The following is a 115343-nucleotide window of genomic DNA, read 5'->3' as shown; positions in this document are numbered from 1 at the left end:
CAAAAGGGCCTTTAATCGACAAGGCTGGTGTATCACAAGGCGCAGATAACCATTTCTTCAGTGTCTCATCCAGCTTCATTATCGTCACCGATGCACCTGCCATGTCAATGCTGGTCATGTAGTTACCAACAAACACTTTAAACACTTGCTTATTCTTAGCGGTTAATTCGCGGATGACAGAATTGTTCAGCAAATATAACTCTTGCAGCGGGGTGCCGCCAAAACCATTAATTAATATGGCTACTTCCTCCTGCTTCTGATCATTCATTTGGAAGTTGTCTAGCAAAGAGGTTACCATTCGCTGTGCTAATTCATCTGCGGGTACTATTTTCTCCCTGCGTATTCCAGGTTCTCCATGGATGCCAACCCCGTATTCCATCTCGTTCTCTTCAATATGAAATGTCGGAGTACCTTTGGCAGGCACGGTACAAGAGGTATAGGCGAAGCCTATGCTGCGCACATGATCAATTGCATGTTGCGCCGCTTCTTTCACCTCCGCTAAGGATAATCCAGCTTCTGCTGCTGCTCCGGCTACCTTATGAACAAGCACTGTTCCGGCTACGCCTCTTCTTCCGACTGTATAAAGGCTGTCTTCAACGGCAATGTCGTCGTCTACTTTGACATAATCCACTTCGATACCGTCTTCAGTTGCTAGATGGGCCGCATTTTTAAAGTTCATGATGTCACCGCTATAATTCTTGATAATAAGCAGCGAACCTTTGGTGCTTGCTGTGCGGCGAATCGCTTGATAAACCTGAATTTGGGATGGAGAAGCAAACACATCACCGCATACAGCTGCATCCAGCATCCCGGTTCCTACAAACCCGGCATGAGCCGGCTCATGTCCGCTTCCGCCACCACTGATCAGGGTAACTTTACTTTGATTGATCTCTTTCTTAGAAATCACTTTGAATTTAGGATCGAAATCCAGCTCGGGATGCGCCAAGACAAGCCCGTTACACATTTCCCTAACCAGAGTCTCCGGCTTGTTTATTATTTTTTTCATCTTAAAGCTCCTTACTTGATTTATATTGACGGCCTAATTGATCGGCTGCCATAATTGCTGATGCAACCGCATCCTCCGTAATTGGGAACGGCATCGAATGGATAGATTCCTCAGCAATGCAAGCTTTTTTAGCAACCTCAAGCAGTTCCTCATAGGTTACATGCTCAACACCAATATCCGCTAAGCATACTGGGAGGCCAATCGAAAGACAGAAGTCCAACACTTCTTTTAATTCAGTCCGGTCTGCATTTTCAAGAACCAATTGAGCAATCGTGCTGAAGGCAACCTTTTCACCATGATAATAATGATGAGTTCCTTCCAAAGCAGTTAACCCATTATGAATCGCATGAATCGCTGCCAAACCACCACTTTCAAACCCAAGACCCGATAAAAGAATATTCGTCTCAATTATATTCTCCAAAGCTGGGGTTACGATATTCAGATCGCAAGCTTGCTTCGCCTTGAATCCATTCTCAAGCAATGTCTCATAGCAGAGCTTCGCAAGTCCCAACGCTGTTACTGTTCCTTTAGCTTCACCGCAAACCCCTTCACGAACTCCGCAAGGTAAACCTGCATTCACATTGGAGTAAGAATTTGCAGTAGCTCTTGCTTCAAAATAGGTTGAAAGTGCATCTCCCATACCTGCCACAAGAAATCTTGTAGGTGCATTGGCAATAACTGTGGTATCAATCATGACTACACTCGGGCTTTGCTTGAAATAAGCATAATCATCGAATTCACCTTCCGGAGTATAGAGCACCGCTGAGTGGCTTGTCGGAGCATCAGTTGCTGCTATCGTTGGAACGATAATCAGCGCTTCTCCTTCAGCTACACATTTTGCCGTATCAATCGCCTTACCTCCACCCAAGCCAATCGTACATGCACATTGATGTTCTTTGGCTAGCGCTTGTAATCTGGCGACTTCTTGTCTTGAGCATTCCCCGTGGAAGCCGCTTTCAACAAGAGTTATATTAAATTTCTGTTTAGTTGACTCCAGTTTGTCTTTCACACGTGTTACATCATCTGGATGGGCAATTAACAAAGCAGAATCACCAAATGTTTTTACGAAGTAACCTAAGTTCAATAATTCATTCTCACCTTGTACATATTTCGTCGGACTGATAAATGCTCTTCTCATTTTTCGTTCCTCCTCAGTTGTTTATAGTTATCATTATAGATTGCTCTAATTTAAGAAACATGAAACAATAAAAGCTTATTAAAGCGTTTTCTTATCGTATTTTTTTGTCATAATCGTGAAAAATCGAACTTTCATGTCATTGTGTTGAATTATTCTGTATAATGTTCATTAAGATTCTATAACTTACATAGGAGAATTTTGTGATGTCAAAATCCCGGTTCAATCTAGAAGAAATTATTGATTTGAAGAAATGGGAAAAGCTCCAGGATTCCTTATCTCTTGTAACCAAAATGGCTATTCTTACTGTTGATTACAAGGGTGTTCCTGTGACCAAGCACAGCTATTGCCAGCCATTCTGTCAAGGTGTGCGCCAGGACTCCCATCTCTCTCAATATTGTCAAAAATGTGATGCCCGCGCTGGGATTGAAGCGGTTCGCCAGAACAAACCGTTTATTTATTTATGTCATTTCAATATTATAGATATCGCGATTCCCATCATTATAGATAATCAATATCTAGGTGCAATTATGGCCGGACAGCTCAAGCTTCGTGAACCTGACGTGCCACAACTGGAGCAAATTGTCTCTCGCCCGCCGAATGTGGAGACGAACATGAAATTTAAAGCACTCAAAGAGGATTACCAGGCACTGCCTGTTTTATCCTACGATGAAGTAACAAAGTGTGTTGAGCTGCTGCTGCAGTTAAGTACCTATATCGTGGAGGAAGCCATTCAAAAGCATACTACTGTGGATTTGTACAAAAAGGTTCTGACCACCAATATAGAAGACCCCACTTCTGCTGAAGCAATGGACGAGTCAGACCGTACGTACCGAAAAATCCAATCCATACAGCAGGAGTTATCCGGGGCCTTGATCGAGACCAAATTAAAGAATGGTGTACAAAAGTTCGTCTCAGTAAATTCTGTGCTTCAGCCTGCTTTTAATTACATTTATGCTCACAAAAATGAGAATTTCAGCCTCAAAGAGATGGCTAAACTTTGTCATATCAGCCCCAGTTATTTCAGCCGTATTTTCACTAAAGAAACTGGAGAGAATTTCTCCATCTTCATTGCCAGACTCAAGATTGAATGGGCTAAGCAACTGCTGGAATCCACGGATTCCCCGATCAATCAAGTCAGTGATGATTTGGGCTTTTGCGACACGGGCTATTTCATTAAAACCTTCAAAAAATACGAGAACCTCACCCCGGCTGTATATCGGAATATGTATATGAGGCGATCAGCAAAAGAAACCCTCCGTTAATAAAATTAACGAAGGGTTAGTTCCTCATTCCCACCAATGCTTCATTTCACTAAATCCTACATCCCATAACTTCACATTCCCTTTAAGGATAAAGGTTATTTCTTTTACGGTAACTAATGCCGTATTGTTGAGTTCAGCTTGGGAACTATATTGTTCACTGGATTGAAGGATCATGTTACCATCAGCTATAATCATTAGTTCACTGCTAGAATTTTCATTTTGCGGGAATCCAAAGCTGAAATATAACCATACCTCTTTTTTATCACCCAAAGTATAGGTGTATTTTTTAATATCTTCACCTTCACTGCTGTACAAATTCATTTTTGGTATTATATTTTTACCTGCGATAGTGAAACTGGGAAGATTATGCGTGGTAGGCATGCTTCCCGTAAGCTTTTCCAACGTTTGTAATCCCTGCACAGGTCTTTCACTTTTCTTCAGAGTTAAATCAATGATCTCAGAGATTCCCATGATTCCAACCAATAGCACAACAACAGATAATGCCGAAGTAAAAAGTGATCTCCTGGTGATTTCCGGGGAAAATCCAATCTTATATGCACAAAATCCGATCATTGCCCCTAACGTATTGGAGATGACATCGGCTACATCAAAGGAACCCAAAAAAGTTAAAGCTTGAAGACTTTCCAGCACAAAAATTGTTAAGATAAACAAACAAATAAACTTCTTAAAATGTGTACGATACAGCAAAGGGAATAATACGCCAAAAGGAATAAAAGCAGCGATGTTCCCAAAGTCATAAACCCAAGAAAAGGATAGGTCAAAGAGATCAGGAAAAAGAAGCGGAACACTTTCTGGAATCAACATAAACGTATATTCATACTGGCTTGTTGCATGCTCTACTCTATTGAAAGCAAAAAAACAAAAAATATAAGATCAACAGTGTATACAAAATAGTTCCTATAATAAGAATCTTTCGTAATTTCACTCCCATAATAACTTCACAATTCCCTCCATATGTCGATGGAAATAGTATATCTCTCCAAAGTGACATTCCCGTGACACTGAAGGTGACGATTTAGTCATTCAAAGCTTATATCGACAAAAAGTCATCACCCTTAATTTAAGGTCGATGACTTTTGGTTACATAAATTATCTATTCGAGACTAGTTTCCAGTGCTGGCCAGCAGAACCTGTATTATTTGTTTGAATAATATTTGCCCCCTCTGTCGTCGAACCCTGATCTACTGCCAGAGCTTTTCCACTGTTACGATTAATAATATTGTAAAAATCACCTGAGGACTCCAAAGTCCACTGCTGGTCATTCGATCCGTTATCATTCCATTGTACACTTTGAGCACCGTTAGCTAATGAACCTCCTAAAATGCCCAGGTTTTTACGACTATTAGTATTGACCAGCTTCGTATAACCATCAGCTGTGCTGACTACAAACCAATTTTGGTCATGGGATGAAATTCCGCTGGTCCACTGAACCGCCTTCCCTCCATCCGCCATCGAACCTTGATAGATACCCAACACTTTACCACTGTTCTCATTAACTAATCGATAACTGTCCACCATAATATGTCCTTCATCTGGAACCAACTCCCACAGCTGATCAGTGCTGCCTGCATCAGTCTGCTGTATAACTTGGGTACCCTCTTCAGTAGAACCCTGCGCTATACCTAACGTCTGACCACTGTTACGGTTAACAATCTTGTAGTAGTTACCAGAGGCTTGTAAAGTCCACTGCTGGTCATCGGAATGGTTTTCAGTCCATAATACGGCTTTAGCTCCTTCTGTTGTTGATCCTTCTAATATTCCGGCGACCTTTCCACTCTTTGCATTCACAATGGATTTGTAACCGTTAGGAGCATAACCACTTTCCGCTGTGGAAATGAGCCAATATTGATCCAAAGAATTAGTCCCGCTGCTCCATTGGACGAGCGGATTGCCATTCGCAGTTCCACCTTCCAATACACCTAAAGCCTTCCCACTCTTCACATTAATTAATTTGTAGTAACCTACGGACATATCACCATATTTCACCGTGTTTTTCCCACTAAAAAATCCGGCTTGAGGGATAAATAAGCGGCCATTGCTAAGCGGCAGTAGTTGGCGGTTATACCCTGCATCTACGGGCGGATTATATGGAACCCAGCTTCCGGATGCATCCAATCTAGAAGAGTTGATCAGCACTTCTTTTTTTCCTGCAACGTTTAATACGAGTCTCCCATCTCCCAAAGCAGAAATATAGGGACTTCCTCCGTACCCTACAAGAGATCCTACTTCAGTTGGATTCCAGCTCTCAGGATCTGCTGAAATTTTCAAATAATTGGGCACGCCCGGGTATCCGACCATCTCATAGGTCATTGCGTAATTACCATTGCCCAGCTTAGCGATTGTAGGCATTCCTGGACGTAATTTACTGTCTGCAAATGCCACATCAACTACCACAGGTCCCCAGTTCGTACCCTCCAACGTAGTCTGATGAACTAACTTCTGGGCATGGGCAGGATCACGTTCATCTGAATAATAAACAATGAGTTTGTTGTTGTGAACCAAAAAGAAAGGCTCCCAAATGGGATCATAACCAATATCGTTTCGTCCACCTTCAGCAATAGTGCTTACATATGTCCATGTTCTACCTAAATCATTGCTTTTATATAATTCCAACTTGGTAGCTGCTTTGTTGCTTGGCACAGAATTTCCTGCAAGAAGCATAGTACCTGCAGGCATGTTACCTATAGATTGGGGGAGTTCAAACAATTCAGGGCAATTTAACATTCCCCAACCGTTTTGAGTATCCTCCACTTCTCCAACCTGATTCCAAGTGACACCATTGTCAACGCTTTCATAAATAGGGAAAACAGGGGTGGTATTAGAGGTTTGTTCAAATGTAGCATACATTTTATTATTGTTGATGCCACTATATTTAAGCTGGATTGCCCTAGGTGATAAAGCCCCATAGGATGGTGAATCTGCTGGTGGTACATATAAGACATTAGGACCGAAAGCGTTTACAATATTGCCGTCAAAGCTAATCCCTGTGCCAACCACTGTCACTAAAACCAACAAAAAAGACAAAAACTTCCTCAGTTCTCTTCTCAAAAGTAATTTCTCCTTTACTCTGGTTTTTTTAAACGAATACAGCTTCAATATAATTAATAAACGGATAAATGAGAATGTAATATCTCGACCGGATCATGCAATATGATTACACAAATAGACTCTCATCTTCGATTTCAAGTTTTGAAATTAGAAGAGGCAGATGAACAACCTTTGATAATCAAAAGTTGTTCATCTGCCTCTTAACTTGTTAGGAATCTACTTTTTCTTCTTGATGTGATTTCTTTTCATTGTGATAAAGGACGAATTCGTATTTATTCCCCGTTAGTTGATCATTATAAAATACAATTTTACGGTTCAGTATATCCAAGTTTTGTTGCAATGCCTTAATTTCTTGTTCCACTTGTTGCTTACGCTGTTCAAGTAAATTTTTCCGTTCAGGAATTGTCTCGTCCCCCATAGCCCGCCACTCGGTATATTGCTTCAATTCTGCCATCGTCATTCCTGAATCTTTTAAATGAAGCAAAAATTGAACCCAACCTATATCCTGATCTGTATATTCACGTAAATTATTGTCACTTCGATGTGGAGTAAGTAAGCCTTCCAATTCATAATATCTGAGCGTGCTCTTGTTAACACCGACGATTTCTGCAAATTCTCCAATGGAATAAGGCATGATCCCCACCTCCATTTCTAATTTTATTTCTATTCAAAGGATATACTTAAATTAATAAAAAACCAAATGTCGGAGTATGAATCCATTTTTATGGCTTGCCTTAAAGTGTACTTTAAGGTCTATACTTCATTTTGAAGCAGTTAATCATCGATGAAAGGGATGTTCTTATATGGCTGAAAAACAAACAGCAGGACGAGACTTGTTAGGAGAATTCGCTCCGAAATTTGCTGAACTGAACGATGATATCTTATTCGGTGAAGTGTGGTCAAGAGAGAAAGAATTATCTGCCTGCATAAAGCAAAGGCAAACGGAGTCACAAAAGATGAAGTAGCGGAAATCATCACGCACCTTTCGTTTTATATAGGGTGGCCTAAAGCTTGGTCGGCATTTAATATTGCCAAAGAAATTTATAAAAATTAAACGAAAGAGGTTTTTTTATTATGGCTAATGAGCAACTAAGCAACAGTACTATCTTTCCACTCGGACAAAAGGTTGAAGCTAATTTTATAGGTGATGCATACTTGCAGATGATTTATACTGATGCGACACCTTTGAATGCGCCTATTGGGAACGTAACCTTTGCCCCGGGAGCTCGCAATAACTGGCACTTCCATAAAATCGGACAAGTATTATTAGTTACCGGTGGTGAGGGTTGGTATCAAGAAAAAGGCAAACCAGCTCAATTCCTCCAAAGCGGGGATGTTGTGAATATTCCAGCGAACGTAAAACATTGGCATGGTGCTACAAAAGACAGTTGGTTTGTCCACTTAGCCATTTCACCCGGAGAAACAGAATGGTTAGAACCTGTTGATGATGAGCTTTATAATCAATTATAAAAAAACGCATCGAGTCTATAGACTCGATGCGTTTCTTTTCTATATCGTCTTTTTGAGAAAACTAAACTTTATTGCTCAAGAAATTGGTAAACTGCCATCATCTCTTGTTTATTCAACTCACGAATACGATTGAAAATTGGAATATCAGCAACAGCTTCAATATTTAAGCTTTCAGAAATAACGTCACTTACTTTACCCGTTAGCCAAGTTTGAACATCTATACCTTCAACGACTTCCTTACGCCCTTCATCATTGATTCCACTGGCATAACAACTCACACAGGGAATCGTTAATTTATATACGCCATCATGAAGTCCATCTTCCGAAATAACTTTTTTCCCTTTACAGAATGGACAGGGATGGCTTGCTTTAACCTTATTAATTAAGGTGACGATTTTTTTGTAACCAAACGCTTCATAGACATAAGTCAGCTTTTTATATTTTCCATTAGTGAAATACTTATCTATGATATTTTCTCTTGTTTCGTGGATATTGGCAAAATCACAGATCGTAATCCGGTTTTTCCTGCTGATGGTTTCGATACTGCCGCTAATGCTGTCCCAGAATGGCATGGCATTTTGTAACACCATTTCATATTGCGCAAAACTTCCTAACTCTAGTTCAAGCATTTTTAGAGCGACTTGTGTTTCCCTAGGTAATAGAGAGACCTCTTCTGTCAAAACCATATCGCCGCCCACGATGGCTTTCATTTTTTCTAGTACCTGTAATTCGCCAACAGTGCTAATAACTTGATCAAGGGGCATCCCGATAATCTCACGAATATCAGTGTCGCCGTATTTAAGCTTTTTATGATGATTTAATACCGTTCCTTGACAAATTGGACAGGTAATCATTTTTTTGGATGCTTTAATATGCTCTTTAATAATCGATTTCGAGATAACCATATAGTTCCCGATAATGGTATTAAAGCCATCCCAAGTTCTCGAGGCTTTAGCTGCTTTATCATAGAAGGACTTTTCCCAATACCCGTATAAAAAGGTGTGTTTTTCAGCTTCTGTCATCTCATTATAACTTTTGCTAATATCCTGTCCGAGCTCATTCTTTAACTCATCAAAGATGAATTTTATTTTTGGTAATTGATAGAATTTCAGAATCTCCATCGCATCTGGATGTAATGAACCGTCCCAAAAGGGTACGTTCTTGTCCTGAAGAACAATATCAAAGTCAAATTCTTCAATCACACGGCGGCCCTTACAGCTTGGACAATGATTGTCTGATTGATAGAAATCAAAGCTTTTTGTATCTTTATTAGTGGGATGCGCTGCCACAATATGGTTGATCAAGCCACCCATTTCATAAAGGAAAGTAAACTGACTATACAAGTGTCGTTCCAGATCAATGGCGATGACAGGCGCAATCGTATCCGATTCATATTCACCATAAATCAGGCGGGCCATGGAGGATAAGCTTTTTAAGATGCCACCTTTATAGATGTTCTCTGCATTTTTAAAATAGGGGATCTGACCTTCTTTTAAATAGTCAATTCCATTTTGTAGCTGGAGTGTTGAAGAAATGTGCGCAGGTGCCACACTATCAGCAGGATTTTGTTGACGATAATAATCATCATGACTGAGAACATCAAGATGCTCCACAGGTGCAAGCTGTCTTTTGCCAAAATCAACGATAAAATCAGAGTTCTCTAACATATAGGAATTATGTTCAATCATGATTATGGAGACAGATTCATCCTGCAGAATGTCCCTAATGCTGTCAATGAATTGATTTAAAATATTTTGTGATAAACCTTTGGAAGGCTCGTCAAAAATAAAAAGTGTATGTGGATTTCTTGAGCCCGCAAACAGCTCAGAAACTAAATGGACACATTGAAATTCACCCGTGGATAAGGACTGTGTTTTTCGCTCCAACGTCAAATAACCAAGTCCAAGCTTGATCAATAAGCTTAGTCTTTTATGAGCAATGTCCTCATTTGGCAGTTCAACAATAATATCTTCAATCGAGCGCTCAAAAATATCATCAATATCCTCACTGTACTTTGTGAGTTTCCTTTTAATATCAAGAAAAGTGGCAACGGTCGAGCGACTGGTAATCGACTGATTTCGATCTTGCCCTACGATCACCAGCTTATCTTTGGAATAACGCTTTAGAAAATCTTTGACCATACACTCATTAACCAGTGTAGATTTACCACATCCGGACTCACCTGTAAAAGTTACCAGTCTATTCTGGGGAATCTGAATCTCGGCCATTTGAATATTACGACAATAAAGATCATGAAATTGATAATATTCTGCAGGTGCTGCCTGATTTAGTTCTCTATTGATGGGCTCAGGACGTGGTGATTCCTCAACTATTTTCCCGCCGTATTTGCCACTGCCAGGTCCAAAGAACAAGTGTTTATCCGCTGTGTCCAGCACCGTGTCAGAATGGTCAATGAGCCAAATTTGATTTTTATATCCCAATTGTTTAATCTCCGCTAAAATCTTCAATAGCGTTTGGTGATCGAGACCCACGGAGATTTCATCAATGATAATCACGGTATTTTCACTTGTTGCCATGAATTCTGCCAGGTAAAGTCGTGTTAATTCTCCGCCTGATAATGTACCCATAATACGATTTAATGTTAAATAACCAATATTCATATTGATTATATTTTTCAGAATTTGTTGTTTACCTTCACTTATTTTTAGAATATCTGCCTGTGATAAAATGGTCTCTATACTTAAGTCGTTTAGATCAGAAATACTCTTTGCTTGATCCAATAATTCAATTTTATATTGTTCAGCTGCTTGATTATAGCGTTTCCCCTGACACTTTTTACACTCGACATTTTTTGTAGTTCCACGACCCTTACAATCAGGACACCAACCCAACTCATTATTAAATGAAAAAACCTCTGGAGAGAGATTATATTGTTCAGCAAGAGTGACACGGATTTCAGTAAACACACCTGTATGTGTGCCAATGGTTGACCGAGGATTTGAAGATATGGATGATCTACCAAGAAAAAGAACAAGTGGCATTGCTTCCATTTTGATCGCACTGAAATTAGTCTCCATAATATTGGGGAATAAATACTGGTATTCAGCTTTTGGCAGTAAGGAAACGAGACGTTTTTTTGATTCTTCCCCAATCGTTTGACAAAAAGTTGTTTTACCAGATCCAGACAAACCAGCAATTCCTAACGACTCATCAACTGGCAGTACCGTTTCTAATCTGTTAATATTGTTCGCAATTAATTGATTTATTTTCATAGTAAGCTCATCTCATCTCCATTCTCTTCATCTAGTATTGCCATGATTTATTCCATTAAAAAGGGCACTTTCCTTATTCCAGAAAAGCGCCCTATTCTTGAAATTACAATTCTGCTAATGCCTTTTCGAGCTGACCACCCATATTTGTCCAAGCATATTTAGCACCTTCGATAGCTCCTTGGCGGGCTTTCGTCTCCTCACTAAATCCTGATTGATCTAGATGGAGGTTAACCTTCCCCTCTGAATCTTGACTCACAGTCCAAGTAACAGTAGTACTTTCTCCCGCACTATTCCAAGTATAAGATAACGTATGCGGCTCATCCACGACGAGTACTTCGCTATCTACAATTCCATCCCACCATTCATTTGGCTCAGCACGGAATTGAAATTTATGACCAACGACGGGTTTAAAATCATTACTCCAGATCCATTTCGCAAGCGTATCCGAATCCGTTAAAGCATTCCATACCTTCTCGATCGAACTTGTAAATTGAAAATCTAATGATACATCTGGTTTCATAGTTATTCCTCCAATATAAGTTTTAATTTATCAATTCTTTGTTTCCAGAATCCTTCATAAAAAGATACCCAATCTTGAATTTCTTTCAAAGGATTGGCATTCAACCGATACCTCGTCTCTCTGCCAACCTTTCGAGCAATTACGAGACCAGCATCTTTAAGTATATTTAAATGCTTCGAAACGGCTGTACGACCCATTTCAAAATGAATCGTTATCTCATACAGAGGTAATTCATCAACATCAGCCAGAATTTGAAGAAGTTTTCGTCTTGTTGGATCCGCAACAGCGTCATAAACATCCCTCACTTGACTATTGTCGCTCACAACCACCCCCACCTTTTCCGTAATATTTCCTGTAATGTCACCTAGTATCCATCATTATTACCTAATAGGACACCATTTGGTGTCTAATTGATTATAAGACACCAAATGGTCACATGTCAACAATTCAGTAAAAAAAGCATTACCAAAAGCAAGTCCAGCTTAGGACTGCTTTTGATAATGCCTCCAGATAAATCATTTCGTTTTACGATTTAATAATTAATCTAATTGTTCTCCATTAGTAGCGATAACATTTTTGTACCAATAAAATGATTTTTTCTTTATACGACGTTTTGTACCTCTGCCCATATCATCTTGGTCCACATAAATGTAGCCATAACGTTTGGACATTTGATTTGTTCCTGCACTCACCATATCTATGCAACCCCAGCTTGTGTAGCCCATTACATCTACACCATCTGCAATGGCTTCTTTTATTTGCTTAATATGTTCTTTTAAATAATCAATTCGGTAATCATCCTCTATAACATCGCCTTCTTGTAATACGTCTAAGGCACCTAGGCCATTCTCTGCAACAAGTACCGGCTTTTGATAGAGGTCATACAATTGGTTTATTGCAGTTCGTAAACCCTTAGGATCAATCTGCCAACCCCAATCACTCGATGGTAAATAAGGATTTTTCACTCCGCCTGTAAGCAAATTCCCTTCAGCGCCTTCTATCTTTTCTGGATGTGCACTGACTGCACCAGACATATAGTAGCTAAAGGATACATAATCCACTGGATAGTCTTTCATGATTTGTTCATCCTCGGGCTCTGTTTTCAGAACTATATTTTTTTCTGCAAACATTCGAGCGGTGTAAGCCGGATAGTAACCTCTCGCTTGAACATCAGTAAAGAATAAAGAGGTACGTTGTTTATCAACTGTGGCTTGAACGTCGTCAGGATCACAGCTATAGGGAACAAGAAGTTGATAACTAACCATACATCCAACCATTGCTTGAGGATTACTTTCTTTACACGCTTTGGTTGCAAGTGCACTTGCGACAAATTGATGATGCGCTCCTTGAAACATTGCTTGTTCAATATTCGGGTGATTTTCTTCGATAACCCCTAAACTTACATATTGGTGGTGTACTACACAGTTAATTTCATTAAAAGTCATCCAATATTTCACTTTATGCTTGTATCTTTCAGCTACAGTGGTTGCATAGCGAACAAAGAAATCTATAACTTTCCGGTTCACCCAACCTCTATACTTAGTTGTTAGATGAAGTGGCATTTCATAATGGGATAAAGTAACAATAGGCTCAATTCCATATTTGTTCAATTCATCAAACACACGATCATAAAATGCAAGACCTTCTTCATTAGGGATTAATTCATCCCCATTTGGAAAAATACGAGTCCAAGCAATGGACATACGGAAGGCTTTAAAACCCATTTCGGCCAATAAAGCAATATCTTCTTTATAGTGGTGATAAAAATCCACCCCATGTCTTTTGGGATAATACTTTTCACTTGCGGGATCTTGTGCTTCTTCTATTTGTTTATGAGTCATGAGGTGCCACTGGTCAGACCAGTTTTTTTTAGGGGTGTTTTCGTCAAAAATATATACATCTGCTAGAGAAAGCCCTTTACCGCCAACATTACTTGCTCCTTCTAGTTGATTGGCAGCTGCTGCTCCTCCCCATAAAAAGTTTTCTGGAAATGTCGTTTTCAATTCAAACATGTGTAAACCCTCCTTGTTGTTAAATAAAACATATGCTACGGATTAAACCTGTTGGATAAGGGCATCTTGTTCTTCTTTATATTTTTGATTATCCATTATTCTAAAGAACGGATAGTAAATAATAAACGCTACTGCAAACAGTACAATTTGTAAGATCATTCCCGAGATACTACCTGTCATCAAATATCCGCCGATAATTAATGGCATTGTTCCCGGAGGCAGTACACCTATTGGCAACGCTACTAATCCAAAATCCATGGAGAGATAGGTTATCAAAACAGTAACAATCGGTGTTATAAGAAATGGGATTAACATCATTGGGTTTAATACGATAGGCATCCCAAAGATTAACGGCTCATTGATATTAAATAGTCCTGGTCCAATCGTCAATCGACCCATTTGTTTCAGCTGTTTGCTCTTCGCAAAGAATAACATAGCAATCGTTAGTCCTAGAGTTGCACCAGATCCACCGATAAAGATAAGATATCTGAATTCTGCTGTAACAATATTATGGACGGGTGAACCCGCTGCGTAAGCTGCAGCATTTTCTGAGGTCAATTGCAGCCAGATAGGCAACATGACAGAACCTACAATGGTGGAACCATGTAATCCGATTGCCCATAATAAGTTGATTAACAAGAACACAACAATTGTTCCCGCTAAGCTTGTTCCAACAGTGGTTAATGGTTGTTGAAGAAGCTTGGCAACAATGGTATGCACGTTATCAAAACCAGTAAAGTTCTCAACAAGTAGGCGAACTCCCCAGACACTCACGATAACAAAGAAACCAGGAATAATCGCTGTAAAGGATTTAGCAACTGTTGGCGGCACACCATCCGGCATTTTAATAACTATATTTTTTTGTACGATTCTGCGATATATTTCTGTTGCGAAGATTGCGGTTAACAATCCTACAAATAAACCTTGACTCGAAAAATAATTCACGTTCATTGCTTTTGTGACAACATCATCTACTGTGAAAGAAGTTGATGGAGTGACTACAAAATATGAACATAATGCCACAGCCCCTGAAGAAAGCGGATCCACTTTATAGCTCTCTGCTAGTCTATATCCCACGGCAAATGTTGCAACTAATGCGACAAGGTTAAATGTACCATTGTACGGATATAGTAAGGCTGTTTTGATATTTGGATGGGCGACCAAGAAATCTAAATAGGCTGGAATTGGCAGGTTTGCTAAGATTAAAAAAATGGAACCGATAATAATAAACGGGATAGTTAAAACCATTGCATCGCGAAGCGCTTGTAAATGCCGCTGACCAGAGATTTTACCTGCAACTGGCATTACCTTATCTTCTAAAAATTTCGTTATTTTATCCATAGTTTCTTGCACGCTCCCGAAGAAGTATTTTCTTATTGCGATGCCACTTCTTTTTGATCCTATTTTGAAAGCTTATAAAGTTCAATGATTTCCGTAACAAGTAAAGAAATGGTCTCTACACTCATTAGTTGGTCTTCAGCATGCATAAGGATCAGTGAGAATTGAAGCTGTTCGCCATTTGCTTCTCTTTTGATTAATGATTTATGCATTTTATGACCTTCTCTAAAAAATTGCTTTGATTCTTCTAATTTTTCTTGTGCCTCTTTAAATTCTCCCTCTTTGGCTGCGTAAAGCGCCTCCATTACTAAGCTTTTAGCTGCGCCTACATTACTGATAATGTTAAAAGCCACAGTATAGTATTCCTCTTTCACTTCATCTACCATTTCTCTCTACTCCTCTCTTATCTCTATTTACTTTCAATTAATTGCAAGGCTTGTTCAAGTACTTTTTCACCGTTCATCATTCCGTAATTCAACATATCAATAGCTTCTATAGGAATGTTTTTATCTGCTAATCTTGTTTCTAATTGCTTTTTCATATATTTCACCTGAGGTCCTAACAATAAGACATCAACCTTTTTCTCTTGCAAAGTAATATCAATTTCAGATGCTGATTTAGCAAAAACATCGACATCCAACCCTTTTTCTTCAACAATCTTCTGCATTTTTGTTACTAAAAGGCTTGTACTCATTCCTGCTGAACACACTAACATAATTGTATTCATATTGACTTCCCCCTAAAATTATCATTTATTGAACACCTTTAGTGTAAACTTAAATCGCTTTCTGTTTAAGCTAACCTTTTTCCAAATCAACAGGAAACGGTTACATTGCAAATAGTAAGGCAATACCTAATTTCTCACTCACTCTAGTTTAGTAATTGTATAATTTCTTCCACAGAGTCCTTAGCAAGGATCTGCACAACAATCTCTTTATCCTCTATCAATGATCCTAGCTTTTTATACATTTTATCTAGGTCGACATTGTTTCCTTCTTTAATGTTTAATAAACAAATTAATTGCACCATTTGCTTATCATTCCATCGAATAGGACGTTTTAATGTACAGATTGTCCAAAAGGTTTCCGAGGTAACAGGAAGTGAAGGATGTGGAACAGCGACAAGATTTCCAAAACTAGTGGGTGCATAGGACTCTCTTTCAACTACTAAGGATTCATAATGCTCTGGTACAAGTCCTTGTTTTGTTAGCTCATTGCTTAAAAAATGAATCACACTTTCCTTTGTGGTAAATTCTTTTTTCACGAATACTCTAGATGCGTCAAGGTAAGAATGAGTTTCTGCCACCTGTTCTGAAGACAGTAAGACGTCCTTGATTCTTTTGAGGTCTTTAGCTTCTAGAAAGGTATTTACAACATAGACGGGAATACCTATATCTTCATTGATCGGAACTGTACTGATAATAAAATCAATCGAGGATAGGTCCGTTTCTGCTAATTTGTAAAAACTAATTGTGTCTACAATCTGCAATAGATTCTCAAATGAATTGATCAATCGGTAATAAAGTAATTTGGCACTTCCAACACCAGACGCACATACAAGAATAACTCGTTTTATTTTTTTGTTTTTATTTTTCATTCTTTCTAAAGCAACCCCAATGTGCAAGGCAATGTAAGCAACTTCATGTTCTCCAACTTCTGAATCCAAATAGTAGTTAATACATTTACTCGCAATAAGTGCTCCTTCGAATGCGGCTGGAAAACTCGTCTTAATATCATTTAACAGAGGATTTCTAAAATTCATGTTGTATCTTAATCTATTCATCGCAGGCCTAATGTGAAGGGTCAGGGCTTGAATAAATTCATGGTCATGGCCAAAATCCCAATTCAACTCAGTTTGTAAACTTTTCAAAATACAGCTGACAATGGAGTCCACTTCATCGAACTTACTGTACTCCGTTAGATTTTCTTTCGGCAGCAATTTTGTTCCAACCAAATGGATGATAATATAATTAATCTCTGAATCGGAAAAGAGCAGATCTGTGAAATCTTCAATGTCTTTAACAATTTCATGGGCAACAATTTTTTCAAAAGGATACTCTTCCATAAGATTTACCGACGGTTGTTCGATTAAAAATCCCTCTTCGATACGTTTACAAGCTATTATTAAGTGAATAGCGAGGTTTTCCAAGGAAATATCTGAAATCTCAATTTTGTATTTATTTACTTTGCCGATGATTATTTCTTTAATTTTCGTGTATACCTCTTTGTCAAACAAAGTAAAGTTATCGAAAGTTGGATCGGAGTTTTCTTCTCTTTTGTATAAAAAATTAGACAAACAAATTCGTTTCTTAAATTCATCGCCCTCTATAAACAGGCCATAATGAGGCCGATTAACTAAATTCAGGTTGTATTTTTCCAGTATCTTACGCACTTCTTTTAGATCGTTTTGGATTGTCGATTTAGATACAAACATCTCATCTTCAATAGTGGCCAACTTGATATACTTATTTTCTAATAAAAACCGACTCAACAAATAAAGAACCCTATTATCTTGTTCAGAAAAGTCTACTGTAGAAGGATTGATTTTATCATTAGTTAACTCATTTAATTTTTGGGAAAATATATCTTTATCGAAGACTCTTACAACGAAGCCCTTCCCACGAATTAACTCTATTTTTAGTCCTATTATGGCGGATATATTTTGTAACTCTTTCAAATCATTACGGATCGTTCGATCGCTAACATTCAGTTCCTTAGAAATCCATGCAGCTGTGACAGGTTGATTAGAATTAATTAAGTATAAAAGTATTTCTTTTTGCCGTTTTGAAAACAATTGTATCCCTCTTTCTTATCCAGAGTATGAATATGAGCTAATATTAACTGAAGCATACATTTACATACATTTGCTCATTTTTTTATATCGGTTACAATATCACTTCCTAAGAAAATTTGATAGTGTTCTTACAGTAACATACGAAACAGGCGTCCTCATTTAAGAAGACACCTGTTTATATTTCAGCTTCGTTTGACGAGTCATGACAAGAATTTGCGGGTTAACTCAACTTCTGCTGCAGTATAATTGCTAACTCTTCCGCTGAATCCCACACAATAGGACGAATATCCTTAAGCTGTACAAAAAGTTTATCCGCCTCAATACTGTTTACGGTCCATAATACGGGTATGTTTAAACCAAGTGCATATCCCGCCGAAAAATACACCTCTGGGGATTGCCCCGTTAAATCTGCGATAATCAGTTTGCTTTCTGCGATTTGATCCAACTCGTATTTTTCACCGTTCTGAGTTTTCGTATGTGTTAATAAGCGCGGAAGAAAACCACACTGCTCTATTTTGGGCAATAACTTCTCCAGCCATGTTGTAGACAAATTTTCTTCATCCGACACGAGCACGAGGCAAGGTTTTAGTTTCTTACCTCCAGCGCTTTCCGCAGCTTCATTCCAGCCGGTTTCAGTAAGCTTAAAGGTCATGCCTTCCCTGATCAAAAGCTGATCACTTATCAACTTGTCTATGATGTATACCAGCTCTTGCAGATTGGGAGAATACGTCAAGTTATAGCTGCTTGAGAGGGGTTGAATGACAACCGCTTCCCCCGGGCCTTCAGAATGTCTATATAAATATTGCAGTAGACGGTTTCCTTTATCTTCAATGCTCACAGGTATTTTGGGTGAATTTACAATGGACTCCAAATCATCAGCAGATATAGTGATCTTTTCATCACAATCAGTCAGCTCACGTATGTAAGCAGATACTACATGAAGCATGTCGCGTTTCTTTTGATGCGGGAGCGAATTAATGGGTTCGTAGCTGTCTCTACGTAGACTATAAAACCCGCCTGGTGAACAAGAACAGCCTATATATCTATCGTTATCGCCTTCTGGTTCAATGGAAACAATCTCATCACAGAACAAACAGTGTTTCTTAATCATGACAACTCTTCACCTCTTATTATGTGTTAGCCTCTACCTTACCAAGATTTTTTTGAAAAGTAGACAAGAAGATATTTCCTGTAGCAGGTTATCCCAAGGCGTAAACGTATTATTTCGAGGCTCGAATGTAGATTTTATTCAATAAAAAACCGACATAATCATCAGCTAAAAAACTGAATCTTAGGTCGGTTAATATAGGCTTGGAGCCGGCATTTAGGATTGTGATAAACCTTCTATAACTTTATCAATATTCCATTTGATCATCTTAATGTATGTGTCGCCCTCTTCGCCTTTCTTAGCTAAAGAATCGGTGAAAATCTTAGAGTGTATCGGTACTCCCGTTTCATTTGCGATAGTTTCCATTGTTTTTGGATTTACGCTAGTTTCCAGAAATAATGCAGGCACTTGATTTTCATCAATGATCTTAATTATGTTTTTCATTTGTTCAGGCGTTCCTTGACTATCCGTATTGATCTCCCAGATAAAAGCTGATTCAAATCCGTAAGCTTTGGAAAAATATTTGAATGCTCCTTCGCTGGTAACAAGGATACGTTTCTCTTGTGGAATTTTTTCGACTGCTTCTTTTGCATATTGATCCAATTCATTCAGTTTCTTAACATATTCCGATTGATTATTAAGATAAAATTCTTTGTTGTCGGGATCTTTTTCGATTACACGTTTTGTGATGATATCTACATATTTTATTGAATTCTGAATATCCAGCCAGGCATGAGGATCTACCTGTGTTTCTTTTCCTTTTTCTGTTAGGTACATTGGAGATACTTCATCTGAGACTGCAAAAGCAACATCCTTTTTATTAGTCACATCTAGAAGATCTTGAAACCACCCCTTACCTGTTTCTAGGTTCAAACCGTTATAAAACACTAAATCTGCGCTAGAAACCTTACTTGTATCCTTGGGTAATGGATCGTACATATGCGGATCTGTTCCGATGGGTACCATACTGTAAACTTCAGCTTTCTCCCCTACAATGTTTTCGGTCATATCAGCGATAATGGAGTACGTTGCAACAATCTGCAGCTTATCATGGTCTGCTTCTCCTTCACTAACCTTTGAGCATGCGGTAAGAAGTACGATAAACATTGTCAAAGAGAGTATTTTTATGGTCTTCATCCTTGTTTCAACCCTTTCCTGAAAAAATTATTTTTGGGTGAGATTATAAATGAAATTCCGAACATGCTTACGCCGACCAGAACAATCGTGGCACTTGTAGGTAAATTGAATTTAAAGCTTACAATTACACCTATAATCCCGGATACAGCGCCGATTGTAGAAGCCAGGATAATCATGTGGAACAGCTTATTCGTCCAGAGATAGGATGTAGCAGCCGGAATAACCAGCATTGCAATCACAAGCACAATTCCTACTTGAGATAACGAAGATACGGTAACCACAGATAGGAGCATCATCAATAAATAATGATAGAACCCTGTTTTTAACCCATAGGCTTTGGAAACAACCGGATCAAACGAACTCATTAAAAGCTCTTTATACAGCAATGAAATGATGGCAATAACAACAATCATAATAATAAAGGATTGCATTAACTCCGACTGTGGGACGGCCAGAATATTACCAAACAGAATGTGAGTTAGATCAAGCCCGCTTTTGGCAAAAGTAATTAGGACGATACCTAACGCAAAAAATGAGCTGAGAATAATGCCGATAGAGGTGTCACTTTTAATATTGCTACGACTTGTAATAAATTGAATGAGAACTGCTGCTAATAGTCCAAATAGTGAAGCTCCAAGAAGAATGTTGATTCCTAAGATATAAGATAACGCCACCCCGGGTAACACCGCATGTGATAACGCATCTCCCATTAATGACATCTTTCTAAGTACAATAAAGCTTCCTAAAACCCCTGATACAATTCCAAGAATGATAGCAGATAATCCCGCGTTAAGTGCATATATCGGAATGTTTAATACCCCTGAGAAATAATCAATCATGATCTGTCGCCCCCATCCCTTTGATCACCAGATTACCTAAGGAGGCACCATAGGCGCTGAGGATATTCTCTGGCGTAAAGGTGTCTTTAACATCACCAAAAGCAATTAATTTCTTATTGAGAATGATGACTTTGTCAAAATATTCTTCGACCTCATGCAAATCGTGATGAACGATGAGAATGGTTTTTCCTTCTTCGCGAAGTTGTTTTAGCAGCTTTACAATGATTTTCTCACTGACTAAATCTATGCCAACAAAAGGTTCATCTAAAAAAAATACATTTGCTTGTTGTGCAAGCGCCCTAGCGATAAAAACTCTTTGGAGTTGTCCCCCGGACAGATTGCTAATTTGTTTATTCGCAAGATCACTTATATCCACCATCGCCATACATTCCTCGACTCTTTGCCGCTCTGTTTTTCCGGGACGCTGGAAGATTCGCAAATTTGGGTAAGTTCCAGTCAGCACTGTATCCCTTACCGTGATTGGAAAAGAAAGATCAATGTCATTCTTTTGCGGCACATATGCGATCTTCCGTTTGTACTCAGAAATATCTTTTCCCTCCACCATAACTGATCCTGTTCTCTTCTTTATCACCTCTAATAATGACTTGATGAATGTAGATTTTCCCGCACCATTTGGTCCGATAATTCCGATTGTATACCCAAAGGGGATATCAATATTTACATTTTCTAGTGCAGAATTACCGAAATAATCTACGTTTAGGTTTCTGATTTCAATCATAAAAAAACTCCTTATCTCTGTTAAGTTCATATGTAGCACTGTTCTGTTCATCCTGTTAATTTATTTCCCAATAGAAACAATGATTCCTATGATCCAATTTGTTTCCCTAGGTAAACTTTTATTCTTATATACAATATATTTACCCGAGGGCAATATGTCAACAACATTCCTTAAATCAACAAAAAAAAGAACCCAAGTGATTTGAGTTCTTGTTCATTATTTCAATATAAAAATCTCATAGTTGCAGTAGTTTTAAACATCTAGGCTGCATAAGATATCCCCCTGAAATATGCTCTGCCTGCAATCGAATCATATATTCTCCTGCCATGGGGAAATACAGCTCACCTACTTGAAAGCTTTGAAAATTACTAACCCCATCAGTAGAATGAACTTTAGCTTGTAAAATTTGATCCGCTGCCTTGATGAGGTAGACTCCGCCACCACCATTCTCTCCTTCTTCGCTGCGATATTCGATACTAACCTGAAATCTTACCGGACCTAATGTCCGGACATGCCAAATTGCGGTATCCTCTCTATCCTTCCAGTCCAACAGATTATCATGGTCTTTTTTTCCTGTATCGTAACGGAGGGTTGGACCAACGATCTCACTTTCAAATACCCCTAATTCTTGTAAGGTATCTTCTCCAAATTCCAATAATCGGATTGGATTACCTTCTACAGGTTCTGCACAGACAATTGCGATGACCAGCGGCATGTTGTTAGAATTTTCGGCAAAGTTCGGTAAGCTGGGGAGTTCGACTTCCAGATCCTGCTCAGATAGCTTTGTGAAAATCAGCTCCTCCCCTCCATCTAAAGCAAATACCTTTTGAACAGCGGTCTTCAGACCGGGGACGATTAGCTTATTTCTCTTCTTAAGATCGAAAACATGCAGATATAATGTGTTTCCTTTCAGAGTGCATCTGCCCCATGACGGTTTGGCTGTGGGCGATTCTCCAGCACCGTAAATGCTATCCCCATTGGTATTTAACCAATCTCCTACATCAAGCAAAATGGATTCGGATACTGGATCCCATTCCCCTGTTGCTGTTGGGCCGATATTGATTACCAGATTTCCATTTTTACTTACAACATCGATGATCTGGCGGATGATAGTTACAGGGGATTTCCAATGGTGATCGGATCTCTTATACCCCCATGAGTCGTTTAACGTAATAATATTCTCCCAGTACTTACCAAGGTTACGAGTCGTAAGTTGATTATCAGATGTATTTGAATAATCTCCAAGTGGTGCTTTCCATACTCTGCTATTGACCAAACATTCTGGCTGAATTGCATGAACCGCCGCCAAAAACGCTTCTCCTTGCTCACGGGTCAGTTTGCCTCCGCAATCAAACCACATTAAACCAACTTTGCCGTAGTCCGTCAGCAGCTCACGGACTTGAGGGATTGATTTGCTGTGCAAATATCGTTCAAAGCGGGTGCGTTTATCGGTATCATTTATCCACGTTTGAACGTCATCGTAAGCGCCGATATTCAGTGGATAATCCCAGGTATTCCCTTGAGAGTCTGGATCATGCCAATCCATCGCATGAGAGTAGTAAATTCCGAGTACCATTTTTTCCGCACGACATGCCTCCATTAGTTCCCGAAGGGGATCACGGCCCAATGAGGTGTGCTTGACGATCGAATATTCGGATACACTTGAGTCATACATCGCGAAGCCGTCGTGATGTTTAGCTGTAAAGATGATATATTTTAGGCCAGCACGCTTGGCAGTCCGTACCCACTTCATTGCATCAAAAGCTGATGGATTGAACGCTGCGGCCATTTCCTCATATTCAGCCACTGGGATCTTCGCGCGTAGCATAATATGCTCACTGTAAGAAGCTTGTATTTCTTTTCCCTTCCATTCACCCGCAGGCAGGGCATAAGGGCCCCAGTGAATAAACAAGCCGAGCCTGGCTTCCTGCCACCATTCCATACGCCGAGCCTGCTCGTTATCTATCGGAGTTTCGACCGACTGTATACTATACGGATCATCGAGAAGGTTTTCTGTTGTTTTTCCGTTCCTTACCATAACTGAAGAACGGCTCCGCGGAGTTTAGATACAGCCTCGACGAAGAAATAATCGCCATATATCAGTGGCGTATCAATGTGCACACCCCCTGGAAGATTGGATGTTCCAGAAAGAATCAAGCCCTCCTCTTCCGGAATGTCCCAAGTCCCATAATTCTCATAAAGTGAGCGAACGATTTGTTCTGCGGCTCGCAGGTAAAAAGAGGCTTCCGCCTGTGGTACGATCTTTGCCAGCTCAATCAAGCCACATGCCGCACATGCACCAGCAGAGGTATCACGCGGCTTTTCGCCTGCATCAGGTGCCCTGAAATCCCAGTGAGGTACATGATCCTCCGGAAGATTAGCTAAGAAGAAGTGCGCAGCTCTTTTAGCTCCCGTTAGAAACTTATTCTCTCCGGTATAGTGAAAAGACAAAGTAAGACCGTAAATCATCCATGCGCTGCCCCGTGCCCAAGCGGATTCTTCCGCATAACCTTGGCCGGCCATAGCGCCGATTTTTTCGCCTGATTCCGGGTTGAACAGCAGAATGTGATAACTTGATCCATCCGGACGTAAAAAATGCTCAACTACCGTTTCCGCATGCGCAGCGGCGATATGCCGGAAACGCGGATCCTCTGTAACTTCCGATGCCCAGTATAGTAAGGGCAGATTCATTACAGTATCAATGATGGACCATCCCGCCCGGTTTATCTTCTCCGTGTCATGCCAGGCTCTGATAAATGACCCTTTCAGGTTAAAGCGGCTGGCCAGTTGAGCAGCAGCCATCAACCCGCGCTGCTTGGAGTGTTCATTACCAGTCACGCGGTAATTGGCCAAAGCTGAGAGTGTCCATATAAAACCGGCATCATGATGTACGGAAAGGGCATAAAGAGGTTCATCCAATTTCTCTTCAATTTGCTCGGCGATTTCTTGCAGCGCCGGATGATTACCTTCTGCGGCAATCTGCCACAAAATACCCGGCCAGAACCCTGCTGTCCACCACGATGGACGCATGTTGTCGTATACTCCGATCACGGAAGCATGCGGAAAACTAACACCAATTCGCTTACTAGTCTTTTCCACTTTATTTACAATTTGTTGCCAAGCGCCATCCGCCCATTCCAGAGTAGACTCCGAAATTACCAGTCCGCGAGTTTGTTGAGTTGGTATTACTTCACTCATTTTAGTTCCTCCTGTAAACACTGATGATATTTATGAAATTTAATTTCTTAAAGCGTTGTCCGTAGTGGAATTACCATATTCCAAGTGTGCTTCGCATTTCGAAACCCTCCCGGTCCATCTGCTACTGCAGCGAATAAATGGGTAGGGACCCCTTCTTGGAATAATAGGAACGGACGTTCAAAGCTGCCCATCCACTGCTCTGTGCCGTCCTCCCAGAAAACCCGTCGGGAATACGATTGAGTTGAATCATCCAGCTGCCAGTCGGTTCCATCCGTAGATGATGCAAATATCCCACCGTGCTTTTCTCCACATATCCGGCCATCCATATCCTTGGCGATCATTTGGTACCCGTCCGTGGTCCGCCAGATAAATGGATCTTCAATATGAGACCGCTCTGGTGGAAACAGCGGTGCGTTGTTAATTACTCTATATGGACCTTCGTCCTTAGATGAACCGGCAATGCCAAGCGTCATCTGTCCATAGGAATTGCCCTCGTATTTGCGGGCTTTATATACCAATAACAAGGAGCCATCTTCGCGGATACAAGGAGCCGGATTGGATGTGAGAAAGCTGTCGAACCTGCCCGGACGTGTAGGCAGAATAGGTGCGTCCATCCTTATCCATGGTCCGAATACACTGTCGGCTATAGCTAAGCCAACACGTTTGTTGGCACGAGCGGCAATCACCCGATAGTCGTCAAGTTCCACTGTTTCATTAGGCTGCGGCTCAGCGAATGGATGAGTGGAACCCATATAATACAACAGATACTTATCACCATAACGAAGGATATGCGGATTATGGGTGCTTCGTCCGTCCCAGTATTCCGCTCCCCTTGCGGGTAGTACGGTTTCTTCGTACGTATAAGGTCCTTCCGCGTTATCGGCAGATGCGCGGACAATTTCTGAGCGGAGTAACCATCCCGGATGCATCGGCAGCCACTTCGGCCAACGGGATGCAAATAAATGAAAACGCCCATCCTCGCCACGTACAGCTGATCCGCACCACACCCACCAATCCTCCATGCGGAACCCTCCGTTCAAAGGAGCAGGCAACATTCGGTTCATCAATGAAAAAGTCATTTTCTACCTCCACGGCTTATTGCTTTACATCTGTTAGTCCATAACGTTTAGCAGCACTGCCATGTAGCCATTCCGCAGCAATATTCAGCGCCTCCTCCCGGCTGATCCAGCCTTCCGCTATTTGACTTTCCAAAAAGCGCGCAAGTATTTTTTTAACGATCAGCAGCTTGCCATATGTCCATTCGATACAGCGCGCATCCGAGACAATGAGCGAACACTTGAGCGGGGCGAGTGCCTCCAACCGATACTGCATGCTCTGCAAATAGGTACTGGGTCTGAAGTTATACCACCACATCCCACCTACATGAACGTTAGGGAAATTCCATGCAGCCTGCACAATATCCAGGTTATTTAATTCTGAAGCCACCACCAGCTCAAACGGAATGGAATACCGTTCAAACAAACCATACAGTTTAACAACCCGCAGCGGATCGTTAACTGGCGCAGCCGATGTATTACACCATCTCCGTTCGACGCCGAGAAACAGCTGCAAGAACATTCCTCTTACTTGCAGTTCCGAACAGATATGATGAAGGAGCAGCATCATGATTTCATCCGGTCCAGTTACGCTGCTAAGATTGTAAACATCATGAGCATTGGCTTCAAAGGCTGGCAACGTAGTCATGATTCCCGGACAGCCCATCGTCTGATATGAGTGCAGCTGCTCGCTAATAAACTTTTTCGCTTGAGTATAAGCCGCTTCCCGGCTGGGATCAGAGGCATCTGCAATATTCTTTGCCAGCTCAAGCAGCCAGGAGTCAATTCGAGGAATCAGTAGAGCATTTTCTCTCATGTGTGCAAAGTTGGCATGCTCCGGACGGTTTACAATAAACCGCTGCACATGCAGGCGGTCAGCTACGTTTTCCGCCCAGCCGGGATCGTTACTTTGCTGTTTAACCGTTATATCCGCTTTGAACACCGACTCTGAATCAGTGATGGAGATACCGTACAAATCTTTCATGATTGCTGTAAAAGCACGATTCATCATCGTATTACGGGAAGCGTGGTAAGCTCTAACAAAAGAGTCAGCCCGTTTCTCATTCGAAAGTTGGTCCGCATCCGCCGGATATCCTGCTGACTGAAGCTCTTGGTTCAACCAGAAATAATCGGCTATTTCCCAGAAGTCAGCCGCGTTTAGCTTATCGCCGACGAGATGGGTATGTGTATCGATTACAGGCAGACGCATGATTTCATCACACAAAGCAGTTTGACTCATTGTTCTCCCTCCTAACTGGCAGGAAGCCCTTCGAATGAAGAGGCTTCCTGAGAATCTATCTATTTCCGGCTTTGCTGATTAAGGATTCCCTCATTATTTTTGTAGCGTTTTGTTGCTTCTTTTAAGATTTCTTCGCCGCCCTTTTGCTTATATTCCTCGATGACTTTTGGGAAATCGCTAATCGGTTCTTTGCCATAAATCATTTTGACCATATGGTCTATGATCAGTTTTGGTGCCTGATCGGGACGTTTGGAGGCAAGATCAGGGAACTTGCTGAAAGACTCCAGATCAGGTACAAATCCGATGCCCCCTAAGCCTTCTTTACTCAGAGTTTCATCCAATGCTTTCAAAACATCTTTACCACCCGTAAGCAGCTCAGTTCGTTCGCGGTTGATTGTTCCGTCCCCTACCCAGCGCAGCTGTGTGCGGAATTTCTCTTCATCTTGGGCAGCCTTGTTCTCTGGCAGCTTATAATCAACTTTTCCGTCTTTTACCGTGTAATTCTCGCCTTCAATCCCAAAGCTATAGAAATTACTGGCTTCCGGGGTCTGCATCCATTCAAACATTTGGACAATCCGGGCAGCCTTTTCTTTACTGACCTTATTGTTGATATACAGTGAGGTATTGACCGAACTATACAAACCGTATCCTTTTTGTCCATTGTCACCGGTTGGCGACGAGATAATATCCACTTTCGCTTCTGGATTGGATGCGGCGATTTGGGTCCGGAAATCCAGAAGATTCTGCGCATTAGCTGTCCAGATTCCTGCATTACCTGCAGCAATATTTTCACCATACTGTGCCGTTTGAATTGTCGCAAAATCCTTCTGAATGAGGCCTTCGTCATACATCGTTTTGTATACGTTCAGTGCTTTCTCCATATTCTCGGAATTATAAAATTTGGGTACGATCTCTCCATTATCCTCTGTAAACTGATAGCCAAGCGCGTCATATGCACCAAATGCGATATCTGCATACTTGAAGTTCTCACGCATTTGATAAGGAGCGCTCACACCGAGTTTCTTAAAAGCGCGCAGCACATTCAAGAAATCCTCAATCGTTACAGGTACCGGAAGACCGGTTTTCTCCAATAAATCTGTTCGGATAAAGGTGGCACGTCGAGACGGATTGCTGAGCCAAGTCGGAATGCCATATATTTTTCCGTCGTAGCTGACTTCATCCCATGCTTCCTGCGGGACAACCTTCATCAGGTTGGGCGCATTCTCCTTCAGCAGATCATCCAGCGGCATAAAAACACCAGCCTGAACCGACCCAGCCATCGATTTATCCGTAGCCCCTCCGACATTTTGAACCACATCCGGGATATCACCGCCGGCAAACATAACAGCCATTTTGGAATCAAAGTCCTTCAAAGGAATTAACTTAATGTCTAAATCGACATTCGCCCGTTTCTCCAACTCCTTGACCCACTTATCGGTGTTAATGTCTTTAGAACTTTCCGTGTAAGCGTTTCCGCTTGTGTTTAACGAAATACTAAATTTAAGCGGTTTTGATTCGCCTGCTGCATCGACGTTACCGTCCGATGTTTCATTGCTTCCGCATCCTGCGACGAGACTTGAGACAAGCGCCGTGGATAGGATCAGACTAACCCATTTTTTCATCTGGATAATCCCCCTTATTAGTATAAAAAGGTATTTGGTTTACCTGTACCCATCATAAAGCTGTATCATCAGCACTCCCATGGGGTGGATTATTGTGGGATGTGTTTTTTTGTGATCGGTTGTCGTTATAAAAAAAGGCCATCCCCAAAAGTCCGCGGTTCGGACCTCAGGACAGCCTTTTGATCCTCGTTCTCTTCGGTGAGAAGCGCCTATGCGTTAAGCTCTTCCTGTTCCTTCCTTCCGGAAATCGGCATTCTCATGATCATGCGTGTTCCCCAATCTGGACTGCTTTCTACGTCAACGCCGAATTCTTCTCCGAAGACAAGCTGAATCCGGCGATGAACATTTTGCACACCGATGCCGCCTGGGCTTCCTTTCCCTTCCTCCACATCGGCGAGTCGATTTTCGCTCAGTTTGAGGCGAAGTTCTTCAAGCCGCTCCGGGGTCATCCCGCTGCCATTATCCGTAATGCTGACCCAGAAGATATCGCCATCCTCTCCAGCATCAATCGTAATCGTGTGATAATCTTCAACACCATAACGAAAGGCGTGCTGGAACACATTTTCCACAAGTGGCTGTAAGGTCAAGCGGACCATTTTGCGCAGAAGCATTTCAGGTTTTATCCGCACATCGATTTCAAACGGCCTTCCGATCCGGTGATTGATAATGACCATATAATGGATGACATGCTTCAGCTCATTTGCTACGGTTATCTCTTCAAGATTGGTGCGCACCGAATAATGCAGCATGTAGGAGAGGGCTCCGACGATTTCTGATATTTCATCTGAATCCTGAATTACTGCATAGCAGACCACCGTTTCGAGCGTATTGTATAAAAAATGGGGGTTGATCTGCAGCTGTAAGGATTGGAATTCGGCCTTCTGCCGCTCAGCTTCCATTTCCTTGTTCTTCAGTTCTGACTGATACACGGTGTCCACAAGCTCTGACAGGCGGGTTACCATCAGATTGTAACGAACGATAAGCCCAGTGACCTCATCCTGGCTTTTCGGAAGGGAGATTAATTCCCAATTTCCTTTTTCGGTCTGGCTCATTCCTTTCATCAGTATACGGATGGGTGTAGTAACGGACTTACCAAATCGGCTTGCCAGAAACAGCGCTATCATAAATGTCAAAATCGCGACAACAATAATATAATTCCGGATGGTAATTAGCGGCTTTTGCAGCTGAGTGTCTGGGATGGATACAACCAGATGCCAACCGGAATATTCCGCATTACGGCTGATATAAGATTTTTCCACGCCCTCTGCCGAACTGCGGAACATCGCCTCTCCTGCTTGCTCAATTTGCTTGCCAAGACTATCGGGAATCAACGTCCCTACTTTGTTTTGATCGTTATGATATTGAATCCTGCCTTCGCCATCTACAATAAAAAAATAGCTTTCGGGACCAAGATCGATTCCTTTCCATAACGTAGAGAGTTCCTCCGCTTTGACTTCGATGCCTACAAATCCTTTCATCTCTGGTGACTGAAGACCGCGAATGCTGCGGATTAAGGTCAACATCGGCGTTTGATCCCCACGGATACTGTAATTGATTACATTCAACTGTCCACTGACATCTGTATGTTCTTTGAAATACCGGATCTGTCTAGCGGTGTCTTCCTGTGTAAAAGATGGCGCTGAACCGCCATTATAATAATAAAGCGCATTCCCGGAATACCCGATAATATATAAGGCTTCAATCTCGGGATTGCGAATCCATACAGGTTCAACAATAGCATCGCGTATATCGGTCGTGTAGCGGTAATTTTCATATTCCTCACGGTCTGCTGATAGATCAATATATCTTTTAACTCTCAAATCCGTTAGTAGCGCCACTGTCGACCGTTGATAGGATGAAATATAGAGATTGGTATGATGAACTGCATTATTTACGATCTGAATCATTTGGTTTTCAGTGCTTGCCTGCAATTGCTTGGCAGAAATGCTGTAGAAGGAAATCCCCAGCGCTGACAGGGAAAGTAAGATGACAATGGTAAAATAAAATAGCAGCTTCCGGCTGAGGGTTGCTCTCATTATTCAATGCCAAACGAAGCACGGTATTCCGAAGGTGATACACCCACATGATTTTTAAACGTCTTCGTAAAATGAGGATAATCCTCGTAGCCTACATGAATCGAGATGTCACTGATTGTCATGGTGGGTACGGCAAGAAGTCTGCGCGCTTCCTCCATTCGTCTCCGGATCCGATAGTGTACAAAGGTTTCTCCCGTCATTTTTTTGAATAATGCGCTGAAGTAGGTGCGGGCAAGTCCCACCCGTTTGGCTACTTCTTCTAACGATACATCCTCAGCCAGATGTTTATCAATGAAAGCTTTTGCTTCTTCAACCGGGTCCTTATAGTTGCCTTTGCGAGTAAGCTGCAGCTCCGCAAGTATACCGTTTATTATCGCGACAAATGCTAACATCGTTTCTTTTTTCGTATTGGCGGCTTTCACATCTCCGCAGCACCGGGACTGAGGCTTCCAGCCTCGGCGTTCCAAGCGATCTACGATCATTTGCAGACAATCATTCAGCACTGCATCCATGCTAAAGACGTTCAATCCTTCAAAAAAACCGGATGTTTCTCTTTCATCAAGCAGACGGTTAGTCTCATCACGTTGCAGCAGCCAGATGTGTTGTTCCAGCTGTTCGGCCCAATCCACGTATTTATGAACAGGAATAATGCTGCCTGTCATGCCTGATATCAGTTCTCTCAGCATATCATGCACATCCTGCTGGAGAACCGGCTTCAGTAAATACCGTTTAACGCCATAAGCCATTGCTCGTTGTGCATATTGAAAGTCATTGTACCCGGAAATGACTGCCACCTGGACATGACTGTAATCACGGTGAATTCGTTCACATAAATCAAGGCCATCCATCCGCTTCATGCGCAAATCTGTCAGCACTAAATGCGGTTCTAGCTTCTGGATGGTTTCTAAAGCTGCTTCTCCGTCGTCGGCTGTATAAATTGCGGTGAATGAGACCGGATAACGCTGGACCATCTTCACCAATCCTTTTTGAATGACAGGCTCATCTTCTACAATCAATACTCGCACTTGTATCAAATCCCTTCCGGAATGGAATCAGAATCAGTTGTCTTGTGGTATGAAATTGATTTGAAGTTGCGATCATTGGCAACGCTTCCATTTTTGAGTTTGGATTATATCTTACCATATTTTGATAAGCAGATGGCTGTTTCTTTTAAAGGATGATGCAAGCTGGTTGATTTAAGACTTAATAGATCCGATTAACATCCCTTTGATAAAATACTTTTGCAGAAACGGATACACGATAATAATCGGTATGACGGAGACGACAATAACTGCCATTTGCACACCTGCCGGAGATACTTCATTTACGTTTTCTAATAAGCTGCCCGCTTGCCCAAGGTCGTTACTCAGTACGATTTCCCGAAGCCGCAGCTGAAGTGGATAAAGCGCTCGTGTATTGATAAAATACAACGCCGATGAATAAGAATTCCAATGGGATACCGCGTAGAACAAGCCCATAGTTGCCATAACAGGTTTGGACAAAGGAAGGATGACGCTCCACATCGTGCGCAGCTCTCCCGCTCCATCCATTCGCGCGCTGTCTATCAGCTCAGTAGGCAGGGCTGAGAAAAAAGAACGCATAATGAACAGGTTATATGCACTGATGGCCGATGGGATGATTAATACCCATAAAGAGTCGATCAAGTGCAAGTTTTTGATGACCATATAGTTCGGTATGAGCGGAGCGTGAAATATCATCGTAATTAGGATTAAAATCAGAACTCCCTTGCGCATCGAATATTCGGATCTGGATAAAGGATAGGCCAGTGAAGCAGTTAAAATCAGATTAATAAGCGTTCCGACAACTGTAATAAATATACTTACCATGAAAGCTCTCCAGATGGAGGTATCCCCAAGAATAACTTGATAATTCATAAGCGTCCAATCTACAGGGAATAGCTTAACCTCGCCTGCATTTATGGCATGAGTGCTGCTAAATGATTTGGCGAGCACATGCAGCAGAGGGAAGACCATCAAGCACCCGACCAGCATCAGAAATATATAGTTAAAAACGTCAAACAGGCGACCTTTATTTTTCATTTACTCTTCGACTCCTCTCTAGTAAAGTCCATCCCCTGATGCTTTTTTGCTAAGCGTATTCCCGATCATGACTAGCAACAGTCCGACGACCGATTTAAAGAGGCCTATAGCTGTTGTATAGCTGTATTGCTGATCAATAAGACCCACTCGGTATATATAAGTATCGAGAATATCTCCATTGGTCTCATTAAGCGAATTGATAAATACAAACACTCGCTCAAAGCCAAAATCAAGGAAGTTACCGATATGAAGCAGGAACATAATCATGATAGTTGGCAAGATCGTCGGGATCGTTATAGATAAGGTTTGTTTCCAACGATTTGCTCCGTCAATCCGGGCCGCTTCGTACAGCTCAGGATTCACAGCAGCGAGTGCGGCTAAATAAACAATAGTTCCCCATCCACTGTCTTTCCATATGCCTGTTCCAACCAGGATGGTACGAATATACGAGTCCTCGCCCAGAAAATAAACGGAGTCGAGCCCAAAAGCATTTAAGATCTGGTTCACGATACCTGTCGTTGGGGACAAAATGCCGATCATAATCCCCCCAATAATGACCCATGAGAGAAAATGAGGCAAATAAACGACGGTCTGCAAAATCCGTTTATAGAAAGCTTTTCTCACTTCATTAAGAAGGAGCGCGAATATTATGGGAACCGGAAAAGCAAAGACCATATCATATAGGCCGATCAGGATAGTATTTTCAAGAATTCTCAAAAACTCTGGATAGGTGAACATCCGCCGGAACTGATCAAGGCCAACCCACGGACTGCCTGTAAAACCTTTGAATATGTTGTAGTTTTGAAAGGCCATGATGGAACCCGCCAAGGGTAAGTATTTAAATACGATAAAAAAAATAATGCCCGGAAGTGAAATGAGATACAGCGCTTTATATTTGCGCAAATTGGTCATTCGTCTTTGGAATGGGGAAAGATCTGGCCTGCTCGCTGGCAATGCGGCTGGCACTTGTTGTGGCATAAATATCGCTCCTTTGGTTGCAGTTTGGATTTTGTTGTATGGCTAATGTTAATCCAATATCCAGGTCTTCAAAATGGAGATTTTTCGGCTTGCCTGTGTTTTATTACGATTGACTATTGTGCACGAATCTTGCGGGACTTCCCTGCAACCGAAGAAAAAGTATATTCGAAGCCCTGACCATTGCTAATAAGAAATTGTTCTGAAAGATCGAGCGGAACGGCAGACCAAATTCGATATTCAGCGGTAACCGTAGAGTGAACCGTCGCTTCATCAAGCTTTCCTTGGCTCCAAGAAAGATCAACGGTAAAACCACCTCTTGCTCTCATCCCCCTTATGCTGCCTGAAGACCACTCCTTGGGAAGCGCAGGTAATAGTCGAAGTTCTCCTCGTTGGGATTGCAGCAGCATTTCTGCTACCCCAGCTGCTCCACCAAAGTTTCCGTCTATTTGAAAGGGTGGATGGCAGTCTAAAAGATTCGAATACGTGGAGGAGGTTAACAGTTTAATTAAATGCTCATAGGCTTCCGCACCCATACCGAGACGGGCATAAAAATTGACGATCCATGCCCTGCTCCAGCCGGTATGACCTCCACCTCCGTTAAGGCGGCGTTCAAGCGTTCGCCGGGCTGCTGTGGCAAGCTCAGGGGTGTGCCTCATGTCAATCTGTTCACCCGGATGTAATGCGAACAACTGAGAAATATGCCGGTGACCTGCGTCTTGCTCTTCGTAGTCAAACAGCCATTCCTTAATCTGTCCTTGACTGCCCACACTCGGCTGTGGAATGTGTTCAAGCGTCTCATGTAGTTCAGAGAGAAACATTGTATCTTCTTCTCCGAGAATTAATGCCGCTTCCGAACAGGCGGATAGCAATGTATATGCGATTTGCAAATCCATGGATGGTCCCATACAGAGGCTGCCGCTGCTTCCGTCCGAAAGAAGGAATCGGTTTTCCGGGGAGACAGAAGGCCCAGTAATTCGTAAGCCACCTTCCTCTACCATGTAATCAAGCAGAAAAATCGCTGCTTCCTTCATCACTGGATAGGCCCTTTCCTTGAGAAAAGAAAGGTTCAGTCCAAACCGGTAGTGTTCCCACAAATGAAGGCATAACCAAGCAGCACCCATTGGCCAGACCGTGCAGGTAATTAGGATGCCTTCTGGTCGGGTTTCCGCCCATAAGTTAGTGTTATGATGAGCAACAAAACCGCGACAGCCATACATTTCTTTTGCCGTTTCTTGACCGTTCAACTGCATCCGTTCGATCAGATCAAACAGCGGTTCATGGCATTCAGCCATATTTAGGACTTCGGCAGGCCAGTAATTCATCTGGAGGTTAATATTAATTGTATATTTTGATTCCCATGGCGGGGTAAAGCTCTCATTCCATATGCCTTGCAGATTAGCAGGCAACGTACCTGGTCGAGAACTGGAAAGCAGTAAGTAGCGCCCATACTGTACATATAGTGCAACTAGTCCCGGATCACCAGACTCATTGGGATTGCTTCTTTCATCTTTTGCTTGCTGTAACCGCTGTAATCGCTTATCGGTAGGAAGCTCAGCGTACAGGTCTCCACCCCTAGTTAAATCGATTGAAAATCGAGCAAACCGGGACTTGTATTCCTCCTTATGCTGCTTTATTAGAGTTGCAAAAGACTGAGCCGTAGCTTGATCCAATTGCTCTAGACAGGCTTTTTCAGGTTGATCTACGCGGAAGGTACTCTGCGCTGCCAGCATAAGGGTGACGGAGTCTGCCCCCTCAATAGAGATGAAATCCCCGATGAGCCTCTGGCGGCCTCCTTGTTGAACTGCCCTTAGTGTTGTGCAAAAGTGAACGCCATCCGCTCCGCATTCCCCATTCATTAAAACTGTGTTTGCAGGACCAGTGCTACAGCCGGTATCGAACGGACGACGCATAAGATTCGCAGCCAACGTGATCTTGCCAAGTCTGTCAGCTGTCAATCGGACTACCAATACACCGTCCGGTTCACTTATAAAATATTGCCTGTAATAGCGAACCCCGCCACAACGGTACGATACCGTAACGACTGCTTGCTCTAAGTCGAGCTCCCGCTCGTATTTTTCTATAACCTCACTGGAATCCAGAAACTTTAAAATCAAATCTCCAAGTGGCTGGTACGGCTGCTCATATTTTGGTGAAGCAGTCATAGCCATTCTTGCCAAATGTTCTGCCTCCGCCTGCCTGCCGTCTTTCAACATTTGCCGAATCTCTGTTAAATATGGCTGAGCTGCAGGATTAGCTGCGCGTCCAGGGCCGCCGTACCAAATTGAATCTTCGTTAAGCTGGATTTTATCTTGGCCGATCATACCGGACACCATTGCCCCGAGGCGCCCATTTCCTATGGGAAGAGCCTCATTCCAATTTGACGCCGGGCTTGTATACCATAATCGAAGACGTTCTGATTCCTGCTTGGTTGCCGGTAATGCCACCTCTTGTTTCGCTCGTCTTCTTTCACTCAACTCTTGTTCACCTGGCCTTTCCTATTTTCAGGTCATATCATTCGTCAGTAACTCCACTTCCTATGCTACTCTTGATCCTGATGTCTCTCCATGGCATAGATTGTTAGGGGTTGTGTTTTTTTATGATCCACACTAAAAAGGATGCGGAAAATTCCGCACCCTACTGTAAATTATTTTTTTATATTACTGAGCGCATTTCGACCTAAACGTTCCATCAGCTGCTGCTTGTAGAGACTATTAATGACGACATGTTGACCGCAACTGCACCAATATCCATCTTCACGGGGCCGGGAATCATAATCGTTAGGAACCAGTCCGGGTACCTTGCTACCAACATGGCCAATGGCGTAATTTTGAGCGGTTGGTGGCCGCTGTAAAGTGAGCTCTCCGTGTGTATTCCAAGTAACATAATTCGCACCTGCCCAACCATGTCCGCTGCCTAACCACGCCCTATCCCGAATAGAGATGGGAGCTTTGATATTATCGAACAGGCCTCCGACTGACCAGCGATGATGAGGTTCACTGGTGTTATAATTTTTAACAGCTTCTCCATCCAGAAATACATTCGGCCCCGGTACCCAGCTATCGACGGTGAACGCATGCCGCGCCGTCTCTGTATAAATACGTTGAGCGAGATTTAGCTGGCCCATCTGATGTATGACATAACGGCGACCCCCAGTAACCACACTGATCATATCGTACATTTGACAGTCCTGAACCGTAATCCATTTGGAATAACGCTTCATTTGAACGAGAGAATAGGACAGATGATAACCTCTCACCTCTCGAACCCAGCCATTCTTCACACTGTTGAACACGACGAAGCGTTCAGCATGTTTTTCGTCCGCATAATAAGGATCTGTTGTATCGTTATCCATCTTAATATCTATAATACTTGGGTCAAAATCGGACTCTACCCTCATATTCTCTACCCCAACCTGCTGAATGCGGACATCGTCCGTATATTTATAGATCTCTCCGCCGCCCCACTGACGTTCGATAGCATTCGCCAATGGGGCATCGACCGTAATCGTATTACCTACAATAGCAGTGATGACTCGGTCAAAATCCAGATTGAACGGTGACCATTGGGTTACGGTTCCACCCGGGCGCTTATAGATGTTACCCATACCAATTTCGTGAATCCAATTTTTATTACCTATTCTGCGGACTATGATCTGATCGCCTACATTGTAAGCACCCCCGTCTTCTACATGGAAAGAACGCGAGCCTGAGGGTACATACAAATCTGAAATCATCTGCTTCGAGTTGCTGTCCAGCATAAGATCTGCATTTTCACCAATTTCAATTAGATTTCGCAGTTTCGCTCCGGTACCATAGAGAATAGTGCCCTCTTTTTCCTGACCTTCACCGCGAAGGACGATCCCGCTTGCTTTAATGAACAACGTGCCTCCGACTTCATATCTGCCTTTTTTCAACAGGACTGCCCCGCGGAATCCGTTCTTATCGAGCGGGAGCATAGCCAACTGGTCAATTGCCACCTGAATACGTTCCGTCGCGTCTCCGTCCAAGGGTAGAACGGTCGACTTAACGGGAATATTCGGGATCTCAACACCACCACCCCTATAACCCGCATTAGAAAAGTCCAAGATCCGATTACCTCGATAATCACCGGTATACATCATCATTCCATCGTTACCAAGGAAAGCAATTGTGCTCTGTCCCGCGGGGATGCTCTTTGGATCCAGCACGGTAAAATAATATGAGTCATACTGAGGAGCTTTTCCGTCCTGCTTGAGGGTCATTCGCAGTTCATAAGTACCCAGTAGATCAGCCGTGCCTAACGGTGTCCATTCCATTAACGAGTCTTTAACCATAGGAGTCTCAGGCAACTCAGTCACCAGTTTCGTTCTATCAAAAATCAATTCACCGGCAACCCTTCCGTTAACACACGGTGTGAAGGAAACCGTCGGGTACACCTGACTTGGATTGAGGATGGCTGGTTGGCCAATTTCAGTATTCATGTGCGTATGCTTCAATGTGGAATTAATAATAAAGAGTTCATCTCCTTTTCTATATTCACTCTCACATGTCGGATACATATTACCTTGGCTAAAGAAGAATGAACATGTCATTTTTATCGATTGGAATGTGTTTTCTTATTCACCTATTTATGCAAACCCTTGCACCCGCATGGTGCTGAGCAACGATTAAGCCAAACTAAAGACAAGTTTCTAAAGGCACTAAATGGTAGATGAAAGTTTAGCTTAGGTAAAAAAAAGGCGCGATCCCCAAGGGTATCACGCTTTTTATCTAGCTTAGATTTCCTATAACTGGGTGTGGCACATAAGGCTCTTCCAGACTCGCTATTTCACTTGGCTCCAGCTTCACTGATACCGCTGCAACGGCGTCCTCCAGATGATTTGCTTTGGTTGCACCAATGATAGGCGATGTTACTTGCTCTTTTTGCAGAACCCAAGCAAGCGCTACTTGGGCACGTGGAATCCCGCGCTTTGCCGCAATTTCGGCAACTACCTCAACAACCTTGCGGTCAGCCTCAGCCATTTTTGCATAAAATGCCTTTCCGACTTCGTCTATCTCTGAACGAGCTGTTTGTTCATTCCAATCACGGGTTAGTCGACCTTTAGCAAGCGGACTCCATGGGATCACACCGATTCCTTCTTCCCGGCAAAGAGGCAACATTTCCCGTTCTTCTTCCCTGTAGAGTAGATTCAAGTAATTTTGCATAGAGACAAATTTAGTCCAACCGTTACGCTCAGCAACATGCTGTGCCTGCAAGAACTGCCAAGCATACATAGAGGACGCTCCAATATATCTAACTTTACCTGCCTTTACTACGTCATGAAGGGCCTCCATGGTCTCTTCGATAGGAGTGTCATTATCCCAACGATGGATCTGGTATAGGTCCACATAATCTGTGCCCAGCCGTTTTAGACTGTTGTCTATTTCGGTCATAATCGCTTTGCGTGAAAGTCCTGCTCCATTTGGTCCCTGATGCATCCGGAAAAACACCTTTGTAGCAATGACTACCTCATCGCGGCGAGCGAATTCTTTTAAGGCACGTCCGACAATTTCTTCGCTTGTTCCGTCAGAGTATACATTAGCCGTATCAAAGAAGTTGATGCCAAGCTCCAGGGCTCTTTTAATAAAGGGTCTGCTCTGCTCCTCATTTAGCGACCACGGAGCCATTCCACGTTCAGGTACTCCGTAACTCATACAACCAAGACAAATTCTAGATACATCCAAACCAGTACGACCAAGTTTTGTATATTCCATTAGTTTGTGTCTCCTTTAGATTTTGGGTTTGTTTACTCCTAAACTGCGGCGAATTTCCATATCTGGTGACTCGGCCAATTTAACAACTAATGCAGCCACACTTTTTCGCGACACTTCTCTCCCTTTAAAAGGTTCACCTTTCTGAGTTGTTTCGTAGTCTATCTCGTCTTTATAGGTAAACCATCCAGGTCTCAGAATTGTATAGTTAAGATTTGAAGCTTCAATAATTTCTGCAGATTTACGATATGGATCCAATATACTGCTGTACTTCTCTCCTGGAACTTCATCGTAAATGCCCATTGAGCTGATAAAAATCAAACGTTTAAGACCAGTGGTGTTCATTGCTTCAACGATAGTCTTAGACATTTTCTCCAAATTACCTGCCAGATTAGCATAAACAACATCTTGCCCGATCATCGCTTCTTTTAATTGCTCACTATCCAACACATCTCCTTCAACTACTCGAGCACGGCTGGATGTTATATGGCTTAATCTGTCCGAGTTACGGAGATAAAGTGTTAAGCGGGCATCGGTTTCGTTCAAAAACAAATCAATCGCATGTCGTGCAATTCCGCCATTAGCGCCTATGATCAAAACATTGCTCAATTTCAAAACCCCTTTCTTAGTTCTAATTATGCGATAAATGAAGTGAACGCCGTTATCTCAATTATCTTAAATGATTGCCTATTCCTCTCACTATCACTAACACAAAAGATGTTTTTACTTTATAATTGAATAAGAACAAAACATTAGGAGGAGCACATGTCTAAAGAATTACTAGAGCGGAAAGAAGAACTCGCCAGATTGATTGAACATCATTCGAGCCAGGATGGAGTATATGAGACCGCTATCCCCTCATTGTTTGTGATTCGTAACTCCAATGTGACCGAGCCAGTATACAGAGTATACAAACCTTCTTTATGTTTCATTGCGCAGGGAACAAAGGAGATCTTATTGGCCAAGGAGCGTTTTGAGTATGGTCCCGCAAATTATCTAATATCATCAATGAATTTACCCGTTATCGGTCAGATTATAAAAGCTTCTCCCAACGCACCCTATTTAAGCTTTAAGCTAGAATTCACGCAGAGTCAGATTTTGAAAGTACTAAATGATTCCGAATTTAAACTCGCTCCGAAAGAAAATGCTAAGCGCGCTATGTATGTCGGGCAGATAGAGTTACCACTATTGGATGCGATCCTGAGATTGGTACGTTTGCTGGATGATCCCAAGGACATTCCGTTTTTGGCTCCGATTTATACTGATGAAATTCTATACCGGCTTCTGCAGGGACCCTATGGAGTTACACTCGCTCAAATTGCGATGGAAGGTAGCAGCACCTACCGCATTCGGGAGGCCATCGAACAGATTATCGAGAACTGTGATAAACCTTTGCGGATTGAAGAGCTTGCTGAAACAGCCAGTATGAGTATTTCTTCGTTCCATAGACACTTCAAAGAGGTAACTGCCATGAGTCCTATTCAGTTTCAAAAGCATCTGCGCTTACAGGAAGCTCGCCGCCTTTTATTATCTGAATCAGCGGATGCAGCGGATGTCGCGTTCCGAGTTGGCTATGAAAGTGCATCACAATTCAGCCGCGAATATTCTCGGATGTTTGGTTCACCACCTAGAGCAGACATCAAGCGTTTGAAGGAAGATATGCTCATTGGATAAAAGCGAACGTGTTCGTCATTCACAATATGGAACTATCAGCTTAACACCAACTTGTATGGGTAACCTTTGCGCACAGGCTGATTCTATCGGGCTGGTCCTATCAGGTTTATCCTATCTGCTGATCACTATCGGACCCATGGGACCTTAAACGTAGTATTATCTCACATTTGGGATGCTAAAGGACCGCATAGCCGCTATTGGCTCAGAAAACACTCAATATGAATCTATTTCGAAGTAATAGCTGCATTGGGGTCCGAAACTATGCTTAAAAAGGGATTAATATGCAAATAACGTCCTCTGAGTCCTTAAGCCCAAGAGGTTGATAAATACAAGCTGAGGGAGACAACCAACGACGACAAAAAAACAACGATATCCAAACAACAACAACAACAACCAAAAAACACAAAGCAGCGATTCATCCATACTTGGAGAATCGCTGCTTTGTATTTTTCACAAGCTAACACTGCTTTTTCTGACGATCACGTAGCCGACCGCCTTTTATTTCTTTTGATAGCTAAACCAATCATAATAAGCAGTTGTTCCATAAGGAGAGTAGTTATACATGCCGAAGAATACTCCAGTAAATCCGCCTGCGACTTCAGTAGATATCAAGTGTGTCTCGGCTTCGCCAAGCAGATGCCATATTTGATCCACACCTCGATAGTAAAATATATATTTTTCAGGTAATGCCTGGATTCTCAATTCTACCCCTGTACCTTCGAAAGCCGAAGAATATGCCACATCACTAATGCTCCCTACCTGTCTGCGCAGCGTAATAACATTTTCACCTTCCATCTGCGTTAGTCCAATTGCGTAGTGATACTTCTGATCCATAAAAACTACAAGACCAGCTTCGTCACCCTCAAGAGGGCTAAATTCCATTTTGGTGGTAATTTCACAATTCAAATGCCGCTGTCTACAGCCAATAAAAGCAGGCGTACCCTTCTCATTTAATCTCACATCTGATCCACGTAAAGCTAGCCACCCTCCCCGTTCCTGCAATGACCAATCCACCTTATTAGCATTACGTATGAAATTCCAGCTCATTCTTAGGTCAGATTGATCAAAATCGTCGGTTTCAGGCTCTTCTTCCCACGGCATTGGTGAAGGCAGGTCAGCTTCCATTTCTAAACCAACCACTCCGTTATCACCAATCATTGGCCACCCCTCCTCCGTCCACTGAACCGGAGCCAAATATGTCTCTCTGCCAAGATGATGACGGTAAGGATAACCTACTGGTCGAATCCCCAGAAATACCGCCCACCAGCTACCATCCTGAGCTTCAATTAAATCGGCATGCCCTGTAGCTTGAATGGGGTAATCTGAACTTCGATGTGTCAAAATGGGATTGTGAGGAGACGATTCATAAGGCCCATATGGCGATCTACTTCTTGCAATAGTCTCCATATGTCCATATTCTGTCCCACCTTCCGCACACATCAAATAGTAGTAATCGTTTATTTTGTAAAGATGTGGACCCTCAGGGAATTTCCCTCCGCTACCAGTCCAGATCAAGCGTGTATCGCTAAGCTTTTGACCCGTTTCAATATCAATCTCACATTGGTAGATCCCCATCCCTTGCTCGGAGCCTGTGCTTGTGAAATAAACCTTTCCATCGTCAAAAAACAAGGAGGGATCAATGCCTTCCTGCTCCACATAAAGTGGATTCGACCATTCACCTGCCGGGTCATCCGCCCAAACGTAAAAATGACCTCCGCTATCCTGATTTGTCGTAACCATATAAAAACGACCGTTATAATAACGAAGAGTCGGCGCCCAAACACCTCCGGACACCACGGATTCATCAAATTGAAGCTGATTCTCACGAGTCAAACAGTACCCAAGCTGCTTCCAATGCACCAAATCCTTGCTGTGCCAAATGGGTATTCCCGGAGAATAGGCAAATGAACTGTTTACCAGATAATAATCCTCGTCTACTCTGCAAATGCTTGGATCTGGATAAAACCCCGGGATAATCGGATTGTTATATTTCATGTAGTATTCTCCTTCTCTATCTTAATCACTGAAACCTATGTCAAGGATTATACTGCTTCAACTGGATAGAAAGCCTTGATTATTCGGTCCTAAAATAGCATGATATAGACATTCATCTAGACAAGCTTTTGGAGGGTAACGAGTTGAGTGAATTTTATTTAAAATGGTTTACATCTGATCGTCAATTTCCATTTTTTATTCAATACGGCTATCATGACGAAGACACCGATCTACATAGACATGCGGACTTTTCAGAGCTCGTAATTGTATTGAGTGGCACAGCTACACATATTGTTAATACTGAGGAGTCTTTTATCAAAAAGGGAAATGTGTTTGTAATTAATGGTTCGACCCCGCATGCTTTTAAAGATCCTCAGGATTTCAAGATCTGCAATGTTATGTTTCAGCCTGAATTGCTATCGACAGCTGGGGCAGATTTGCGGACATCCAACGGCTTTCAAGCCTTATTTGTGTTGGAACCCCTGTATCGCCATAAACATTCCTACACAAGCAAACTCAGCTTGCCGATTCCTAACCTGGAGTATGTCTCTTTTCTCATTGCGGGCATGATTGAAGAATATCACAACAAGCTACAGGGTTATCAGACCATGCTGGGCTCCAAGTTTATGGAACTGGTCGTCTATTTGTCCAGACAATATGACCCACAGGAAAAAGGGATTCAGGGGAACCATCTGATGCATTTGGCGAATGCACTCTCATATATGGAAGATCGTTATCTTGAGCCGTTAACACTGGATCAGATCGCCAAACATTCGGACATATCAGTCAGACACTTAAACCGGATCTTTCGCTCCTACTATCAGACAACCCCGATCGCTTATCTTCATCGTTTACGTCTGGAACGGGCTTGCGGGTTATTAAAGCATTCTAATCTCAGTATCACCCAAATCTCACATGAATGCGGGTTTAGTGATAGTAATTATTTTACTCGCCAATTCACTAAAATCTATGGGATGTCACCCAAGGTCTATAGGAACAAGCTTTGAGGGTAAAAAAAGAACACCAGGCAGCGATTCTCCTATTATTGGAAAATCACTCCCTGGTGTTTTTGAATCAATGCGCATTACCTGATCAGATTATGGGCAAGTGAATATAAACAGACTAATGGTCGCTAATCGCTTTTAACAAACCTTGAACTTGAGGCGATCGGAAGTTCCTCTCCGCATTCATGTAGCTCTACGTTTTAATGGAATCTGGGAGATAACTGCATTCTATACACTTATTCCGTACGCAGAAAGAACCTTCATACTTTAACTGCACTTTATACAACTAAAAACAACCAAACCTACCTAATGGGTAGAAAATCAAGGGAATAGATGTACGAAGTACACTTATATCCCCGAGCTGAGTGATTTGAAGGAATATAGTTGTACGAAATACAGTTAAACGTTGATAAACATCGCTGACTTCGGCTCTACGGGATTATCCTCCCCCATTGATTTTTTATTAATTAAAACCAACGATGGAATGTGGTACATAAGGCTCCTCTAAAAACGCAATTTCTTCAGAGGTTAAAGTAATGGATAACGCACCTACGGCATCTTCGAGATGCGATGTTTTTGTAGCCCCGATGATAGGTGCTGTAACTGGTTCTTTTTGAAGCAACCAAGCAAGAGCGATATGAATCCGTTGAACACCGTGTTTTTCGGCGATTGTCGCAACTCGCTCCACGACTAATTGATCGGTATCGGCAGTTCCATCATATTTAGATTTTTGAATCTGATCAGTTTCTGAACGATGAGTTGATACCGCCCAGTCTCGCGTAAGTCTTCCTGATGCAAGGGGACTATAGGGAATAACACCAATATTCTCTTCCTTACAAAGCGGCAACATCTCTCGTTCTTCTTCACGATAGATAAGATTGAGATGATTTTGCATAGATACAAATCGGGTCCAACCGTTTTTCTCCGCTACATATAACGCTTTTTGAAACTGCCAAGCATACATTGCTGAGGCACCTATGTATCTTGCCTTACCAGCCTTCACTACATCATGAAGAGCTTCCATCGTTTCTTCGATAGGTGTGTGATAATCCCAGCGATGAATCTGATATAGATCTACATAATCTGTTCCCAATCTCTTGAGACTCTTATCAATCTCACTCATAATTGCTTTCCGGGATAATCCTGCTCCGTTCGGACCTTCATGCGTACGGTTAAAGACCTTAGTTGCTAAAACAATCTCGTCTCGATTGGCATAATCCTTAAGCGCTCGTCCAACGATTTCTTCACTTGTTCCATCGGAGTATACATTCGCTGTATCAAAAAAATTAATACCCAGGTCAAGCGCTTTTTTTATGATAACACGGCTCTGCTTCTCATCAAGCACCCATTGATGGATCCAACGTTCGGCAACGCCAAAGCTCATACAACCTAAACACAGTTGGGATACGTCCAGCCCCGTTTTTCCAAGTTTTGTATATTTCATTTATCTCGAATCCACACTTTCCAATTAAATTGTAATATCTTAATGCCCTATCTTAAAGGGGTACATATTAATTCATAAAACAGCTCCAACGCATACCGATGAAAAGGAACTGGGGAATAGTTAACACTTCCGGCAGTACATTGCACCTAATCGATGATTTAAACGGCGTTTGAATAAACTGAATTTATATTCAATCCAAGTCCATGTCAAGCCTATTAATCAAGTAATAACAGCATTTGAATCAAATCTTGTTCATCCGCCTCTTTCCGTGTAAGTCTGTGTCCGAAGATTCTTCATTTCATAAAATAGCTTAATAAGTTTTCTGCGCTTCTACTTGGGAATATGAGGTGACATGATGTTATTTTCTGCACAAGGGGTACCACCCCAAGGATATTACCAAAGCATCTGGGACTTTACTTCCCACAACGAAAACAGTACAAAGGAAGCTGGGAATGTCGTTCCTTTTGACTTCGGACGGGCGGCTGAGTTCAGAGCGCCTAAAAGCATTGAAACGAGTATTGCTCCAGCACTAACACCTTATTGTTTAGAGCCCTTTGGCGGATACGTTGCCACCATTTCCAGAGGGAAGGTATGGGGAGAATCTGGTGCTGTTCTAACACCAGAAGGGAAATTGATCTTTGATCTTTCCCAAGAATATGACGCCAAGCAATATAGGATGCTTGAAGCAGATGAGCACCCAGTGTTTCACCGGTGGAATGATCCGCAGCTTCAACATTTTGCCGGGACCGCGGCGGTGTTAACCTTTTGCGGAGCCCATAACTATTTTCATTGGATGTATGATGTGCTTCCTAGATTAGCGATGCTTCAATCGAGCGGAATCACTTACTCCACTATTATCATGAATCCAAATCCGTATGGACCCTTTGTGGAACAAACGTGGGCCATGCTTGGGATATCCGAGTCATGGGTGATCCGGACGAATTCAGAAGCATATGTTCAGGCTGACCAGCTACTTGTCCCTTCCTTAATGATGAATTCACATTATCCTCCTTGGACCACGGATACACTGCGGAGATTTTTGTTACCGCATAGAGAAACAACACTAGTCACTCCAGAACGTTTTTATATCTCACGAAAAAAAGCAAGCTCAAGACGGTTGGTTAATGAAGATGATGTCATCCGCTGCCTTGAGAATTTTAATATCGTACCGATTTGTCTAGAGGACTGGACGGTTGCCCAGCAAATCCAATTATTCGCCTCAGCGAAAGTAATCGTAGGTCCACATGGTGCTGGACTCGCTAATCTGGCTTTTTGCCAGCCTGGAACACAGGTCATTGAAATTTTCCATGCCCAGCATGTTGTTCCAACCTATTGGATGATCAGCAACCATAATAATCTCGAATATTATATGGTGTACGGGCAAGGTGTACCCGATCCTGCGATTCGTTTTCCAGGATTGGAGGACATCTATGTGAACGTAGATCGTCTGAAACAAACGATGCATCTGGCAGGCTTGGAATGAGAAGAATGCTTACTACTTTCTCGAATTCAAAAAGCGCAAAGCATATTTTGCTTTGCGAAGAACATATAGAGGTCCTAAGAACACTTTGTGAATCGGCGTCTGAATTGGGGTTTATCGAGGCAACGTTGACCTGGACGGAATACTTCGATAGAAATTATTCTTTCTTCTCTATGATGCTAGCGAGTAAAGGTGCTCCTTATTTCCGAAATCGTTTCTTAAACTTTCTTCTCGACGAGTTTCGGCATGAAGTAAATGTCACCGCAGGAATAAACCTAGGGTTAAATGAAGAGGTTATTATTAGTTTTGTTGCATCAGCTTATGCAGGGGTAGTGGAATGGTGGTTCAAGAATGAAAGACCTGTGACCTATCAAGTCTTGGCTGAACAACTCGGAACGTTATTAGAGAGGAATTTTTAAAAAAAAGCGGCGATTCTCCTATAATAGGTGAATCGCCGCTCTTTTTTATCGGGCATTAATTACGCCGATAGATTACACATCTTTTTAAGGACTTCGGTCCCAGATGACGTTATTTGGTAGTTTTCAGCTCTTGAAGCAGGGCTTCGGACCTCAAGGATGTTATTCCTTAGAAAGTGACTTATATTTGGTGTTTTTCACGCCAATAGCTGCAGTGGGGTCCTTTAACATTCTGAAAATCAGAAAATCTCGTCTTTAAGGTCAGAGGAGTCCGATAAAAGCATCTACTTACAAATGTTATCGGCTCAAGTAATGATTCTTTTAAATCGCTCGTTTGAACTGGGTATTGTACAGCTCGTAATAAACGCCTTGCAGCGCAAGAAGCTCTTTATGACTGCCTTGCTCGGCAATTCCGCCACCCTGAATAACGAGTATACGATCAGCATCCTGGATGGTACTAAGCCTATGGGCGATCACAAAGCTTGTTCGTCCCTTCATTAGCTTTTCCATCGCCTGTTGAATATGCATTTCCGTACGCGTATCCACACTGCTGGTTGCCTCATCTAGGATCAAAATAGCTGGATCAGCTAGAATGGCGCGGGCAATCGTTAAAAGCTGACGCTGGCCGTGGCTCAAATTACTGCCTTCCGCATGGAGAATAGTCTCATATCCATGCGGCAGTCTATTGATAAAGGCATCTGCATTGGCCAATCTTGCCGCTTCCTCTACCTCTTGGTCTGTCGCATCAAGACGTCCAAAGCGAATATTTTCCCGAATCGTTCCCGAGAATACATGCGCGTCTTGCAATACCATTCCCAATTGACTACGAAGTGCATTTTTATCCAGCTCTCCAATATCGCGGCCATCAATGAATATGGAGCCGCCGCTCAAATCATAGAATCTGATCAGCAAGTTGACAATGGTCGTTTTTCCAGCACCCGTTGGGCCGACAAGCGCAATTTTCTCTCCGGGTTTTGCTTCAAACGTAACCCCACTCAGAATTGGTGAATCTGGCTTGTAAGCAAATGAAACGTCTTTGAAAACAACATTCCCTTTTAACCGTGGCAGATCGTCACTTTGTTCATCACCGTCACCATATTCGGATGGCATATCCATAACTTCAAACACACGCTCCGCACCAGCAATTGCTGACTGAATTAGATTGTACTGGTTAGCAAGATCGGAGATCGGTCGTCCGAACTGTTTGGAATACGTAAGGAAGCTAACGATTACGCCAACCGTAGCCATGTTATGAAAAGCCATCCAGCCACCCACCCCGGCAATGATCGCAAATCCAAGGTTATTAATCATGTTCATGACCGGTCCCACTAATCCGGAAACAATTTGTGCCTTAATGCCGACTTTATTCAACTCTCCGCTGATTTTGCGGAACCGTTTCACTTCTGTCTCTTCCCTGCTGTATTGTTTGACTACTTTTTGTCCGCTGATGGTTTCTTCGATAAATCCACCCAACTCACCTAGATGGCGTTGCTGATTTTTAAAATAAGTTCGACTTAAACCTATGATTTTACGGCTGGACAATAACACAAGAGGGATCGTTATCAGTGAAACTACGGTCAACGGAACGTTCATCATTAACATGATCACTAGTGAACCGCTTAGGGTGATCAAACTGTTTAATAACTGGGTCACACTCTGATTAAGTGTACTGGATACGCTCTCTATGTCGTTGGTTGCCCGGCTCATTAGTTCTCCGTTAGCTTGCGTGTCAAAAAACTTAATCGGTAGCTGTTGATATTTGCTGAACAGATCACGACGCAGCTCAAACACGGTATTCTGTGAGACGGATGTCATAACATAGGCTTGCACCCAAGCAACCACACTGCTTAGCCCATAAATACCGATTAGGAGTAGACAAAAACGAATAAGACCCTGATAATCGTGAGGAATTACCGCAGTATCAATCGCTTTACCGATTAGATAAGGCCCAATCAACGAAAGAATTGCATTTAACACAGTAAATACATACACAATGATTAACCCGAACCGCTGGCGGTTCAAATACATCCAAATGCGTTTGAGTGTGCCCGCTTGATTCTTAGCACGTACGATTGGCACAGCTCCGCCCCGTCCGGGGCCAGATCCCGGTCCAGATCCAGATCCAGGTCCGAATCCGCCTGATCGATTAAAAGGAGTGGTGTTCATGCCATTATTAAGCTTTGACATAAGGCACCTCCTCTCCCTTCATCTGTGATCTCCAAATATCTCTGTATATTTCACTGCTGTTCATAAGACCATCATGTGTACCTTGTACAGCAATTCGGCCGTTTTCTAATACCAGAATACGATCAGCGTCAATTACAGAGGTGACACGTTGAGCTATCAAAATATTCGTGCTGCTGCGCAGCCGTGTTTTTAACATCTGCCGGATTCGTGACTCTGTCGCTGCATCGAGCGCACTAGTGCTGTCATCCATAATGAGGATTGTTGGCTGAATTAAAAGTGCCCGTGCAATCGAAAGCCGCTGCTTTTGCCCACCGGACAGGTTAATGCCACGCTGGCCGAGCTCTGTATCGTAACCCTGTGGAAGTTCTAAAATGAAATTGTGAGCTTCAGCGGCTATTGCTGCTTCTTCCACTTCCTCATCTGTGGCATCCGGTCTGCCATATCGGATATTATCGCGGATAGTACCGCTGAACAGAATAGCCTGCTGCATAACATATCCGATTCTGCTGCGCAAATCTTCCAGAGCAATCATACGAGTGTCGGAGCCATCAATTGTGATAGATCCAGAGGACACTTCGTAAAACCGGGGAATGAGGCTGACCAATGATGATTTACCAGTACCGGTGGCACCAAGAATGGCCACTGTTTCTCCTGGCTCCGCAGTAAAATTAATACCGTCTAACACTAGATTTTCATCCGTAGGATCATAAGCAAAAGATACATTGTCAAATACGATCCGACCGTTGTGTATGGCATCTTTTTTAGCGTTGGCAACTTCTGTAATCTCACTAATGGTGGAAAATACTTCATTCTCCCGATCGGCAGAAACCTTGGCTCGTGAGAAGAAGGTCAACATATTGCTTAACATCAGCATTGACATCAACAATTGGGTTATATAGTTAATAAAAGCGATCAGCTGACCAACTGGCAGCCCACCGTTCCAGCTTTGCACTCCCCCAAACCATAGTACAGCAACAATACTGGCATTTAGTACAAGCATCATTAGCGGCATATTTAATGACATTAACCGTACCGCTTTTATCGCAATTTCTGTATAATCCTTGTTAGCTGTATTAAAGCGTTTCTGTTCATGGTTAGCGCGGACGAATGCTTTGACTACACGAATGCCTGATAAATTTTCCTGCAACACTGTGTTCACACCGTCTAATTTGACCTGCATTTTCTGAAACAAAGGAAAAGAAAGTCGGATTAACCCATACAAAATTAAACTCAAGAGTGGCACGGCAACGGCTAGGATGAGGGTCAGCATAGGACTAATCCGAATCGCCATCACCAAGCTTCCGACTAATAGCAAGGGAGATCGAATACTCCGCAAAATCATTTGCACAAAGGTTTGCAGCTGTACCACATCATTTGTTAATCGTGTAATCAGTGAGCCCGTCTTCAATTGATCCAGGTTCTTGTTAGAAAATTTCTGAATATGTTCAAACAAGCTAATCCGCAAATCATTACCGAAGTTTTGAGAAGCAATACTCGAAAAAATAGTGCAGCCCACCCCACCAATTAGACCGATAAACGCTACACCAAGCATGATCAGTCCGGTCGAGAAAATATGAGACAAATCTTTTGTCATGACACCCTTATCCACAATGCTCGCCATGAGTGTGGGCTGCAGTAAATCCATAGTCACTTCGACCAGCATCAGCAATGGTGCCAACACACACCACACCCAATATGGCCTCAAATAATGCTTAAGCTTCCACATTCCGCCACCTTCAATTGTTTAAGATAAATAAGTGATTTTAGAACTAATCGGTGTTCTAGGTTTCGCATTCGGCACTTCCTCCGGATACCCCATTCCAAATATCCCAATAACATCGTAATTTTCTTGAACACTAAGAATCTCACGATTATGAGGCAAAGCCCCCAGCGAAGCCCAATACGTACCTACACCTGCTTCATGTGCAGCTAATAAGAAATTTTGTACGAAACAAGCAGCAGCCATAACATTCTCATCGCGTTCAAACGCAGTTGCGGCAGGCTTAGACAGAACTGCAAAAACAACAGGTGCGTTGCCAAAATCCGTTTTATGCTTTAATTTCGCTCTAGTATTGGGTCCGATGAAAAGAAGCTCCCAAGGTTCGGTCATACGATGATTAGGAGCGTAACTTGCAGCCTCCAGCCATGAATGTAACTCCTCTTCACGAATTGGAGTCTGTTTGAATTGTTTTGTACTTCTACGGGTTTTAATGAGCTCAGTTATTTTCATCTTTTTCTTTACTCTCCTCTTTATTAACATTTGATGTTGTATCTTCTGGAGCGATCTCATGAATCTGAAAGATTTGTTTAAACTCTTCAATGATCGCTTCCGTTGCTTTTAATTCACCGCTAACCACTTGTTTAATCGATTCAAGCTCAGGCTGATTTAACTGCCGCTGTAATGTAGCCCGGTTAACCATAAGCTTATCTAAAAAAGCGATGGCTCTGCCACGGCGAAAAGTTTGAGCACTTTTAGGATGTGGATCCATTGATTCCGTCATCCCATGTTTCATAAAGCCACGATCTCTGTGTTCGCCACGTCCCTCACGATCTCTATGCTCTCCATGCTCCCTATGACCGCCACGTTTGCCGACATGTCCTTCACGCATTTTATTTCCTCCTTTTGCGGTGTATACATTTGTATACGCGCTCTTCATGTATACAAATGTATACGATATAAACCATTTCTGTCAAGATCATTTTTCCATTTTGTAACATCATTATTGCTTACTTTATATCTTAAAAAACAATAAAAACCCGCATAAAGTGCGGGCTTAAAGAGAAAAATTATCAAATTCAACGGAGTGATTTATAGGGAAAAGCTATTTTTCTTATACTCCTGAACGGATACTCCCATTACTTTTTTAAAACAGTTACTGAAGTAAAATGGATCTTTAATGCCGACCTTTTCAGCAATTTGATAAGCTTTCCAATCCGTTTCATTCAGAAGCTTCACCGCTTTTTCCATTCTGCACTTGAGAAGATAATCCGTAAAGCTAATCCCTGTGTCCTGCTTAAAAATCCGGCTAAAGTAACTGGAATTCATGTGGAATTTATTCGATACATAGGATAAAGACATCTCCGGAATGTGCATCTCCTGTTGAATAAATTCTTTAACTTCATGGATAATATTATTAGTTTTTTTGCTTCGTGCCCGGGTTACTTGAGAGGTTACCTTCTCTGTGAGTTCAAGTAATGTCTGTTGCATGTCTGGCAGGCTATCGAGCTCAAAAATCCTTTTATATGGCGAAATATCGAAAGAAAGATTATTATCTAGTATAACTCCCATTTCAGCGAGTGAATTGATTAATGTGGAGACAAATTGGGCCGAAACCAGCCTAGCTCGTTCCACAGAAAAAGCCTTGGACTTCTCCAAATCCTGAAACATTTTCTCAATGGATTGCACAGCCTTGTCTAAGACACCAGCTTTTACAAAAAACAAAATTTCCTCAATTTCATTCGTCTTAACTTCCCAGGATCGGCCCCCGAAATGAATTTCATCATTAAAAAAATAGATGGCGTTACTGCCCTTTAACTTACCATATCTAACTGCCTCCAGCGCCTCTTTATAGGATTCTTTGATCCTATTGAAATCCGTACAGGTACTACCTACGCCAATGCAAGCTTTACATCCAAGCTTTTCATGGAGCGATTGGGCCAGCCACTCTCCAATCTTCGTAAGATTCTGATTATCTTTTCTATTAAGAAGGACAATCCGTTGACTGTTATCAAAAAAAACTTCGATTCCCTCATACTCTTCAAGCGCGTAATCAATAAACCTCTTACAACGCAAAGACTGCAGGATACGTTGTTCCTCCCCTTCTTCTATGGGAATTTGAAGTTCAATAAGCATGATTGAAAACAAGCTGTTCACTGATTCAGGAAAAAAGTAATGGAATCGGCTATCCAGCTGATCGGGGTCCCAGAGGCCTGATAACAAATCATTTAGAAATTTTTCTTTTAGTTGAACGGCGTGTTCTTTTAACTGTCGATTCAGCTCCTGATATTCGTTCCACCGCTCTGTCTCTTCCCGGATTTTCCCATGAAGATCTACCGCAACTCTTCGTACCTCCTCGGCTTGGAGCGGCTTCAAGATAAAATTTTGTACTCCAATGTCCAGGCTTCTTTTTGCATATTCGAATTCGGGATGTGCAGTGATGATCACAATTTTGACTAGCGGATACCTTTCTTTTATCAACCGGCTTAATTCCAGTCCATCCATAAAAGGCATACTGATATCTGTAAATACTACATCCGGTTTCATGGTTTCGATCAGATCTAACGCTTCGCTTCCATTCGAGGCCTCACCTACGAATCTGTAACCAACTGCTTGCCAATCTATAATGATGGGAACAATTTTTCTCGCATTAATTTCATCATCCACAATAATGGCTCTGAGCAGTTCAAGCTCCATGACTATTCCCCTCCTCAAGCGGTAGTTCCAATTCAATCCGAGTTCCTTCTCCCGGTGCACTGACCAAACTACAATTCATGTCCGCCCCATAGTACAGCTTCAAACGCATCAAAGTACCGCGCAACCCAAAACTGGACTCATTTTGCCCATAGGGCTCAGCTTGCATTTCCCGACGTTTGTCTTCATTCATCCCCACACCATCATCTTCCACGACTAGCTTCAGTCGATTCCCCTGAATTCGGGCAAGGATGCGAATCTTACCACACTCCCCTAAAGGGCGAATACCATGATAAAGCGCATTTTCTACAAGCGGCTGAAGCGTCAATTTGGGTATCCGAACATACTCAGCTTCTTCCGACACCTCAATTTCACTGATGAAAATTTCTGGATAGCGAATATTTTGTATACTCAGATAACTTTTAGTGATCTCTACTTCTTCTCTTAACGTTACTACATCACTGCCCTTACTAAGACTCTGACGATAGAAGGCTGCAAGCTCAGAAATAATCTGGTACGCCTCATTATTATTTCCTGACAAAGTTAAATAGCCAGCTGATTCTAACGTGTTATATAAAAAATGTGGTTTAATTTGCTGCTGCAAAATATCCAATTCGAGTTTCCGAATCAATTTCTGTTCTTCTTTCTCCCGCTTAAGCGCTTGCTCAATGGTCATAATCATATTGTTATACCTATCTTTCAACTGGTTCAGCTCATCCGTTCTCGCCTCGTACCGAACCAAACTGAACTCTCCAATCTCCACTTTTTTCATGGATCGCAGCATATGTAAAATAGGTGTAGTAATGAATCTAGAAATCCAGACGGAACCTAAAAATATAGAAATGAAATTAAACAACATAATCATTAACAGCATCAGATTAAATTGACGATAGGGGCTTTCCCATTCCCCCAAAGGCTGAGCGCTAGTAAACCTCCAACCACGATCCATTGAAACCAGAGAAGAGATCAGATAATTATGATCTTTGATCTTTACGATTTTGCTACTGCCGAGCGGCACATCAAGCATAGAAGAGTTTGTATAGTTCGATAATTCAGGCCGTGTAAAATCAAGGAGTGTCTCATATCCAGTTTCGATCATTAAATCAGGTTTATTATCGTTGATCGAACGTTCATAGCTTTTTTTCAGCTCCTGAACCGTAATGTTCACGACTAATACTCCTATTTTCTTGGAAGTGTTCATGTCGTTTACGATACGAATCAGAGAAATATATTGTGGATCCTGCTGGGGTTCCTTCGTCTCAAAATTGAAGATACCTCCGGCATTTTTCCTCCAAATTGCTTTTCCGTCCAAGGCGACTGCCTCGGAGTACCATTCCGCTGACTCGATCCCATCTGTTCTGATCGGTTTTGCAGACTGCAAATCAATCGCAAACTTACGTCCTGCATTATCGAATAGATAGACAGAAGAGATAGAGGGCTCTGCGAGCATAAAATCTGACAGAGCAACCTCTAGCTTGTAAGTTAAAATTCCGATGTCGTTACCCGCCAGATCACTGCCCAAAATTTCCTGAACCGTATTGTTCGACACGATCATCTTGGAATAATTATTCGTGCTGTCAAGAAGTGATTCGATTCCGGAATTCATGGCGTTCAAGGTTTGAAGCGATACCTCACCTACCTTTTCCTCGGTGAATTTCTCATTGATTCGTTGGTACATAATACCGCTTGCAATCATGGAAACCACTAATAAGACCAAGTAGTAAAAAACGATTTGTGATCGGATACGTGCAAACCTCATCGGTAACCTCCTGGCCGACATTAAGCGAATACGGACTTTTATTTATAGTTTCTTCAATACGACACTAGTATAGCATTTTTCGAAAGATTCCTATCCCATTGCTTTAACCCTTAACTGCCCCGGCAATAATGCTTTTTTGGACTTGATTACTTAGGAACAAGTAGATAATGATCATGGGTAGTGTAGCCACAACCATTCCTGCGAACATAGGTCCGAATTCTGTGGCATAGGCACTTTTAAACGAATTGATGGCGACGGTAATTGTTGCTAAGTCAGGATCATTAATGAATGTATTGGCAAACATCAGTTCGTTCCAAGCAGATAAAAAAGTAAAGATGGAAGTGGTTACGATAGCCGGCTTTACAAGCGGAAGCATAATACGGAAAAAAACCTGATAAATATTGCAGCCGTCTACAACGCTGGCTTCTTCCAACTCCCCTGGCAGCGCTCTAAAGAAACCAATCATGATAAAGATTGTAGTAGGAAGTGCACTAACGGTATAAGGAATGATTAAGGCCCACGGCGTATTCAGCAAGCTTGTCATTTTTAACATCTGAAAGACAGGTAGCAGCGTAGCATGAACGGGGATCATCAATCCCAGCATGAAGAAAGTAAGCACCACATTATTAAGCTTCCACTTCATTCTTGCGACAGCAAAAGAAACCATTGCCGATAACAGAGCAGAAATAATGACAGTTACCGTTGTATACATAAGGCTGTTCAAAAAGTTACGTGCGATATTCCCCTTAAAAAGTGCGTAGTCGTAGTTCGCCCACCGCCACTCATTAGGCAAGCCCATCACATTTGAGCCTGTAATTTCTATGTTTGTTTTAAAGGAGGAAAATACAAGCCACACGAGCGGATACAGTTGAATAACTGCGAAGATTAGAAACGCAATCTGCAAAACAACCTTTGGCCAGCGGCGGTTATGTGTTGTTGTCATTAGCTCTCCTCCTTATCATCGTAGGTTCTGATCAGTTTTTGTAGAACTAAGTAGAAAAAGAGACATTCCACAACCATAAACACGGCCATCGCGCTGCCGTACCCATACATATTGCGATTAAAAATCGACGAATACATCAATGTACTTGGAACACTAGTTTCCGGTGTAGGGTAGCCATTGGTCATAATGAAGACTAAATCGAAAAACTTCAATGATCCCAAAACAGCAAATATGACGCATACCTTCAGGATCGGTGAAATAAGTGGAATAGTGATAGAGAAGGCGGTTCTTATACTTGATGCTCCGTCAATTTTTGCAGCCTCGTACAAATCTTCAGGAATCCCTTTGATGGCAGCGTACATTAGAAGCATATGGTAGCCGATATATTGCCAAACGATTGGAATCATAACACTTATTAGTGCAGTTCCGCTTTCCGTTAACCAATCATGTGTCCAGGAGGACAAGCCTAATTGATTGAGTATCGTATTCAGCAAGCCATATTCAGGCTGATAGATTTTCAGAAACATAACCCCGATGACAGAGGAGGATACCAAGACTGGAATGAAATACAAAGTACGATACAGCTTTTCACCCCACACCCCTCTGGCAAGAACCAGAGCGAGCACCAGAGCTATCGGAAGTTGCATGAAAACAGAAAGAACTGCCAGATACAACGTATTAAGTATCGAATGATTAAAATCCATGCCGTACGTATCTGCAAAAAATAAATCCTTATAAGAAGCTAAACCAATAAATTTAGCCGGTTGTATCCCATCCCAGTCCAGCAGACTGTAATACATAGACTGAAGGATCGGGAAAAAACCGACAAGAATGTATAAAATCAAAGCAGGAACAACAAATACGGCGATAGCCTTTTTGTTTCCGAATACTTGATGCATGCTTCACTCCACCTTAAATCGATCAGGCGGCGAACAATTCTCGCCGCCTGACGCAGATTATTGTCCTTGATTGACCTTGCTCTGTAGTTCTTTCGTGTAGTCTTCAGGTGTTGTTTTTCCGGCGACGAATTTCATCAGCGAACCGAACATAGATTCAGTGTCATTACCATTCAGCAGTTGATCCCACCAGTAGGAGAAACCAGTTGCTGATGAGGACAATTCACCAATTTGCAGAGCCAGTGGATTCATTTGAGAAGTGTCACCTACATCAACTTTCCATGCTGAGGAGCCTGAACCAGCCAGAAATACTTCTTTAGACATGGTCTCAATAAAGAACTTGTATACTTCCCATATTCTTTCCTTGTTTTTCAGATCGGCATTGAGCACGAATGTTTCACCCGAACCTCCGAACCACTCGTCAGCATTTCCTTTCCCCCCTGGAATGGTTGGAAATTTAATCGGTACCACTTTACCTTTGACCAGAGAGTTATCATCTTCAATCTGTCCGTTGACCCAAGCGCCCATGAACATCATAGCTGCTTTGCCTGATAGGAACATATTTGTCGCGTCATCATAAGAAGTTCCAACAAAATGTTTGCCGAAGGAGTCCGCATCAATCAATTGTTTGTATTTCGCAGCAGCTTCTGTGAATTCAGCTGTGTCGAATGATCCTGTTTTCGTTAAAGCGGCATTTACAGCATCCACGCCTGCCATCCGGATGGCTAGAATCGCGTTCCATTGCATTGCTGGCCATCTGTCTTTAGCCCCAAGTGCAATCGGCTGAATGCCTTTTGCTTTTAGTGCTTCAATCGCAGCAACAAGCTCATCCCATGTTTCCGGAATTTTCGCTCCTGCTTGCTCAAATAGTTCTTTATTGACGTACATTTGAGCAGTAGCTATATTGATCGGCAGACCGTAAAGCTTGCTATCGAAGATGAAATTGTCTGTCGTACCTGGTACAATTTGGTCCAGCGTTCCATCTTTTGCGAGATCATCAATGGACAAAATCCGGTTCCCCGCTATAAATGGCTCAGAGAATCCGCCACCCCAGGTGTAAAAAATGTCGGGCAGCTCATTGGCGGCTGAAGCCGCTTTCACTTTTGTTTTATAAGATTCGCCCCCAACACCCACATGCTCGATTTCAACATTAGGAAATTTAGCCTGGGTTGCTTCAAGTGCTTTATAAAAACCAACAAACCCGCCGTCTTTAGAATTTGGATCCGCGAATTGGGACCACATAGTAATCTTGAGCTTCTCTTCCGCCGCAGGGGTTTTTTCCGTTTTGCCTGCGTTTGCATTAGCCTCAGAATTCACGTTATTCCCGTTGTTCCCACCACAAGCAGTGATAAGCATGGACATAGCCATCAACACTGTTAGAGTTAGGTTAATCCTTTTTTTGTTGACTTTTTTCATTCTTTTTCGCCCCCCATTTTTATATTGCTTACAGGACTAATTATATAAATCAATTTATCGAGTGAACATGAAAGCGTTTTACTTAATGATGTATTCTCTTTACATTAGACATTTTTCTTTATTAGCTACACATAAAGAAGACCTCTGATTTCTTCAGAAGTCTTTTTTTCATTCATATCAAAACTTAGGGAATGAACACCTCTATATAGCTGAGTGGCTTAGGTTCTATCTTCTCTCTTCTCTATTATCAGAAGTTATCTCATGAATCTGAAACATATGTATGAACTCATCGATGATCGCTTCCGTAGCTTTTAGTTCACCACTAATGACTTGTTTTACCGATTCAATCTCTGACTCGTTTAGCTGCTGCTGCAACGCCGAACGATTAATCATTAGCTTGTCCAAAAATGCGATAGCCCTAGCACGACGAAAGGTCTGAGCGCTTTTGTGAGGATGCTCCGAACCCTCCTTGACTCCATTTATATTCATTTCTCCATGCTCTCCGTATTCTCGATGCTCGTTATAACCGTGCTTTTCTATGTGTCCTTCGCGCATAATTATTCCCTCCTCTAATTCCACTTACAAATCCATAACCCATTAATAAGACCGGGTAAGATGGAAGCCGTCTGACTCCTTATCCCAAGTAATGTGTATACCATCTTCACCTATATATTCACAACCGGCTTTAGATCTCCCTGAGATGAGTTATTAATTATAGCATTGGATAGATCCATAGTTACAGGATAGGGTGCAAGAAGAAATGGTTTGATTTCTGCTTTCCATCTACACGTTATCCGATCGTCTCTTAATTCTATTTTTTCCCCTGGAATTGCAACCATAGGATAGTCCAAATAGCCCTCAATTTCGGTCGACACTCTAGCTGCCTCCTAACTATAATTTTAATCATGTATTGACGGGTATACAGAATAGAACTATAATCTATACAATTCCTAGAAACATACTATGAATTTCAAAAAATAAGAAACATTAAATCATCCTTAGTTTGTCCACAAGAAGGAGTGTAAACACATGCCAAATGTTCAAACTTTCAAAGCAACTGCTCATTTGCAAGACGGCGTAAAGGTCGTTACTAATGCAAGACAATTCGAGCTGGTCATCGATGAACCGACAAGTCTAGGGGGTACGGATACAGGAATGAATCCTGTTGAAGCTTTGCTCGCTTCTTTGGGTGCCTGCCAATCCATTGTAGCTCGGGTCTACGCCTCTAAATTTGAGGTGGAGCTTGAAGATTTCAGAGTAGATGTGGAAGGTGACTTGGATCTCGACGGATTCTTCAACCGCTCTGAAGTACGTCCTGGCTATTCCGATATTCGGTATACATTCTACATAAAGACTCCATCCCCTGCTGAGAAGGTCGAACAGTTCGTACAATTTCTGGAGAGCAAATGCCCTGTAGGTGACACCATTGCAGCTCCGGTTAATCTCAAGCTAAATCGTATTGTGATTGAAAATTAACCGTTTAATAATGCTAAGAGGGAATGTAAAAAGGGCTGCAAAGTTGCGTAAAAGCGACTAAGCAGCTCTTTTTCATGTCCTGTTCTCCGACTTCATATAATGTTAAAAATGATGCCCTTCGGAGGAACCCAAAACATGACGGATATACTAAGTAAAGTAGATGAAGAAATCGAACGTTTGTCAACGTTCTTGCTACAACAGCAGAAGGATGACGGCTCATGGCATTTTTGTTTTGAGAACGGGATTGTGATCGATGCTTATATGATCATTCTCTTTAGGGTGTTGAACCTACAGAATGAAACGCTCATTCGGCAGCTACATGATCGCATTCTTGATGCACAACAGCGAGAGGGTTGCTGGCAGTTATATAAGGACGAAGAAGCTGGGAACTTATCCACATCAGTCGAAGCTTATTATGCCCTGCTCTATTCTGGATACAGTAAGATAACAGACGAGCCAATACTTCGGGCTAAGCGTTATATACTGTCTAAAGGTGGTTTAGGCAAGGTCACAAGTATCTTAACTAGAGTCATTCTCGCCGCAACGGGTCAAAGCAAGTGGCCTTTAGCAATTTCTTCGATTCCACTGGAGGTGCTTTTGTTTCCGTCTTACTTCCCAATTAACTATTTCGAATTCTCTGGCTACTCTAGGGTACACCTCACTCCTATGCTCATTATGGCCGATCGGCGATTTTCGATCACTACAACCCATGCTCCTGATCTGTCAGATCTTATGGAGACACGATTGGATAGAGATGAATCGCCTACCCGTGGATATCAGGAGATGCAGGATGTTATTCAAATGGGTTTGAGCAGATTACTCGGGAGTCCACACTACATACATGAAGCTGCCAAAAACAAAGCGGAGCAATATATGCTCCAGCGAATCGAATCCGACGGTACCTTTTACAGCTATGCCAGCAGTACAATTCTTATGGTTTTTGCCCTGCTTGCTCTCGATTATGATCGGCAGCATCCGATAATTACACAGGCCATTCGAGGTCTCACCGCGCTGCAATGCCAATCAAATCATAATACTACAATTCAAAACTCTCCATCTACAATATGGGATACAGCGTTAATCTCCTATGCTTTACAAGAGGCACAAATTCCAGTTGATCACAAAAAAATAAAACACGCTGCTTCTTATCTTCTGGATAAACAGCATCATAAAACTGCTGACTGGAGCATCCATAATCCGGATATAGTTCCCGGTGGATGGGGATTCTCTGAGTCTAATACAATCAATCCGGACGTAGATGATACAACGGCAGCCTTGCGAGCCATCCGAAGCTTATCAACCATTCACCCTTCATATCTGGAATCATGGAATCGCGGACTGAATTGGGTCCTATCGATGCAAAATAACGACGGCGGCTGGCCGGCATTCGAAAAAAACACCAATAAAGAAATGCTCACATGGCTCGCTATCGATGGTGCTAAATCTGCAGCCATTGATCCTTCGGAAGCAGATCTTACCGGACGAACTTTGGAGTTTCTCGGAAACTTCGCTGGTTTAAATACACAACACGAGTTCATTAAAAGGGGTACAAAATGGCTGATTCAACATCAGGAGAAGGATGGTTCGTGGTATGGAAGATGGGGTGTTTGTTATATTTATGGCACTTGGGCATCATTAACAGGCCTGCAGGCTGTTGGGCTGCCTATAAATCATGATACATTGCAAAAAGGAGTGAAGTGGCTTCTAAGCATTCAGAACTCGGACGGCGGTTGGGGAGAGTCTTGTCACAGCGACCGGCTACTACAATATGTTCCTTTAGGAGAAAGCACACCTTCACAAACCGCCTGGGCACTTGATGCGATTATCGCCGTTCAGCCAGAGCCAACAGCTGCGGTGGAAAAAGGAATTCAAAGACTAATCACGTCTATTCATGAAGAGGATTGGAAAACTTCTTATCCCACTGGCGCTGGTCTCCCCGGTAATTTCTATTCCAATTATCATAGTTATCGGTATATCTGGCCACTACTCACACTGAGTCATTACAGAAAAAAATACGGTCAAGGTTAGTACTCGGTAATACTCGGTAATAACTAGCGTTGTCCTGCTCCACTTTTTAACTGTCTCGTAAAAGCTTGAATCGCACCATTTGCCGTCCTTTACGACAAACTCTCCTTATCAGTACTTACTTAATAGTATACATCTCCATTACAGTCAGTCCGTAAACGGGTACGAACCAGTAACGCAACCAAATCATTCATTAAATGCCATGGGATTGGTATATCAGCTCCCCTACCCTCTCCAATAACTTGCTCCAGTACGTATTCATCTGTTCAAACTATACTACATGTTTTCTTTCCATAAAGACCGCCTACTATTTCTTTTAGTAAAAAACAGCAGAGCAGCGATCATCCGTTATAGGAGAATTGTTGCTTTGCTGTTATGAACCGGGGGTCGAATGCTTTTATCCGTTGCACCTACCTAAATCACCCAGTCTTGATCAAGTTTAGAGCTTTTCGGACTCAGAAGACGCTATTTGCTTGTTTTTAGGATTTTTAGTTAGGTTACGGACTCCAGTGCAACTATTCCTCAAAAAGAGAGCCATTTTTGGTTTTTTTCATGGTAATAACTGCGATGGGGTCCGATAAAATTCCAAATGTAAGCTAAATCTGCTCTTAAGGTCAGCTGTGTCCGATAGCAAATACGTGTGCGCAAAATGTTACCTAATCAATCCAACTTGCCATATGAATCATCCCAATAGGAATTACTTAAATTACTTATGAGATAGACTCCATTTTTGCTTTGAGGCAATTGAGCGTAGTTAACACATGGTCAATTAGGCAGCAATCTCCGATAATCAAGGATCGTTGCCTGATATTTTGGATCACTGGCGGTTTGCCTGAGCAAATTATGACTGTAACTTCTGATATCCCCACTCCGTATATTTGTAGCGCAAGATTTTAACGCAATCTAATGAGATAACTGTATTTTATACACTTAATCCATATTGCTAGGGAATAACTCCGACTTTAACTGCATTCTATACAATTAAAATCAAGAGAAATCACCTAATAGGCTTTAACTCGTGAGAATAGATGTAAGAAATACAGTTATTTTCAATACACAACTGTTTTGAACGATTATAGCTGCACAAAATACAGTTAAACATCTCGCTGCTCCCCATCCATGACCTTCATCCGCCCCCATACTGGTACAAAGAGGGTTGCATCATTACTCAATTTACTTTTTGGAGCATGCTACCGAAATATCTCCTTTCAAGAAACAGGTGTAATCGTTGGTGGTTTCGGTGCCCTTTCCCACGCATGGGTTACCTGCAATGTTGCTGCATAGGTGATTAACGAAACAAGCAACGCTCCGAACAGTTGAATAATCTGCCCCAGGTCCAATCGCTCCAGAATTCCGTGAGCCGCCAACCCGCTAAGCGCCATGACAATTCCTCCTGCTCCCACCTTGAATACAATACGAAAGTCAAAATAAAATCCGATCGTTCCTGCCACAGATAAAAAATTCAACAGTGTCAGCAGCAAGAGCCCCAGTCCGAATCCCATGGCCACCCCTTCGATTCCAATATTAGAACCTAGAACAAAGATCGCAATCACTTCAAAGACATTCGTAAGAATATGATTCCACATAACCGTTGATGCTTTCCCCAAACCAAGCAAAATTGCTTGCAGTGGCGCTCCGAAATAATAAAGAAAAAATAAGGGTGCAATTAACTTTAACAGCTCGCCCGCTTCTGGCGAATGATAGATCATGGTTGTTAAAGGTACAGCCCATAAGTACAGGATGATTGTACATGGGAAACCTACTATAAGCGCGGATCGCATAGCCATATCCATCCGACTATGCATAAGCTTGCTATTGTTGCTCACACTTGCTTCGCTGATCGCCGGAATTAATGCAGTCGACAACGATTGTGTGAAGAAGCTGGGGAGAAACAACATGGGAAGAGCATAACCCGCCAGAAGTCCGAATTGCTTGGTCGCCATCTCAACACCCACACCAAACAGTACTAGACTTTTCGTAATCAGCAGTGGTAGAAAGGCATGATAGAGAGAATGAATAAAACCGCTGCCTGTCATCGGTAAGCCGATGCGCAGCAAATCTCTCAACGTACTGTCTCCTTTAATTGAAATTCTTGACGTAGGTGGTGGAGAGGTTTTGATCTTACCTCGATTTGCCCATTTGAAAACAGCGAATAAATAGAGCAAACCAAAACCTTCCCCAACAACGGAGGCAGCCATTGCACCAGCAGCCGCATAGGCAATACCGTAGGGCAACAATACGTTGACAACACCAATAATGACAATGATTTGCGCCAGATTCTCAATAATATCGGAAAAGGCAAGTGGGTTCATGTTCTGTTTTCCACGAAAATAACCTTTCAGTACAGCAGACATCGCAATAATTGGAATGATCGGCGTAATAGCAACCATAGCATAATACGCCCGCTGATCGGCCAAAAAAATCGATGCGATCCATTTGGAGCCAAATAGAGCCACTAAAGTTAATATAATACTCAACGTACCCGTAATGCTTAAGGATACTGTGAGAATACGCTTTACTCGCGCTTCATCCTGCTTAACCTCAGCTTCCGATACAAGCTTTGAAATCGCAACAGGAAGCCCCAGCTCTGTTAGCGTAATAAATAAGGGAAGCAGTGGATGAGCAATCATAAGCAGCCCTACTCCCTCTGCTCCCAAAAAACGTGCCAGCAAGACTCCGTTCAAAAAACCAAGCCCTTTTGTGAAAAATGACGACACGGTTAATATGAACGTGCCACGAATAAAACTTTGTTTACGCATCCCCATTTATACGCATCTCCACCTATGGTTTGTCCTGTCCTTCTTTCTAACTTATTCGAACAAACGCAAGTACATGCAGACAAGTATTTGTAAAGTATTTAATCAGCAATAAGCCCGACACATCTAAGCCGGTATACCAGGCATTTTCCTCACTTTCATTAGCTTCTGTAGCAATAACATCTTTCATAGACCAGAGATACTTCTCTGTATTGTTCATTAGTACTGTTTTTGTATAAATTTCATCCTCCGCAATAAAAGATATATTAAGAAATAAATAGATAATTTACCAATGGCATGTTATCATTTTGAATGCGATTTCAATAGCTTTGTTATTACAGTTTTTTTACTCTTCTTCGTGAATGTCTTTTTGCAAAATCTTTGATATGATAAAAAAGAATACAAAAGGCTTTACGGAAATCATTCACATCGTTAATAACCACTTCTAAATTTTCCAAAGATAAAGGAGAACTTCATTCATGAGTCAGAAAACAAGATTAAATAATGACTGGTTATTCAGCAAACAGCCGCTTAAGTCCACTTTAGAATCGGTGATAGCAGCTGATTCGGAGTGGATCGACGTAACCTTACCCCATGACTGGCTAATTTTTGATACACATAATCTATATGAAAGTGGAGAAGGCTGGTACCGTAAAAGCATAGTTGTAGATGAGAAAGTGCCAAATAGTCGTGTCTCGCTTCGTTTTGAAGGCGTATACATGGACTCCACTCTCTATGTGAACGGCCATATCGCAGGCGTCTGGAAAAATGGATACTCCACTTTTGAAATAGATATCACGCCATACATTATTGAAGGTATCAACGAAATCTATGTTCAAGTGGTTCATGAGTCTCCTAATTCACGCTGGTATTCCGGTGCGGGCATCTATCGGAGTGTATGGCTGAAGACGTATCCAGGGACACATATTGTGCCTGATGGTATTTATATCTCTACTCATAAAAAAGAGGATTCCTGGAATGTTGAGATAGATACCGAAGTATTGTGCAATGATCTATTACAAACCGCAAATCACTACATAATTCGTCACAGTATACTGGACGCTTCAGGTATCTGTATCTCTCATGCAGAGAATGAAAGTCCAGTACAAGTCGGGTCTGCTGTATCCAGCTCTGCCCTCTTATCCGTCAATAATCCAATGCTCTGGGATATTAACCAGCCTTACTGCTATTCCCTAAAAACGGATCTGCTGGAGAATGATCAGGTAATTGAAGAAGAAATCCAAACCTTCGGATTCCGTACGATGGAGTTTGACAGCCAACAAGGTTTCTTTTTGAATGGCCGAAAGGTGAAGATTCATGGCGTATGCCAACATCATGATTTGGGATGTTTGGGGGCTGCGGTGAATAAGGTAGCTCTAAAAAGACAGATTATCCTCCTGCAGGAGATGGGCGTAAACGCTATTCGTACGGCCCACAATATGCCAGCCGTTGAACTGATGGAACTAGCGGATGAGATGGGCGTGCTCATAGTTTCCGAAGCATTCGATATGTGGGAACGCAGTAAAACTCCTTTTGACTACGCCAGATTTTATCCGGATTGGTGGAAACAAGATATTGCCAGCTGGGTACGCCGGGATAGAAATCGCCCCTCCATGCTCATGTGGAGTATCGGAAATGAAATATACGACACCCATGCTGATGAACGTGGGCAAGAGTTGACCATAGAATTACGCGATCTGGTGCAGGTTCATGACCCTAAAGGAAATGCAGTAGTTACTATCGGTTCCAACTATATGCCATGGGAGAATGCACAGAAATGCGCAGATCTAGTGAAGTTCGCAGGATATAACTATGCCGAAAAATACTATGACCAGCATCATGAGGAACATCCCGACTGGATTATTTATGGTAGTGAAACTTCGTCTACTGTACAGAGCAGAGGCATCTACCACTTCCCTTATGCTCAGTCTGTATTGTCTGACGATGATGAACAATGCTCAGCCTTAGGGAACAGTTCTACTAGCTGGGGTGCCAAAAACACAGAAGCTTGCATCATCGCAGATCGTGATGCGACCTACTCGCCTGGACAATTTATTTGGACTGGATTTGACTATATTGGGGAGCCGACCCCGTACTTCACTAAAAACTCGTATTTCGGTCAACTGGATACCGCGGGATTCAAAAAGGATTCCTATTATATTTATCAAGCAGAATGGACGGATTACAAGGACGCCCCGATGATTCATATTTTTCCGTACTGGGATTTCTCTGAAGGGCAGCTTATTGATGTGCGAGTATGCTCCAACGCACCACAAATCGAATTGTTCTTTAATGATCAATCCATGGGCACGGTTAACATTGACCATAAACATGGTAAAAAGCTGCTTGGGGAATGGCAGCTCCCCTATAGCAAAGGTACTCTCCGAGCAGTCGCTTATGATGAACACGGAGTACAGATCGCTGATGATACGGTAACTTCTTTCGGAGATTCGGCCACTGTGGTCATGAATCCTAATAAAACTCAGTTGACTGCTGACGGATCGGACTTGGTATTTGTTGAGATCTCGACTCTCGATCAAGAAGGACGTCCCGTGGAGAATGCCAATAATCGTATTCAAATCTCTGTAGAAGGGCCGGGGCGTCTTGTTGGTTTGGATAATGGTGACAGCACTGACTACGATTCATATAAAGGAACAAGTCGCCGGATGTTCAGCGGCAAATTGCTTGCGGTCATTGCCTCTTCATTGGAGTCAGGTACAATCGTTGTACGTGCATCTTCCCATGGCTTACAGTCTGCTGAGCTTACACTGACTTCCGAAGCACGAGAGCTAGATCATTCTAAGGACGAAGAGCTTATACTTTATCAGCATTCGTCACAATCACTATCGGATGTGAGCGAGTTATCCCAAGACTATTTATCAGATGAAATTCCCGTTCGCAAGCTGGAAATCATATGCCCACAAGGAAATCAACTAACGAAGGACACTCGAGCACTTCCGGTTCGTGTGCAAATTCATCCAGAGAACGCAACCTATCAGGAAATTGAATGGCGAGTTACGAATGCTGCCGGTATTGACGCCAATATAGCCGTTCTTGAGGCAAATGGGCATGAAGCAGTAATATCGGCATTGGGAGACGGAGACGTCTATGTACGGTGTGCAACGAAAAACGGTGCAGATCAAGTGCGCCTGTACTCGCTTATGGAATTCCATATTCGAGATATGGGAGCTGCCTTTTTGAATCCTTATGAGTTTGTTTCCGCTGGTTATCATAGCAATACGAGCCGGAACTTAACAAATGGGAATGAACGCGGAGTGGCTACTGCAAGAGAAGGAGAAAGCTGGATCTGTTTCGACAACATCGATTTCGGTGATTATGGAGCTACTGAACTTACCCTTCCTATCTTCGCGCTAGATAACGATAAATATACGATTGATATATGGAAAGGTACTCCGGATGCTCCAAACGCAGCTCTGCTGACACAGGTAACCTATCAAAAACCTTCCATATGGAATGTATATCAAGAGGAAACCTACTCATTACCTGAGCGAATAAAAGGTGTCACCACCCTTTGTTTTGTTCTTCATAAAAAGATTCATCTCAAGGGCTTTCAGTTTAACAAACCTTTAAAAGCGTACGAACAACTTAACGTTCTGGAATACAATCAGATTTATGGGGATTCCTTTACGCTGGCAGATGGACAAATCAAAAATATTGGTAACAACGTCTCTCTCATCTTTAAAGATATGGACTTCGGTGATACTGGAAGCACTAAACTAACCTTATGCGGGCATTCGCCTATCGATAAAAATACTCTGCATATTCTATTTAGCGGACCAGAGGGTGAAAAGAGACAGCTTGTGGAGTTTACACAGTCAAGTGATTATTGCGAAAGAGAATTTGTGTTGGAGCGCGTAACCGGTCCGCAAACCGTCACCTTTATATTTCTACCGGGGAGCCAGTTTGACTTTAAGTGGTTCCAGTTCCAAGCAGAATAAGGTAGTTTCAACTTTAAACTAATCGATTAGCAAAAGGAAAAACCCTGCGCATTAGCACAGGGTTTTTCCTTTAACTTATATTTAGAGCTACTTAGTCGACTTTATTAAATTCGATCCAGTCGATCTGTAAACCTGGTTTAATGAATTCCAGTTTCATTTCATAAAGACCTGCTTCGAGTTCTACTTTCACAAGCTTTTGTCTAATCCATTGACCTTCTGTCCCGTTGGTTTGAATGGTTGTCATTAATTGATCATTCAAATTAACATTGCATGCACTTTGAGCCAGCTCAGGCTCTGTTGACATGATATGCACGAGGATCCGATATTGACCAGCTTGGCCAACTTCAAAGAAAGTCGATCCTTCAACGGCTGGCTTAACCTGTGGATTTTGAGATAAGGATTGTACTTGTTCTGCAGTAAGTGAAGGATTGGCCTCAAAGGACTCAACCGTTTCAATAATTTGCTGTTTTCTCGAGAATACTGGAGCATGCATGATGAACTCACAAATATTCATTGCAGAACGTTGCAGCTCTCCTCTAGTCAAAGATCCATTTTCCAAGGATTCAATGGTGTTGTCATTCCATCCATTAATTTCGGCGCCATAGTTAGCTACAACCATGTACAGATCATTTTGTGCACGGACCATCCAATTTGTAAATTTCCGATCTGCAGCTCCACCATTAACGACATCATTCATGATGGCCCACCAGTCTGTCATGACAATACCTTTGAAGCCCCATTCTCCGCGGAGAATTGTAGTGTTCAAATCGTAATTTGAAGCGGCCCAATGTCCATTAACAGGGTTATAGGAGGTCATAATTGAATTCGCTCCACCCTGCTTCACTGCAATTTCAAAACCTTTCAAATAAATCTCGCGAAGCGCACGTTCCGACACAACAGCGTCCACTTTACTGCGATGTTTCTCCTGATTATTGCAGGCAAAATGCTTCAGCGTGGCATTAGAGCCACCTTTCATAATCCCACGTGTACATGCAGCGGCAAACACCCCAGAGATCAAAGGATCTTCAGAAAAATACTCAAAGTTGCGGCCATTAAGCGGGCTGCGACGAATATTTAGACCTGGTCCAAGCAAGGTGTCTATGTTGTTTCTTACCAACTCTTGTCCTTCTAACACATACAGCTCTTCGACTAATGCGGCATTCCAAGTAGCTGCAAGAAGCGTTCCGATCGCAACCTGAGTCGCTTTTGCTCCACTATCCATACGAATTCCTGAAGGACCATCTGCCGTACATGCAACAGGGATTCCTAAGTTAAATAGACTATCACTTACTCCTCCAAATGCAGAAGCTGTACCCGGTGTAACCAATGGGCTGCTCATGCCTTCACCCCGTACAATGGCAGCCAAATCATCGTCACTAAGCTGGGCAATAAAAGCTTCCATACTAACTTTTTGTTCAAATACATCTCTTAATTTATGCCCTTGATTGCCTGTCTGGGAGATCGTTGTTGGTAGATTGCTCTCGATCCGTTCAGCTAACGAAATCTTGCGTGTTGGAACCTCTACATAAACAAGTTCATACGAACCGTCTTCTTTTTGAACGCCAGGTTGCATTCTTGTAAAGCTTTGCGTTGGTGCAAGAGCTTCTTGTAACTGTTCCACAACTTGAAGAGTTTCCACGACATAGCCGCTATTCCCTTCAACTTTGACTTCCTCCACTTTTTTAACACTCGTTCCCACAAATATGCGGTACGTGCCTTCTTCTAGCACATAAGCGGAAGCATGCCCTGACACACCAGCATCATCATAGGAAGCCATTGAATGAACAGGGAAACTCACGGTAAGACGTTGAGCTTCGCCTGGCTGAAGGACTTCTGTTTTTGCGAAGGCTGCCAAAGCTTTAGCAGGCTGTCCCAATTTTCCTTGTGGAGCTTCATAATAGACCTGAACAACCTCTTTTCCAGCAAAGGTAGTTCCTGTATTAGTTACGGTTACGCCGACTTCAACATTAAGTTCGCCAGCTTTGTAAATAAGTTTAGCTTCTTCTGGCTCGAGCTTAAACGTGGTATACGATATTCCATAACCAAATTCATATTGAACCTTTTCTGGGCAAAATGTCTCGAAATAACGATAACCAACATAGATATCTTCCTGATAAAGGTTTGTAAATTCATTACCGTAGTTGTGTGTTGACGGGTAATCGTTGATGGAATATGCGATCGTGTCTGTTAATTTTCCGCTTGGAGTTACTTCTCCAGCCAGCACGTCCGCAATTGCATTACCACCTTCCATTCCCCCCTGCCAAGAGTAGATGACAGACGAAATCGGATTTTTATAGCTTTCATCGTTCAGCCAGCTCATATCAATAATATTAGAGACGTTCAGTACAACAATCGTTTGCTCAAAATATGTAGTTACCTGCTTCAGCATCGCCTTTTCATCAGCTGTTAGTTGGTAGCTTCCTGAGCCATCGACATTATCCTGATCTTCTCCTGCTGTACGTCCGATTACAATGATTGCTTTGTTCGATTTACTACTAGCCTCAGCTACCAATTCGTCGGATAAAAGCATTTCCTTCTGGTTCCATGGCTCTGCAGCCCAAACGCCGCCACCATTATCAAATGGATTTTGCTCAATCCACTTCTCATATACTGCTGCCAAATCTTCGTTGATCGTAAGGTTCTTTTTACTGCGAAGACCGCCCAGCAGGTTGGTCGTATAAGTAACATGAACACTACCGCCCGAACCAGTACCACTGCGATAATAATTCACTTGAGTTCTGCCAAAAACAGCAATATTATCACTTTCAGCAAGCGGAAGCACCTGATAATCATTCTTCAACAGTACCGCACCTTCTGCTGCTACCGTTCGGCTAAATTCTGCAAAACCTTCTAATGGAATTCCCACACTCTGTGTACTCAACTTGTTTCCTCCTGTTGTTCAATTCTATAGGTTGTTTCTTTAGGCATCAATTACATATCATAAAGTTTAACTATACCATTATAGTACATTGGATAACTGTAATATATATAATAATTATCTTTATTAATATAATAATATTGGTCTGTTAGAGTTGGAAATTTTCAATCGATGTTAAAAATATCAGCTAAGTTCAATGATCTTCGTGGCAACATTATGGCAAAATTCGCGATCATGCTCCACAAAAACGAGTGTTGGTGTATATTCAAGCAATAGCTCCTCAATTTGCATACGTGAAATAACATCAATAAAATTAAGCGGTTCATCCCAAATATACAAATGAGCTTTTTCACTAAGACTTTTGGCGATCAGGACTTTTTTCTTTTGGCCGCCACTGTAAGTGGATATATCCTTATCAAATTGAATTCTAGAGAAATCAAGCTTTCGCAGAATAGATTTAAAAAGACTTTCATCTATCCCATTCTCTCTAGCATAATCTGTTAAATCGCCCCGTAGATCTGAAGTGTCTTGTGATACGTAGGAAATGATAAGCTGGCTATCCTTAGTGAAGGTTCCGGTATAATCTATCTCCTCACCGCAGATCAATTTGATGATACTTGATTTGCCGGAACCATTTTTACCCGAGAGTGCAATTCTCTCCCCTTGCTCAATGGTAAAGCTTACTTCTGAACATACCCTTTTCTCTCCGTAAAAAACCGAAACATTGTCCAGCTCCGCAAGATGACGTTTATGATAAGCAAGCTGCGTAATCTCTAAGTTCTCAGAATTTTCGATGTTTTTAAGAAGCTTAGACTTTTCGTTGATAGCAGATTGCTGTCTTTGCTCGATGGCTTTAGAGCGTTTCATCATTTTAGCGGCCTTGTGCCCAACATAACCTTTATCTAACTTAGATCCAGAATTTCTAGTTCCATTTTTAGTTTTTTCCACCTCATGTGACCAGTTACCTGTTCGTTTAGATGAGGCTGACAAGCGTTTGATATCTCTTCTAAGTTTTTCGTCTTCCGCTATCTCAAAGTTATCTTGTCTGACTTTATTCTCCCACCAGCTAGAAAAATTGCCCTTTTGAATCTCTATATTGGTTTTGTTGATTGATAAAATGTGGTCCACACAATTATCAAGAAAGGATCTGTCGTGAGAAACCAGAATATATCCACTTTTCGTATTGAGGTAATCACTGACAAGCTTTCTTGCTGTCATATCTAGATGATTTGTAGGTTCATCAATCAACAGGAAACTATTCTCCTTAATAAACAATGTAGCTAACAGCACTTTCGTCTGCTCTCCGTTAGACAATGAATCAAAGGGACGATATAACACATCCTCAGAAACCTTTAGCAAAGAAAGCTCACGCATTAACTTCCAATGAATATAATCCGGAAAAATCTCGCTGATCACATCTATGGTGTTAAGCTCCTTGTTATTCACCTGAAAAGGGAAATATTCAAAGCTGACATGAGCAGAAATATTTCCGCTGTATTCATGCTTTCCAAGCAATAAGCTAAGAAATGTAGTCTTTCCTCGACCATTTCTTCCTGTGAAACCTAATTTCCAATCGGTATCGATTTGAAAGTTTACGTTCTCAAATATGTTATCGTAGCTGCCTTCATAGGCAAAGGTTAGATTTGTGACATTTATTAATGACATAAAATAATCCTCCTGTATTTTAAAAAAATAAAAGCCACAAGAAAGTTACTTTCTTGTGACTCAAATAAATACAGCAAATCCAGCCCCAAATGGAGTTAGATATGGATATATTTTCGAGTGAAAAGAAGTAGTAACTTTCTTGCATACAAAGAATAAAACAAACGAAATAAACCATTGTTGTTGTTTTATTCATCATGGGACGCAAGAATAATTACTACACTATACTTTTCAACTCCGATCATTAATTTGTAATTATGTTATCATGCATACTTATTATTTTCAACTTCCTACCCATAATTCGTTAAAAAAGTTCAAATTCTTCTTCTGTAAGATCCATATTTACACTCATAGCCGTCCGACTCCCGTCAGCCGCGGCAAACACAAGCTGAGAAGGCATAAAATAAGAAACATCTCCAGCCGAATATAATCCTGGAATCGAGGTTCTCCCCGACCCATCCGTGCTAAACCCACCAGAATCATTCCGCTCTACAGTCAAATGATCTACGATTGATGCCGTTTGGATCAAATTCGGAGAAATAAACCCTCCCGTTCTTAAGATCTCAGTACCATCTGCAAAGCGAACCGCCTGAAGTTGCCCGTCATGACCCATAAAAGAGGAAACTGATTGTTCATTGACTACAACCCCCTTGGCCTCAAGACTTTTTTTCTGTTCATCTGAAAGGAATGTCTTGCCGTTCGTGCAGATAACCAAATCTTTACTCCAATTGAGCAGCATTTTTGCCATATGAAAAACATGTGGATTTTCGGAAACAACGACAAGGGGTTGATCTCGTAATTCCCAGCCGTCACAATACGGGCAATTAAACAGACTTTTTCCGTATAATGGTCGTAAGCCCTCTATCTCAGGAAGGACCTCCTTTAACCCGGTCGCCAAAATCAATCTGCGAGCTTCAATGTGACGACCAAACGAATCATGTACCGCAAATCCAGAATCATTTTTGTTAATCGAAATAATCTCAGTCTGGATATGCTCAACTGACGGATAACGTAGTACCTCCTCATACGCAATGCGACGAAACTCGGCTGGTGTAACCCCGTCTCTTGTAATAAAACCATGTGATGCATGGGTAACAGCATTCCTTGGCTGATTATTATCAATTAAAGCTATTTTTCTTCTTGCCCTACCAAGAACAAGGGCTGCGTTCAAGCCTGCGGGGCCACCACCAACAATAATGCAATCGTAAATCATATGAATCATCTCCTATATGCAGATATTAAAGACTCTTTTTGTCTATTATTAAACCAAAAAAATATTTGCCACATCATAGACTTAATGAATCTATAATATCTCCAAATTAGCTAAAGTGTCAACCCAAACTTTCCGATCCTCCGTGAGTTTTATTTAGTGTAATACTAGAAAAAAGTAAATAAGCCCATTACCTTATGTTTGGAGGTAACTTAATACTCCAATATATCAGGTAAGAGCTATATGTTGAACTTACTTGGCAGTGCAGGGCTTCCTCACTTATCAACCTTCACCGTTTGCTAATTCTAAATCATCAGCCGAGGGTCCGTAAAGACCAGGTACCGGCACGTCAAGCAGCCGCAGATAAACTCCAAGCTGCGCCCGGTGGTGAACCATATGATTCAATCCGATGGTACGAAGCGCAGCTGCCCGTGTCTGACGACGGATGATCTGCTCCCCGTTCCGCAAGGTCCACTCCGCGCCGAGCATCTCCACATTGCTTGCAGTAATTAATTCCTCAATCTCACGAGCTTTCAGGTCGAACTCTTGTAGAACCGCGTCGGGACTCTCCAGTGCTTCTCGTCGATATGCCACAGATGCCAAATCAAACTCCGAGTAAAGTAGAATTGCAGATTGCCAGCTCAGAAGGTTAACGAGGTGTGTGGCCAGCCCACCCAGGCTCATTGACTTAGAGTGTGGTTTCCATGTCATATTCTCTTGAGGCAGCTTCTCCAGTATCCGACGTGTACCAGCCAGCTCTTGCAAAACATCCCCAATGATCAGCTCTTTAACCATTCATCTCTCTCCTCTCTTCTGTAAAGCAATTTCTTTTGATCATTCGTGTGATACTTTTGATTTCTTTTCCCAAACACTTTCTAACTCTCCGCTAGATCGGACCGAGGTGCACTTATTTCGTAGATTTATAGCATTTCACCAGGTTATCGGACCCAGATGCAGTTATTTCCCTAAATACACTCCAATTCTGTGCCAATACAAGCCAATAAGAGCTATGCAGTCCGATAAGCTTGAAAAATGCAGCGAAAATCTAAAATAGCTGCAATGGAGTCCGATACGATGGACATTTGGCGAAAGTCCAATACAGAATACATCAGAAGGAAGATCTAATTGGATTATGAATAACGACTTCGACATCGCTTAAGAAACATCCTGCTGAGCATTCGTTTTTCAAGTCTTCTCTCTGCAACTTTTTAGATACTTTCTGCCAATTGCATAGTGGTAACACATGTATTATCACTCTTAAAAGTGGAAAGCTCAGATTTTGCTGCTTTTCCATCCTGCTCAATGGTTACGTTATATTTTTTGTCCCGGGGTAACCAAAGATCAATAAATCCGTTAGATAGCGATTTCATTTCTTGATCCACAATCACATTGCCTTCGCTGTCTTCGATATATACTTTAAACTCATCATCCGTTAATTCCCCTTGGCAGCCAGTCAAGCTATGTGTTGCGCAAGGATGCGTATTCTCCACATATGGAGCTATAGAAACAAAAAACTCATCTTTAGGCAAGTCGTAAGTTTTCTCTTTATTGTTACTATCGGTTACAATAAGTTGCTCAGAAGTGATAGACGCGGACAGGTTTTCCAGACTGCTTGAACTATATTCTTGCACTAATTGCTTAATGTCGGTTGTATCTTGTGCTGAAGGCGTATCCTTATCGATACCTCCCAATAACAAATACGCACCTAATGCAACAACCGCCGCTCCCGATACCACCAAGATATTTCTTTTCATTTGTAATCATCTCCTTCGCTTATTCGCCAGATTATGTACTCACTCAAAGTATCTTCCATTTCTTTTAGTATAACTAGTTAAACTAAACTAACACAATTATGAACAAGGCAAAATAGTGAAAAGTTATGTATTTGATTCATCCTCTATCAACACAAAAAAAGGCCTCCTCACTGGTTTTTCAACCTCGAGGAAGCCTTTTATCTTTTATATTATTATGCTTGTAAATTACCGACCATAACACGAATGACATCCGCAAGAGGAGTAGCTGAACGTTTCAGCAGTTTCTCTAAATCGCTACTTTCAATATTAAGCCAACCTTCACGAATCCCACGTTGTATAGCTACAACTATTGGAAGCGCAGCTTCTGGGACACCCACCTCCGACATGGTCTTGGCATAAGCCTCGTCGTCAACCTGGATTACTTTGATTTCTTTACCGATTACACTGCCTATGATCTCAGTCAATTCCTCTTGTGTTAAAGGGTTGCCAGACAATTCATACACTGTGTTCTCATGTCCGTCACCTGTCAGTACATTAGCTGCAGCTTCTGCATAATCTCCGCGTGTAGCCCAGCCAACTTTACCATTCCCTGCTGAAGTCACCCATGGGGCACCTGCTAGAGCGCCTTGAATGGAGCCGATCTCATTCTCCAAATACCAGTTATTACGGAGGAAGCTGTAAGGAATGCCAGTTGCGCGAATAGCTTCTTCGGTGATGCGGTGAACTTCAGCAAGAAATAGTTCACTCTTGTCTGCTTGTCCTACACTTGTGTAGGCAATGAAGCCAACGCCCGCTTTTTCCGCAGCAGCAACAGCTGCTTTATGTTGACGAATCCGGGTTTCATTATCACCATCTGCAGATACAATTAATAGTCGATCCACACCGGCAAATGCTGATTCCAGCGTCTCAGGTTGATCAAAATCACCATGACGGACTTCCACTCCACGCGCCTGAAGATCACTTGCTTTTTCTGGGTTCCGCACACTAACTACAAGATCACCTGCGGGTACAGTTTTAAGTAAAGCTTCTATCACCAATGATCCGAATTGACCTGTTGCTCCTGTTATTGCTATTTTCATTTTTACTTCCTCCTCAAATTAGGATGATAAATTTATTTTTAACCACTACCTGTAACTATTGTAGTTACAATAAGTTTAGATGTCAACTTATTTATGATCCCAACTCTGGCTGGATAATAAACAGAAGAATTAAAAAACTATATTCACAACAAAAAAACCACCGTCATTTCCGTTAGGAAAAACGCTGGTTCTATGATCAGCTCCAACTCAACTTAATAATGGTCCCTTGTCCAGGGCTACTCTCAACAGCAATCCTGCCCTCCATACATTCGATTAATCCCTTGGAGATCGCCATGCCAAGGCCGGATCCGTTGGAGCTAGATACCGTGTCCGTTCCTCGATAATAACGTTCAAATAGACGGTTAAGTGTGACTTCATCCATTCCATCGCCATCATCGGAGAATTGAATAGTAAATCCACTGTCCTCATCATTCATAGTTAGTGAAACCGTTAAAATCGTATCTGAGGGGTTATGAAGTAAAGCATTCGCAGTCAAATTGTTGACCACCCGCTCTAGCCATGGAGTATACAATCGGGCTCTCACTTCGTTTGGTGCCGGCACAAATATAATTCGTTGCTTCCCATATTCGGGACTTGCAGCAGCTTGATCAAGGGCTTGATGTAGCCAAGAGTTCAATTCCACCTCCATCAGCTCTGGTGGCTTGATCCCTGTTTTTAGCCGATAGGTCATGGCAAGATCACTGATCAGCATGTCCATATGGGCTGATTTATCCAGCATCGTCCTTGTAAACTTGCGAACTTCCTCTTTCGACCAATCATACGAAGGCTCCGCCAGTAAATGGGCATAACCAGTTATAGAAGATAAAGGAGTTTTTAAATCATGTGTAACACCTGCGATCCATTCTTCCCTCAAATTCTCTGTTTGTTGCCGCAACGCCTGATCTCTCTTCAAATTAGCAGATAATTTCTCTATGGATACCATAACATCAGAAAAAACCCGGTATCTCCGCCTCCATTTACCTACGTGGGTTCGACTACGACGATTTCCTTTACGGTCCATAGGCTCTGTATATATGGCATTTCCAATGGAATCGAGCCATACAAGCATATGCAGCATTGGCGCTCCAAACCTATGAGCTTGCCATAAAGAAAGCAATATAAATGCAAGCAATAAAGCCGCGAGCATTGCTAATGAGCCTTTAATAACAATTTTAACCTCTTCAGGTACCCATACCTTTTGTCCTGTATCTGCACCCTTTACGTTCGGTTGTCCAACGATCCATGTTTGGCCCGTTTGTTTATCAAAAGAAGATCGGACATGATAGCCGTAACGTTCACTGTAGAGAGTGCGTAGTGCTAGCTCTGGCACTGAGTACTTGGTGGGAATCATCTTTGGCCTATTATAGGAGAGCAGCTCCGTACCCGATGAATCGATGAGTTGAACAAAAGCCTGTGATGATTTAATTTCTCTTTCAATCGAATCAGGCAGAACCAGATCTCCATCTACTGCATCAAATGTACCTTCGCTCATTTTTTTTAACAGAGGATCTAGTATATTTGGCGCGCCATAAAGAAGCGTGAATTGTCTCCCATTTTTCTCTTGAATCCATACAGCCAGAGTATACGGAAAAGGCTGAGTCCCTGTCCAATAGGCGACTACTTCACCCGGTCCATATTGAATTGGGACATCTTTTGGAGTGTTGTAGGCACTTTCAACTTTTCCATTTTCATCGATGTTTTGCAGCCAGCCCTTATTCTTCTTCACTTGCTCCAGCAAGCTCGGGGAAAATTGAATGCCCTTCTCATCAATTTTGGAGGATTCAACCAGTTGCTCTAAGCCAACATTCGCAAAATCACGCGTAATACTGATATCGAGAAAACGCAACAGCATCCAAGTAAACGTTACTGCTGCAATAGCGAGAACAACCATTCCCGTAATTGCTAGCTGTAGAACGAACCTTAACGTTAACCGACGTTTGATATTCATGGCATGGACAACTCCTGGCGGTCTACCTTCACCAGCTTATAACCAAGACCCCTAACGTTAACAATAAATTTTGGATCGGACGGGTCTGCTTCGATACGTTCTCTAATTCGATGAATATGAACCATGACCGTATTATCATCGCTCAGTGCTTCATCGCCCCATACTTTCTCATATAACTCACTTTTGCTGAAAATCTGATTGGGATGTTTGCATAAGAAGACCAGCAGTTGAAATACAAGTGCCGGACAAGCAACAGACTGACCCTCTACCAGGAGTTCTCCCGCTGTCTCATCTAGCTTAAACCTTCCGTAATCATATACATTTGCAGATTTATGGGGGACTATTTCTACACTCTTGCCAGTAGCCTGTTGGTTAGCAGAAGCAAAATATCTCCGCAGTTGTGCTCTTATACGAGCCACCACTTCAAGCGGGTTAAAGGGCTTGGTAATATAATCATCTCCGCCTATAGCAAATCCCGTTAATTTATCGAAATCAGACGTTCGAGCAGTCAGAAAAAGAATAGGGGCATCCGTCGTCTGACGGATAAAAGGGCAGATTTCGATACCACTTCGTCCGGGCAGCATTACATCCAGCACAATTAAATCATATTTTTTGGATTCACAGGCACTTACTGCTTCTTCACCTGTTTGCACTGTATCTATATTGGCGTAGCCTTCCTTACGCAGCACTGTCTCCATAATGTCTAAAAGCGATACCTCATCATCAACCAATAAAATTGAAGCCTCATTCATATAAATTTTCCCTTTCACAATAGACGTTTTTAACATCATAGCATGATTTTTTTGGCTAGCAATCTTACTAATCTTAACGGAAGCTTAATTCGTATTCATTAAATAGCTAGTAAATTATGTAAGTGTTAATATAGAATTTCAGAAGAGCTAAGGATAGACTGCTACAATCGTAATACTGGGAGGCGATATATATGAACAAAAAACCTAAAAAAATCATTCATAAAGTTATTTTGAATACAAGAACTGCCTTGGCTGTAGGGTCACTGTCTTTATTAATGGCTGCCTGTGGAGGAGAGAATGCAGATGTGCCGACTACTGAAAAGGCGGAGCAGACAACAAGCCCGGCCACAGCTGCCATTCTGAGCGGATTTGCTCCAGATGAACTATCAAAGATTCTACTGGACGGGAAGTACAAGGAGTTGTATGCCCGCTTTAATCAGCCTTTAAAAGATGAAATAAGTGAAGCAGAATTAACAGAGACAGGAAAAGAATTCACAAAGGGTATCCATACATTGGAAAAGGCATCGACCATGCAGCTTAATGGATTTGATCGACGCACATGGGTTAGTGATGCTGGCAATAAGGGGCTTGTCGGGATGTTTGATCCGGATGGGACGATTACATTAATTCAAGTTCAAGAGCTTACCCCTTCTCCTGAAACCGACAATGTACTAAGTAAACATGAATACGCACTGCCGTTTGAGGGAGATTGGTATGTATTTTGGGGTGGTGAAAATGTGCTTGTGAATTATCATTATGAGTTAGAAATCCAGCGGTACGCTTACGATTTTATACAAACCAAAGATAACTATTCCTATACAGGAGATCCACTAAAAAATGAAAGCTATTATGCCTTTGGCAAAAACATTCTCGCTCCAGCGGACGGCACCGTTGTATCGGTTGTGAATGACATTAAAGACAATGAGCCAGTTGGGGTCATGAATCCGAATCAAGCTACCGGAAATATCGTTGTCATTGATCATGGCGGGGAATATAGTCATTTGGCGCATCTCAAACAAGGGTCAGTTACTGTAAAACCGGGGGATAAAGTCGAAAAAGGTGAAGTTATTGGCTTAACAGGTAATTCTGGTAATACGAGCGAGACCCATCTACACTTCCAAATCTCAGATGGAGCTGATCTATTCACTTCCCGGGCAATCAGAGTTAAATGGGAGAAAAATTTAAAACCAATTCAAGGTGAGACTATTTCCGCCGCTAATTAGCGCTAAATTCCGGGTCGCTAAGGTTGTCTCTCATAAATAATAAATCAGATGAGACAACCTTGATCTTCCCTAAAAAACATCCTACTTTCTTGTAATACCAATACATATAATCCGGGTAATTCACAAATAATAATAGACATATAGGATATATAGTGACTAAATATGGCTCTCTTTTCAGAGGAAAGGAAGTGTCAACCCCGATGTCTTTACTCCTAGGCTCTCATGTGTCTATGACCGGAACAAAAATGCTCCTTCGAGCTAGTGAAGAGGCAGCCTCTTATGGAGCGACCACCTTCCTTTTTTATACCGGAGCCCCACAAAATACACGCCGCAAACCCATTGAAGCTTTGAATATTGAAGCGGGACATGCTCATATGAGAGATAACGGTATTTCTAATATTATTGTACACGCTCCATTTATTGTTAACTTAGGAAATACACTTTCGGCACAGGTCTTTGAGCATAGTATAGAGTTTCTTCAATCAGAAATCATAAGAACAGAAGCTTTGGGTTCAACCCAAATCGTCCTACATCCTGGCTCCCATGTTGGTGCTGGCTCTCAAGCTGGAATCTCTCGGATCGTGGAAGGCTTAAACGAAGTGCTAACAGATAAACGAAATGTTCAGGTTTCATTAGAAACTATGGCTGGAAAAGGTAGTGAATGTGGAGTCTCTTTTGAAGAACTTGCAGCTATTATTGATGGAGTGACCCATAATGAGCGTCTATCAATTTGTTTGGATACTTGCCATATCCATGATGCCGGTTATAACGTAAAAGAAGATTTTGATGGTATATTGGATAAATTTGATCGATTGATCGGAATAGAGCGACTAAAGGTAATTCACGTCAATGATTCAAAGAATATTATGGGCTCACATAAAGACAGGCACGAAAATATAGGACACGGATATATCGGCCTTCAGGCGCTTCGATATGTGGTCCACCATCCTCAACTATCAACCATTCCCAAACTCCTAGAGACTCCCTCCATCGGTGAAAAGAAATATGTAAACGCACCCTATAAGCATGAGATTTCCTTGTTAAGGAGAGAAACAAATGAGCTGGTAAAAAAATAAAAACCGCCAATTACGCGGTTTTTCATCTGTGCAGCCATGATCGACTATCCTTTTGTGGAATCAATTGTAGTAGGTGCGGTTCCATTTAGCTGGAGTTTTTTTAACGAGTTTTTCTTTGCTGTTAATTCTTTGGAAAGATCAGCTTGCAGGCGATTCATGTTTTTAATTTCATCGTTAAGCTTTTTGATTCGCGTCATTTTACTGCTCAAATCTGTGTGAGACTTGCTAAATTTCATATCCTGTTCTAATTGATTAATTTTGAATTTGGATTTTTCCTTTTTGTTCTTCACGTTTTTGAGTTTGCTCTCTACCTCTATGATTTCTTGTTCTAACCTTTGGATCATTGGTTTGGTGAAATTAATCGCCATTCTTACACCCCATATCATTTAGTGTTGCCGAGAATCAATTCTACTATAAAAGAACAAAAAAGCACACTCATTAGAGTATGCTTTTTAAAAATAATCAGAGAAATAAGGATGTTCTGGCCTGATTAACCCTTCCAGGAATTGAACTGTAGCTTCATCTGCCTGGATCCGACCGATCCTAGCCAAATAGGTAGGTCGCTTATAGCCCATTAACATCGTGGTTAAAGTAGGAATGTCAATCAACAAGGAAGGGTTAGTCCCTCCTGCGTGCAAAATACCTGTTCCATCCTTATCCACATTAAGCGTAAATGTACCCCGGTTCCATTCCAGCATCGGATCACTCAAGGTGAAGATAAGGCAACCATCTTTATCCTGTTTTTTAAACGGATACTGTTCGATAAATAATTGCACATCCACTATCCGGGCCATAAAATAAGGAGCAATGGTTTCCTTGATGTCACCATCATCTAAAACGAAGGAAAGCGGCTCCCCTTTATAAATATCCCCTTTGACAAGAGTAATCATCGAAAAATGTGCACTTATAAAGTTCCATAATCCCACGCGAGCTTCTTCGTTAATATATACCATTTCTTTGATGTAAAAGATCTCCTCAGCAACCCAATACAACAAATACCCTGTGGGCAAATCATCATTGTTATAGTAGATGCCCACTGTCATTTCATCCAGATCCCAGCGTAAATATTCTTCCCAAGCCAACTTATTTCGAAGCATAGCTCCATGATGCTGCATGGAGAACTGATCATATATCTCCTTGATATCTGGATGTTCAATAGTTACCCGCTCCACGTTCCCAGGAACTTTTTTAGTTTTCGGCAGCTGGGTATCCGGAACTTCAAATGAGATTTTATCGGTAATGATCTCCCAGCCTTTCCGCCTATAATACGGAATAGAATACGGAAATAGATAAGAAATTGATTGCTTGCGGCCCCGCATTTTAGTTAATGCATGCAACATCAGCTTATTCATTAAACCTAAATTAGCATATTCGGGATAGGTTCCAACACCCGTCAGGCCACCCATCTCATAAATTCGCCCAAAAATATTTACTTGAAATGGGTATACTGCTAACTGTGAAATCAATTTATCACCATCAAACCAACCGACCACATCAGCATACTTTAGAACTGGCAGCTTCGCTTGGGTGATTTCACGATTTTCCCAACCAAAGATTTGTAAATCACGATTCGTCACTTGAAATACATAACGTAATAAATTATTAAATTGCTCTGCATGTTTAGTCTCGACATTTGCTAACCTGATTCTATCCTGCAACTTATTGCGACTCACTAGCAATACCCCCGCTGAATTCCCCAGATATAAATCAGAAATCACTCTTATTATTCTTAATATCCGTACAATAAATACATTCTTTCAGAGAAGGTTAGCCTAACGAGTTCTTTTGCAGCTTCGGGATCAAAGCATACGCAAACGTGATGAATGGGCTTAACCACAAAAGGGTGGCATAAGGTATATATTCAATTACCGGCACACCTAGTGTAGCAGCGAAAAAAGCACCGCTAACTCCCCAAGGAATTAAAGGATTAACAAGGGTTCCACAATCCTCTAACGTACGGGATAGTGTCTTTGCTGGAATGCCTCGGCGATTATATTCATCTTTGAACATTTGACCAGGCAACAAAATAGAAAGATACTGTTCACCAGTCATCCCATTAACCGCAATGGATGATGCGCCGCTCATAAGCACGATACTGCTTTTACGTTTGAGGGGTTGAATGATTTTGCGAAAAAAAGCCTCTATGACACCACAATGTTGTATTAGTCCGCCTAATGATAAAGCAATCAAGATAAGTGAAACGGAACTCATCATTGATTGCATTCCACCTCGGTTAACGATAGAAGCAACGGTTTCATTGGCAATAGTACTTTCGTATCCATTCTGCATCACACTGAACCAGACACCGATTTCTGCCTGCTGCTGAATAATAGCGGTCACTAGAAGACCAGTAACAATACCAACTATCAGTGTAGGAAGGATTGGGATTCGTTTGATTGAGCAAATAATAACGGCAAGTGGTGAGATCAAAGTCAACCAGTGGATATGAAATCCATCTTGTAGAGCAAACTTAATCCCCTGAATCGACGATAAATCAATCGCATCGGCTTTTGGTGCGAACAAGAAAAAGACAGTAGTTATTATAAGCGCCGGAATCGTTGTGTACATCATATTACGAATATGTGTGAACAAGGATATACCTACCACTGCAGGTGCAAAATTCGTCGTATCGGATAAGGGTGACATTTTATCACCAAAACAAGCTCCGCAAATGATCGCTCCAGCAGCAAGTGTGGGAGAAATCCCTGTCGTCAAAGCAATACCCATCAAAGCTACGCCGATCGTGCTAACGGTGGTGAATGAGCTTCCAGTAAACATAGAGACGACAATTGTGACATATAACGCGCTTACTGCAAAGTAGTTCGGATTAATATAATCCATACCATAAAATAAAAGTGTAGGCACCGTACCACTCATCATCCATACAGCGATCAATATTCCGATTAGCATGAGGATAAGAATGGGCATTATAGCTGTTTGGATGCCTTTAATGATAGCTGCCTCAATATCTTTCCATGACACGCCAAATAAACCCAATAAGACTGCTGTGCCAACTGTGGTTGCGAGAAGGGGGATATGAGGTTCTGCTTTTAATAGGAAAATAGATACAAAAAGAAGTGCAAAAATAAAAGCGATGATAATCATACTTTTTGAAAAACTAAGCTGACGGTCCATAACGATAGTGCTCCTTAACATTGTGATTGGGATAAAATTCGGAGATTGCGGCGCTTCCTTACTTTTAAGCTTTTAAGCTTTTAGGCTTTTGGGCAATGAAGCACAGAGGTAATATTAACGATAAGATAGAGAAGAGTCAATGTTAAGAACATACAATGAAGGTTTTTCCATTAAAAAAACAGAGGGCAAAATGCCGCTCTGCTTTATATTCATCCTATTCACTTTACAATTGCAGCTTTAAAATATCCTGCGGAGTTTCAAATTTATATTTCGCGGGAATATGCTCATGCTGCTTGCATCCCCATAAAGCTAATCCAAAATCGACACCAGCATCTCGTGCACATTCATAATCATAAATCGTATCCCCTATGTAAATAGATGATTCAGGGTTTGCTTTTGATACTCTAATAAATTCTAGCAAGGGGTCTGGATGTGGCTTATGCTTTGCTGTATCTTCTGCGATAACGGTATATGATAAATATTTAGTTAAGCCAAATGGAACGAAATCATCATTTAGCTCAGCTCTTGTCTTGGAAGTCACAATTCCTTGAACGATCTCTTTTGACTGTAATGAACTCATTACATCTACAATTCCGTCAAAGATGTTAATAGTATCATAGAAATCTTTCATGAAAACATTCCATCTCTCATTGCCCTCATGAATATCTTCGATCCCAAGTTGTGGTAATGAAGCTGAACCGGGAATACCTAACACAAAATAGAGCTCTGACAATTCATACTCTCTGTTATGATCCACCTTTAACATCTTTTGCAGAGAACTCAGAACAGCGATTTCTGTATCAATTAAGGTTCCATCCACATCAAAGATTACAGTGTTATATTTACGCATAACTACCTCCTATAGGATTACAACAAATACAAGATTATTAATCGTTAAGCTTAATCTATTACTTAGAAAATAACTCTACGGCTTGTGTATCCATAATCGGATTGATATATTTCTCTAGCGTAATCGTTAGGGGTTGAGGATAATCTTTCGCTCCCTTTCCAAAAGTATAACGCATTTCATCCACGGCTGTACCCTCCTTTGAAGTCATGTAGCCACCGAAGTTTCCTGCCGAAGTTGTTTTGATTGCTCTTTTATGCACATTTCCTTCCGCATCAGTAAAAGTCTCAGCAAGTCTAGTATAGTATTTTAAATATTCGGCATCAGTAATTGTATGCCGTAACAAGATCTCTCCTTCATCTGCATAATTCTCTTGCGTTGGGGAAACAAGCTCAAGGCCGCTTCCCGGTGCTTCAATGATTTGCTGCTTATTGAGATCGACAACAATTTTCATTTTATTCTTTTCCACTGCCGAGATACCAAAGGTTTTTAATGAAACGGTGTCTGGCTGACGGTTTAGGCTGCTCTGGCTGTTCCTGAACACCAGCGTAAACTTGGTGTTGTCCGAATAGACTTCAGAATTGTCAGAGTTGACGATGTCGGGGTAAAATAATTTTTCGGTAGCTCCCCCATTTGTATTAATCAGAACTGGATTAATCAATTGAAAAATTTGTTTATCATTGTTCAGATCATACTCCAAATCTACATAGGTACTAAGCGGTGTATATTGCACTAGATTCACTTTAATCTTTTGCCCGTCAACTGTCAGCGTTTTATCCGTTTTTAGAATTCTTTCCTGTGCTTTGAGCATATCAGGATTAAGTTCGAAAGCAACATCCAGATTAGTCCGGTACTTATTACTACTGGATTGTAGCGCCTTATCTGAAGTTTCAGTGAGAATGACATTATAGTTTACTTCCTTTGGATATTTAACCGTTGGTGAAAGACTAGTAGTGTATATAAAATCCTTAGACTGGCCTGGTTGAATTCGGTTATCGCTGGCAAGCATACTTAGTGCAGCACCTTTATGTAGATTCGACTCCTGTATGCCTTCATATTGAAGCGCAAAATTCGCATGTATAACTTCTTTGTCTGTATTGTTCTGAACACTGTATAGAATATACACCTTCCTTCCATCTGTTACTGCACCAGTTACATCTACTCGGTACCCCTTGTTTTCCGCGCTCTGACCCACCGGCATCACGAGATTCTGTTCCAGAGCACTAGCAAGCGCTGGTTCTAACCTTGAAAATGAACGATACGCTGCAAAATCATCTGTATTTTTAGGGCTGGCGGTTTGAACTGAAGGTTGAGCCACTTCCTTGGCCGGTAACCCGATTGAAGAGTATGTAAATAATAGGGCTGCGGCTGCAGCTGCGATCACTCCCAAACCTGCGGTATAAACGCGGCGTTTCTCACGTTTTTTTCCTTCCATAATTCCCTTTCGCATCGCGTTATAAATTTTCATTTCCTGTAAAGTTTCAGTATTCTGATTCATTTCATCAACATTTTTCTGCAAAATACGATCTTCTTTATCTGTCACTCTGTTCACCTCCCATATCACTTCAACACATTACGAAGCTGTTTAAGTCCCTCGCGTAACCAGGTTTTGATTGTACCTTCAGGTTTTTTTAGCACTTTTGCGATTTCGATTGTAGTCATGTCATTGTAATATTTAAGAAGTACCACATGCCGATATTTGGGCTTTAACCTGTTCAGAGCACGTTCCAGATCAATCCGGTCGTTACTTTTCATTTCCTGAGTTGCAACCTCTGCCAGCTTCTCCGTAGGAATCACTCGTTTTTTTCGTCGTAGTTCATCCATACAGCAATTGATCGTAATTCGAATCAACCAAGGTGTAAATGACTGTTCATCTTTAAGCTTCTTACGTTTCATCCAGGCTCGACATGAAGCCTCTTGTACAACTTCTAACGCGTCCGCTTCTGTCCGTAGATAACTATAAGCGACGGTGTACATTTTCCGATGCTCCACATACAGGCGTTTAAAGAAAACTTCCTCATCCATTCGGGCAAAATCAACCATTCTGACCTCGTCCATCGTCCTATCCACCACTCACCACACCCCCTCTTTTTTTGTCAGTGTCGGTATTAGGATAAAGTCATCGTTCTGAGGTTCTTATAAGTAAGACGGAGTTGAACGTAAAAACGATTGATTTTTTTCATAAAAAAGTGCTGGCAAAGATGCCAACACTCCATTTTCATATTTATCGATCACGATTAACCATATAATTCAATAGATGTTTTAAAAAATTGATATTGCGGGGGATCTCTTTTAGCGCCTCCATGGCAAGACAATAGTGCTCCCACATCTCTTTTCTAGCGCCTTCTGAACCCAGAATGGAGACAAACGTTGCATTGTTATTCTCAACATCCTGCCCTGTGGGCTTACCCAGTAATTGTAAATCCCCTTCCAAGTCGAGTAAATCATCTTTAATCTGAAAAGCAATCCCCGCATGATAAGCGAATTTCTTCAAAGCTTCAATTTCTGTCTCCTTAACCTGTGCGAGAATCGCTGGCATAACTAGTGAAGCTTCGAACGCAATGCCCGTCTTATAGAAGCAAATCATATTTAATTGCTCTAGCGTCAATGCTTTCCCTTTAGAATTCAAATCCATCGCTTGCCCCATGCAGGTATCTTCCGCCTTTTGAGCTGAATATTGCATTAAAGCAATTACGGATATAGAATCGAATGTATGAAGGGATGCCTGTTCCTCAATCGACTTCTGAATTAGAAAGAGTCCTGTCAATTCCGCCGTTGCGCTATTATACACCTCATGTAGAGTTGAACGGCCTCTTCGAGTGGGGGCATTATCCTGAGAGGGCAGATCATCGAAAATTAAGGATGCAGTATGCATATATTCCAAAGACCTCAAAAGCGGCACAATTGCCGCACTGTCTAATCCGTATTCGTTCACCCCCATAACCCAAGTGAGGATAGGTCGTATTCGCTTGCCATCACCCTCTAAACTATAATTGGCTGCATCAATTAACATTTCTTTCATAGCTGGTGTCCCAACAGGTTTATTAATCGGCAATTGATTGTTGATTTCACCACGAACCTTTTGAATCGTATTGTGAAAATCCACCTTTTCCTGCTTGTTGTTTTTTAAATTCATAAGCATTTGATCTCTTAGTAGTTTGTCAAAAAAATCCACATCATCAGCTTTCAACACCATTTGCTGCACGAGACGATTAAATTCGGGTTGACCCGAAGCAAAGATCTCCATAATCTCTTTATACTTTTCAGTACCCACACGTACTTTACAACGCTTCAAACCGTTAATTGCTCGATCTAGAATCACTTCACGGGTTTTGGCATCGGAGTGATATACGGAATGGATTAGATGAGAGATGACGGTCCAGTATAATTCAAAAGGGTTTATCAAATCTGAACGTTGATCACGGTATTTCAGAAAATAGGTATACGGCGTTACCGCTCCCTCTTTCATATCGTCAAACATATCTGCAAAATCATCAGCCAGTTGATTGTAAAGACCATAATAAAAAGTGCGTTGATCAAATCCATCATCTGTAGGTGCACAAATAACGGATCGGACAATTAAACGGGAAGAAGAGGATTTTAAGATAATGGGGATATAAAGCTCTTCATTGGTGTATTTAGCATTGGAAAGTTCCTTAACACGGTCCAGCTCCTGAGATTGAAAAAACACAAAGGATTGCTCGAAGAATATGTTCTGCATTTCTGGACGTTGATAGCTTTTAATATATTCGAAAGCTTCACTAAGCTCCGAATGTACGTATCGAATGAATTCCATGTTCTCTCCGGACCATTCTTCAAGCTCAGGCACAGATCTAGTAAGGATAGCGTCGCGTATCATGAGGGAAAATTGCTCTTTTTCTTGAACCGTTAAGACACTGGAATCGAGAAGATCATCAATAAAAGGGTAAGTCAGCCCATAAGAATAACCAAGTCTAATGGCTTCACTAAGCTTCTTAGAACGTTCCAAAGGTGGGGTACTCTCCCCCATTTCCTCCATTACATGCAGAATGACCCCGATAATGATCTTAATTAACTTACGCTGTGCTTGTTCGGCATTCATTTCCTGCGGAATATGGGTTGATACGTTCTTTAGCTTGTCGATCACCCAGATGGTGGCGGTCTCGACGCCTTCTTTCTGCGCCCAGCGATATACTCCTGCCAAGCTCATAAATTCCGATTGATCTCTTATCGTTGTTGAATCGTCTGGGATCAATTGAGATCTAATGTCAGCAACCATTCGCTGAATCCTGTTTTGTGTATCAGTAGAATCCAAGGCTTTGCCCAGATCCCTCATATATAAATAGGACACGCTGCGATCTAAATAATCATCCAATTTACCGTTAAGATTTAGCCAGCCTATATACCTATGATAATCCTGCGAATCAGGTTTCCTTTTCCCTCTAGAGAAAAATGACAACCATGAGCGGCGATGAATATGATGTTTTTTCCATAATTGAATATCTTCAGTGAGAGTAGATACATAAGTTTTTTCTTTGAACTGCATGTGCAGTGAAACAAAATACTGAGCCGCCCTCTGCTCAGCTAGCGAATAGGCTGAATCGGCATGTTCGGTTACATTCACATTCATAGGTGGATTACCTCAACTTCTCTTTTGGTTAATTGTCGGTCATGTTCATATCTTATACGGAGAAGTGTCTTTATGGTTACGAATTCTTCGCCATACGTTTCCCAATAAAGTCAAAGATCAGACCCGCTGTCCTTTTTATAGGACCCAATGAAACAGGATAATAATAACCCGACTCAAACCAGCCTTGTTCTTTGTAATAACGATAATCCTTGGAATGATCATCAAGCATTGTTTTTATACTTGTACGTGACATTCGAAACAGCATTAATCTGAGAAAAGAAGGAACTGGAGTCTTGGGCGACATAAGGTCCTTATAGAATCTTTCGGAGGCTTTCTTTATTTCTCTCGTCATTTTTTTCTGCGCAACTTCTGTTCTTGGCTCCAAAGTAGTCAAGACACAGCCTTTTGTAACTTGAAATCCGAAATTCTCGCCCATATTACTAAGGTATTTCACAATTTTGCTGCCTCCAAAGATCCCCTGATTGACAATAGCCGTGAAGGTTTTCCCGAAGAATCGAGGTCTATGAAATACAAAAGCAAGCCGGTCCAAGAGGGTCTTCATCGGTGCCGATACATGAAATGCATAATTAGGCGTGGCGAAAATAATTCCGTCAGAATGGATCATTTTCTCCATCAATACATCGCGATCATCCTTTAGTGGACAATATTCCTCACCTTTATTGAAACATATCTTGCAGCCCCGGCAATATTCAAGCCGATAATCTTTTAAAAAGACATACTCAAATTCAATATCACCATATGCTTTTAAATTATTGCCAAATTCACAAACCGCTTCAAAGGTCGCATGTTTTTGTTGATTCCCAATAAATGCAGTAACTTTTTTCATTTGAACCCCTCCATATATGCATATTTTGAATAACACCCATCAATATGAATGAATAATATTTTATTCATTCATATTGTAGCACCTTGATCCCTTTTATGCGATATAATTCCATTTGAGAATGCAAAAAAAAGAAGCCCGACTTGACCAGGCTTCTGTTAACTTCCCTCTATATCTTTTTAGCGTAATTATGTGTAACAAAATCAACTAGCAGATTCACACTGCTCTCCATATCGTAAATCTCTGTGTTAACTGTCAATTCGGCATGTTCAGGGGCTTCATAAATAGCATCAATACCTGTAAACTCACGAATTTCACCTTTTCTAGCTTTCTTATACAGCCCTTTAGGATCACGTTGTTCGCAGGTTTCTAATGAACATTGCACATAAATCTCTGCAAACTCGCCAGACTGAAAACGATATCTAATCGCTTCTCTAGCAGCTGAAGAAGGTGAAATCATCGGGACAAGCACTATAAAGCCTAGATCCAAAAACATAGATGCTACTTCGGCTGCGCGACGCATATTTTCTTTACGATCCTCTTCTGAAAAGCCTAAATCAATATTCAAACCTTTCCTTAGCTGGTCGCCGTCGATCACAGCACATCGGATGCCTTGCTTAAACAATTCTTTTTCAGCTTGTTGTGCTAGTGTACTTTTTCCTGAACCTGAAAATCCTGTGAACCAAAACACGCCCGCTTTATGACCGTTCAACAGCTCCCAATCTTTTCTATTCATTCTAAGACGCCCCTTTCTATATGATTAATATTATACTAGTTTACCGCAGTCTTGAGAGAAATGGCTGATCCTAATTCCTTCTGTATATACGCTATATCAGTCATCTGCTCAATATGGTAAACTCCACCTGGGGGTGGTGAATCATATAGATGTTTTGCTACTGCCGCTGTTACTTTTGCCGTAATGATAGATTGATTCTTTCCTTGTAATAAAAAATCCGCATGAAGTAATTTACCTTCTGAATTTCTTCCATGTGCCTCAACCTTAATAGCGAACCCATCATCCCCCAAATGCAGCCGCCCCATAACACGAACAATTGAATTCTTCAGCCAGCCTATTTGCAGTAAGCGAACGGCTCCAGTTCTTTTCGTTATTGCCAGTATTTTAGTAACTACAGCTGAATCAAGACAAAATCGTGTAGAGATAGACGATGATTTTAGTGTTCTGCTAAGTGTCTGTTGATCTGAGAATGGAAAACGGTAAGCATATCGCTTACCCATCTCATCACCAAAATGATACAACCTTCTGTCTGTAAAGCTCTCCACCTCAACCTGGCGATTATCCTGCTTCACTTCGAACTTAGCTGCTAAACTGTCAACTGTCCATTCTAGCGCCGCTTTGCCATGAGAATCACCTAATCCGAGCATAATCGCAATTTCTATCTCCTCAATCTGATCCATCTGCCGCTCTGCTTCAAGGGCCAGGAGATTAGTGATGCCGGGAGCAAGTCCTACACTTAAGACAGCACTTGACCCATTGTCTTCAGCTTCTCTCTTGTATTTCTCAATTTCATTCAAAAACAAACCGTTCGCAGATACATCCACATAATGAATACCGCTTCGAAACACCGCTCTTATAAAATCCGTATCCGTTTGATCTAAGCACATAATGATTAATTTCACTCGTTCTAACTTATCAGTAGGTAAAGGTTTATTAATATCCAACTGCATCGGCTTAATTTTCCCATTAGTTGCTTGACTGAATTGCTTTGCTTTTACAAGGCTTCGCCCTGCAGCATATACTTTTCCAGGATATTTTTTCTCTAAGATTTCACAAATGGTACGCCCTACATGGCCATATCCACCGACGACTACAATATCTTCTTTTCTCTGCATTTTATCACCGCATCCTATATAATAGAAATAATTAAGAACCATTCTCAATTATACGGATATGGTTTACATTCACTATCCCATAAATGTGGGATACTTGTTTTTATACTCCATGACTAGAGGGCTGACCTATGAAAACCATAAGACAACTTAATCATATTAAACAACAAATCATAAGGTTAGGTGCTGTTTCTGAATCTTCACATAGCTACCGTACTTCATTACTGTCGATTTTACGCGAGGCTGTACCCTTTGATGCTGCCTGTTGTACCCATGTTGATCCACAGACACTACTCTCGACAGGTGCGGTTACAGAAGATAACGTGGAATCCATTCATCATCACTTGTTCCAGATCGAATACGGTGAAGACGATATTAATCCCTATGAGCAAATGGTTCATAGTAAAGTGCACGTAGCTACTTTATATGAAGCAACCGAAGGGCAGCCAGATTTGAGTGCTCGCTATCAAAAAGTACTGTCTCCGGCAGGATTTGAGGATGAATTACGCGCTGTACTTGTTCATGGAGATGCGTGTTGGGGGTATCTGACACTTTACAGAAAGTCCGGTCAGCCTGTATTTTCACTGGAAGATTGTGAGTGGATAAGCTTAATGCTTCCTGAGATTGCCGCTAGAATGCGGGCTTTCAGTCTTGAGTTGCCTGAGAGAAATCAGACTTGGCTGGAAGAAGATTACGGTTCCGGAATTGCCGTCCTTTCTGATCAACTAATGCTCCTCTCCTCTAATCCTACAGCGGACCGTTGGTTAGAGAAACTTCGTTCATTAGAAAAAATTGATCACCATATCCTGCCACGACCAATTCGGGCGGTGAGCACACAAGCAATCAATAGTCCCTCTGAATCTTCGGGGATGGCAAAGTCCTGTATCCGGATGTCAGACGGACTTTATCTAGTGATCCGGGCTAGCCGGCTTCATGCATACGACGGTCAGACGCAAATTGCTATTTCATTCGAGCCTGCACGTCCAGCAGATATGCTTCCTATCATTGCAGAAGCGTATGATCTGACGAAACGGGAACAGCATTTACTTGAAGGAGTAATTCGCGGATTATCTACTAAAGAATTGGCTGCTGAGTTACATATTTCTGCTTACACGGTTCAGGATCATTTAAAATCCATTTTCGCTAAAGCAGGTGTCAGTAGCCGTAGAGAGCTTATCTGGCATTTACATTCTCGATATAGCATTTCAGAGAAATAGGATCGCCGAGCTTCTTATCAAAAAAGCCCAAGCCTTTATTAACAAAGGACTTGGGCTTTTATTTTATCTTTTATTTCCTTAATGCGATGCCGTAAATTCTTCCAGCTCAGAAGCAGGATCAAACTTCTCCCTGCTCATCACAAATGCTGCCATTAGAGCTATAACTGATGGAATAATCGCCCAAGCAAAGGTATGAACAAGAGAAGAAGATAATCCTTCGGTGATTTTATCAAGAACCTCAGAGGGGATTTTGGCCCGTGTGTCGGGAGTCAAAATTGTACTTGGATCACTTAGATTAACACCTTCTGGTGCCGCGCCTCCCTTACTGAACATGGAAGCTAGTTTATTCGAAAAAATGTGACTTTGAATAATACCAAATACCGTAATGCCAAGTGTCATTCCCAGCTCCCGTGTGAAGCTAAGTGTCGAACTTGCAGAACCCCGTTGTCTTGCTGTAAATCCATGAATCGCTGCATTGCTTAGAACAGAAAATGATGAACCTATGCCAAGACCCACCAGAAACATAAAAATAGTGACTATAAACCGGGAGGAGTCTGGTGTTAGTGTGGTAAGTAGAGCCATACCTGCTACAAGGAGTACTAACGTAGAAATCATGATCGTGCGATAATTAAATTTAGAGAGCAAGAATCCTCCGCCAGCAGCAGTGATAACAGAACCAATCATCATCGGAAGTAGAACAAGCCCCGAATTTGTGGCAGACCCGCCAAGAACCCCTTGAATATAAATTGGAATGTACACCGAGGCTGTAATAAATGCCGCTCCGCTAAATATCGCCATAACATTACTCGTAGAATAGAGACGATTCTTGAACATGCCAAAGGTAATGATTGGCTCTTCTGCACGACGTTCGATAACAATAAAACCAATTAAAAACACAACAAAAGCCATAAACAATCCCAGAATCATTGTCGAGTCCCAAGCATATTTCTTACCCCCGAGCTCAATCGCAAACATGAGACAAAGGATTGAAGCTACAAGTGTAAAAGCCCCAAGATAATCAATTTTCTCTTTGGAATGCTCAACAGATTCTTTGTAGAAGAAAGCGATCATAAAGAATGCAATAACACCAATGGGTAAATTGATATAAAAGACCCAAGACCAATGAATATAATCCGCTATATAAGCGCCAATAAGAGGACCAAAAATACTGGAAATACCATAGGCAGCACCGAATAACCCACCGATTTTCCCCCGTTTTTCTGGGGCCACTACATCGAACATAATCGTGAATGCAATAGGAACGAGTGCCCCTCCACCAATACCCTGAATTGCCCGATAAATACTAAGCTGGACAATAGAATTTGCCGTACCACATAAAGCTGAACCAATCATAAAAACAATAATACCGAAAATAAAAAATCGCTTACGTCCATACATATCCGATAATTTACCGAAAATCGGCATACCCGCCATCTCAGCTATCATATAAGCGGACGTAACCCACATCAATTTGTCAAAGCCGCCAAGGTCACCTACAATGGTTCCCATTGCGGTTGCAAGTATAGTATTATCCATTGATGCCATAAGTGTAGCCAACAATAGAGCTACTATAATAACCCCAACTTTATTTTTCTTTTCCATGCTCCTTTTTCTCCTCCACTTTTCCCAAATGTTTAGTTCTACTCTAATTGTTAAAGGATTGTGCACAGGCTTCATTCCAAACCATGTGATGTTATACCCTTTGCAAATTAGTGAATAATTCGATAAAATCAAGACAATTAATTAGATGTTCATCAAGCATCTTGTTCATTGATTATCTTGACTATCAAGATACAAACATTTTAAAAGGAGGGTCCTCTTTTGTCAAGAGATCGACACAATCAAGTTACAATTCAGCAGGAAGACTTAACTTTACGCATGCGGGGCCTAGGTAGCCGAACGGTTTTGTATCAGCAAAAAGTAGCAACTTCTCTAGGGTTATACAATAACGATTTTCTATCTATAGATATCCTTCATGAAAAAGGTCCTATCACCGCCGGCGAGCTATCCAAATTAACTGGACTTACTACAGGCAGCATTACCACATTAGTTGATCGACTTGAAAAAAACGGCTTTGTTCGCAGAGAACATGACCTCAATGACCGTCGTAAGGTGATCATTGTCCCTTTATATGAGAATAACGACGTTGGAAATGCCTACCTTCCTTTACACACTAAGATGGTTAAACTGGCGTCTTCCTTTACTGAGCAGGAGCTTGAGCTTATAACAACATTTTTAGGCAAAGCAAGTACCATCCTGGAAGAGCAGATTCACTATCTCAGCACTACAACGAGTAACTAAAACTGTATAATCGTCAAAAAGGACGATCTCCCATGAAGTCAAATGACTTTGAGATATCGTCCTTTTAATATAAGTATGGATCAAAGAGAAGCTGAAGCTTGAGCAACTAAAGAGACCAATTGTGCAGAATCAAATGTGTCTCCTTTTCGAAGCTTCAGGGTTTTCCTTTCAGGTGGTCCCTCAAATACTCCCTCTGGAAGCGTTAGCTCGGTTGTATTAAAGATTACAAAGCTGACTGCGTCTTTTGATGTCGAGATGGCCGCAGCGTATTTTCCATTTTTCAAAAAATGAGGTTTCTTATACTGAATACGTTCCTGCACATCCGGTATAGCCTGATGAACAACCTCACGTAGTGAGGTGGACAACTCCACCTGCCATGATTCTTTTAGCGCTTCAATAAAATCGATTACTTCCTGATTCATTTTTCATCTCTCCCTTTAAGTAATTAAATGGTTTGCCTGAATAAGCGCAGTAAGTTGTTTAACAAAATCAGGAGGTCCTTTAAGAAATCAACACATCTGCAAAAGAATTTCAAAAATTTAATAGTTTAAATTCCCCTTATATTAATTTCTTGTTCATGTAGTCATTATCCTTCTGGCAATTTAGAGATATCCAGCTCGTTTCAAGCTAAAAAGGGAAAAGCTCCTAAGAGCTTCTCCCTCAACCTCGTACATAAAATTAGTGAATCGTTAGATTAAAACCGCTCTGAATATAATTCAGATTCGGATAAGCAATGTTGGAGGTTGTCAGGTTATTAAAGGTTGCAGCACCATTGCCTGTATAGGTGTAAATAGCTGCACCTTTATGTGGACCTGAGAACCGTGAAGTTGTTATTCCATCAAGTCCTGTACCGTTAATATTGATGTTGTTGAACACGATGTTCTCGAATCCACCACCATATCCAAATTGAATCGCATCACGCTGGGTATTAATGATGTCTATGTTATTAAATGTAACGTTCTTGATAGCATCATTTGATGCTTCAAGATCAATTGCGCCACGTTCACCCCCATAAAGATCTTTACTCGTGCCACTGTTAATAATGGTTGTGTCTGAGAAAACTACACCCGTATTATTCTGGAAATGATAACCTGGAAAAACGGTATTCATACGTATGCCGGAACCACCAACTGTATCAATGATATAGTTATGATCAGCCTTATGACCACTTCCTCCAAAGAAAGCAATCGCTGCCGCACGCCAGTTATTCTCAATGGTGTTATACGAGAAGGTATTATTCACACCAGCAGGTGCACCATTTGTGTTACTGGTCCATACTGCAAGACCATCGTCACCATTATTTCGCACACTGCTATTGCGTACAATTGAATTGCTAGTTCCTTGCGAGAAGTTGATGCCGTCTGCAAGATTGTTCCGAATCCGACTGTTTTCAACTACCAGCCCGGTAGCATAAATAGCAGGTGTATGAGCGTAGTCGCCTACCCACATTCCGCATTCAAAATGCTCTACCCAGACATCATGGATAATAGAGTTGGTTCCAAAGTTATCCATAAAACCTTTGTAAATTGCATTTTGTCCATAACGTGAGCGCAAATTAGAATTCATATATACATTACTGAAATCTAGCTTACCTGAAATACGGAGTGAAATACCACCGCCCGCAGCATTAGGATTGGTGAACTGAATATTGGTATGCCAGAGACCAGCACCAGTAATAGTGAGGTTATTGATCATATTACTAGCAGAACCAATCTCCCACATACTGCTAAGATTAAAGGTACCTGCTGGAATATAAATAGACTTTCCGCTTGCCACGGCTGCATTTACAGTAGCTTTAAAAGCTGCCAGATCATCTTGTCCGTCGTTTGCCACAGCACCGTAATCTGTTACAGATACGGAGTTAGCTGGGCGGGCAATTGCTGTTGGAACAGATTCAATTTCAAGGAAATCCACACCATATTCCAAGCTATCTCCATTGTTCTTCTGGATTCGAATCTTATCCCCAGGTTGGAGGGGTGTATCCATCTTCCAGTGAACTTCATCAAAACGGAATAGTGGACGTCCAGCACTAGGTGTATCGCCAGGCATATCACCTGAGAAATACTGCCAGCTGTAGTATGAGGTTAAGGAAACTGTTTTTACTTTCGCTCCATTCACATACACATCCAGTGAACCATTCAATCCCATCCCATCTGCAGAGTCAGGCATTGTAAATCTCATAGTTACACCTGCGCCGCCTTGACCCTGTCTGACCGTCCACTCTAAGTTCGAACCATTCGAAGGAAGAGCTATATAACGCTGACCAGAAGCCTCAGAGGCGATTAATGCTTGATCAAAGGTTGGCGCCGATTTCAATGTCGCGCCACCCCCGAGTGTAGCATCCTCGGTATCATATCGGCTATACGGCATGCTTGCACCACGCGCAGCATAGACAACGAGATTAGAAACACTTACATTATTCGCTTGCTTGGCAGCTATCTCATTAGCATCCACTTCAACAGTAGTGGTGACTGTGTAGTTACCATTAATCGCTGTCCAAGTCCCTGGAATCGCAACATTAACTATTGCCCCCGCTGCTAAGGCACCGTTATAAGATCCATTATAGGTTTGAATAGTGGACCCCGCAGAGTTTTTAAGAACAACGCTTATACCATGTGAACCACTTGCAGAGGCAATGGTTCCTTGATTCTTAAGATTTACATTAAACGCTACATTGTTATTAGCAACAGGATTACTTGGTGTCCATGTAACAGTTCCCACTAAGTCAGAGCTGGACACTGGAGCGATAATAAGTGACGCTGGGTTCGTGTAGCTGTTATTCGCTTCATTTTGTTCGATAACTAGGTTGTCTTCATCAACTTTGGCACTAACTGAATACGTTGCGGCAGGCTTAACTCCTGCGGTAAGTGTCATCGATGCTGTTGTCGATGCTCCAGTTGCTAGTACACCTACCGGAGCTGAGCCTACAAGCTCATTATTTAAATAGAAATTAACAGTAGTAGCTGGAGAGCTGGCATTGCCGATATTCTTTACGATTGCGTTCAGCGTAATCGCATTAGACTCAACCGGATTCGTTGGTGACCAGGACATGCCAGTAATCACCAAATCCGGATTCGGAGCTGGAGTACCGTATACTTCAAATTCGGCGATCTGTCCAGCTGGAGCACCCGAGTTGGCAGTAATATTAAGCTGTAGACGTTTGACAGTTGCGGTAACAGGAATGGTTACTGTATTTCCTGAAGCTGGATTAAACGAATACGATTGTGCTGACACCAGATTCCCAAATGTCGTTGTGTTCTGATTGTGACCGAGCACTTGAATCGTTTGGGTACGTGCTCCCCATGCAGCGGCTGGATTTAACTTTAGAACGATGGAGGAAACGTTGTAGTTTGACCCCAGGTCAAGTATCAATGAACTAGGATTACTGCCACCTTCCCAGTATGTGTTGGTGTTGTTGTCATTAGCATTTGCTGCCACAAATGATTGCGTATTAGAGGATGCGGTAATCGATTTGCCAACCGCGATATTACTGCCCGCAACAGGTGTGGCCGTTGGCGTTGGTGTGGCTGTTGGCGTTGGTGTGACTGTTGGCGTTGGTGTGACTGTTGGCGTTGGTGTGGCTGTAGGCGTCGGTGTGGCTGTTGGCGTTGGTGTGGCTGTTGGCGTCGGTGTGGCTGTTGGCGTTGGTGTAACTGTTGGCGTTGGTGTGGCTGTTGGCGTCGGTGTTGGTGTACTAGCTCCATAAATTTCGAACTCAGATACTTGCGCTGCCGGCCAAGCCGTATTGCCTGTTACATTCAGGCGTACATAACGAGTGCTGGTTGCTGAAAAATCAATCTTAACGGTGTTCCCTCCTGCTGAAGGATTGAACACATAATCAGCTGAACCAACAATGTCAGTGAATGTAGATCCATTTGTGCTGCCTTGAACGGCGAGTGTTTGCGTACGCGTCTCCCAGCCCGTTGGCAGCTTCAATACGATTTGGTCAATACTTGTCTCTGTACCGAGATCTACTTGGATCCATTGCGGAAATGCATTATTGCTGCTTTCCCAATACGTCTCTTGATTGCTGTCTTTCACATTGTTTGGACTATACGTTTGTGATTGACCACTAGCCGTCACAGTTTTGCCCAGCGTCAAATTCGCGCCACCAGAGGCACTAACAAATGTGAACGGACCCGCTGCCAGGTATAAACTTGAAATCAACAGGGTTACTACAAGCGACCAAACGACATACTTGTTGCGCATTATAATCCTCCTCTTAATGTAGATACTCACTAACGTGTCGCCTTATCGGAGTGCTCAAATGATAGCGTTTACAATCAAATTCATCTCAGAGCACATTAAATAACAACCGATCCTCCTTTCAATGTGAGACACTCTCATTATAGAGAAGAAGCGGATCAAGCTATAAGATGTAATTCTACGGAAAAGATATGTGATACCAATATCGCGAAACTACCCTAAATATGGAATCTATTAACATCACGTCCATCAAATAAAGGCCTGATTTCTCAGGCCCTAGTTTTTTATGAAGATTAACTTGTGGTTTTAAGTTCTTTTTCATTAGCTGAATCTGGAGAGTTTAATAAAACCACACCTCCAACTATTAATACTATGCCTGCAAGTGTAAGCATACTAAATGGATCCCCCCATATTACGATACCAACGATGGCGGTTAGAACTGTACCTACACCTGCCCAAATCGCATAAGCTAGGCTTAAAGGTAAAACTCTGAGACTTATGGACAAACTATAAAATGCGATAATAAAACCAATAATAACACCTATAGTAGGCAATATTTGTGTGAACCCTTCTGACATTTTCAGCATAGTTGTACCTATTACTTCGCTTATAATAGCTACCCCCAGTACCCAAAACCCCTTATTCTTGTTCATAACATTTCCTCCAAGCTCTAATGAGATCCACCAGAAAGTTTCATAATGACTACTCCACCAATGATAAGAATCAGGCCGAGTAATTTCTTCAGATTGAAGTTTTCTTTATAAATGATGACTCCAATTAACGCAGTTAAAGCCGTACCTACCCCCGACCAAATAGCATAAGCCGTCCCTAGTGGAATCGTTGAAAGCGCTAAAGAAAGACAATAAAAGGCTGAACCCATGCCGAGTACGACTCCTATTGAAGGTAAAATCTTTTTAAACCCGTTAGAAACCTTAAGCATGGAGCTACCAAATACCTCGCAGATAATCGCTGTTGCCAGTAACAGATATGAATTCAACAATAGCCCCTCCTTACTCCGTCATGTTTATTAATTCTTGAATCACTTTATCTCGTAAATCCTTATCTAAAGCTCCTAATCCGAACATTTCTGAATACCATAAACCGTCCGCTGCCAGCCTGACAATTGTGGAACGTACAGGATCTATTCCATCGTTCTCTATATTGTTTTGCCATACTGAGTATTGATCTTGAAATTTCTTAAGGATATCCGGATTCGTAAAAAGAGCAGCCGAAAGCGCGGTGCTAATCTCTTGCTCTTCCTTAAGATCGTCGTCAATCGCCTGAACAAACGCTCGTCCCCACTTCCCCGTTTCTCTAGATGTATTCGCTACTCTTTCTTGAACATTACTGAAAAAATCACTTGTTAACTCTTCCACCATACTTTTTATTAAAGCTTCCTTATTCGGAAAATGGTGCAGCAGTCCACCTTTACTGACCCCCGCTTCTTTGGCAACGGCTTCAAGCGTAAGCTTCTCCACCCCATTATTTTTAACTACTATAGAAGCTGCTAATAAAATACTACTTCGTTTTGAATTACTGTTCACGATAATCACCTCTGTTATTTACTATACCGTCTGGACGGTTTTATTGTCAAATAAAAAATCATTACCTTAGATCAAAAAAAGCCTGGTAATCCAGGCCTCCAACATTTTTAAAGCAATTCACATTAAATTTTTAATATACCAAGCATCACAAGCGAAATGCTCCGACCCATCAAGCGGTTCATCCAAAAGCTCAAATCCATTTTTCATATAGAAACGGTTAGCTGCGTGCATGTTTTGAAGTGTCTCCAAATAACATTGGTTGTAATGAAGCTTAGCAAAGTCCAACGCTGTATTTAAAAGTTCTTTGGCTATCCCGTTACCTCTAATCGACTGAGATAAATACATTTTTTGCAACTCACATATCTTGTCATCATTCCCGAAAGGAGCAATGCCACACCCCCCTAATACTTCCCCTCCCTCTTCGACAACCCAATAAGCCCGATTCTCACTATGATTATAATCATCTGATAAATGATGCAGGCTGTCATCCTCCCAGGCTAGACCCGAGCGATTCCCGCCAAACTCAATTAGGCAGTCCCTAATGACCTTTTCAATGGAGCTATTATCTTTCATTTGTAATAGTCGGATATTCATGAGTAACGTTCTCCTATCTTTCGATTAGCTTTCTTCAGTTATTATATTGTATCAAGCTTCAGAATGGATAATTATAATGGGATTCAAACATAATATAGAGAAATTTATTTAGGAGGGGCTTCAATGAAAATGGCAGCTAAGCAACTCTCGATTGCAGCATTAGGTGGGGTTCATGAAATTGGTAAAAATATGTATATCCTGCAATACGCAGATGATATTGTTGTCATTGATTGCGGCTCTAAATTCCCAGATGAAAGTCTCTTAGGGATTGACCTAATTATTCCTGATGTTTCGTATTTATTAAATAATATTGATAAGGTACAAGCGTTGGTGGTGACTCACGGACATGAGGATCATATCGGCGGGATTCCTTACCTGCTTAAACAGTTGAATATCCCAATATATGCTTCCCGTTTAACCTTAGGATTAATCGAAAATAAACTTAGGGAACATGGAATTTTACGACAAACGAAACTCCATTGTATTAATTCAGAATCTACGTTAACCCTGGGAGCCATTACTACAACATTTTTTAATACAAATCATAGTATTCCAGATTGCCTTGGCGTAGTATTCGATACACCTGAAGGTATCGTAGTTCATACGGGAGACTTCAAATTTGACATGACGCCTGTCAACAAGCAGTATCCAGATATACATAAAATGGCCGATATTGGGAAAAACGGTGTAAAGATCTTGCTGTCAGAAAGCACTAATGCTGAGCGTCCTGGCTTCACCCCTTCTGAAAAGCTTGTTGGCGCTCACATAGAAGAAGCCTTTTTAAAAGCAGACCGTAGAATTTTTATTTCTACCTTCGCCTCAAATGTACATCGTCTACAGCAGATCATTGATGCTTCTCACTTAACTGAACGTAAATTGACCTTACTCGGCAGAAGTATGGTAAATGTAGTCAGAGTGGCCCAAGAACTCGGTTATTTGAACATTCCGGACGATATGCTGATCGAACCTGCAGAAGCTGCTAAGCTCACTCCGGCACAGGTAACTGTTTTATGTACAGGCAGTCAAGGAGAGCCCATGGCCGCACTATCCCGCTTAGCGAACTCAAGCCATCGATTGATGGAGATCCAGGCTGGGGACACGGTGCTGCTCGCAGCCAATCCCATCCCGGGGAATGAACGGAATGTTTCAAGGATTGTCGATAATTTATATATGCTGGGCGCTAAAGTTATCTATGGTTCACGCAGTGAGCTTCACGTCTCCGGGCATGGCAGCCAAGAGGAGCTTAAGCTAATGCTGACTCTAATGAAACCTGAATACTTTATTCCGATTCATGGTGAATACCGTATGCTGCATCATCACAGCTTGTTAGCGGAGGCGGTAGGCGTCAAACCGGAAAATATCTTTATTCTAAAAAATGGAGACATCGTTGAGTCATCGTCTGGTGTTGTCCGCCAATCCGGTCGAGTGACTGCTGGGCAAATTCTAGTGGATGGCCTTGGGATCGGAGATATTGGAAATGTTGTGCTTCGCGATCGTCGCCAGCTGTCAGCAGACGGCATTCTGATTACAGTGATTACACTGAGCCAAACCGATGGACGTCTATTAAACGAGCCAGACACTATTTCCAGGGGATTCGTTTATGTCCGTAACTCCGATAATTTAATGGACGAGATCAACCAGCATGTAACATCGACCCTTAAAAAAATGAACGAAACGGATCTCGGCCAATGGAATATCATCAAGCAGACCATCAAAGAATCATTAAGTAAGTTCCTATACGAAAAAACGAAACGGCGGCCAATGATTCTTCCAATCATCATTGAGGTTTAATAAAAAGGAGTTCCCGTGGGGAGCTCCTTTTCTCTTTGTATCCAGTTGTAGAGGATAGATTTTAACTACATTTTAACTAAATTGCGCCCATGTATTCATCTTGATACATTCTGTCGCCATATTCCGTTGAATATTAATAATTTGCTCCAATTGGGAAACTCGATCTTGAAGCTTTAGGTTAGTTGGATCCGTTTTTAACTGTGCGGCCAATGAAAAGTATTGAGGCACTTCCCAGATACAACGTAAAGCAGTGCCTAAACAATAACCATATCTTGCAAGGGACTCGTCCCCCTGCCATCCTGAATCTTTTAATCCCTCGATATAGTTTTGGAATAAAGACTCTTTATATTCCTCGTAGCGATGATTAGGAAAAACTCCTAAGCTCATATTTACGCCAAACATTTTGCCAAGGTCTTCACCTATCCCCGATATACTCATAAATTGCCAGTCAATTAATATTAGCCGTTCGCCGTCCGTATCACTTTGAGTTAGCAGCATATTCATTTGACTGAGGTCTTGGTGTGCAAGCACTCGCGGCAAGCTATTCAAAGAACGCAAGCTTCTGTCAATCTGGTCTGTGAAGTCTTGGAACCATGTCCAGATACTACGTTCATTATCATTGTGTAATTGATTTATATATTTTGCTGGATTAGGGGCGTAGATTTTACTCGAGGTAGTCCATGATTTAAGCCAGTTTCTGCAAATCCACTTCTCATCAGGAATTTTCTTTCCTGTCAGATAAGTTCCATTGAAACGACCTAACTGTTCAGCGATGTAATCAAACTGTTCCTTTGTGTAAGCATATTCCCCATCTATTCGTTCCATCCATAACCATACGGTACCATCTGCTTGTTCCTCAACAAGATAACACTTAGGTGCCTTGATTGAGCTAGGAAGCTCGTCGAGAATCTTGGATTCAAAGACTAGAGCTTCTCGTCGCCAGTAATTGTGATGCTGAAGATTATCTTTCTCCGCACTATCTGGCTTGATTATCTTTAATATGATTGACCATGGAAGCTGCTTATGATTAATAGATGCAAAACCGCTTAGACGAAAGATACCCGCTGTTGTAAAGTTAGGTGTTTTATAATCTAAATCTTCACATGTAAAATTGACTATCTTTGCTTCGGATTCTTCAAAAATCCGCTGAACACAGCTGTTAAGCTGATCCATTTTATTCTCTAGCACATAGACCCTCCCTGTCTCTGTTAAGATCCCATTCTATTCCACTAAAAAAAGCCTATGAAGCGTAACAGATTCGTTATCACTCATAGGCTTGTTCATCAAAGACTTACTTATTAGAATACTTTCGTTGTCCAATCTTCGCAATTCCAGATATCGGTTACGATGTCCTGATAAAAATCGGGTTCGTGAGAAATCATAAGAATGCTTCCTTTGTATGCTTTTAGAGCGCGTTTCAGTTCATCTTTGGCATCGATATCCAAGTGGTTCGTTGGCTCATCTAATACAAGAATATTAGTTTCGCTATTAATCAGCTTACATAGACGAACTTTAGCTTTTTCCCCACCACTTAGTACAGCAATCTTACTCTCAATATGCTTCGTGGTTAATCCGCATTTAGCTAGAGCAGCACGTACTTCGAATTGTGACAGAGACGGGAATGTATCCCAGATTTCCTCAATACAAGTCTTGTAATTGCCTTCCTTCATCTCTTGCTCAAAATAGCCAATCTCCTGATGATATCCACGTTCTACTGAACCAGACAATGCAGAGATTTCACCTAAAATACTGCGCAGCAAAGTTGTTTTACCAATTCCGTTTGCCCCAACCAACGCGATCTTCTGTCCACGCTCCATCAACAAATTAAGCGGTCTGGACAATGGAGAGTCGTAGCCGATAACCAATTCTTTTGCTTCGAAAATCATCTTGCCGGCAGTTTTACCTTCTTTAAAGTTAAACTGTGGTTTCGGTTTCTCCTTGGCAATCTCGATGATCTCCATCTTGTCGAGCTTCTTCTGTCTGGACATCGCCATGTTACGGGTAGCCACGCTGGCTTTGTTACGAGCTACGAAATCCTTCAGCTCTGCTATTTCTTGCTTTTGGCGATTGTAAGCAGACTCAAGCTGCTGTTTTCTCATTTCGTAGACTTGTTGGAACTGCTCATAATCACCCACATATCGGGTCAGCTTTTGATTTTCCATATGGTAGATCAGGTTGATAACACTGTTCAAGAATGGCATATCATGTGAGATCAGAATAAAAGCATTATCGTACTCTTGAAGGTAACGTCTCAGCCATTCAATATGCTGCTCATCCAGATAGTTCGTAGGCTCATCGAGGAGCAAAATATCTGGTTTTTCAAGCAATAGCTTAGCAAGCAAGATTTTGGTACGTTGACCACCACTAAGATCGGCTACATCGCGATCCAATCCAATGTCAGTGATCCCTAGTCCACGCGCGGTTTCTTGTACTTTCGCATCGATCATGTAAAAGTCTTGATTTGTAAGTGTATCTTGGATGGTACCTACTTCTTCAAGCAGCTTTTCCAGCTCTTCAGGTGAAACGTCACCCATTCTGCCATACATATCGTTCATCTCTTGCTCAAGATCGAACAGGTACTGGAAAGCACTTCTGAGTACATCTTGAATCGTCATTCCTTTGGTTAACACTGCATGCTGATCGAGGTAGCCAACACGCACCCGCTTGGACCATTCGACTTTACCTTCATCAGGTTGCAGTTTGCCTGTAACAATATTCATAAAAGTGGATTTCCCTTCGCCGTTAGCGCCGAATAATCCGATATGCTCGCCTTTTAGGAGACGGAATGAAACATCCTTAAAGATCGCACGATCTCCAAAGCCATGACTTAATCCTTCAACATTTAATATGCTCATTTATGGACACCTTTTTCTTATTTTTCTCGCTATATTATAAGCAGGATTAACTAAAAACTCAATGGAGAAGCAAAAAATTATCATTTTATGGGCTAATTTGCGAGCAATTTTAGTTTTGTGGACCGTCACTTGCCGAGAATGGGTTTGCGCTGGCGATTGCTCGTCATCTTTTATATGATAGTATGCATAGATACACATTGGAGTTGACTTGAGAACTAAGGAGAATTAAAAATGAATAAACTTGTATTTTTTCTTGGTCCAGCTGGAGCAGGCAAAACAACGTTAGCTAAAGCGATTGCTTCGCGGCGCAAAATACCTTTTTTCGATATGGATATCCTACTACGGCCTGCTGCTGACGCGATAATGACTTTACACGGACTGGATCCGGCAGATAGAGACTCAGCAGAGTACAAAAGGTTATGCCGCGATTTAGGTTATCGAATCACTATGGATGCTGCGCTGGATAATATAAGCTTGGACGTCGATGCTTTTGTGGTTGGTCCCTTTACCAAAGAGGCGGCCAGTTCTGACTGGATCAGCCATGAATTAGCTCGGATCGGGCGTTCCCTTCATGATGTTGAGGTCAAGGTTGTCTTGGTAGGGTTAGCCAACGAGGAATTGTACCGGGAACGAATTCAAGACAGACAATCACCACTAGATGAATGGAAGTTCCAGCATTGGAATGAATTCCGCACTTCTCTTGGCAACCGTACGGTAGAATGGCCGCTCCCGGCTGAAAATATTGTGTTGATCGACAATTCTAACCCGGATATTACTGCTACTGCTGCGGCAGTAGAACGATTTATTTACGGCTAAACTTTCGGACCCAGATGACGTTATTTCCACTTTTATCACCTTTTGCGCAATGTTTCGGACCCCAGTGCAGCTATTCGTTAGAAAAGTGGCTTGGGGCGTGTTTTTCGTGCCAATAGCGACGATGCGGTCCGTTAGAATTGCAAAAGTGCGATATGCTGCGTTTAGGGTCAGCTGAGTCCGATAGCAACAGCGTTCGCGTCAAATAATGAGAGCAAACGATGTTTGAGGCTTTGACGAAGAGTTTTGGCTAAACTTTCGGACCCAGATGGCCTTATTTACACATTTAGCACCTTTTGTACAGAGGTTCGGACCCCAGTGCAGCTATTCGTTAGAAAAGTGTGCTTGGGGCGTGTTTTTCGTGCCAATAGCGACTATGCGGTCCGATAGAATTGCAAAAGTGCGATAATGCTGCGTTTAGGGTCAGCTGAGTCCGTTAGCTGCTGCGTCCCCCGTAAAATAATGACATCAAACGATGTTTGAGGCTTTGACGAAGAGTTTTGGCTAAACTTTCGGACCCAGATGATCTTATTTCCACTTTTATCACCTTTTGTGCAGAGTTTCGGACTCAGATCACGTTATTCCCAGAATTCTTTTATTGAATATACTTCTGACTGACCAAATCATCAGCAAGCACCGCGGTTGGTATCACAAATTCAACGGAGCCCATATAACCCGGTGCGACATCGTATTTATTAAACACAATTACAAGCTTACCTTCGGTGTTGATATAAAAGCTCTGATCCTTCGTAATGGAGGTAAACTGATCCGTTGGCACATCATCGCCATACTCAGGGATCCAGTAAACTTTCTCAGAGTCTGCTTTCATTTGAGCAATCATCTGTTCTTTAATATTTTCACTGATGCGTTCAATGTATTGATCATCTTTAAATAGCATTGGCAATGTAATAAGGATCTGGTTCACTTTGTCTATCGTATCAAAAGTAACTTCCATTGAAGATGAACCAGCGGTTTCCTCAACATATCTGCCAATGGAGAAAATGCGCTCATTATCCGTTTTCACTTCATAACCTACGTCCAGCCCCAAATGGCCCCCACCTTGTTCCTTCAACGCTTCGATCTCCGCTTGGAACTTTTCGTATAGTGCTTTATTCTCACTTAAATATTTGCTGTTCAATCCAAGCTCCAGTTCTTTATTTTCCATATCCGTAACGGCTGGAACCTTGATATTTGCATCGTAGTTCTCTTCTTCTACAACGTATTCTTTAATAGTCAGCACTTTTATTATCCGATCAACGCCTGGAATGGAAGATAATGCACTTGCTACGGTTGTACTGGTGTTTATGGCTACTAGAAAAATAACTGCGGCCGCACCAACACTAGCCACCCACTTAGTTGTCGTGTGTTTTTTTCTATTGGCTTTAAGTGACTGCTTTATAGAGCGGTTTACAATCAAATCAAGTTCTTCCGGAATGGGAATATCGGTATACTCTTTATGTAATTCTTGTATTCTTTCGTCCATCTTACTTTATCTCCTTTAAGGCTTCATCATTCAGCTTCACCCGCAATAACTGAAGGGCCTGATACAGCCTTGTCTTTATTGTATTGGTGTTCTCGTTAAGAACTTCAGCCACTTCATTAATCTTCATATCCTCAAAATATCTAAGCACGATCACACTTCGGTATTTCGCCGGCAACTCTTCCAGTGTTCTTTTCAAATCCATATCTGTATAGCTATCCTCAACAGCCGGACTATAGGTTTCTATTATCTCTGGCTCCATCGTCTGAACCTTCTTGTTTCTGCGCAAAAAGTCTAAGGAAGTATTCACGACAATCCTGTAAAACCAGCTTTTCACGGCATCGTGATCCTTTAGCAAATCCATTCGTGTCATCGCTTTATAAATAGAATCCTGCACAATGTCGAGGGCATCCTCTTTGTTTTTCACATAACTGTAAGCAAGCCGGTATACATTTTCTTTGTTTTCTTTGATACATCGCGTCAATATTTTCTCGGTTTTCCTATTCAACATGGTCGATTATCCTTCTCTGTTTGTGATCTGGTGTTGTAACAGGAGTAAGACGTTTGGTGAGTATAAAAAAGTTTGGAGATTCCAAATAAATTATTTATTTTCTTTTTCCAAAGCTTTAATTAGAATTGATGCATAATACTTGGCACCCTCACGTTTCAAATGAACACCATCTTTGTAGAAGTAGTCGTCTTTTCCTTCACTAGCTGAGTACCAGTCTACTATGGTCGTATTCCTGAATTCACTGGAAACTTTTGAAAGGGTGGAATTCACAGTCTGCTCCCACTTTCTCGGCACACGTGTATTGACCAAAAGAATCTGCTCCGCATCGCTTAACGAGTTTAGTAGTTTACGTAATTGCTTGGAGTTAAAAGCTCCATTCGTCCCCAGCTCTATGATCATCCTCTCCCCTAAGCGTCCTTGTGCTCTAAGCTGATCAACCACCTCCTGTGCCTGCATCATCTGTCTGCCGACCTTTCCATCGATGACAATACCAGGGAGACTTTCTACTAAAAACGGAGCTGCATCCAAAATGACAGAATCACCAATGGCCGTAATATTCTTTCCGGTTTGATTTTTCTCGGTTACCGCTATGTTTCCTTCTGGTTCAACTTGTTTCTCTTCAGTGTCAGGTTTTTGCTTCTCAACATCAGTCGTATCTTTTTCTACGGGTGGTGCCAATGAGTTGTGATCTATTGGATCTTGCGCTGTTCCCTCTTGCTGTACATTCTGCTTATCTGCAACTTCGATTGTAGGTGTGTCAGATTCAGCATTGGATAAATATCCATTGCAGGCAATCGGAATAAGAACCAAAAAGATCATGGTCATAAGAAAGACTGGGCGGTAGCTGCGGCGTTGTTTTGCACTCCAATTGTTCCAAATGTTTCTTAATGATCCCCGCCGGAGCGGCTCCTCCACATATTTGTATGATAAGGCTGCCAGTAGAAAACTTCCTGCTAACTGAAGGATAATTCGAAGCACGCCGCTCTCATCTGGATTCCCATTAGGGCTGGTAAGAATAATTACGGGATAATGCCAAAGGTATAAGCTATATGAACGTATACCTATCCATCGCAAGGGTTTACAGCCCATTTTCCGTCCAAGAGAGCTGGCAGGATGAGCAAGCACGGCAATCACTACAGCAGTAATGATAGAGATGATCAAAAATCCACCCCGATATAGTGATTCATCAAACTCGTTAACCCGGTAAACTAACACCATTAATACCAGCAGTCCCAGAGCACCAATGATATCAAACATATAACGAGATCTTTCTGTGACTGTATTTTTAAGTTTCTGACTAGGCCATGCAACGGCAAGCGCCGCTCCAATTAGAAGTGCAAATATGCGAGTATCTGTTCCATAATAGACCCTGCTTGGATCTGTGCCCGGTACATAGAACATAGCCATGGCTAAAGCTGAGACAGCAGCACAAGCCAGAATCCAGGCAATAAGTTTACCTCGACGAGCTATGATCTTTAGTCCTAGTACGAGCAGCAGCGGCCATAGAATATAAAACTGTTCTTCAATAGAAAGTGACCATAAATGTCCGATCGGTGAAGGAGGTCCAAAGCTTTCGAAATACGAAACATCATGAAATATTAACCACCAGTTATTAACGTAAAATAGTGATGACATGAAATCTCCTGTCAGCCCATTTAATCTCGTGGGATCTATGATTAAGAGCCATATGGTGACAACGATCAGCATGACTATCGTCGCCGGCAGCAACCTCCGTGCTCTACGTATCCAAAAGTCCAGAAGGTCCAATCTTCGATGACGCTCCCATTGGTTAATGATTTGGTCTGTGATGAGATAACCCGAGATCACAAAAAAGATTCCCACTCCCAGCAGTCCACCCCCAGCCCATTTCAAATTCAAATGATAGGCTATGACAGCGAGTACGGAAAAAGCTCTTAGTCCATCAATACCAGGCATATAACGCTTGTTGTCATTCATTCTGTTTCAGTCCTTACCCTTAATTTGTTGTTCATAGGCAGGACGCAGGAGCAGCTCAAAAAGTTCTTTAAACTGGCTGATCTGTTATCAAAAGTAAAAAAAACACCCGCGCAAGAATTACCCTGCGGGATGTTTTTAATAAATCAAACTACTTTCACAAACTTCTAAATGGTTATTTCTGAACTTCAACCTGTAGAATTTCTGATACGAATTGAACAGGTACATAGGTTTTGTTATCTTGCAGAACAGGTGCGGCACCTAAAGCTTTAGGAGTCATTTTTGCGAAGAAGTATGAATCTTTGTTAAGCGTAACACTTGTCCACTGTGCTCCTTTCATCAACTCAGCGGTTTTGGTAGACTGATTCCATTTCAATTCATAGTTTAGTTGACTGGCCACATCACGAAGCGATACCATGAGCACGCCTTTCTTATTCGTGAAAGTAGCTACTTTTTTCAAATCTAGCTTAGTTGTATCCGTTGAACTATGATTTAAGCTGAACCGAAACTCTGGTGAACCTACATAACCTGGCGCAATGCTGTATTTAGGGAATACGATTACTAAGTTACCTTTATCGATATAGAACGACTGCTCAGTTGAAGTTCCTGTGTACTCTTCTAAGAAATATTTATCTGAATCCTTTTTAATCGCTGCCAGAATGTCTGCATCGAGCTTCTCTTTGTAGTTAGCGCCCAGTAGATCCGTTAGTGCAACAGGTTCTGCCTCAGCTATATTTTTCACATTATAAGTATCGATCCGCGGCATGCTTGTTCCACCTTCAGAACCTTCAGTAGTAACATTCAAGGAGATAACGCCTGCTGGAGAACCTGTTCCATTTGATTTCAGATCATAAGTAATGTAAAGAGTATAAGGATGAAATTCCATTTGATCAGCCTGTGCTTTTTTGCCCATTTCTGCGGCGTCTTTCTCCCACTGTGCCAGATCCTTTTCAGCATGAGAGAGGATAATATCGTTCAGTTCATCTTGATAATGAGTATCCAGCATTCCTGTTAGCTGTGGTACTTTTAAATCTGCAATCAGGTATTTACTTGTTGTGTTAAGTACTTTTTCTTGTACTTCAATGCCAGCAAGGGCTGGTGCCTTCGACGGTAAAGCCGCAGAAACATTAGCTGTTACTTGTGTGGAAACCATAGCATGAACCGGTAAAGAAGCTGCACTCACTCCCATAATGGCTACACATCCAACTGCACTCATTTTAAATAGATTTTTTGTTCTTTTGTTCATATCTCGTCATCCTCCATCTCTATTTATAAGTGCCTTCCGATGACACTCATTAGCTAGGACGCAGGAGGACCTCTAAAAAGTTTGCTGGTTTTCTAATTTAAATATAATTTTTTCAACTTCTGTACCCCGTAACTCTACGTAAAAAGGCTGCACCTTATCATTTAGACAATACTCCAGCCGCAGTCTGAGGTTTTTCCATGTGACCATTTCCAATGCTTGTTCTATCGAAAAAAAACCAACTTCTAAGCTCTCGGAACTAGTAGCAGGTTCGCCGCCGATGGCTTTCCCTAGAAATAGGTTAGTACAAATAGATCGATCAACATTTTGAAAAACTCCGCAGAACTTATTTATCTCTATATCAATGCCCGATTCTTCTTTGGCTTCCCTGATTGCTGCTTCTATAAGGGACTCCTCCTCTTCAACCTGTCCACCTGGCAACTCCCAGCCTCTACGTGGACCTTTTATTAATAAGATTTCTTCTTGATCATTGAATACAACTGTAGCTGCTGAAAGAATATGTTTGGGGGGATTCATATCCATTGTT

92 protein-coding genes and 2 pseudogenes (1 of these 94 only partly in view) are annotated in these 115343 nt (G+C 41.8%); 17 read left to right on the top strand and 77 right to left on the bottom strand.

The features are described from left to right. Together dhaK and NST94_RS14455 are read right to left on the bottom strand one after the other, a co-directional pair. On the bottom strand, positions 1-1006 hold the 5' portion of the coding sequence (dhaK, locus tag NST94_RS14460) for a dihydroxyacetone kinase subunit DhaK (RefSeq protein WP_076302073.1). It extends 755 nt beyond the left edge of the window; the window shows 1006 of its 1761 coding nt (coding positions 1-1006); the start codon lies at positions 1004-1006; its stop codon lies beyond the left edge, outside the window. Between the two features lies 1 nt (position 1007). Beyond that, positions 1008-2144, bottom strand: a complete 1137-nt coding sequence (locus NST94_RS14455; RefSeq protein WP_076099237.1) for a glycerol dehydrogenase — start codon at positions 2142-2144, stop codon at positions 1008-1010. Between the two features lie 203 nt (positions 2145-2347). On the opposite strand from NST94_RS14455, the gene NST94_RS14450 reads away from it, so the two are divergent. Next, positions 2348-3406 (top strand): PocR ligand-binding domain-containing protein, encoded by a 1059-nt coding sequence (locus NST94_RS14450; protein WP_076302072.1) that lies wholly within the window; start codon positions 2348-2350, stop codon positions 3404-3406. A 24-nt stretch (positions 3407-3430) separates the two neighbouring features. On the opposite strand, the gene NST94_RS14445 is transcribed toward NST94_RS14450, so the two are convergent. From NST94_RS14445 to NST94_RS14435, 3 genes are all read right to left on the bottom strand, one after another. Next, positions 3431-4294: a VanZ family protein gene (locus NST94_RS14445; protein ID WP_256721011.1), complete on the bottom strand. Its 864-nt coding sequence runs from the start codon at positions 4292-4294 to the stop codon at positions 3431-3433. 222 nt (positions 4295-4516) lie between these two features. Then, a complete protein-coding gene (locus NST94_RS14440; protein ID WP_076190370.1) occupies positions 4517-6475 on the bottom strand; it encodes an RICIN domain-containing protein in 1959 nt (652 codons plus the stop codon). Positions 6476-6683: 208 nt separating this feature from the next. Next, complete coding sequence (locus NST94_RS14435; RefSeq protein WP_076190371.1) at positions 6684-7109, bottom strand: MerR family transcriptional regulator; 426 nt, start codon at positions 7107-7109, stop codon at positions 6684-6686. Positions 7110-7278: 169 nt separating this feature from the next. On the opposite strand from NST94_RS14435, the pseudogene NST94_RS14430 reads away from it, so the two are divergent. After that, positions 7279-7529 (top strand): annotated as a pseudogene (locus NST94_RS14430) (carboxymuconolactone decarboxylase family protein). A gap of 20 nt (positions 7530-7549) precedes the next feature. Next, entirely contained in the window at positions 7550-7945 is a 396-nt protein-coding gene (locus NST94_RS14425) for a cupin domain-containing protein (RefSeq protein ID WP_076184592.1), read from the top strand. Between the two features lie 68 nt (positions 7946-8013). Here NST94_RS14425 and NST94_RS14420 read toward each other — a convergent pair whose 3' ends face one another. The 25 genes from NST94_RS14420 to NST94_RS14300 form a co-directional block, all read right to left on the bottom strand. Further along, positions 8014-11178: an ATP-binding cassette domain-containing protein gene (locus tag NST94_RS14420; RefSeq protein ID WP_076184591.1), complete on the bottom strand. Its 3165-nt coding sequence runs from the start codon at positions 11176-11178 to the stop codon at positions 8014-8016. Between the two features lie 103 nt (positions 11179-11281). Further along, entirely contained in the window at positions 11282-11698 is a 417-nt protein-coding gene (locus tag NST94_RS14415; RefSeq protein WP_076184590.1) for an SRPBCC domain-containing protein, read from the bottom strand. A 2-nt stretch (positions 11699-11700) separates the two neighbouring features. Next, positions 11701-12021, bottom strand: coding sequence for a metalloregulator ArsR/SmtB family transcription factor (locus tag NST94_RS14410; protein WP_038571021.1), 321 nt, complete (start codon positions 12019-12021; stop codon positions 11701-11703). A 216-nt stretch (positions 12022-12237) separates the two neighbouring features. After that, positions 12238-13710 (bottom strand): 6-phospho-beta-glucosidase, encoded by a 1473-nt coding sequence (gene ascB / locus NST94_RS14405; RefSeq protein WP_339282096.1) that lies wholly within the window; start codon positions 13708-13710, stop codon positions 12238-12240. Between the two features lie 42 nt (positions 13711-13752). Next, positions 13753-15051 carry a PTS cellobiose transporter subunit IIC gene (gene celB / locus NST94_RS14400; RefSeq protein ID WP_038571015.1) on the bottom strand — a complete coding sequence of 433 codons (1299 nt, stop codon included), beginning with the start codon at positions 15049-15051 and terminating at the stop codon, positions 13753-13755. Between the two features lie 59 nt (positions 15052-15110). Further along, entirely contained in the window at positions 15111-15434 is a 324-nt protein-coding gene (locus NST94_RS14395) for a PTS lactose/cellobiose transporter subunit IIA (RefSeq protein ID WP_051490993.1), read from the bottom strand. A 23-nt stretch (positions 15435-15457) separates the two neighbouring features. After that, the gene (locus tag NST94_RS14390) at positions 15458-15775 is read right to left on the bottom strand and encodes a PTS sugar transporter subunit IIB (protein WP_339282095.1); all 318 of its coding nucleotides are present in this window, start codon (positions 15773-15775) and stop codon (positions 15458-15460) included. Positions 15776-15918: 143 nt separating this feature from the next. After that, on the bottom strand, positions 15919-17841 hold the full coding sequence (locus NST94_RS14385) for a BglG family transcription antiterminator (RefSeq protein WP_254857048.1): 1923 nt from the start codon (positions 17839-17841) through the stop codon (positions 15919-15921). Positions 17842-18061: 220 nt separating this feature from the next. Beyond that, positions 18062-18952 carry a hypothetical protein gene (locus tag NST94_RS14380; protein ID WP_036677862.1) on the bottom strand — a complete coding sequence of 297 codons (891 nt, stop codon included), beginning with the start codon at positions 18950-18952 and terminating at the stop codon, positions 18062-18064. A 213-nt stretch (positions 18953-19165) separates the two neighbouring features. After that, positions 19166-20086 (bottom strand): metal ABC transporter substrate-binding protein, encoded by a 921-nt coding sequence (locus NST94_RS14375; protein ID WP_038571008.1) that lies wholly within the window; start codon positions 20084-20086, stop codon positions 19166-19168. Continuing rightward, positions 20083-20925, bottom strand: coding sequence for a metal ABC transporter permease (locus NST94_RS14370; protein ID WP_036677866.1), 843 nt, complete (start codon positions 20923-20925; stop codon positions 20083-20085). Before NST94_RS14370 ends, NST94_RS14375 begins: the two co-directional genes overlap by 4 nt. Beyond that, a complete protein-coding gene (locus tag NST94_RS14365) occupies positions 20918-21661 on the bottom strand; it encodes a metal ABC transporter ATP-binding protein (RefSeq protein WP_280753002.1) in 744 nt (247 codons plus the stop codon). The genes NST94_RS14370 and NST94_RS14365 overlap by 8 nt, the downstream gene beginning before the upstream one ends. Positions 21662-21899: 238 nt before the next feature. Further along, positions 21900-23702, bottom strand: coding sequence for an alpha-L-fucosidase (locus NST94_RS14360; RefSeq protein ID WP_280752957.1), 1803 nt, complete (start codon positions 23700-23702; stop codon positions 21900-21902). After that, positions 23696-24862: a glycoside hydrolase family 88 protein gene (locus NST94_RS14355; protein ID WP_280752956.1), complete on the bottom strand. Its 1167-nt coding sequence runs from the start codon at positions 24860-24862 to the stop codon at positions 23696-23698. Before NST94_RS14355 ends, NST94_RS14360 begins: the two co-directional genes overlap by 7 nt. A gap of 47 nt (positions 24863-24909) precedes the next feature. Further along, a complete protein-coding gene (locus NST94_RS14350; RefSeq protein ID WP_280752955.1) occupies positions 24910-25941 on the bottom strand; it encodes a glycoside hydrolase family protein in 1032 nt (343 codons plus the stop codon). A gap of 16 nt (positions 25942-25957) precedes the next feature. Beyond that, positions 25958-27157 (bottom strand): glucuronate isomerase, encoded by a 1200-nt coding sequence (locus NST94_RS14345; protein ID WP_280752954.1) that lies wholly within the window; start codon positions 27155-27157, stop codon positions 25958-25960. 59 nt (positions 27158-27216) lie between these two features. Next, positions 27217-28779 (bottom strand): extracellular solute-binding protein, encoded by a 1563-nt coding sequence (locus NST94_RS14340; RefSeq protein ID WP_280752953.1) that lies wholly within the window; start codon positions 28777-28779, stop codon positions 27217-27219. A 209-nt stretch (positions 28780-28988) separates the two neighbouring features. Beyond that, positions 28989-30815: a sensor histidine kinase gene (locus NST94_RS14335; RefSeq protein WP_280752952.1), complete on the bottom strand. Its 1827-nt coding sequence runs from the start codon at positions 30813-30815 to the stop codon at positions 28989-28991. Further along, a complete protein-coding gene (locus NST94_RS14330; protein ID WP_280752951.1) occupies positions 30815-31840 on the bottom strand; it encodes a response regulator in 1026 nt (341 codons plus the stop codon). Before NST94_RS14330 ends, NST94_RS14335 begins: the two co-directional genes overlap by 1 nt. Positions 31841-32011: 171 nt before the next feature. Further along, a complete protein-coding gene (locus NST94_RS14325; RefSeq protein ID WP_076125649.1) occupies positions 32012-32875 on the bottom strand; it encodes a carbohydrate ABC transporter permease in 864 nt (287 codons plus the stop codon). Between the two features lie 18 nt (positions 32876-32893). Beyond that, positions 32894-33787, bottom strand: coding sequence for an ABC transporter permease subunit (locus NST94_RS14320; RefSeq protein WP_051491014.1), 894 nt, complete (start codon positions 33785-33787; stop codon positions 32894-32896). A gap of 179 nt (positions 33788-33966) precedes the next feature. Next, positions 33967-36327, bottom strand: a complete 2361-nt coding sequence (locus NST94_RS14315) for a glycoside hydrolase family 95 protein (RefSeq protein WP_280752950.1) — start codon at positions 36325-36327, stop codon at positions 33967-33969. A 170-nt stretch (positions 36328-36497) separates the two neighbouring features. Beyond that, complete coding sequence (locus NST94_RS14310) at positions 36498-38312, bottom strand: hypothetical protein (protein WP_280752949.1); 1815 nt, start codon at positions 38310-38312, stop codon at positions 36498-36500. A 289-nt stretch (positions 38313-38601) separates the two neighbouring features. After that, positions 38602-39585 (bottom strand): aldo/keto reductase, encoded by a 984-nt coding sequence (locus NST94_RS14305; protein WP_076184577.1) that lies wholly within the window; start codon positions 39583-39585, stop codon positions 38602-38604. Positions 39586-39600: 15 nt separating this feature from the next. Continuing rightward, positions 39601-40191 carry an SDR family oxidoreductase gene (locus NST94_RS14300; RefSeq protein WP_076125657.1) on the bottom strand — a complete coding sequence of 197 codons (591 nt, stop codon included), beginning with the start codon at positions 40189-40191 and terminating at the stop codon, positions 39601-39603. A gap of 156 nt (positions 40192-40347) precedes the next feature. On the opposite strand from NST94_RS14300, the gene NST94_RS14295 reads away from it, so the two are divergent. After that, complete coding sequence (locus NST94_RS14295) at positions 40348-41256, top strand: AraC family transcriptional regulator (protein WP_076184576.1); 909 nt, start codon at positions 40348-40350, stop codon at positions 41254-41256. Next, a complete protein-coding gene (locus tag NST94_RS14290) occupies positions 41249-41404 on the top strand; it encodes a hypothetical protein (RefSeq protein WP_280752948.1) in 156 nt (51 codons plus the stop codon). Before NST94_RS14295 ends, NST94_RS14290 begins: the two co-directional genes overlap by 8 nt. Before the next feature lie 350 nt (positions 41405-41754). On the opposite strand, the gene NST94_RS14285 is transcribed toward NST94_RS14290, so the two are convergent. Next, the gene (locus NST94_RS14285; protein ID WP_339282094.1) at positions 41755-43251 is read right to left on the bottom strand and encodes a glycoside hydrolase family 43 protein; all 1497 of its coding nucleotides are present in this window, start codon (positions 43249-43251) and stop codon (positions 41755-41757) included. A 143-nt stretch (positions 43252-43394) separates the two neighbouring features. Between NST94_RS14285 and NST94_RS14280 the strand changes: the two genes are divergently transcribed. Further along, a complete protein-coding gene (locus NST94_RS14280) occupies positions 43395-44258 on the top strand; it encodes an AraC family transcriptional regulator (protein ID WP_076217573.1) in 864 nt (287 codons plus the stop codon). Between the two features lie 460 nt (positions 44259-44718). On the opposite strand, the gene NST94_RS14275 is transcribed toward NST94_RS14280, so the two are convergent. Continuing rightward, positions 44719-45699, bottom strand: coding sequence for an aldo/keto reductase (locus NST94_RS14275; protein ID WP_280752946.1), 981 nt, complete (start codon positions 45697-45699; stop codon positions 44719-44721). A gap of 352 nt (positions 45700-46051) precedes the next feature. On the opposite strand from NST94_RS14275, the gene NST94_RS14270 reads away from it, so the two are divergent. After that, a complete protein-coding gene (locus NST94_RS14270; protein ID WP_280752945.1) occupies positions 46052-47182 on the top strand; it encodes a glycosyltransferase family 61 protein in 1131 nt (376 codons plus the stop codon). Then, entirely contained in the window at positions 47179-47598 is a 420-nt protein-coding gene (locus NST94_RS14265) for a TetR-like C-terminal domain-containing protein (RefSeq protein ID WP_339282093.1), read from the top strand. Before NST94_RS14270 ends, NST94_RS14265 begins: the two co-directional genes overlap by 4 nt. 318 nt (positions 47599-47916) lie before the next feature. Here the strand turns inward: NST94_RS14265 and NST94_RS14260 are convergent, their stop codons facing one another. The 11 genes and pseudogenes from NST94_RS14260 to NST94_RS14210 form a co-directional block, all read right to left on the bottom strand. Beyond that, positions 47917-49782, bottom strand: a complete 1866-nt coding sequence (locus tag NST94_RS14260) for an ABC transporter ATP-binding protein (protein ID WP_081383279.1) — start codon at positions 49780-49782, stop codon at positions 47917-47919. Next, positions 49769-51508 carry an ABC transporter ATP-binding protein gene (locus NST94_RS14255; protein WP_076302066.1) on the bottom strand — a complete coding sequence of 580 codons (1740 nt, stop codon included), beginning with the start codon at positions 51506-51508 and terminating at the stop codon, positions 49769-49771. Before NST94_RS14255 ends, NST94_RS14260 begins: the two co-directional genes overlap by 14 nt. Positions 51509-51526: 18 nt before the next feature. After that, positions 51527-52012: a nitroreductase gene (locus tag NST94_RS14250; protein ID WP_076184571.1), complete on the bottom strand. Its 486-nt coding sequence runs from the start codon at positions 52010-52012 to the stop codon at positions 51527-51529. Continuing rightward, a complete protein-coding gene (locus NST94_RS14245; RefSeq protein ID WP_076217567.1) occupies positions 51999-52391 on the bottom strand; it encodes a hypothetical protein in 393 nt (130 codons plus the stop codon). The genes NST94_RS14250 and NST94_RS14245 overlap by 14 nt, the downstream gene beginning before the upstream one ends. Positions 52392-52591: 200 nt before the next feature. Beyond that, positions 52592-54196, bottom strand: a complete 1605-nt coding sequence (locus NST94_RS14240) for a response regulator (RefSeq protein WP_339282092.1) — start codon at positions 54194-54196, stop codon at positions 52592-52594. Further along, a complete protein-coding gene (locus tag NST94_RS14235; RefSeq protein WP_076302064.1) occupies positions 54186-55952 on the bottom strand; it encodes a sensor histidine kinase in 1767 nt (588 codons plus the stop codon). Before NST94_RS14235 ends, NST94_RS14240 begins: the two co-directional genes overlap by 11 nt. A gap of 103 nt (positions 55953-56055) precedes the next feature. Then, positions 56056-56895, bottom strand: a complete 840-nt coding sequence (locus NST94_RS14230) for a carbohydrate ABC transporter permease (protein ID WP_076302063.1) — start codon at positions 56893-56895, stop codon at positions 56056-56058. Next, positions 56895-57794, bottom strand: a complete 900-nt coding sequence (locus tag NST94_RS14225) for a sugar ABC transporter permease (RefSeq protein WP_076125692.1) — start codon at positions 57792-57794, stop codon at positions 56895-56897. The genes NST94_RS14230 and NST94_RS14225 overlap by 1 nt, the downstream gene beginning before the upstream one ends. Positions 57795-57851: 57 nt before the next feature. Beyond that, positions 57852-59207, bottom strand: a complete 1356-nt coding sequence (locus NST94_RS14220; protein ID WP_076302062.1) for an extracellular solute-binding protein — start codon at positions 59205-59207, stop codon at positions 57852-57854. Positions 59208-59432: 225 nt separating this feature from the next. Next, positions 59433-59762: a hypothetical protein gene (locus NST94_RS14215; RefSeq protein ID WP_256721004.1), complete on the bottom strand. Its 330-nt coding sequence runs from the start codon at positions 59760-59762 to the stop codon at positions 59433-59435. A 116-nt stretch (positions 59763-59878) separates the two neighbouring features. Continuing rightward, positions 59879-60046 (bottom strand): annotated as a pseudogene (locus NST94_RS14210) (formylglycine-generating enzyme family protein); the annotation flags it as partial. A gap of 190 nt (positions 60047-60236) precedes the next feature. On the opposite strand from NST94_RS14210, the gene NST94_RS14205 reads away from it, so the two are divergent. Then, positions 60237-60683, top strand: a complete 447-nt coding sequence (locus NST94_RS14205) for an OsmC family protein (protein WP_076125698.1) — start codon at positions 60237-60239, stop codon at positions 60681-60683. 135 nt (positions 60684-60818) lie between these two features. Continuing rightward, positions 60819-62711, top strand: coding sequence for a squalene--hopene cyclase (gene shc / locus NST94_RS14200; protein ID WP_076302060.1), 1893 nt, complete (start codon positions 60819-60821; stop codon positions 62709-62711). A gap of 1205 nt (positions 62712-63916) precedes the next feature. Here shc and spoVB read toward each other — a convergent pair. Next, complete coding sequence (spoVB, locus tag NST94_RS14195) at positions 63917-65473, bottom strand: stage V sporulation protein B (RefSeq protein WP_076302059.1); 1557 nt, start codon at positions 65471-65473, stop codon at positions 63917-63919. Positions 65474-65513: 40 nt separating this feature from the next. Beyond that, positions 65514-65684, bottom strand: coding sequence for a hypothetical protein (locus NST94_RS14190; RefSeq protein ID WP_179086775.1), 171 nt, complete (start codon positions 65682-65684; stop codon positions 65514-65516). Between the two features lie 259 nt (positions 65685-65943). Between NST94_RS14190 and NST94_RS14185 the strand changes: the two genes are divergently transcribed. After that, positions 65944-69423: a glycoside hydrolase family 2 gene (locus tag NST94_RS14185; protein WP_076302058.1), complete on the top strand. Its 3480-nt coding sequence runs from the start codon at positions 65944-65946 to the stop codon at positions 69421-69423. 91 nt (positions 69424-69514) lie between these two features. Here NST94_RS14185 and NST94_RS14180 read toward each other — a convergent pair whose 3' ends face one another. The 8 genes from NST94_RS14180 to NST94_RS14145 all read right to left on the bottom strand — a co-directional run bounded on the left by NST94_RS14180 (position 69515) and on the right by NST94_RS14145 (position 80706). After that, positions 69515-72304 (bottom strand): glycoside hydrolase family 3 C-terminal domain-containing protein, encoded by a 2790-nt coding sequence (locus NST94_RS14180; RefSeq protein ID WP_076302057.1) that lies wholly within the window; start codon positions 72302-72304, stop codon positions 69515-69517. 180 nt (positions 72305-72484) lie between these two features. After that, positions 72485-73966 carry an Lsa family ABC-F type ribosomal protection protein gene (locus NST94_RS14175; RefSeq protein WP_076125716.1) on the bottom strand — a complete coding sequence of 494 codons (1482 nt, stop codon included), beginning with the start codon at positions 73964-73966 and terminating at the stop codon, positions 72485-72487. A gap of 301 nt (positions 73967-74267) precedes the next feature. Beyond that, complete coding sequence (locus tag NST94_RS14170; protein WP_076302056.1) at positions 74268-75176, bottom strand: NAD(P)/FAD-dependent oxidoreductase; 909 nt, start codon at positions 75174-75176, stop codon at positions 74268-74270. Positions 75177-75455: 279 nt separating this feature from the next. Beyond that, positions 75456-75968 (bottom strand): DinB family protein, encoded by a 513-nt coding sequence (locus tag NST94_RS14165; RefSeq protein WP_076125721.1) that lies wholly within the window; start codon positions 75966-75968, stop codon positions 75456-75458. Between the two features lie 413 nt (positions 75969-76381). After that, positions 76382-76927, bottom strand: coding sequence for a CueP family metal-binding protein (locus NST94_RS14160; protein ID WP_076125722.1), 546 nt, complete (start codon positions 76925-76927; stop codon positions 76382-76384). Positions 76928-77139: 212 nt separating this feature from the next. After that, positions 77140-78006: an SDR family oxidoreductase gene (locus tag NST94_RS14155; RefSeq protein ID WP_076184560.1), complete on the bottom strand. Its 867-nt coding sequence runs from the start codon at positions 78004-78006 to the stop codon at positions 77140-77142. A 196-nt stretch (positions 78007-78202) separates the two neighbouring features. Next, positions 78203-79954, bottom strand: a complete 1752-nt coding sequence (locus tag NST94_RS14150) for a HAMP domain-containing sensor histidine kinase (RefSeq protein ID WP_076302055.1) — start codon at positions 79952-79954, stop codon at positions 78203-78205. Next, positions 79951-80706, bottom strand: coding sequence for a response regulator transcription factor (locus NST94_RS14145; RefSeq protein WP_076125728.1), 756 nt, complete (start codon positions 80704-80706; stop codon positions 79951-79953). The genes NST94_RS14150 and NST94_RS14145 overlap by 4 nt, the downstream gene beginning before the upstream one ends. 191 nt (positions 80707-80897) lie before the next feature. Here NST94_RS14145 and NST94_RS14140 point away from each other — a divergent pair, with 191 nt between their 5' ends. After that, positions 80898-81929 (top strand): M23 family metallopeptidase, encoded by a 1032-nt coding sequence (locus NST94_RS14140; protein WP_076302054.1) that lies wholly within the window; start codon positions 80898-80900, stop codon positions 81927-81929. Between the two features lie 200 nt (positions 81930-82129). Beyond that, entirely contained in the window at positions 82130-83005 is an 876-nt protein-coding gene (locus tag NST94_RS14135; RefSeq protein WP_076302053.1) for a deoxyribonuclease IV, read from the top strand. 44 nt (positions 83006-83049) lie between these two features. Here NST94_RS14135 and NST94_RS14130 read toward each other — a convergent pair whose 3' ends face one another. From NST94_RS14130 to NST94_RS14085, 10 genes are all read right to left on the bottom strand, one after another. After that, positions 83050-83373, bottom strand: a complete 324-nt coding sequence (locus tag NST94_RS14130; protein ID WP_076302052.1) for a hypothetical protein — start codon at positions 83371-83373, stop codon at positions 83050-83052. Positions 83374-83457: 84 nt separating this feature from the next. Beyond that, positions 83458-84678, bottom strand: coding sequence for a GNAT family N-acetyltransferase (locus NST94_RS14125; RefSeq protein ID WP_076302051.1), 1221 nt, complete (start codon positions 84676-84678; stop codon positions 83458-83460). A gap of 94 nt (positions 84679-84772) precedes the next feature. Further along, complete coding sequence (gene nhaC / locus NST94_RS14120) at positions 84773-86140, bottom strand: Na+/H+ antiporter NhaC (protein ID WP_076302050.1); 1368 nt, start codon at positions 86138-86140, stop codon at positions 84773-84775. A gap of 223 nt (positions 86141-86363) precedes the next feature. Then, positions 86364-86990: an HAD family hydrolase gene (locus tag NST94_RS14115; protein ID WP_076184554.1), complete on the bottom strand. Its 627-nt coding sequence runs from the start codon at positions 86988-86990 to the stop codon at positions 86364-86366. A 58-nt stretch (positions 86991-87048) separates the two neighbouring features. Continuing rightward, a complete protein-coding gene (locus tag NST94_RS14110; protein ID WP_076184553.1) occupies positions 87049-88530 on the bottom strand; it encodes a DUF4179 domain-containing protein in 1482 nt (493 codons plus the stop codon). Positions 88531-88547: 17 nt separating this feature from the next. Further along, positions 88548-89045 carry an RNA polymerase sigma factor gene (locus tag NST94_RS14105; protein WP_076125874.1) on the bottom strand — a complete coding sequence of 166 codons (498 nt, stop codon included), beginning with the start codon at positions 89043-89045 and terminating at the stop codon, positions 88548-88550. 166 nt (positions 89046-89211) lie between these two features. Continuing rightward, the gene (locus tag NST94_RS14100) at positions 89212-91596 is read right to left on the bottom strand and encodes a polyprenyl synthetase family protein (protein ID WP_339282091.1); all 2385 of its coding nucleotides are present in this window, start codon (positions 91594-91596) and stop codon (positions 89212-89214) included. A 76-nt stretch (positions 91597-91672) separates the two neighbouring features. After that, on the bottom strand, positions 91673-92443 hold the full coding sequence (locus tag NST94_RS14095; RefSeq protein ID WP_076302048.1) for a flavodoxin family protein: 771 nt from the start codon (positions 92441-92443) through the stop codon (positions 91673-91675). Positions 92444-92609: 166 nt separating this feature from the next. Next, positions 92610-93176: an adenylyl-sulfate kinase gene (gene cysC / locus NST94_RS14090; RefSeq protein WP_076302047.1), complete on the bottom strand. Its 567-nt coding sequence runs from the start codon at positions 93174-93176 to the stop codon at positions 92610-92612. Positions 93177-93211: 35 nt separating this feature from the next. Beyond that, positions 93212-94291 (bottom strand): saccharopine dehydrogenase NADP-binding domain-containing protein, encoded by a 1080-nt coding sequence (locus NST94_RS14085; protein ID WP_076184549.1) that lies wholly within the window; start codon positions 94289-94291, stop codon positions 93212-93214. A gap of 128 nt (positions 94292-94419) precedes the next feature. Between NST94_RS14085 and NST94_RS14080 the strand changes: the two genes are divergently transcribed. Then, positions 94420-95505 carry a helix-turn-helix transcriptional regulator gene (locus NST94_RS14080; RefSeq protein ID WP_076302045.1) on the top strand — a complete coding sequence of 362 codons (1086 nt, stop codon included), beginning with the start codon at positions 94420-94422 and terminating at the stop codon, positions 95503-95505. A gap of 78 nt (positions 95506-95583) precedes the next feature. Here the strand turns inward: NST94_RS14080 and NST94_RS14075 are convergent, their stop codons facing one another. Next, entirely contained in the window at positions 95584-97107 is a 1524-nt protein-coding gene (locus tag NST94_RS14075; protein WP_076184547.1) for an MDR family MFS transporter, read from the bottom strand. A 276-nt stretch (positions 97108-97383) separates the two neighbouring features. On the opposite strand from NST94_RS14075, the gene NST94_RS14070 reads away from it, so the two are divergent. Beyond that, positions 97384-97806: a MarR family transcriptional regulator gene (locus NST94_RS14070; RefSeq protein ID WP_256721010.1), complete on the top strand. Its 423-nt coding sequence runs from the start codon at positions 97384-97386 to the stop codon at positions 97804-97806. Positions 97807-97886: 80 nt separating this feature from the next. On the opposite strand, the gene NST94_RS14065 is transcribed toward NST94_RS14070, so the two are convergent. From NST94_RS14065 to NST94_RS14040, 6 genes are all read right to left on the bottom strand, one after another. Further along, positions 97887-98228 (bottom strand): DUF1801 domain-containing protein, encoded by a 342-nt coding sequence (locus NST94_RS14065; RefSeq protein ID WP_076125767.1) that lies wholly within the window; start codon positions 98226-98228, stop codon positions 97887-97889. A gap of 256 nt (positions 98229-98484) precedes the next feature. Beyond that, positions 98485-102015: a discoidin domain-containing protein gene (locus tag NST94_RS14060; protein WP_076302043.1), complete on the bottom strand. Its 3531-nt coding sequence runs from the start codon at positions 102013-102015 to the stop codon at positions 98485-98487. Between the two features lie 290 nt (positions 102016-102305). Further along, a complete protein-coding gene (locus NST94_RS14055; protein WP_076217536.1) occupies positions 102306-102665 on the bottom strand; it encodes a multidrug efflux SMR transporter in 360 nt (119 codons plus the stop codon). Positions 102666-102682: 17 nt separating this feature from the next. Further along, positions 102683-103009, bottom strand: a complete 327-nt coding sequence (locus tag NST94_RS14050; RefSeq protein WP_076125773.1) for a multidrug efflux SMR transporter — start codon at positions 103007-103009, stop codon at positions 102683-102685. A gap of 13 nt (positions 103010-103022) precedes the next feature. Next, positions 103023-103556: a TetR/AcrR family transcriptional regulator gene (locus NST94_RS14045; protein ID WP_076278425.1), complete on the bottom strand. Its 534-nt coding sequence runs from the start codon at positions 103554-103556 to the stop codon at positions 103023-103025. Between the two features lie 117 nt (positions 103557-103673). Continuing rightward, positions 103674-104150 (bottom strand): GNAT family N-acetyltransferase, encoded by a 477-nt coding sequence (locus tag NST94_RS14040; RefSeq protein ID WP_076302042.1) that lies wholly within the window; start codon positions 104148-104150, stop codon positions 103674-103676. A 129-nt stretch (positions 104151-104279) separates the two neighbouring features. Between NST94_RS14040 and NST94_RS14035 the strand changes: the two genes are divergently transcribed. Further along, the gene (locus NST94_RS14035; protein WP_076302129.1) at positions 104280-105941 is read left to right on the top strand and encodes a ribonuclease J; all 1662 of its coding nucleotides are present in this window, start codon (positions 104280-104282) and stop codon (positions 105939-105941) included. Between the two features lie 72 nt (positions 105942-106013). On the opposite strand, the gene NST94_RS14030 is transcribed toward NST94_RS14035, so the two are convergent. Further along, on the bottom strand, positions 106014-107129 hold the full coding sequence (locus NST94_RS14030) for a phosphotransferase (RefSeq protein ID WP_076302041.1): 1116 nt from the start codon (positions 107127-107129) through the stop codon (positions 106014-106016). Between the two features lie 110 nt (positions 107130-107239). Then, complete coding sequence (locus NST94_RS14025) at positions 107240-108796, bottom strand: ABC-F family ATP-binding cassette domain-containing protein (RefSeq protein ID WP_036677991.1); 1557 nt, start codon at positions 108794-108796, stop codon at positions 107240-107242. 231 nt (positions 108797-109027) lie between these two features. On the opposite strand from NST94_RS14025, the gene NST94_RS14020 reads away from it, so the two are divergent. Beyond that, positions 109028-109612 carry an AAA family ATPase gene (locus NST94_RS14020; protein ID WP_076302040.1) on the top strand — a complete coding sequence of 195 codons (585 nt, stop codon included), beginning with the start codon at positions 109028-109030 and terminating at the stop codon, positions 109610-109612. A 592-nt stretch (positions 109613-110204) separates the two neighbouring features. Here NST94_RS14020 and NST94_RS14015 read toward each other — a convergent pair. The 5 genes from NST94_RS14015 to NST94_RS13995 form a co-directional block, all read right to left on the bottom strand. After that, positions 110205-111092, bottom strand: a complete 888-nt coding sequence (locus NST94_RS14015) for an RsiV family protein (RefSeq protein ID WP_076134938.1) — start codon at positions 111090-111092, stop codon at positions 110205-110207. Position 111093: 1 nt separating this feature from the next. Then, complete coding sequence (locus NST94_RS14010; RefSeq protein WP_076125785.1) at positions 111094-111600, bottom strand: sigma-70 family RNA polymerase sigma factor; 507 nt, start codon at positions 111598-111600, stop codon at positions 111094-111096. Positions 111601-111690: 90 nt separating this feature from the next. Continuing rightward, entirely contained in the window at positions 111691-113556 is a 1866-nt protein-coding gene (locus NST94_RS14005) for an acyltransferase family protein (RefSeq protein ID WP_076302039.1), read from the bottom strand. A gap of 172 nt (positions 113557-113728) precedes the next feature. Beyond that, positions 113729-114799 (bottom strand): stalk domain-containing protein, encoded by a 1071-nt coding sequence (locus NST94_RS14000; RefSeq protein ID WP_339282090.1) that lies wholly within the window; start codon positions 114797-114799, stop codon positions 113729-113731. 72 nt (positions 114800-114871) lie between these two features. Next, positions 114872-115333 (bottom strand): NUDIX hydrolase, encoded by a 462-nt coding sequence (locus tag NST94_RS13995; RefSeq protein ID WP_076184650.1) that lies wholly within the window; start codon positions 115331-115333, stop codon positions 114872-114874. Positions 115334-115343 lie beyond the last annotated feature (10 nt).

It is taken from the genome of Paenibacillus sp. FSL H8-0282 (genome assembly GCF_037963825.1).
Classification (GTDB): domain Bacteria; phylum Bacillota; class Bacilli; order Paenibacillales; family Paenibacillaceae; genus Paenibacillus_AQ; species Paenibacillus_AQ odorifer.
This window is presented reverse-complemented; position numbering and strand designations above follow the sequence as displayed.

What these genes read in the sequence shown, in the direction of transcription:
- cysC (WP_076302047.1), bottom strand. Translation starts at nt 93,176, where the DNA reads ATGAATAGAAAAGATTGGGAGCTGTTGAACGGTCATAAAGCGGGCGTG.
- NST94_RS14040 (WP_076302042.1), bottom strand. Translation starts at nt 104,150, where the DNA reads ATGAATATCCGACTATTACAAATGAAAGATAATAGCTCCATTGAAAAG.
- NST94_RS14095 (WP_076302048.1), bottom strand. Translation starts at nt 92,443, where the DNA reads ATGAAAAAAGTTACTGCATTTATTGGGAATCAACAAAAACATGCGACC.
- NST94_RS14345 (WP_280752954.1), bottom strand. Translation starts at nt 27,157, where the DNA reads ATGAGTCAAACTGCTTTGTGTGATGAAATCATGCGTCTGCCTGTAATC.
- NST94_RS13995 (WP_076184650.1), bottom strand. Translation starts at nt 115,333, where the DNA reads ATGAATCCCCCCAAACATATTCTTTCAGCAGCTACAGTTGTATTCAAT.
- NST94_RS14220 (WP_076302062.1), bottom strand. Translation starts at nt 59,207, where the DNA reads ATGAAAAAAGTCAACAAAAAAAGGATTAACCTAACTCTAACAGTGTTG.
- NST94_RS14380 (WP_036677862.1), bottom strand. Translation starts at nt 18,952, where the DNA reads ATGATTAAGAAACACTGTTTGTTCTGTGATGAGATTGTTTCCATTGAA.
- NST94_RS14255 (WP_076302066.1), bottom strand. Translation starts at nt 51,508, where the DNA reads ATGTGGAAGCTTAAGCATTATTTGAGGCCATATTGGGTGTGGTGTGTG.
- ascB (WP_339282096.1), bottom strand. Translation starts at nt 13,710, where the DNA reads ATGTTTGAATTGAAAACGACATTTCCAGAAAACTTTTTATGGGGAGGA.
- NST94_RS14175 (WP_076125716.1), bottom strand. Translation starts at nt 73,966, where the DNA reads ATGTCATTAATAAATGTCACAAATCTAACCTTTGCCTATGAAGGCAGC.
- NST94_RS14070 (WP_256721010.1), top strand. Translation starts at nt 97,384, where the DNA reads ATGCGGGGCCTAGGTAGCCGAACGGTTTTGTATCAGCAAAAAGTAGCA.
- NST94_RS14135 (WP_076302053.1), top strand. Translation starts at nt 82,130, where the DNA reads ATGTCTTTACTCCTAGGCTCTCATGTGTCTATGACCGGAACAAAAATG.
- NST94_RS14190 (WP_179086775.1), bottom strand. Translation starts at nt 65,684, where the DNA reads ATGAACAATACAGAGAAGTATCTCTGGTCTATGAAAGATGTTATTGCT.
- NST94_RS14230 (WP_076302063.1), bottom strand. Translation starts at nt 56,895, where the DNA reads ATGACAACAACACATAACCGCCGCTGGCCAAAGGTTGTTTTGCAGATT.
- NST94_RS14390 (WP_339282095.1), bottom strand. Translation starts at nt 15,775, where the DNA reads ATGAATACAATTATGTTAGTGTGTTCAGCAGGAATGAGTACAAGCCTT.
- NST94_RS14360 (WP_280752957.1), bottom strand. Translation starts at nt 23,702, where the DNA reads ATGGTAAGGAACGGAAAAACAACAGAAAACCTTCTCGATGATCCGTAT.
- NST94_RS14055 (WP_076217536.1), bottom strand. Translation starts at nt 102,665, where the DNA reads ATGAACAAGAATAAGGGGTTTTGGGTACTGGGGGTAGCTATTATAAGC.
- NST94_RS14205 (WP_076125698.1), top strand. Translation starts at nt 60,237, where the DNA reads ATGCCAAATGTTCAAACTTTCAAAGCAACTGCTCATTTGCAAGACGGC.
- NST94_RS14370 (WP_036677866.1), bottom strand. Translation starts at nt 20,925, where the DNA reads ATGATTGATTATTTCTCAGGGGTATTAAACATTCCGATATATGCACTT.
- NST94_RS14105 (WP_076125874.1), bottom strand. Translation starts at nt 89,045, where the DNA reads ATGGACGAGGTCAGAATGGTTGATTTTGCCCGAATGGATGAGGAAGTT.
- NST94_RS14285 (WP_339282094.1), bottom strand. Translation starts at nt 43,251, where the DNA reads ATGAAATATAACAATCCGATTATCCCGGGGTTTTATCCAGATCCAAGC.
- NST94_RS14160 (WP_076125722.1), bottom strand. Translation starts at nt 76,927, where the DNA reads ATGAAAAGAAATATCTTGGTGGTATCGGGAGCGGCGGTTGTTGCATTA.
- NST94_RS14355 (WP_280752956.1), bottom strand. Translation starts at nt 24,862, where the DNA reads ATGAGTGAAGTAATACCAACTCAACAAACTCGCGGACTGGTAATTTCG.
- NST94_RS14215 (WP_256721004.1), bottom strand. Translation starts at nt 59,762, where the DNA reads ATGCGCGAAGGACACATAGAAAAGCACGGTTATAACGAGCATCGAGAA.
- NST94_RS14415 (WP_076184590.1), bottom strand. Translation starts at nt 11,698, where the DNA reads ATGAAACCAGATGTATCATTAGATTTTCAATTTACAAGTTCGATCGAG.
- NST94_RS14250 (WP_076184571.1), bottom strand. Translation starts at nt 52,012, where the DNA reads ATGAAAATAACTGAGCTCATTAAAACCCGTAGAAGTACAAAACAATTC.
- NST94_RS14435 (WP_076190371.1), bottom strand. Translation starts at nt 7,109, where the DNA reads ATGCCTTATTCCATTGGAGAATTTGCAGAAATCGTCGGTGTTAACAAG.
- NST94_RS14320 (WP_051491014.1), bottom strand. Translation starts at nt 33,787, where the DNA reads ATGACCAATTTGCGCAAATATAAAGCGCTGTATCTCATTTCACTTCCG.
- NST94_RS14080 (WP_076302045.1), top strand. Translation starts at nt 94,420, where the DNA reads ATGAAAACCATAAGACAACTTAATCATATTAAACAACAAATCATAAGG.
- NST94_RS14060 (WP_076302043.1), bottom strand. Translation starts at nt 102,015, where the DNA reads ATGCGCAACAAGTATGTCGTTTGGTCGCTTGTAGTAACCCTGTTGATT.
- NST94_RS14335 (WP_280752952.1), bottom strand. Translation starts at nt 30,815, where the DNA reads ATGAGAGCAACCCTCAGCCGGAAGCTGCTATTTTATTTTACCATTGTC.
- NST94_RS14375 (WP_038571008.1), bottom strand. Translation starts at nt 20,086, where the DNA reads ATGAAGACCATAAAAATACTCTCTTTGACAATGTTTATCGTACTTCTT.
- NST94_RS14235 (WP_076302064.1), bottom strand. Translation starts at nt 55,952, where the DNA reads ATGAGGTTTGCACGTATCCGATCACAAATCGTTTTTTACTACTTGGTC.
- spoVB (WP_076302059.1), bottom strand. Translation starts at nt 65,473, where the DNA reads ATGGGGATGCGTAAACAAAGTTTTATTCGTGGCACGTTCATATTAACC.
- NST94_RS14170 (WP_076302056.1), bottom strand. Translation starts at nt 75,176, where the DNA reads ATGATTTACGATTGCATTATTGTTGGTGGTGGCCCCGCAGGCTTGAAC.
- NST94_RS14395 (WP_051490993.1), bottom strand. Translation starts at nt 15,434, where the DNA reads ATGGTAGATGAAGTGAAAGAGGAATACTATACTGTGGCTTTTAACATT.
- NST94_RS14075 (WP_076184547.1), bottom strand. Translation starts at nt 97,107, where the DNA reads ATGGAAAAGAAAAATAAAGTTGGGGTTATTATAGTAGCTCTATTGTTG.
- NST94_RS14005 (WP_076302039.1), bottom strand. Translation starts at nt 113,556, where the DNA reads ATGAATGACAACAAGCGTTATATGCCTGGTATTGATGGACTAAGAGCT.
- NST94_RS14000 (WP_339282090.1), bottom strand. Translation starts at nt 114,799, where the DNA reads ATGAACAAAAGAACAAAAAATCTATTTAAAATGAGTGCAGTTGGATGT.
- NST94_RS14265 (WP_339282093.1), top strand. Translation starts at nt 47,179, where the DNA reads ATGAGAAGAATGCTTACTACTTTCTCGAATTCAAAAAGCGCAAAGCAT.
- NST94_RS14340 (WP_280752953.1), bottom strand. Translation starts at nt 28,779, where the DNA reads ATGAAAAAATGGGTTAGTCTGATCCTATCCACGGCGCTTGTCTCAAGT.
- NST94_RS14065 (WP_076125767.1), bottom strand. Translation starts at nt 98,228, where the DNA reads ATGAATCAGGAAGTAATCGATTTTATTGAAGCGCTAAAAGAATCATGG.
- NST94_RS14305 (WP_076184577.1), bottom strand. Translation starts at nt 39,585, where the DNA reads ATGGAATATACAAAACTTGGTCGTACTGGTTTGGATGTATCTAGAATT.
- NST94_RS14085 (WP_076184549.1), bottom strand. Translation starts at nt 94,291, where the DNA reads ATGCAGAGAAAAGAAGATATTGTAGTCGTCGGTGGATATGGCCATGTA.
- NST94_RS14140 (WP_076302054.1), top strand. Translation starts at nt 80,898, where the DNA reads ATGAACAAAAAACCTAAAAAAATCATTCATAAAGTTATTTTGAATACA.
- celB (WP_038571015.1), bottom strand. Translation starts at nt 15,051, where the DNA reads ATGGATAAAATAACGAAATTTTTAGAAGATAAGGTAATGCCAGTTGCA.
- NST94_RS14260 (WP_081383279.1), bottom strand. Translation starts at nt 49,782, where the DNA reads ATGTCAAAGCTTAATAATGGCATGAACACCACTCCTTTTAATCGATCA.
- NST94_RS14245 (WP_076217567.1), bottom strand. Translation starts at nt 52,391, where the DNA reads ATGCGTGAAGGACATGTCGGCAAACGTGGCGGTCATAGGGAGCATGGA.
- NST94_RS14015 (WP_076134938.1), bottom strand. Translation starts at nt 111,092, where the DNA reads ATGGACGAAAGAATACAAGAATTACATAAAGAGTATACCGATATTCCC.
- NST94_RS14185 (WP_076302058.1), top strand. Translation starts at nt 65,944, where the DNA reads ATGAGTCAGAAAACAAGATTAAATAATGACTGGTTATTCAGCAAACAG.
- NST94_RS14420 (WP_076184591.1), bottom strand. Translation starts at nt 11,178, where the DNA reads ATGAAAATAAATCAATTAATTGCGAACAATATTAACAGATTAGAAACG.
- NST94_RS14130 (WP_076302052.1), bottom strand. Translation starts at nt 83,373, where the DNA reads ATGGCGATTAATTTCACCAAACCAATGATCCAAAGGTTAGAACAAGAA.
- nhaC (WP_076302050.1), bottom strand. Translation starts at nt 86,140, where the DNA reads ATGGACCGTCAGCTTAGTTTTTCAAAAAGTATGATTATCATCGCTTTT.
- NST94_RS14240 (WP_339282092.1), bottom strand. Translation starts at nt 54,196, where the DNA reads ATGGAGCTTGAACTGCTCAGAGCCATTATTGTGGATGATGAAATTAAT.
- NST94_RS14010 (WP_076125785.1), bottom strand. Translation starts at nt 111,600, where the DNA reads ATGTTGAATAGGAAAACCGAGAAAATATTGACGCGATGTATCAAAGAA.
- NST94_RS14035 (WP_076302129.1), top strand. Translation starts at nt 104,280, where the DNA reads ATGGCAGCTAAGCAACTCTCGATTGCAGCATTAGGTGGGGTTCATGAA.
- NST94_RS14025 (WP_036677991.1), bottom strand. Translation starts at nt 108,796, where the DNA reads ATGAGCATATTAAATGTTGAAGGATTAAGTCATGGCTTTGGAGATCGT.
- NST94_RS14225 (WP_076125692.1), bottom strand. Translation starts at nt 57,794, where the DNA reads ATGCATCAAGTATTCGGAAACAAAAAGGCTATCGCCGTATTTGTTGTT.
- NST94_RS14165 (WP_076125721.1), bottom strand. Translation starts at nt 75,968, where the DNA reads ATGGTTAAAGAGCTGATCATTGGGGATGTTTTGCAAGAGCTGGCTGGT.
- NST94_RS14450 (WP_076302072.1), top strand. Translation starts at nt 2,348, where the DNA reads ATGTCAAAATCCCGGTTCAATCTAGAAGAAATTATTGATTTGAAGAAA.
- NST94_RS14425 (WP_076184592.1), top strand. Translation starts at nt 7,550, where the DNA reads ATGGCTAATGAGCAACTAAGCAACAGTACTATCTTTCCACTCGGACAA.
- NST94_RS14275 (WP_280752946.1), bottom strand. Translation starts at nt 45,699, where the DNA reads ATGAAATATACAAAACTTGGAAAAACGGGGCTGGACGTATCCCAACTG.
- NST94_RS14350 (WP_280752955.1), bottom strand. Translation starts at nt 25,941, where the DNA reads ATGACTTTTTCATTGATGAACCGAATGTTGCCTGCTCCTTTGAACGGA.
- NST94_RS14115 (WP_076184554.1), bottom strand. Translation starts at nt 86,990, where the DNA reads ATGCGTAAATATAACACTGTAATCTTTGATGTGGATGGAACCTTAATT.
- NST94_RS14325 (WP_076125649.1), bottom strand. Translation starts at nt 32,875, where the DNA reads ATGAAAAATAAAGGTCGCCTGTTTGACGTTTTTAACTATATATTTCTG.
- NST94_RS14100 (WP_339282091.1), bottom strand. Translation starts at nt 91,596, where the DNA reads ATGAATGTGAATGTAACCGAACATGCCGATTCAGCCTATTCGCTAGCT.
- NST94_RS14270 (WP_280752945.1), top strand. Translation starts at nt 46,052, where the DNA reads ATGATGTTATTTTCTGCACAAGGGGTACCACCCCAAGGATATTACCAA.
- NST94_RS14145 (WP_076125728.1), bottom strand. Translation starts at nt 80,706, where the DNA reads ATGAATGAGGCTTCAATTTTATTGGTTGATGATGAGGTATCGCTTTTA.
- shc (WP_076302060.1), top strand. Translation starts at nt 60,819, where the DNA reads ATGACGGATATACTAAGTAAAGTAGATGAAGAAATCGAACGTTTGTCA.
- NST94_RS14150 (WP_076302055.1), bottom strand. Translation starts at nt 79,954, where the DNA reads ATGAATATCAAACGTCGGTTAACGTTAAGGTTCGTTCTACAGCTAGCA.
- NST94_RS14455 (WP_076099237.1), bottom strand. Translation starts at nt 2,144, where the DNA reads ATGAGAAGAGCATTTATCAGTCCGACGAAATATGTACAAGGTGAGAAT.
- NST94_RS14155 (WP_076184560.1), bottom strand. Translation starts at nt 78,006, where the DNA reads ATGAAAATAGCAATAACAGGAGCAACAGGTCAATTCGGATCATTGGTG.
- NST94_RS14295 (WP_076184576.1), top strand. Translation starts at nt 40,348, where the DNA reads ATGTCTAAAGAATTACTAGAGCGGAAAGAAGAACTCGCCAGATTGATT.
- NST94_RS14310 (WP_280752949.1), bottom strand. Translation starts at nt 38,312, where the DNA reads ATGAATACTGAAATTGGCCAACCAGCCATCCTCAATCCAAGTCAGGTG.
- NST94_RS14020 (WP_076302040.1), top strand. Translation starts at nt 109,028, where the DNA reads ATGAATAAACTTGTATTTTTTCTTGGTCCAGCTGGAGCAGGCAAAACA.